The organism is Streptomyces sp. TE5632 (assembly GCF_054061295.1).
On record NZ_JBSSEA010000003.1, the window covers coordinates 4,013,135 to 4,128,477 of the forward strand.

The window sequence follows — 115,343 nt, forward strand, 5'->3', positions numbered from 1 at the left end:
GGCCGGTCTCAGCCGTCGCACCAGCCGTGGGTCTTGCCGAACTGCAGCAGTCCGCGGCGCGCCTGGAGGATCTGCTCGCCGGTCAGCGTGGGCGCGGCGGAGAGCAGGACCTCCGTGACCTCCTGGAGGTACTCCTCGGCGGTGAGCACGTCGCACAGCGAGTCGTCGCCGTCCGGATGCCTGCCCACGGCGGAGGACACCCCTCCGGCTCCCTGGGCCAGCCGTACACCCGAGGCCTTGAGACCCCGGTCGCCCTCCTCGATCTCGAACTCCACGGCGATCCCGGGACGCAACTGGTGCTCCGGGATCCGTACGTCGTTGACGTGGAGGAAGACGTCCTCCCCGCCGTGCTCGGGAGCGATGAACCCGTAACCCCGTACGGCGTCGAACCGCACCACACGACCAGCAACCATGATTCCAACCCCCAGCAGAACACCGGACCCCGTACCCGAGTCCCCTGTCCGGACCCCATGACCGGACCGGAGTCCCAGCAGACAAGGGTACGCCGCCGCCCGGTCTGCCGTCAGCTCTCGACGGATCGGCACACCCGTCGAGAGCGAAGAGAAGCGGTACGCCGGACAGGCGGCGGCCGAACAGGCGAACCTGAGGCCTCGCCCGCCTTGACCGGCTGACCGGAACCTCCTGCGCAGCGGGGGAGCCCGGCGGGCGGTGGTCCGGTGGCGTCCGCCCCCTGGGGAACCGCTTCCCGCAGGCCGCCGTGCGACGGCACCCCTGCGCGAGCAAGATCATGGCAAGGCGGGACCACGTCCGTGCATGTGCCGAATGGAGGCGTCCTTGAAAACAGCCCTGGGCCTGGCCCTGGCCACCGTTCTGTCCACCGGGGCCGTATGGGCCACGGCATCAGTCCCGGCTGCGTCGGCCGCGGCCGAACCACCGCGGTACGTCGCACTCGGCGATTCCTACGCGGCCGCACCGCTGGTGCCGCCCGCCGACCCGGCCGACCTGGCGTGCCTGCGCTCCCTGGCCGACTATCCCCACATCGCGGCCGAGGCCCTCGGCGCGAAGCTCACCGACGTCAGCTGCTCCGGCGCCACCAGCGACCATCTGAGCACCGCCCAGCACCCGAGGACCGCGCCCCAGTACGACGCACTCACGCCCGACACCGACCTCGTCAGCGTCACCATCGGCGGCAACGACGCCGGCCTCTTCAACGAGGTGCTGGGCTGCGTCAACATCCTGCCCCAGCCTTACGGCACCAGCTGCGCGGAAGAGAACACCGCCGGCGGCACCGACAAGGTCAGGGCCCGCATCGACGCCTGGGCACCGGCCTTCGCCGCCGTCCTGGACGACATCGCCCGGCGGGCACCGCACGCCGAGGTCTTCGTCGTCGGCTACGGCACCTACTTCCGCACCGACGGCTGCCACCCCGCCCAGCCCTTCTGGAAGCAGGACGCCAACCACCTCCAGGGCGCGATCAACCACCTCAACACCGTACTGAGGCAGGCGGCCGAAGAGCACGGCGCCGCCTTCGTCGACACCCACACCCCGAGCATCGGGCACGACATCTGCGCCGCCCCCGACGACCGCTACATCGAGGGCCTGGTCCCCACCCGTGCGGCCGCGCCGCTGCATCCCAACGCCTCAGGCGCCCGGGCCGTCGGCGAGGCCCTCGCCGCGGCCGTCCGCGCGACGTAGGCGCCGTCCCGCGGCCTTCGGGTCAGGGCCTGTCCCCTCAGCACTCGATGATGTTGACCGCCAGCCCGCCCCGGGCCGTCTCCTTGTACTTGACGGACATGTCCGCGCCGGTCTCCTTCATCGTCTTGATGACCTTGTCGAGGGACACCTTGTGCGAGCCGTCGCCGCGCAGGGCCATGCGCGCGGCGGTGACCGCCTTCACCGCAGCCATGCCGTTGCGCTCGATGCACGGGATCTGGACGAGGCCGCCGACCGGGTCGCAGGTCAGGCCGAGGTTGTGCTCCATGCCGATCTCCGCGGCGTTCTCGACCTGTTCCGGCGAGCCGCCCATCACCTCGGCGAGGGCGCCCGCCGCCATCGAGCAGGCGGAGCCGACCTCCCCCTGGCAGCCGACCTCGGCGCCGGAGATGGAGGCGTTCTCCTTGAAGAGCATGCCGATCGCGCCGGCCGCGAGCAGGAAACGGACCACACCCTCCTCGTCGGCACCGGGGACGAAGTTCATGTAGTAGTGCAGGACGGCGGGGATGATGCCGGCCGCGCCGTTGGTCGGGGCGGTGACGACGCGGCCGCCGGCGGCGTTCTCCTCGTTCACGGCCATGGCGTAGAGCGTGATCCACTCCATGGCGAGGGCCTTCGGGTCGCCCTCGGAACGCAGCTTGCGCGCCGTGTTCGCGGCGCGGCGGCGCACCTTCAGCCCGCCCGGCAGGATGCCCTCGCGGGACATGCCGCGCGCCACGCACGCCTGCATCACCCGCCAGATCTCCAGCAGGTCCCGGCGGACCTCCTCCTCGGTCCGCCAGGAGCACTCGTTCTCCAGCATCAGCGCGGAGATGGACAGCCCCGTCTCCCGGGTCAGGCGCAGCAGCTCGTCGCCGGTGCGGAAGGGGTACTTCAGGACCGTGTCGTTGAGCTTGATGCGGTCCGCGCCCACCGCCTCCTCGTCGACGACGAAGCCGCCGCCCACCGAGTAGTACGTCTTCGACAGCACCTCGGCGCCGGACGCGTCGAAGGACCGGAGGATCATGCCGTTCGCGTGGTAGGGGAGTGCCTTGCGGCGGTGCAGCACCAGGTCGTCGTCGAAGGAGAACGCGATCTCGTGGTCGTCGAGCAGCCGCAGGCGGCCCGATTCCCTGATCTTCTCCACCCGCTCGTCGGCCGTCTCCACGTCCACCGTGCGGGGCGAGTCGCCCTCCAGGCCGAGCAGCACCGCCTTGGGGGTGCCGTGGCCGTGGCCGGTGGCGCCCAGCGAGCCGTACAGCTCCGCCCGGACCGAGGCGACCGAGTCCAGCAGGCCCTCGTTGTCCAGCCGCCGGGCGAACATGCGGGCGGCCCGCATCGGGCCGACCGTGTGCGAGCTGGACGGGCCGATGCCGATCGAGAAGAGGTCGAAGACCGAGAGGGCCACGGGAGGACTCCTAGGGGTTCGGCGGACGGCGCTGTCCGCCGGGGAAGGGCCGGGAAGGGAGATCCGGCGCTGGATGCGTGCGGTGCATGGTGCGGGGCACCGTGCTCACCGGTCCAGTGTGCGCGATGCCCCGCCCGTACGAACAAAAGCGTACGAAATTGCGAAAAATGCGAAACTACTTCAGACCCGGGTACAGCGGGTACTTCTCGGCGAGCGCCGTCACCCGGGCCCGGAGCGCGTCGACGTCGTAAGACGGCTTGAGCGTCTCGGCGATCACGTCCGCCACCTCGGCGAAGTCCTCGGCCGTGAAGCCGCGGGTGGCCAGGGCGGGCGTGCCGATCCGCAGACCCGAGGTGACCATCGGCGGGCGCGGGTCGTTCGGGATCGCGTTGCGGTTGACGGTGATGCCGACCTCGTGGAGACGGTCCTCGGCCTGCTGCCCGTCCAGCTCGGAGTCGCGCAGGTCGACCAGGACCAGGTGCACGTCCGTGCCGCCGGACAGCACGTCCACGCCCACGGCCTTGACGTCGTCCTTGACCAGGCGCTCGGCCAGGATGCGGGCACCCTCCAGGGTGCGGCGCTGCCGGTCCTTGAAGTCCTCGGACGCGGCGACCTTGAAGGCGACCGCCTTGGCCGCGATCACGTGCTCCAGCGGGCCGCCCTGCTGGCCGGGGAAGACCGCGGAATTGATCTTCTTGGCCAGTTCGGCCGTGGAGAGGATCACACCGCCGCGCGGACCGCCGAGCGTCTTGTGCGTGGTCGTGGTGACGACGTGGGCGTGCGGGACCGGGTTCGGGTGCAGGCCCGCCGCGACCAGACCGGCGAAGTGCGCCATGTCGACCATGAGGTACGCGCCGACCTCGTCCGCGATCCGGCGGAACGCGGCGAAGTCCAGCTGACGCGGGTACGCCGACCAGCCGGCGACGATCAGCTTCGGCTTGCTCTCCTTGGCCAGCCGCTCGACCTCGGCCATGTCGACGACTCCGGTGTCGTCCACGTGGTACGCGACCACGTGGTAGAGCTTGCCGGAGAAGTTGATCTTCATGCCGTGGGTCAGGTGCCCGCCGTGCGCGAGGTTCAGGCCCATGATCGTGTCGCCGGGCTTGAGCAGCGCGAACATCGCGGCGGCGTTGGCCTGCGCACCCGAGTGCGGCTGCACGTTGGCGTGCTCGGCGCCGAAGAGTTCCTTGACCCGGTCGATGGCGATCTGCTCGATCACGTCGACGTGCTCGCAGCCGCCGTAGTAGCGGCGGCCGGGGTAGCCCTCGGCGTACTTGTTGGTGAGGACCGTGCCCTGGGCCTCCATGACCGCGACCGGGGCGAAGTTCTCCGAGGCGATCATCTCGAGGGTGGACTGCTGACGGTGCAGCTCGGCGTCGACCGCCGCCGCGACGGCCGGGTCGAGCTCGTGCAGCGGGGTGTTCAGAAGCGACATGGGGTTACGTCCTCCTCAGCCCTGGACGAAGGCGTCGTACTCGGCGGCCGAGAGCAGGTCGGCCGGCTCGTCGCTCACCCGCACCTTGAACAGCCAGCCGCCCTCGAAGGGGGCCGAGTTCACCAGCGACGGGTCGTTCACCACGTCCTCGTTGACCTCGGTGACCTCGCCGGTGACCGGGCAGTACAGGTCGCTGACCGACTTGGTCGACTCCAGCTCGCCGCAGGTCTCACCCGCGGTCACGGTGTCGCCGACCCCGGGGAGCTGGACGAACACGATGTCGCCGAGCGCGTTGGCCGCGTGCTCCGTGATGCCGATCGTCGACACGCCGTCCTCGGCGGCCGTCAGCCACTCGTGTTCCTTGCTGTAACGCAGCTGCTGGGGGGTGCTCATGATCTGGATCCTCCTGTGTGCGAGGGACCGCCGGGATCGACGGCGACGAAAGGGAGTGAAGGGGGTGAAGGGAGTGAAGGGGGGTGAAGGGGGGGTGAAGGGGGTGGGAGGTTACGGGACCGGCCGATGCGGCTGTGTACGCGACCCACGTCCTACGACGGTGTCACTTCTGCCGCTGGTAGAACGGCAGCGCCACGACCTCGTACGGCTCGTGGCTGCCACGGATGTCCACGCCCACGCCCGGGGTACCCGGCGCGGAGTGCGCCACGTCGACGTACGCCATCGCGATCGGCTTGCCCAGCGTCGGTGCGGGCGCGCCGGAGGTGACCTCGCCGATCACCTCGCCGCCGGCCACCACCGGGTACCCGGCGCGCGGGATCCGGCGACCCTCGGCGACCAGACCCACCAGAGCGCGGGGCGGGGTCCGCTCGGCGCGGGCGGCGGCCTCGGTCAGGGCGGCACGGCCCACGAAGTCGCCCTCCTTCTCGAACTTCACGACCCGGCCGAACCCGGCGTCGAACGGCGTCAGCGAGGCGTTCAGCTCATTGCCGTACAGCGGCATGCCGGCCTCCAGGCGCAGCGTGTCCCGGCAGGCCAGCCCGCACGGGGCCAGCCCCACGCCCTCGCCCGCCCTGGTCAGCGCCTGCCACACCTCGACCGCGTGCTCCGGCGCGACGAACAGCTCGAAGCCGTCCTCGCCGGTGTAGCCGGTACGGGCGATGAGCGCGGGGACGCCGGCGACCGCGCCGGGCAGGCCGGCGTAGTACTTCAGGCCGTCCAGGTCGGCGTCGGTCAAGGTCTTGAGGATGCCGGCGGCCTCGGGGCCCTGCACCGCGATCAGCGCGTACGCGTCGCGGTCGTCGCGGACCTCGGCGTCGAAGCCCGCCGACCGCTCCACGAGGGCGTCCAGCACCACCTGGGCGTTGGAGGCGTTGGCGACGACCAGGTACTCGGGGGCCTCGGCCTCACCGAGCCGGTAGACGATCAGGTCGTCCAGGATGCCGCCGTCCTCGCCGCAGATCATGGTGTAGCGGGCGCGGCCGGGCTTGACGGTCCCGATGTTGCCGATCAGGGCGTAGTCCAGGAACCGCGCCGCCTGCGGGCCGGTGACGGTGATCTCGCCCATGTGCGAGAGGTCGAAGAGGCCCGCCTTCGTGCGCACGGCGTTGTGCTCGTCGCGCTCGGAGCCGTAGCGCAGGGGCATGTCCCAGCCGGCGAAGTCGGTCATCGTGGCGCCGAGCGAACGATGCAGGGCGTCGAGCGCTGTCCGGCGAAGTTCGGTACTGCTCATCGGTCGGTCTCCCAGGGCGATGGGGTCCCCGCCGGCCGGGGCCGAGCACGGGGAGGGTGAGGACGTTCCTCCCCATCTGTCATCGGAACCTGAGAGGTTCGCCATGACCGTCCGCGCAGGGGACGTCACGGCTTGCACCTTGGGTGGAGCCGCCGGGAACTCGCACGGCGGCCCGCTTTTCAGATGTGCCTGGCCCGCGCGGTAACGGTGCCTGAGAGATTCAAGGGAGGTACTTGCTCCTTCGGCGCCCCGGCGAAACGTGCCAGGGACTCTCCCGCGCGGATTCAAACGGCCGGTATGCAGTTGGCGCGCTCATCATTGCACGCATCGCGAGGCTTCGGCAGGGGGACCTTTCTCTCGTACGCACAGGGTGTTCAAGCCTGTACGGACGGCTGTGACAGGTCTGTGTCGGGAAACGGACGGAATGAAGAGGCTCCGCCGTTACCTTCTCTTTACACTCGGCGGGGACGGTGCTCAGGCGCCTGCCCCAGGGGAGGACTCACGGTGAACAGGACCACGGCGTACGCCACCACGGGTGTCGCGCCGCCCGGGCAGCAGGCCCCCTCGGCCGGGGAGGCCCGCGGCGCGCTGCCGGCGCCCGTCGTCCGCGACCTGCGCGAGTGCGCCGGCCGCAGTCCGCACGCCCTGCTCTTCGGCCCCCGCGACCTCGTCGTGGTCACCGGACTGCCCGGCAGCGGGAAATCCACGCTGATGCGGCGCGCGGTGCGCGGTACCCGGATCGACTCCCAGGACACCCGCGACCGCTGGGACCGCCGCATGCCGCGCCTCCTGCCGTACGCGGTGTACCGGCCCCTGGTCCGCCTCGACCACTACGCCGGGCTGAGCCGTGCCCTGCGCACCGGCGAGGGGGTCGTCGTGCACGACTGCGGTACCCACGCCTGGGTGCGCCGCTGGCTGGCCCGCGAGGCCCGCCGCCGGGGTGCGGGGCTGCATCTGCTGCTGCTCGACGTCCTCCCGGAGCAGGCGCTGGACGGTCAGCGTGAGCGCGGCCGCGGCGTCTCCCGGTACGCCTTCCTGCGGCACCGCACCGCCGTCGACCGGCTGCTGCGGTCCGTGGAGCGCGGCGCCCCGCCCGCGGGCTGCGGCTCGGCGATCCTGGTCGACCGGGACGCGGCGAACGCGCTGCGCCGCATCGACTTCACGGGCTGACGGCCGCACGGCTGACGGCCCCGGCGCGGCAGCGGTTAGCCTTTTCAGCCACAGCAGTGGTTCCAGGCAGGCGGTAGGCAGATGGACTTCCCGGCGGGCTTCTCCGCGGACTTCCCGGCACAGACTCACCCCCATCCGCACGGAGGATGGCCCGGCAATGAGTTGGAGGAGGTGCTCTCCGCCTCCCTCGGCGTCCCCTCGGCGGACGGCCGGATCATCGAGGTGCTGGGCAGGAGCTTCGTCTGGGTTCCGCTGCCGAACGGCGGCGGCCCGCACAGCGGCCCGCTGGACCTGCCCACCCTGGAGATCGAGGGACAGGCGTACGTCCCGGTCTTCAGCTCCGAGGAACAGTTCCGCCAGGTGGTCGGCTCCCACATGTCGTTCACCGTCGCGCCCGCGGTGGAGTTCGCGCGGGGTCTGCCGCCGCAGGCCGGGATCGCGGTGAACCCCGGCGGCGTGGTCGGCGTCCCGCTGCCGCCGCCCGCCGTGGCCGAACTGTGCCGGGCCGGACGCGGCCCGCTGGACGGTCCGGAGGGCGGCGGCCGGGTCAAGCTGTTCGAGCCCGACTGGCAGGACGATCCGGTGGACTTCCTCGCCGCCGCGGGCGCGGAGTTCGAGGCGATCGGTGTCGTCAGCACCGCCCGCCGCTGCCTCGCCGAGATCGAGACCGAGGACCCGGTGCTGTTCGTCGGGGTCGAACTGTCCCAGTGGGAGGGGGATCTGCGGACCCTGCCCGGTGACGCCCTGGGCCGCGCGCTGGGCCTCCGGCCGGTGAAGTGGCCCGTCAACCTGGTCCTCCTGGACGTGGCCCAGGACCCGGTCGGCCAGTGGATGCGCGACCGCGTCCGCCCCTTCTACCAGCGCGAGGGCTGATCCGCCCGGCGGAGCGAGTGGGAGGCCGTCCGTCCGTCGGCTCGCCGGTGCCCGGCGGACGGGCGGAGCCCCCGGGCCGCGGGCGGCTTAAGCTAGGTTCGTTGGCTGGGGCGAGGGTGTTGTACGGAGGGGCGATACAAAGTGAGCGCTGGCACCGCGGCGGCCGGGCAGGTCGAGCACATGCTGCGCCAGGTGACCCCCGGGCGTTACGACGCCTATGAGGCGTTGCTTCGCGCGCTCGCGACCCCCTCCTCGGGTCATGTCTGGATGCTGCTGTGGCACGGTCAGGCCGGCTCCCCGGACGCCCAGTACGGGAACATGGAGGTAGACGGCTTCGGCTACGCGCCCTGCGTGACCTCCGCCCAGGAGCTGTCCGCCAGTGGCTGGAACCGGTCTTACGAGGTCGTCGACGGCCTTGAGGCCGCCCGCGCCCTCTACCCCGACCGCTACGGCCTCTGGCTCAACCCGCACGCCCCCGGTGGCGGCCTCGGCATCCCGTGGCTCGATCTGCGCCGGCTCGCCACCGGCCTCGACCGGCAGCCCGCCGGACCCCTGCGGCTGTCCGAACCCGCCATCGAGATCCCCCAGTTCTACGCCCTGCTCACGCAGAACGCGCACCGTACGCCCGCCGTGCGCGCGTTGCGCCGCGCCTGGGTGCAGCCGGCGCTGGGCGCGCCGTATCTCGCCATCGGACTCGACGTCTACGACACCTCGCCGCCGGCCGTCGACGCGGTGCGCGCGATGATGCAGCAGTCCCTCAGTGCCGTCCCGGACGGGCTCCCGGTGTCGACCGTCGCGATGACCGACGAGCACGACCCGGTCGCCATGTGGCTGCGGGCCAACGCCCGCCCGTTCTACGACCGTGAGGCCCACGGGGCCGTTCCGCCGCCCGTCGCCGGCTCCGGCTACCCGCCCGCGCACCAGCGCTGACCGGGCCGTATCCACGAGAGGCCGGGACGGCGGGGCCGTCGTGCCCGCCGTTACTGACTCAGCGTGACGGTGTCCAGATGGTGGACACCGGTGCCGACGGTGAATGTCCTTGCCGTCGACGAGACTGATGTCACGTCAGTTTTTGGGTCATGTGCGCTCAGCTATGGCCGATTGACCGCCTGTCACCTGCGGTTTCACTCGTTCTTCACGCCGTCCGGCGCTTCCCGAGCGGCCGTTGGGGACGCGTCGGATGTCTCGAGATGGTCACTTCCGGGCGGAGGGGCGCCTGAAGCGTCCCTTATGTCGACCGTTCAGATCTCAGGTAGGTATCACCGGTATCCGGACTGTTCTCGACTCGCTGTGAACATCTGTAGTGTTCGGCCGGTCAAGATGCATCCACATAGCGGACCCGGAGTGGCCCCAATATGCGCATAACCAAGTCCCGAGCGGCTCGGGCGATCACGGCCGCGGTGGCGGTCGCTCTGATCGCCACGGGCTGCTCCAGCGACCGGGACAGTGACAACAAGAGCGACGGCAGGAAGGACACCTTCGTCTTCGCCGGCGCCGGTGATCCAGGCTCCCTGGACCCTTCCCTCGCGAGCGACGGTGAAACCTTCCGTGTGACGCGGCAGGCGTTCGAGGCTCTCATCGAGCACGAGTCCGGCGGCAGCGAGATGGTCGGCGGTCTCGCCGAGGACTGGTCCAGCAACGACAAGGGCACCGTCTGGACCTTCAACCTCCGCAAGAACGTGAAGTTCCACGACGGCGAGGCGTTCAACGCCGCGGCCGTCTGCGCCAACTACGACCACTGGTTCAACTGGACGGGCACCTACCAGTCCAGCGCGGTCTCCTACTACTGGCAGACCATCATGGGCGGGTTCGCGAAGAACGAGGACAAGGAAACGCCCAAGGCGAACTACAAGTCCTGCACCGCGAAGGACGAGAACACCGCCGTCATCGAGGTCAAGGAGCCCTCCGCCAACCTCCCCGGCGGCTTCTCCCTCAACGCCCTGGCGATCCACTCGCCGAAGGCGATCGAGGAGTACAAGAAGCAGGACGCCTCCGCCAAGGGCGACGCCATCACGTACCCCAAGTACAGCCAGGAGGCCGGCACGGTCGCCGGTACCGGCCCGTACAAGATCACGAAGTGGAACAAGGGCAACAAGGAAGTCTCCCTCGAGCGCTTCGACGACTACTGGGGCGAGAAGGCGAAGATCAAGAACCTGGTCTTCCGCACGATCTCCGACGAGCAGACGCGCCGCCAGGCGCTCCAGGCCGGTGACATCGACGGCTACGACCTCGTCGCTCCGGCCGACGTCAAGACCCTCGAGAAGCAGGGTTACGTCGTCCCGACCCGTGGCGTCTTCAACCTCTTCTACGTGGGCATGAGCCAGGAGGCCAACCCCGCGCTGAAGAAGAAGGAAGTCCGCCAGGCCATCGCGCACTCGATCGACCGCGAGAACCTGGTCAAGACCCAGCTGCCCGAGGGCGGCAAGGTCGCCGACCAGTTCATGCCCGACACGATCGAGGGCTACTCCAAGGACGTCAAGCAGTACCCGTACGACCCGGCCGAGGCCAAGAAGCTCCTCAAGAAGGCCGGCCAGGAGAAGCTCAAGGTCGACTTCTGCTACCCGACCGAGGTCACCCGCCCGTACATGCCTGCCCCGCAGGACCTGTTCGAGCTGATGAAGGACGACCTGGAGAAGTCCGGCATCACCGTCACGCCGAAGGCCATGAAGTGGGCCCCGGACTACCTGGACGCCACCGAGTCGGGCTCCTGCGACCTGCACATGCTCGGCTGGACCGGTGACTTCAACGACGGCTTCAACTTCATCGGCACTTGGTTCTCCGGGTACGACAAGCAGTGGGGCTTCAAGGACAAGAAGGTCTTCGACGCCGTGAACGCCGGCTCGAAGCTCGGCAAGCACGACGAGCGCGTCGCCGCGTACAAGAAGGCCAACGAGGTCGTCATGGAGTACCTGCCGGGTGTCCCGGTCTCGTCCTCCCCGCCGGCCATCGCCTTCGGCAAGAACGTGAACCCGCCGAACGTCTCCCCGCTGACGCAGGAAGTCTTCTCCGAGGCCTCCTTCAAGTAAGCGAGCGATCGGCAGGAAACGAAGAAACGAAAAACGGGGGGTCCGCCCGGCCGTCGGAAATCGGCGGCCGGGCGGGTCCATTCATGTAAGACATCACGCAAGAAAGGGGCATGCGGGGTGCTGCGTCTCGTCGTACGAAGACTGCTCCAGCTCATACCCACGCTGCTCGGTCTGTCGGTACTGCTCTTCCTGTGGCTCGACCGGCTGCCCGGCGGACCCGCCTCAGCGATCCTGGGGGAAAAGGCCACCGAGGCCGAAGTAATCCGCATCAACCGTGCGCTCGGGCTTGACCAGCCCGTCTACGTCCAGTATTGGCGCTTCCTCAAGCGCATCACCGAACTCGACCTGGGCACCTCCACCCAGACCGGACAGCCGGTGTGGGACGAGTTCGTCCTGCGCTTCCCCGCGACCGTGGAGCTGTCCCTCCTCGCGATCCTCATCGCCGTGGCCGTCGGTATCCCGCTCGGTTACTTCGCCGCCCGCAACCGCGGCGGCTGGCTCGACGTCACCGCGGTCTCCGGCTCGCTCGTCGGCATCTGCATTCCGGTCTTCTTCCTCGCCCTGATCCTCAAGAGCGTCTTCGCCGTCGAGCTCGGGCTCTTCCCCGTCTCCGGACGCCAGGAAACCGGCATCGACGCCACGAACGTGACCGGTTTCGCCGTTCTGGACGGTATCCTCACCGGGGAGTTCGACGCCGCCGGGGATGCGTTCCATCACCTGGTCCTGCCCGCCGTCGCCCTGTCCTCCATCCCGCTCGCGGTCATCGTGCGCATGACCCGCGCCAGCGTCCTCGAGGTGCAGGACGAGGACTACGTCCGCACCGCCGAGGCCAAGGGCCTCAAGCGGAACGTCGTCCGCGGCCGGCACGTGCTGCGCAACGCGATGCTCCCCGTGGTGACCGCGGTCGGCCTCCTCACGGGCTCCCTGCTGTCCGGTGCGGTCCTGACCGAATCCGTGTTCGACTTCGGTGGCATCGGCTCCTTCATCCGGACCGCGATCGACGGCCGCGACTACCCCGTGCTCGTCGGGTTCATCATGTTCATCGCGATGGTGTACGTCCTGATCAACCTGCTGGTGGACGTGGCGTACAGCCTCATCGACCCGAGAGTGCGGGTGCACTAGCGTGAGCGTCGCCACCAAGACCGAGAAGATCCAGCGCCTCGCGGAACTGACCGCGACCAAGGAGACCAGCACCGGCGCCAGCCTGTGGCGGGAAGCCTTCAGCCGTCTCCGGCGCAGCAAGATGGCGATCATCGGCGCGGCCGTCATCGCCCTGTTCGTCCTCGTCGCGATCGTCGGGCCCTACCTCACCCCGTACGCCCCGACCGCCCAGACCTGGCGGGGCGAGGTCTTCCCCAACCGGGGTGAGTTCGTCGGACCGCGTGGCGAGAACTGGTTCGGAATCGACCACCTCGGCCGGGACTTGTTCTCCCGCATGCTGGTCGGCGCCCGCCAGACGCTGCTCGTCGGCGTCGTCGCCACGCTCATCGGCCTGATCATCGGCTTCCTGATCGGTGGCTTCTCCGGAGCCGCCGCCACCCTCGGCGGCGACACCGGAAGGCGCATCGACTCCGTCATCATGCGCTTCATCGACATGATGCTGGCGATGCCCTCGCTGCTGCTGGCCGTGTCCATCGCGGCCGTCATGGGCCAGTCGCTGACCACCGTGATGATCGCCGTGGGTGTCGTCCAGATCCCGGTGTTCGCCCGGCTGCTGCGCGGCTCCATGCTGGCGCAGGGCGGCGCGGACTACGTGCTCGCGGCCAAGTCCCTCGGTGTGCGCAAGCGGCGCATCGTGGTCTCGCAGATCATCCCCAACTCGCTCAGCCCGGTGATCGTGCAGGCCACGCTCTCCCTGGCCACCGCGATCATCGAGGCGGCCGCCCTGTCCTACCTGGGCCTCGGCAACCCCGACCCGGCCATTCCGGAGTGGGGCGTCATGCTCGCCCAGGCGCAGCGCTTCTTCGACAACGCGCCGATGATGGCGGTCTACCCCGCCGTCGGCATCATCATCACCGCCCTCGGCTTCACCCTCCTCGGCGAGGCCATGCGGGAAGCCCTCGACCCGAAGCTGAGGGGCTGAACCACCATGTCTCTGCTCACTGTCGACGAACTGACCGTCACCTTCGGCGGCCGCGGCCGCAAGGAGTCCCGAGCGGTCGACGGCGTCTCCTTCGAGGTCGACCAGGGCCAGGTCGTGGGCCTGGTCGGTGAGTCCGGCTGCGGAAAGTCCGTCACCTCCCTGGCCCTGATGGGCCTGCTCCCCACCAAGGGCCTCACCATCGGCGGCCGCGCCGAATTCGACGGCACGGACCTGTTCACCATGAACCCGTCCGCCCGTCGCGACCTGCGCGGCAGCGACATGGCGATGATCTTCCAGGACCCGCTGTCCTCGCTCAACCCGGTCGTACCGGTCGGCGTGCAGGTCACCGAGATCCTGGAACGCCACCGCGGGATGAAGGGCGAGGCCGCCCGCAAGGAGGCCGCCCACCTGCTGGACCGGGTCGGCATCCCCGACCCGACCCGGCGGCTCAAGGAGTACCCGCACCAGCTCTCCGGCGGTATGCGCCAGCGCGCGCTGATCGCCATGGCGGTGGCCTGCGCCCCGCGCATGCTCATCGCCGACGAGCCCACCACGGCCCTCGACGTGACCATCCAGGCGCAGATCCTGGAACTGCTCAAGGAACTCGTGGACCAGGAGGGCACCGCCCTGCTGATGATCACCCACGACCTCGGTGTGGTCGCCGGGCTCTGCGACCAGGTCAACGTGCTCTACGCGGGCAAGGTCGTGGAGTCCGCCGGGCGCCGCGAGCTGTTCGCCCACCCCACCCACCCCTACACGCACGGACTGCTGGGCTCCATCCCGCGCCTGGACGCTCCCCGGGGCGAGTCCCTCAAGCCCATCCGCGGCTCCATCAACGACCGCGTCGCCTGGGCCGACGGCTGTGCCTTCGCGCCGCGCTGCGACCGGTACGAGATGGGCTGCCTGACCGGCACCCCGCAGCTCGCCGAGCCCCGCACCGCCGGTCACCAGGCGCGGTGCGTCAACCCCGTGCTCGACGACGCGAAGGCCGAGGAGGTCCCCGCATGAGCCTGCTCGAACTGGACGGCGTCAAGGTCCACTTCCCCATCAAGAAGGGCGTGCTGTTCGACCGCACGGTCGGCCACGTCTACGCCGTGGACGGGGTGTCCCTGAAGGTCGAGGCCGGCGAGACCTACGGTCTGGTCGGCGAGTCCGGCTGCGGCAAGACCACCCTCGGGCGGTCGGTGCTGCGCCTGGTGGACATCACCGAGGGGTCGGTCGTCCTCGACGGCACCGACCTGGCGAAGCTGCCGGGCGAGGAGATGCGCCGCTTCCGGCGCCGGCTCCAGATGGTCTTCCAGGACCCGCTGGGCTCGCTCAACCCCCGGCAGAACATCGAGTCGATCCTGTCCGAGGGCATGGTCGCCCACGGCATCGGCAAGGACCAGGAGGAGCGCCGCGAGAAGATCAAGGCGATCCTGGAGCGGGTCGGCCTGCCCTCCAACGCGCTCGCCCGCTACCCGCACGAGTTCTCCGGCGGCCAGCGCCAGCGCATCGGCATCGCCCGCGCACTCGTCCTCGAACCCGACGTGATCATCTGCGACGAGCCGGTCTCCGCGCTCGACGTGTCGGTCCAGGCCCAGGTCATCAACCTGCTGGAGGAACTCCAGGAGGAACTCGGCCTGACCTACCTGGTGATCGCCCACGACCTCGCGGTGGTCCGGCACATCTCCGACACGATCGGCGTGATGTACCTGGGTTCGCTGGTCGAGGAGGCACCGAGCGACACGCTGTACGCCGAGCCCAAGCACCCGTACACCAAGGCCCTGATGTCGGCCGTGCCGGTGCCGGACCCGGAGGTGGAGGACCGCCGCGAGCGCATCCTGCTCACCGGCGACCTGCCCTCCCCGGCGAACCCGCCCAGCGGCTGCCGCTTCCACACCCGCTGCCCCTGGGCCCAGGCCGAGAAGTGCGCGACCGAACGGCCGGAGCTGAAGGACGTCGGCGGCGGTCACCGGGTGGCCTGCCACTACACCGCCGAGATCGCGTCGGGAGAGCTGAAGCTGACCCGGCCGACGGGCATCGAGGCCGTCACGGAGACCGGGGACACCGAGGATGCGGTGGTGGAGGGGGTCAAGGGCGAAGCGGAGGTTCCCGCCGCGCTCCTGCCGGCCGACTCGACGACCAAGCCGGACGCCGCGGTGGTCAAGGAGAAGGTACCCGCGGCGGCCGAGGTCCCGAGCGACCCGACGGCCGACGCCGTCGCGAAGGACCACGACGCCGCGGCGCCGGACGCGTCCGACAAGGGTCCGGCCGGGACCGACTGACGGACCGCCGCACCCCTCGGATTCCCGGAGCACCGGACGGGGCGGAACCCCCCGGTGCTCCGAGAACTCCTCGGGCCGCAAGTCCGTGCCACCCCTCGCCTTGCTTTATAAGGCGAGGGGTTCCTGCTGAGTAAGAATATGAAAGTGCTCCAGCAACTCTTCAGCCCCTCCCTCCTGCACGCGCTCGACCTGATCGGCATCTTCGTCTTCGCCATCTCGGGCGCCCTGCTGGCCGTTCGCAAGAACCTCGACGCCTTCGGCATCGCGGTCCTCGCGGAGGTCACCGCCCTCGGCGGCGGACTCTTCCGCGATGTGATCATCGGCGCCGTGCCGCCCGCCGCCTTCACTGACCTGGGGTACTTCGTCACTCCGCTGCTCGCCGTGGTGCTGGTGTTCTTCCTGCACCCGCACGTGGAGCGCATCCAGAACGCCGTCAACTTCTTCGACGCCGCCGGGCTCGGACTGTTCTGCGTCGTCGGCACCGCCAAGGCGTACGACTACGGGCTCGGCCTGACCGCCTCCGCCTGCCTCGGCCTGGTCACCGCGGTGGGCGGCGGCGTGGTGCGGGACGTGCTCGCCAACGAGGTGCCCTCGCTGCTGCGCTGGGACCGTGATCTCTACGCGGTACCGGCGATGGTCGGCGCGACGATGGTGGCGTTGTGCATCCGCTTCGACGCGCTGAACTCGTTCACCAGCACCCTTGCCGTGCTCACGGCGTTCACGCTGCGGCTGCTGGCGCTGCGGTACCACTGGCGGGCGCCCCGCGCGTGGCAGCGGCGCTCGACGGCCCGCGAGGAGGAGTAGGACGGGCCGGCGCAGGGGAGGGGGAGGAGATTCGACAAAGCTACCGCTTAGTAGCTACTTCTTGTACTCTTCATCCATGTCAGAAGCAGCTTCCGCCCCGGCCGCGACCCGGGCCACCGTCGGTGACAGCGAGTTCGACCGCGACACCGCGGTGACGCTCCGCGAGCCGGGCGTCTACGACGTCGGCCTCTCCGCCGGCTGGACGATCATCAACGCCGTCAACGGCGGCTATCTGCTGGCCGTCCTGGGCCGCGCCCTCGCCGACGCCCTGCCGCACCCGGACCCGTTCACCATCTCCGCGCACTACCTGACCGCCTCCCGGCCGGGCCCGGCGGTCGTCCGCACCGAGACCGTACGCACCGGGCGCACCCTGTCGACCGGGCAGGCGTCCCTCCTCCAGTACGACGACGAGGGCCGCGAGGTCGAACGCATCCGCGTCCTGGCCTCCTACGGCGACCTGGACACCCTCCCAGACGACGTCCGTACGGCGGCCCGGCCGCCCGCGCTACCGCCCATGGAGCAGTGCTTCGGCCCCGAGGACGGTCCGGCCCCCGTCGACGGCAGCTCCGCCATCACCGAACGGCTGATGCTCAAGCTCGACCCCTCGACCCTCGGCTGGGCCCTCGGGCAGCCCTCCGGCAAGGGGGAGATGCGGTCCTGGTTCGGGCTCGCCGACGGCCGGGACGCCGACCCGCTCTCCCTGCTGCTCGCCGTGGACGCGCTGCCGCCCACCGCCTTCGAGATCGGGCTCACCGGCTGGGTCCCCACGGTCGAGCTGACGGCACACGTCCGCTCCCGTCCGGCGCCCGGCCCGCTGCGGGTGTCGATCACCACCCGCAACCTCGCCGGCGGCTTCCTGGAGGAGGACGCCGAGGTCTGGGACAGCGCGGACCGGCTGGTGGCCCAGTCCCGCCAGCTCGCCCGCGTCAGGCTGCCCTGAGGGGCCCGGCAGGCACCGTGCCGGGGCTGCCGGGTCCGCTTGTCCTCAATCCGTCCTCAATCTGTCCTCAATTCATCAATGTCGCCCTCGGCCCCGGCGGCGCGGATCTGCCGGCCCGGCCGGCGTTCCCGCAGGTGAGTGACGTCGTTTCGGGGAGCTTCTGAGCCGGGGCGCTCGAACCGGCGTCGTTTCCCGGCCAACCGTGCCCCCGGGTCCGCCGGACAGGGCCCGTAGAATCGGCCTCACCATGGCATACCTCGACCACGCCGCGACCACCCCGATGCTTCCCGAGGCAGTCGAGGCACTCACCGCGCACCTGAGCGTCACCGGCAACGCCTCCTCCCTGCACGCGGCCGGCCGGCGCGCCCGCCGGAGCGTCGAGGAGGCCCGCGAAACCCTCGCCGAAGCCCTCGGCGCCCGCCCCAGCGAGGTGGTCCTCACCGCCGGCGGAACCGAGGCCGACAACCTCGCGGTGAAGGGCCTGTACTGGGCCCGCCGTGCCGCGGAGCCGGTCCGCACCCGCGTCCTCGCGAGCCCCGTCGAACACCACGCCGTCCTCGACGCCGTGCACTGGCTCGGCGAGCACGAGGGCGCCACCGTCGAGTACCTGCCGGTCGACTCCTACGGCCGGGTCCACCCGGAAGCGCTGCGCGAGGCGATCGCCCGCAACCCCGAGGACGTGGCCCTGGCCACCGTGATGTGGGCGAACAACGAGATCGGCACGCTGCTGCCGGTCCGTGAACTCGCCGAGGTCGCCGCCGAGTTCGGTGTTCCGCTGCACTCCGACGCGGTCCAGGCCTTCGGCCAGGTGCCCGTGGACTTCGCCTCCTCGGGGCTCGCCGCGATGACCGTGTCCGGCCACAAGATCGGCGGCCCGTACGGCATCGGGGCGCTGGTCCTGGGCCGTGAGTACACCCCCGTACCGGTGCTGCACGGCGGCGGTCAGGAGCGCCATGTGCGCTCCGGCACGCTCGACGTGCCCGCGGTCGCCTCCTTCGCGGTGGCCGGCCGACTGGCAGCCGAGCAGCAGGAGTGGTTCGCCCGCGAGATCGGAGCCCTCCGCGACGACCTGGTCGCCGCGGTCCGCGAGGCCGTCCCGGACGCCGTCCTCGGCGGCGACCCCTCGCCCGGCGGGCGGCTCCCGGCCAACGCCCACTTCACGTTCCCCGGCTGCGAGGGCGACTCCCTGCTGCTCCTGCTCGACGCCCAGGGCATCGAGTGCTCCACCGGGTCCGCCTGCACGGCGGGCATCGCCCAGCCCAGCCACGTTCTCCTGGCCACCGGCACCGACCCGGACCTGGCCCGCGGCACCCTCCGCTTCTCCCTCGGCCACACCTCCACCCGGGCCGACGTCGAAGCCCTGGCCAAGGTCATCGGCCCGGCGGTGGAACGGGCCCGGGCGGCGGGGCTCAGCTAGGACCCCTCCGGGCACGACAACGACCTACGAGGCGGGTTCCCTTCGCCGGTATGACCCGGATCAGGTGACTAGGGGTCGCCTTCCGGTCCTGGGACCTTCCGGCCTCTCAGCCCGACCGTCGATGTCGGCACCAGCGGAAGCCGCAACCTCACGCTGAAGTCGGCTACTCCGGTCGAACTCCCTCACTCGTCTCGTAGGCCTGTTTCCAGGTTAGAACGCCTGCACGGGAGGGGGAAGTGGGTATGGGGTTTTTGTCCATTTTTTTTCGAGCGGTGGGGTCAGGCCGTCGCCGTGCGCTCCTGACGTACGAGCTTCATGTAGCGGTCCCAGTCCCAGTGCGGACCCGGGTCGGTGTGGTCCGTCCCCGGCACCTCGATGTGGCCGATGATGTGCTTCCGGTCGACGGGTATGTCGTAGCGCGCGCAGATCCGGGCCGTGAGCCGGGCCGAGGCCTCGTACATCTCGTCCGTGAGGTCCTGCGGCCGGTCCACGAACCCCTCGTGCTCGATGCCGATGCTGCGCTCGTTGTAGTCGCGGTTGCCCGCGTGGTACGCCACGTCGAGCTCGCGGATCATCTGGGTGATGCGCCCGTCCTGTCCGACGATGTAGTGCGTGGCGGCCCGGTGCCCGGGGTCCTGGAACGCCCGCACCGCGCTGTCGAAGCTGCCCTGGGTGACATGGACGATCACCATCTCGATGCCGTAGTCGTCGGGCCGGTCCGCGCGCCGCCAGTTGGCGTCCGAGGCCGCGACCCAGCGGGCGTCCGAGAAGTCGACCGCGCCCGGCTCGCGCGGCTTCTCGATCCCGGGCACACGCCACCACAGGCGGCCCAACTCGCCCCGCGCCAGCACGGCGGTGCCCGCGGCGGCGGCCACCCCGCCGATGATCAGGGCACGCCGTCCGATGCGCCGGTCGCCGTCCTTGGAAGCTCTTCTTTCCCCCATGCCCACAACAACGGATAGCCGGTGGCCCCGGTTCCCGTGCCCCGTACCCTGGAGGGGTTATGACTGAGATCCCGCAGCCCTCCCGCCCCCGCCCCCTCCGGGTACTGGCCGCCATGTCCGGCGGAGTCGACTCCGCCGTGGCCGCCGCCCGTGCCGCCGAAGCGGGACACGACGTGACCGGCGTCCACCTCGCGCTCTCCGCGAACCCCCAATCCTTCCGCACGGGCGCGCGGGGCTGTTGCACCATCGAGGACTCGCGCGACGCCCGCCGCGCCGCCGACGTCATCGGCATCCCGTTCTACGTGTGGGACCTCGCCGACCGCTTCCGTGAGGACGTGGTGGAGGACTTCGTCGCCGAGTACGAGGCGGGCCGCACCCCCAACCCGTGCCTGCGCTGCAACGAGAAGATCAAGTTCGCCGCGCTGCTGGACAAGGCGCTGGCCCTCGGCTTCGACGCCGTGGCCACCGGCCACTACGCGCGCGTGGTCACCCTGCCCGACGGCACGCGGGAGCTGCACCGCGCCTCCGACATGGCCAAGGACCAGTCGTACGTCCTGGGTGTGCTGGACGACCGGCAGCTCGCCCACGCGATGTTCCCGCTCGGCGACACGGTCACCACCAAGGAGGAGATCCGCGCGGAGGCCGAGCGGCGTGGACTCGCGGTCGCCAAGAAGCCCGACTCGCACGACATCTGCTTCATCGCCGACGGCGACACCCAGGGCTTCCTCGCGAACCGCCTGGGCCGGGCCGAGGGCGACATCGTCGACGAGTCCGGCACCAGGCTCGGCACGCACGAGGGCGCGTACGGCTTCACCATCGGCCAGCGCAAGGGCCTGCGCATCGGCACCCCCGCCCCCGACGGCAAGCCCCGCTACGTCCTCGACATCTCCCCGGTGACCAACACCGTCACCGTCGGCCCCGCGGACGCCCTCGACGTCGGCGCCCTCACCGCGATCAACCCCCGCTGGTGCGGCACCGCCCCGACCGGCCCCGGCACCTACACCGCCCAGCTCCGCGCCCACGGCGACGAGACCGAGGTGACGGCGGAGCTGATCGGTGACACGCTGCACGCGTCGTTCACGGAGCCCGTGCGCGGGGTGGCTCCCGGGCAGGCGATCGTGCTGTATGACGGCACCCGGGTGGTCGGCTCCGCCACCATCGCCACCACGGCTCGCCGGGAAGCTGCCACAGCCTGATTATCGAGGGCTCGCAGCAGCTGGCACGGTCCGACCACCCCGGCATAGGCTGGCCGTCGCGGAAGGTCCGCACAGTGTGAGCCGGCGGCGGGACCTCCCCGCCCCTTCGGGAGGTGGACGGTGCTTCTGCGCTTTCGAGTGGCGAATCACCGCTCGATCCGGGACGAGGCCGAGCTGACACTTGTCGCTGCGGGCAGTGTTGACAGTTCCGACAGCATCGCGCGGGACAGCGGGATCGCTCAGGGCGATGGCGGGCACGTGCCGGTGCTGCCCGTGGCCGGGATCTTCGGTGCGAACGCTTCCGGCAAGAGCAACATGCTCAGCGCGTTCCATGCCATGCGGGAGGCGGTACGTACCTCCTTCGCGGACTGGGCCAAGTATCCCGGGGTACCTCACCGGCAGCCCTTCAAGCTGGACGCCGCCAGCGCCGAGGAGACCACCCTCTTCGAGGTCGACCTGGTCCTTGGCGCCCGCACCCCCGTCCGTTACACCTACGGCTTCGAACTCTCTGACGACCGGGTGGAGGCCGAATGGTTGCACGCCTACCCGGGCGGCATCCGGGAGGTGTGGTTCGACAGGGAGGTGGACCGCCCGGCGGAGGACGGCGACGAGTACCTCTTCGAGAGCCCGGCCTTCACCGGACGCCGCGACGACCTGGTCGCACTCACCCGGCCGAACGCCCTCTTCCTCTCCACCGCGGCCACCCTCAACGACCCTCAGCTGTCCGCCCTGCACCGCTGGTTCCTGAACAACCTGTGGCTGATGACCCCGGGTGAGGACATCACACACCGTGCCGACTGGACCAAGCGCCGCCTCACCGAACTCCACGACAACACCGGCTACCGCGAACGACTCGTCCAGCTCCTGGCCGCCGCCGACCTGGGCGTCACCGGCTTCGATCTCGATCCGGACACCGGTGCGGTCTCCCTCCGGCACCGGACGGAGGGGACGGAAGCGGTGCCGCTCGACTTCCTCACCGAGGAAAGCTTCGGCACACACGCGTGGTTCGCTTTCCTCGGCCCGATGCTCACCGTCCTTGACAACGGGGCGACGCTGCTGGTCGACGAGCTCGACTCCAGTCTCCACCCCACGCTGGCCGCCGAGGTCGTCCGCCTCTTCCAGGACCGTAAGGCCAATGCCAAGGGTGCCCAGCTGATCTTCACCACTCATGACGCCACGCTGCTCGGCAACGCCGTGCTGGACCGTCCGCTCGGCCGCGACCAGGTATGGCTCACCGCGAAGACGAAGTCCGGCGCGACCGAGCTGTATCCGCTGGTCGCCGCACACCCGGAGGCCGGCGAGGACCTGGAGCGCGGCTATCTGCGCGGCCGGTACGGAGGGGTGCCCCGGGTGACCCCGGGCGAGATCGCCCGCGAAGTGTCCTGGCTGGAGGAGAAGGCGGCAGCGACGGCGTGAGCGAACGGGGCGGGCACGGAGCATGAGCAGCAAGCGCAGGTCGAAGAAGGACGCGGCGAGCACGGTGATGCCGCCGCAGGCGCCTCCGCCGCAGTACTCACGTCGCGAGCGGGTGCTGTACGTGGGCTGCGAAGGCAAGGTGACCGAGTACGACTACCTGCGCTACCTCAACAAGGAGTACGGGAGCGGGGACAGAGAGACCGGCCGGCCGGCCTTCACCATCAAGCCGGTCCGCAAGGCCGACGGCCTGATCCCGTCCCGTGCCGTCAAGGCGGTCGTCGACGCGGCCAAGGGGGAGGACGAGACCTGGGTGCTCTTCGACCGGGACAGCCACCACGACATCCCCGAGGCCTTCGAGGCCGCAGCGGCCTCGGACACCGAGGTCTGCTTCTCCCACCCCTCCTTCGAACTGTGGCTGCTGCTGCACTTCCAGCCGTTCGGCGGCGCACAGGGCGCTGCGAAGAACACGCACGTCCTGGAGAAGCTGCGCAAGGCCGCCCCCGCGTACAAGCGGTTCGACAAGTCCGACAAGGGCCTTGACGCTGCCCGTACCAAGGCGCTGAAGGACAAGGAGAAGGCGGCGGTGCAGCACGCGCGAGCCCTGGTCGGTCAGTGCGAGCACGGTTCGTGCAAGCCCGCCAACGCCACGTTCGAGGCCCCGAAGTACGGTCGCTCGGCCAAGGAACGGGCCGCCCGCTCAGGGCACGCCAAGAACTGCGAGGTCCTGAGCCGCGACCCGTCCACGGACGTGTGGCGACTCCTGGTCAGCCTGGGCATCGTCGAGGTCTGAGCGACGGCCGCGCCTTCCGGGTGTACAGCAGCGGATGTCCGGGTTCCGCGCGGGTTACCTCCCGCACCGGCGGGCCGTCTAACCTTCCATAGCACCTCCATTTCCGTACGAAGGATCCGCGCGTGGCCAGAATCACCCTGCCCGAGCTCGAACGCCATCTCTTCTCGGCCGCCGACATCCTGCGCGGCCGGATGGACGCCTCCGAGTACCGCGACTTCATCTTCGGGATGCTCTTCCTGAAGCGGGCCTCGGACGAGTTCGAGCCGGAGTGGAAGCGGGTGTACAAGGAGCGGCTCGCGCAGACCGGCGGCGACGAGGCGAGGGCATTGGCCAAGGCGAACAACCCGAGGGCCTACCCCCGCGTCTTCTACGTGCCGCCGCGGGCCCGCTGGTGGCGTGGACCACACCATGACCTGGAGGAACCGCAGAGCCCGGCGCCCGGCATCATGGCCCTGACCGAGAAGGTCGGCCAGGGCCTCGACGAGGCCTTGGTGGCGCTTCAGGAGGGCAACGACCTGCTCGCGGGCATCGCCTCGCACATCAGCTTCAACGAGGTGGTCGGCACCAAGCCGCGCTTCACCGACCCCGAACTTCGTTCGCTGATCCGGCACTTCAGCCTTTACCGGCTGCGCAACGAGGACTTCGAGTTCCCCGACATGCTGGGCGCGGCCTACGAGTACCTCCTCGGCCGGTTCGCGGACTCGGCCGGCCAGCGCGGTGGCGAGTTCTACACGCCGCGTTCGGTGGTGCGGATGATGGTGCGCCTGGTCGACCCCCAGCCCGGGGAGTCGGTGTACGACCCGTGCGCGGGCTCCGGCGGCATGCTGATCGCGGCCCGCGAGCACGTCGAGGAACACGGCGGCGACCCTGAGGAACTGTCGGTCAACGGGCAGGACAAGAACGGCCCGTCCTGGTCCATGGCCAGCATGAACATGGTCCTGCACGGCATCCACACCTTCGACCTCCAGCACGGCGACACCCTCGCCGAGCCGCTCCACCTCGACGAGAACGGGCGGCTGCGCAAGTTCTCGGCGATTCTGTCCAACCCTCCGTTCTCGCTCCCGTACGACGAGGACGCCGTCGCCAAGGCCGACGAGGACCACGGCAAGCGGATGCACTGGGGCTGGACGCCCGGGAGCGGCAAGAAGGCCGACCTGATGTTCGTCCAGCACATGGTGTCGGTCCTGGAGGAGGACGGCGGGCGAGCGGCCGTCGTCATGCCGTACGGGGTGCTCTTCCGGGGCGGCAAGGAACGCGAGATCCGCATCGGGATGCTCCGCGCGGACTGCGTGGAGGCTGTCATCGGCCTCGGCCCGAACCTGTTCTACGGCGCGGGCGTCCCGGCCTGCATCCTGATCCTGCGGCCCCCGCACGGGAAGACCGCCCCGAAGCGCTCGAAGAAGGTCCTCTTCATCAACGCCGACCGGGACTTCACCCCCGGCCGCAACCAGAACGAGCTCGGCCCCGAACACGTCGAGAAGATCGTGACGGTCTTCCGTGAATGGCGGCTCATCGACGGCTACTCGCGCGAGGTCCACCGCGACGAACTCCTCGCCCTCGACGCGAAGGGCGTCCCCGAGGCGAACTTCAACATCCGCCGCTGGGTGGACAACTCGCCGCCCGCAGAGCCGCAGGACGTGCGAGCCCACCTGTACGGGGGCGTGCCGGTCGCCGAGGTTGCGGCCAAGGAGGGGCTGTTCACAGCGTACGGGGTCGATGCCGGTTCGCTGTTCGCGCGCCGGGAGGGCTCAGGCGAGTACTACGACTTCCTGGCGGAGGGCGCAGACGTCACGGCCGCCCGTATTCCGCGACTGACGTACGCGCGGGAGTCGGAGCTGCGCGAGACGTTCGACGAGTGGTGGTCGAAGAGCTCCGGTCTCTTCGCACAGCTTGCGGCGGACCGGAAGCTGATGGACCTGCGCAGCGGGCTTCTCGACGGGTTCACTTCCGCGGTCGGCGGAGCCGGGGTCCTCGACGAGTTCACTACCGCCGGCATCATCGCCGCCTGGTGGACGGAGAACCGCTACGACATGAAGGCCCTCGCGGCGGGCGGCTTCGAGCGGGTCCTGGAAGGCTGGGTCGACTCCGTCGAGGCGATCGTCGACCCGGCGGTCCCGGGTGGCGGCGCGGACGACACCAAGCGCTCGTCGGTCTCCCCGGCCGAGCGCCGCAGGGCCCTTGACCAACCGGTGGTACGGGAGCTGATCCCGGAGTTCCTGGAGCTGGTCAAGGCGGCCGACAAGGCTGTCGCGGAGGCGGAGGCCGCGGCGAAGACGGCGGCTGAGGCGAGGGCGGCGGTGGCGGATGCGGGTACGGACGTGGACGACGAGTCCGACTCCGAGTCCGGGGAGGCGACAGAGCCGGTCGCCCCGGAGAAGCTCGCCGCCCTGGACAAGGCGTTGACGGCGGCCAAGAGGGCCCTGACGGCGGCGCGCAAGAAGCGCAAGGCGCTGGGCGACAGCTTCCTGCCGGAGTTGAAGCAGGCGGCCAAGTGGAAGCTGTCCGAGGCGGGCGGCCCTGAGGGTGTCGTCCTCGCGGTCCTGCGCCGTGACCTGTCCGACCGCCTGAACGCGGCGCTGGCGGCGGGCCGCCGCGAGATTGTCGCTTCCTTCCGACGCTGGGCCGAGAAGTACGAGGTGTCGCTGACGGACCTGGAGGACGAGAGCGGGGACGCGGCGAAGGGGCTTGCGGAGTGGTTGGGGGTTCTGGGTTATGGGCGTTGAGGTTTCGCTCCACGAGCTACTGATGGACGTCGGGGTTGGCGTGGCCAAGGGCGCCAAGGTTGAACCACCCGCAGACGATGAGTGGGGCTTGCTTCGGCTGGGAGCCCTGACATCCGGAGAGTTCACTGCCTCGCAGGCCAAGCGGTTGATGACGTGGGATCCGGCTTACCCGCGACTCGAAGTGCGTGCTGGCGATGTGTTGATGGTGCGCGTGAACGGAGCGCAGGCCCTTGTAGGGGCATCATGCGTTGCAAAGACTGTTCGGCCTCGGCTTGTACTGTCCGACCTGATGTACCGGCTGGTGCCGGACCCGGAGCGGCTCAATGCCGATTTCCTGGGTCTGATGCTGGCGAGCGACAGAGTGAGGCGGCAGATCCGGCGTGGAATGCGTGGGACGAGTGGCCAGTTCCAGCTACCTCAGACCGAGGTGAAGAAGCTCCAGGTTCCTTTGTTCCCGCTGTCCGAACAACGCGACATCGTCGCCGCGCACGAGACGTTCGAGCGGAGAGTCGGGGCGTTGGAGCGGGAGCTGGCCAAGCTAGCCACGCTTCGGAGAGGGATCGTCGACGAACAGGCCACAGGGCCTGATGCGCGACTTGGCGACCTGCTCACTGAGAGTCCGAAGAACGGCTATTCGGCGTCCGAGGTCCATGAGTGGACCGGGATGCTCGTTCTGGGGCTCGGCTGTCTGACCAACGATGGGTTCGTTCCTCGCCAATTGAAGCGGATCCCGAAGTCGCCGCTCGCTGGGCGCTTCCGTCTGGCTGACGGAGACTTGCTGATGAGCCGGGCCAACACCCGTGAACTTGTGGGTCTCGCCGCACGTTTCAGGGATGTCGGTCAGCCGTGCAGTTATCCGGACCTCATGATGCGATTGAGGCCGGACGAGGACCGATGCCTCACCGCGTACCTGGAGCTGGTACTTGGTTCTTCACGCGTCCGACGTGATGTGCAGGCAGGAGCGCGAGGAACCAGTGAGAGCATGGTCAAGATCAGTGCTGGCACAGTGGAATCGCTGAGCATCCCCCTGCCGACGCTTGCAGAGCAGCAGAAGGCGGTCGACGCAGTCACGTCGGTTGACCGGCGGTCAGCCACTGTACGAGTACTTCTCGACAAGCTTCGTGTCACGCAACGGGCCGTAGTCGAAGACCTGCTCAGCGGTCGGTCCCGAGTGAACCGGACCTGAGGCCTTCTATCAGCGCACCAAGCGACGCCCGGCCCATGACGATCACATCGGCCGGGCGTTTGCTGTCCCGCAGGGCGACTCCTGTCAGCGTCCAAGCGACCTCAACGCAGTTGTTGCCACTGGCCTCGGAGTAGGAGGACTTGATCCACTTCAGGGCGGACACGACGGGCACCTCTCACAGGTCGTTGGCGATGTGGGCGATGGCATCTGATGACTGCTTCGGATTCAACGCCACCTGTTCGATCGCGTCCAGTCGCCGACGGAAGTTGGCGAGTTGAGTGGAGGAGTGGAAGAAAGCGGCGCCGAGCGGAGAGTCGACCAGGACTGTGTCCAGGTGAGGGCTGGGGCCCACCGCGTACATCACGGAGTCGCCGGCCATGGGGAAGCCGCCCGCCGAGAACGGGATGACCCGGAGAGTGACGTTGTCACGCTCGCCTTCTTCCAGGAGGCGAGTGAGCTGGGCTTTGGCTACCTTGTGCCCGCCCACCTGCATACGCAGCGCGGATTCGTGGATGAGACCGATGTATGGGATGCCGGGCTCGTCTGCGATCCGTGCATGCCGCGCCAGCCGATGAGCGATGCGGAGTTCCACTTCGAGGCGGGGCAGGGTCGGGATGAACAAGTCAAAGAGGGCGCGCGCGTGGTCTTCGGTCTGGAAGATGCCGGGAAGATGGGCTGTCTGGACTGAGCGCAGGCTCGTGGCGTAGTGCTCCAACTCCGATGTGTCGAGGAAATCGGGCGGGATCTTGCCCCGGTACTCCTCCCACCAGCCGCTCCGGCGGCCTCCGGTCATGGACGCCAGGGCGTCGATGAGTTCTTCGTCGTCGCACTCGTAGATACTCACGAGCCGACGCAGACGATCCTCGCTGATGCCGTACCTACCGGCCTCGATGTTGGAGATGTTGGTGCGGTCGGTGCCCAGCAACTCGGCTGCCCTGGGAGCGGGCATGCCTGCGGACTCTCTGAGCCGTCGCAGCTCGGCGCCGAGCCGGCGCTGACGGATCGTGGGCTGGTGCTTCGGTGCCATTTGCAGCCTCCTTGCTCGCGCACAGTGTGCCGACGCTGGTGGGTCGGGTCCAATCAAATCCAATGATTCACTCGTTCCAGTTCAAAGCATGGCACGGGTTAAGTGGGCGGCTCTACATTGTGTAGCGTGCCATTCGCGTTCCAGTCACCCGGCGGAAGCGCACCGGCCCCCCTGCCCTCCGGAAGGCAGGGTCCCGGCATTGCCACCGCCATCCGGCAGTTCGCAGGCAGGCGCCCCAAAGAACCCGTTCCGCACCACGGAGGTAGACCCTCGTGAGCAGCAACGAACAGAGCACTGAACCGAGCAACGAATCGACCCACCTCGTCAGTTACGGCGTCAGTTACGACGTCGGCTACGGCGACCACCCTGCCCCGCTCCCGTTCACCGCCCCCTGGGTGTACGAGATCCACTTCCCCTGCGACCCGCGCGGCCCCCGGATCGTCCGGGGCACCCTCCGTGCTGTACTCCAGGCGCACGGAATCGATGAACTCGCCGACCGGGCAGAGCTGTTGACCTGCGAACTCGCCACCAACTCCGTGCGGCACACCAAGGGCCCGGTCATCGTCCGGATGCAGTGGTTGTGCCCCGCCCTGCGGGTGAGCGTGTGGGACGCGAGTCCGGATCTGCCTCCGTTCGCGCCGGGCGCTGCGATGCCCGATCCCGCCGCCCTCTCCGGACGCGGGCTGCCGATCATCGAGAGTCTCGCCGACCGGTGGGGCGGCTGCGGGTCCGTCGACGGGCCGAACGGCGGGCCGGGCGGCAAGACCATCTGGTTCGAACTCGCCCTCGGGGATGGTTTCCGGCCACCCTCACCCGTACTCGCCGCCTGATCCGCGCGCACCTCGTGCCAAGCTTCCCGGCCGCCGATAGAGTTTCGATCTCCTGTCCCGTACCGGAGGGCGGGGGGCGAGGCCGGTGGCCGGGGAGGGCAGGCGCGTGGCGGAGCAGCCGGAGTACGTCAGGACCGAGCGGCCGCTGATCGAGCAGCTGACGGCGATGGGCTGGACCCATCTCCGGGGCGGCCCGACCGCCGGGCCCGCCACCGTGCCGGGCGCCTCGGACCGTACGAGCTTCGAGACCGTCGTGTACGCGGACCGGTTCAAGGCCGCCGTGGCCAGGATCAACCCGAGGCCGTCGGACGGGAAACCCTGGCTGAGCGACGCACAGCTCGACCACCTCCTCGCCCTGGTCCAGGGCACCGCGCCGGGGCAGGGCCCGAAGGAACGCGGCGTCGCCGGGAACCTGGAGGTGACCGACCTCCTACGCAAGGGCCGCAACGCCCGCACCCTGCCGGGCTGGACGAAGGGCGACCCCGAACACGTACGGCTCGTCGACTGGGACGGCGAGTTCGGGGAGCGGCCGGAGACGCCCGGCGGCGGCAACGACCTGCTCGTCGTCTCCCAGTTCCGGGTCGAGCGCAAGGACGCCGGTCCCGTCACGCCCGACCTCGTGCTGTTCGTCAACGGGCTGCCGTGGGTGGTGATCGAGTGCAAGGCGCCCGTGGTGTCCGGCCCTCAGGGAGACGTGCGAGCCGCCCTGGACGACGCCGTCGACCAGGTTCTCCGGTACGCCAGCGTCAACTCCCCAGCCGCCGTACCTGAGTTCGTCCGCTTCGCGCAGGTGCTGGTCGGCACCGACCGTGACCACGCCGAGACCGGCACGGTCACCGCGGAACCACGGCACTTCGCCCCGTGGCGCACGGTCGCGCCCGTGAGCGAGGACCGCGTACGCGAGGAGGTGCGCAAGCCCGCGTCGGCAGCCCTCACCGACCAGGAGATCCTGGTCGCCGGGATGCTGCGCCCCGCCCATCTCCTCGACCTGGTACGGGACTTCACCACCCGGCTCGGCAGCGGTCATCGTACGGTCAAACTGGTCGGCCGCCACCAGCAGTTCAAGGCGGTGAAGGCACTCACGCGGAAGCTGGAGGAGCGGGACCGGAAGGCGGCGGCCGGCGTGGCCGTCAGCCACCGGGGCGGTGTCGTCTGGCACACCCAGGGCTCCGGCAAGAGCCTGACCATGGCGTTCCTGGTCCGGCACCTGCGCAGCCGTCCCGCTCTGAAGTCGCACAAGGTGGTCGTGGTCACCGACCGCCTCGACCTGGAGAAGCAGATCCGGACGAGCCTCGCCGCCACCGAGGAGAAGGTGCACCGCGCGCCGAACGTCCCGCGGGCCAGGAAGTACCTGGAGGTGGATGTCGGGGACGTCGTCCTCGTCACCTTGCAGAAGGCGCAGCGCGACGACACCGCGTACGACGGCCGGGAGGAGTCACTGCCTGACACCGTCCCCGACGACGATGACGAGGACGGCGCCGAGGGCGAGGGGTACGTACAGAATCGGGTGGCCAATCCCCACCACCACGTCGTCGTCCTGGTCGACGAGGCCCACCGGGGCCAGGACAAGTGGCAGCACGCCCGCTGGCGGGCCATGCTGCCGCGCGCCGCCTTCGTCGGCTTCACCGGCACCCCGGTGATCAGCAGCAACCGCAAGCGCAGCGAGGAGATCTTCGGCCCGTACGCCGACACGTACACCCTGCGCGACGCCGAACTCGACCGGTCCGTCGTGCCCGTTCGCTATGAGGCGTACGCCGTACCGCTCGACGTCATCGAACAGGCCGTCCTCGACGCCCGGTTCGACGAGAAGGTGCCGTCCGATCCGGAGCTGCGGGCCAAGGTGCTGCGCACGTTCGGCCGCCGCAACGAGATCCTGGAAGCCCCTTCGGTGATCGAGGCCAAGGCCGAGCACATGCTCGGCCACTGGGCCCGCACCGCGCTGCCCGACCGCTTCGGGGCACAGATCGCCACCGTCTCCCGGCTCGCCGCGGTCCGCTACCGCACCGCGCTGCTCGCCGCCCGCGACCGGCTGGTCGCCCGCCTGGACGCGCTCGACCCGGCCCTGATCGCCGACCCCATGGCCGCGCTCGAAGCCGACGACGAGGAGCGGGCGCTCCTCATGCTCCTGCCGGACCGCGAGGTACTGAGAACGCTCGACGCGGCCGTCGTCATCTCCTCCGTGGGCCAGGGCGGCAGCGACCCGGAGTCGTGGCGGCCGTGGATCACCAAGAGCTGCCAGGACGCGCACATCGAACGCTTCAAGAAGGGGCTGCCTCCGCGCGACATCACGGCCGACCCGGCATGGAACGTCAGGACGCACGGGCTGCGGCCGTCCGGCGTCGGCACCCCGGCGAGCGGTGGCCAGGTGTGGAACGTCGATCTCGACCTGCCCGCGGACAGCGGACCGCCCGCGCCGCCGGACACCGAGGGCGGCGCGCCACCGGAGACCATGGCCTTCCTGGTGGTCCAGTCGATGCTGCTCACCGGCTTCGACGCACCCGTCGAGCAGGTCCTCTACCTGGACTGCAAGCTGTCCGGCGCGGGGCTGCTGCAGGCCGTGGCCCGCACCAACCGGCCCTACCCGGCCAAGAAGTGGGGCCGGGTCGTCGACTACGTCGGCATCGGTCCCGAACTGGCCCGCTCGCTTGCCTCCTACGACCAGGAGCACCTGCGGCACGTCCTCGGCTACCGGAACGTCTCCGTGGACCACCTCCAGCCGGACTACGAGGGACCGCAGCCCGACGGCCGCGACCCGGACCGGGACGGACTGCTGCTGCGGTCCGACGCCGCCGCCAAGGCCCTCCTGGAAGACCTCGGGGCGAAGGTCACCCGCTTCCTGGCCGGGCAGAACGTCACCGACCCCGGCGACGAGTCCCAGTGGGAGCACTTCCTCGGTGAACGCCTCGGCGATCCTCTGCTGCGGGGCGAGTTCGACGAACGCGTCCGTGATTTCCTGACGGCGCTCAACGCGGTCCTGCCGGACCCGGAGGCCCTGAAGTACCGGGAGCTGGCCGGCCAGCTGGGCACACTGCAGTACATGGCCAGACGCCGCTACCTCGACGGCCGCGAACAGTTCAGCCCGCGCCGCTACGGGGCCAAGGTGCGCCGGCTCATCTCGCAGCACATCGAGACCACCGGTATCCGGCAGCGGATCCCACCCGTCGAACTCACCGACCCGGAGTTCATGGAACGGGTCGACGCGAACGCCGACCCCCGGGCGCGGTGCTCGTACATGACGGGCTCGCTGAAGCTGCGCATCACCGCGAAGATCGGCGGCGACCGGGCGGGCTACCAGCGGTTCAGTCTCCGGCTCGAAGAGATCATCGCGCGGATGCGGGACGACTTCGAGCAGGCCGCGGCCGACCTGGCGCGTCTGGTCGGGGACGTGGCCGCGGCGGAGCGGGAGCCGGAGAACGACGACGGCCTTGACTCCCGGACCGAACGGCTGGTCCTCGGACTGCTCCAGCAGCACGCCGAAGACGCCGTGCGGGAACCGTGGCCGCCGGGCACCGATCTGATCCGGGCGGCCCGCGGCCTCACCACGGAGCTGTCGGTGCTCGTCCGGCGGCCGCAGATACATACGCAGACCGCCGCCCGCAACCGCATGCGCAGCGAACTCTGTGAGCACCTGGAGACCTGGCTCGCCATGGACTGGGACGACATCGGCGACCTCGCGAGCCATCTGACGGAGCTGGCCGTGGAGAGGCACGAGTACTTCCTCGGATACCGGCCGCGCGATGAGGCGGACGGCGGGGACACCTGAGTAGGTGACCGCCGATGGCTGCCGGGCAGGGTGATGTCTTTGCCGGATGGTAGGAAGAGCGGGTGAGCACCGTCGTCGAACAGGCCATCGCCGATCTCCCCGTGCCCAGGGGGTGGCGGTGGGATGTCGTCGTGCGGCCCCGGCGCCGCACCCTCGGCATCGAGATCGCCGAGGACGGCCGGGTGCTCTTCGCGATTCCCGCAGAAGCGGATCCCCAAGAGATCGCCGACGCGGTGCGTGGCCGCATGCCGCGTCTCGCCGCCGAGGTCCGCCGCCGTCAGGGCCTGCGGGCGGCCGAACCGGTCAAGGACCTGATCGGCGGCGAAGGCTTCGCCTACCTGGGCCGCCGGTACCGGCTCAAGCTCACTCCCGACGACGGCAGCAGTCACGTACGACTGCGGCAGGGATGGCTGGAGCTGCCCCGATCGCGGTCGGCCGCCGCCGATGCCGGGCCCCTTGTGGAGTGGTACAGCAGCCGCGGGGAGCGCTGGCTCGCTGCCCGGCTGCCGCCGCTGGCGTCACTGGCCGGAGTGCGTGATCCGGCCGGCATCGAGGTGCGGGACCTCGGCCGTCGCTGGGGTGCCTGTTCCCCTGAGGGCGCGATCACCGTGCACTGGGCGGTGATACAGCTGCCGGTCGCCCTGGTGGACCTCGTCCTGATCCATGAGCTCTGCCACCTCAAGCACCCCGGCCACGGAGCGGCTTTCCGACGGGCCGTCCGGCTCGCGCTACCCGACGCCGACGTGCGCGAACGGCAGTTCGCGCAGGAGGAGCCGCGACTGTGGCGCGGAGCCGTCTCCTCGCCAAGGCACTAGCCGGCGCTCGGGCTTCGATCCGCTTCTACGACCTCCGGTGCGGGAAGGACGCGGTCGACGTTCGATGACGCGCCCCGGCGTATCCCGAGGAGTCGCTCTGGGCCCGACCGTGAGGATCCCCCGCACGTAGGAGCCCGAGGCGGTGAACCAGGTACCCGCCTCGTCCGGAGGCCGGCCGTGCTGCTCAATGGGGTGTGGCCGGTACGTAGTCGAGTGACGAGGGCGGTGAACGCGGCGCGGCTTGTTCTGACAACCGGCTGTGGACGTGTGCTGTTTCGTATCGCTACGTCGCCGTCCTCGTCGGCGACGGCGTTTTCCACGCAGTTGTCGCCGTCTTCTTCCGAGTGGGACGACTTGTGCCCATGCAGGTCGGACGGGACGAGGCCGCCTCTCACAGTTCTTGGACCACCGCGTGAAGGAAGTCGGCTGACTGCTTCGGGTGCGGCGGCCGGCGGTACGCGCCACGGACCCGCGGTTCCGCCACCCGGGTGGTCACCCGACGCACTTCGCCCCGCACCCGTGTCCTGGACGGCACCCGCGACGATCACCCGGGTGTGATGCATCGGATCCCCGGCCTCTCGCGCCGCAGCCGCACCGTGGCCGTCACCGGCCTCAGTGCCCTGGTACTGCTGTCCTCTCCCGCCGTCCTGCCCGCCGCCCACGCCGGCCCGGACACGGCCGGTCCCGCCCGGCCGGCGGCGCCGCCCCCGCGCCCGGTGACCGCCGGCGAGGCGGTCACGGCCGCCCGCCTCGACACGATCCGCGACGACCCGCGTCGGGCGCGGGAGTTCTTCCGCCGGCTGCCCAAGGGCGGCGACCTGCACAACCACCTCTCCGGCGCGGTCTCCACCGAGTACCTCGTCGAACTGGCCGCCGAGGACGGGCTGTGTGTCGACACCTCGACGATGACCGCCGTCGCACCGCCGTGCGGCGCGGGCACCCGCCCCGCCGCGGACGCCCGCACCGACCGCGCTTTCCACGACGCGATCGTGCGCGCCTGGTCCATGCAGGACTTCCCGGCCGACGGCAACGGCCACGACCACTTCTTCGACACCTTCGGCAAGTTCGGCGAGGTGACGTGGCGCCACCGCGGGAAACTGCTCGCCGAGGTCGCGAACGACGTCGCCGCGCAGAACCAGTTCTACCTGGAGACCATGGTCACCCCGGCCTCCGACGGGGCGAAGGACCTCGCGGCGGAGGTCGGCTGGGACGCGGACCTGGCCCGGCTGCACGAGAAGCTGACGGCCGGGGGCGGGCTGGACCGGCTGGTCACCGAGGCCCGGAAGGAATCCGACGACGCCGACGCCGAGTTCCGTACCGTCGCCGGCTGCGACACCGGCGACCCCCAGCCCGCCTGCCGTCTCCCGGTGCGCTGGGTCTCCCAGGTCTCGCGCGGCAGTTCACCGGAGCGGGTCTTCACACAGATGGCCCTCGCCATGCGCCTGGCCGAGCGCGATCCACGGTTCGTCGCGGTCAACCTGGTCCAGCCCGAGGACTCGGAGGGCGCACTGCGTGACTACAGCCTGCAGATGCGCATGGTGCAGTACCTCCGCGGTGTCTACCCCGCAGCGCACGTCACCCTGCACGCGGGTGAGTTGTGGCCGGGCCTGGTCAAGCCCGCCGACCTCGCGTTCCACATCAAGGAGGCCGTGGACGTCGCCCGCGCCGACCGCATCGGCCACGGAGTCGACCTCGTCCACGAGGACGACTGGCAGCGCACCGCACGCACCATGGCCGCCCGCGAGACCGCCGTCGAGGTCCCCTTCACCAGCAACGCCCAGATCCTCGGTGTGCGCGGCGACGACCACCCCTTCGAGACCTACCGCGCCTACGGCGTGCCCGTCGTGCTGGCCACGGACGACCCCGGGGTCAGCCGCATCGACATCAGCCACGAGTACCGGTACGCCGCCGACACCTACGGCCTGTCCTACCCGGAGCTGAAGGACCTCGCCCGCGCCTCCCTGGAGTACGCCTTCCTCCCGGGCGCGAGCCTCTGGCAGGGCAACCCCACCCGTGACGGCTACCGTCCGGTCGCCGCCTGCCAGGACGTCGACCTCGGTGCCGCCGGCCCCGGCGCGGACTGCCGGGACCTGCTGGAGGCCAGCCCGAAGGCTGCCGCGCAGTGGAAGCAGGAAGGGGCCTTCCACCGCTTCGAGTCGAGCTTCCGCACCCACCGCTGATCCCGCGCCCCCTCGTTTTCCCAGGTGCCGTGGAGCCCCGTGAGCGCGTCCGCGCCGTGGGGCTCCACGCCGCGGCACCCGCCTCGACGAGCACACCGCTCGTGGGTCCGGCGCCGCACTGCGGAGCGGAACGGGGTCTCAGCGGGCGAAGAACTCCGTCAGGACCGGGGCCAGGACGTCCGGCTCCACCATGTGGGTCTGGCCGGCCAGGGTTCGGCAGGTGCCCCGGGGGACGGCGTCCGCGATGGCCCGGGCGGCCTCGCGCATCCAGGGCGGGCTCGCGTCGCCCGCGATGGACAGCACCGGTACGGGGATGGACGCCAGCAGCTTCACGGGGACGCCGCCGTCGCCCATAACGGCGTCGTCGTGGGCGAGGCTCGGCGCCATCGACTCCATACCGGCCCACAGGGGGGACTGCCGGGCGCTCTGGATCACCGCCTCGCCGAGCCCGGTGAGGCGGAGGAAGAGCTCCACCGCGTCCCCGCGGCGCCCCTCGGCGAGCGCTGCCGTCAGGCGCTCGGTGTACTGCGCGCGCTCGCGCAGGTCCTCCTCGGACATCGCGTACGGCGTCTCGTACACGGCGACATGGCGCACCGGCAGACCGTTCGCCGCCGCGCGCAGCGCCAGCGCGCCGCCCGAGGAGACGCCGTACAGCGAGGCCTCCCCGCCCATCGCCGCGATCAGCGCCGCCAGGTCCTCGACCTCGCGTTCCACCGCGTACGGCGGGGTGTCCCCGCTCGCCCCGCGGCCCCGGCGGTCGTAGACGACGACCCGGAACCGCTCCGAGAGCGGTGCGGCCAGCGGCGCCACCGTGGCGCCCGTCGACATCGCGCCGCTGACGAGGACGACCACGGAACCCCGTCCGGCGCTCTCGTGGGCGATGAGGGTGCCGTCACGCGAAACGATGTTCTTGTCCATATCCCCGCAGACTGCCGCACCGCGGCCCGATCATGGGTGAGGTGGGCGGCGCGTCCGTCGATCACAACCCTTCTATCCGATCATCGGACTTCCACGTCGTAGAAACACAGGTGGTCCTTGATTCCGGCGACGCCCGGTTTCGGGTCCGGGTAGGCCCAGACGAGATCGGCCGCGTCCGGGCGGGACCAGTAGGACGCGGTGCCCTTGAAGGGGCAGTGGGTGTGGGTCCCGGACGGGGTCAGCAGGTCGAGCCGTACGTCCTCGGGCGGGATGTAGTACCGCGCGGGACAGCCCGTCTCGCGCAGCACCAGCGCCCGGTCGCTCTCGGCCAGGACCTCCCCGCCGTGCACCACGCGCACGTGCCGGTCGCTCCGCTCGACGGTGATGCGGTGGCCACTGGTCACGGTCCACGCTCCTCTCGGGTAGCCGGGTCGACGGATACAGCGCACGCTGAAGCCGAGTTCTTCCCCCCAGGAGGCACCATGGGAGCCGAGGGCGCCGGACGCAACCGCAGCACCCTCGCCCACCGGGTCCGCTACGCCGTGCGGCATCCCCGGCGCGTCCCCCCGCCACGCCCGGCGGCTGCTGCGTGACGCCTGGCTGCGGCTGTGGCACCGCGACCACATCTCCTACTACCGGGCCGTGATGGCCTCCGACGCGGCCCGCAGCGCCGAGGCCGCGGTGGGGCACAACCCCTCGAGGGAACAATGGGCCCGCATCGGCCGGATGCAGTTCGACTACCTGGTCGCACACGGACTGAGCCCGCACCACCGGATGCCGGAGACCGGCTGCGGCTCACCGCGCTGCCCGACCGGGCCCGTACTGTGGGCCCGTGAACATCTGTGTCTTTCTCTCCGCGGCCGATCTGGACGAGCGCTACACGCGCCCCGCGCGGGAGTTCGCCGAGTTGCTGGGCAAGGGCGGCCACACCCTGGTGTGGGGCGGTTCCGACGTCGGCCTGATGAAGGTCGTCGCCGACGGGGTGCAGGAGGCGGGCGGACGGCTCCTCGGCGTCTCGGTGGAGTTCCTGGCGGCGACGGCGCGCCGGGACGCCGACGAGATGGTGATCGCCCCCGACCTGGCGGAGCGCAAACGCCTGCTCCTGGAGAAGGCCGACGCGGTGGTGATCATGGTGGGCGGCACCGGCACCCTGGACGAGGCCACCGAGATCCTGGAGCTGAAGAAGCACGGGCACACGGACAAACCGGTGGTCCTGCTGAACACCGCGGGCTTCTACGACGGCCTCAAGACGCAGTTCCGGCGGATGGAGGACGAGGGCTTCCTGCCCCGCGCCCTCACCGACCTGGTCTTCTTCGCCGATGAGCCCGTAGGGGCCCTGGCGTACCTGGAGGAGAGCCAGGGGATCGAGTGAGCCGCCGGTGATGCGAGCATGGCGGCATGGCTACACATGTGATCACCGGAGCGGGCTCCGGCATCGGCGCGGCCGTCGCCCGCAGGCTGCACGCGCGTGGGGACGAACTCGTGCTGCACGCGCGTGAGGCGGGGCGGGCGAAGGAGCTGGCGGCCGCGTTCCCCGGGTCGCGGACCCTCGTCGGCGACCTTGCGGACCCCGAGAGGCTCAGCTGGGCCTTCTCCCACCAGTCGCTCCCGGACCGGGTGGACTCCCTGCTGCACATCGCCGGCGTCGTCGACCTCGGCACGGTCGGCGAGCTGACCCCGAAGACCTGGCGGCACCAGCTCGACGTCAACCTCGTCGCCCCCGCCGAACTCACCCGCCACTTCCTGCCCCAGCTCCGCGCGAGCCGGGGCCACGTGGTCTTCGTCAACTCCGGCGCCGGGCTGAACGCCCACGCCCAGTGGTCCGCCTACGCGGCCTCCAAGCACGGCCTGAAGGCCCTCGCCGACTCGCTGCGCCACGAGGAGCACGACAACGGCGTCCGCGTCACCTCGGTCTACCCCGGCCGCACCGCCAGCCCCATGCAGGCCAAGGTCCACCAGCAGGAGGGCAAGGAGTACGACCCCGGCCGGTGGATCGACCCCGAGTCGGTCGCCACGACCGTCCTGATGGCCCTCGACCTGCCGAGGGACGCGGAGGTCAACGACCTGACGGTGCGGCCGGGACGCTGACCCCACGGACGTGCCGACCCCACGGGCGTACGGACCGGGACGCGGGATGCCCGGCCCGTTCCGTACGCTTCTCCGGTGAGCGATAACAGCCAGTTCAGGTTCGGGGCCGCGACCGGGATCGGGTCGATGCCGGGCGGGGACGCCCGCGAGGCCGTCAAGACCGTCACCGGGAGCTTCGAGGACTTTCCGTTCCTGCCCGAACTGCCCGCCCGGGGGCCCGGCGCGGACATGATCGGACGGACCGCCGGGATGCTCGTCGAGCTGTACGCGCGCGTGGAGCCCAGCGGCTGGCGGATCGGGGACCGGCCGGGGCGGGACACCAAGCGGGCCCGCTCCTGGCTCGGCGAGGACCTCGACGCGCTGGAGGAGTTCACCCAGGGGTACCAGGGCCCGCTGAAGGTGCAGGCCGTGGGTCCCTGGACGCTCGCCGCCCAGTTGGAGCTGAGGAACGGGGAGTCCGCCCTCTCCGACCCCGGTGCCTGCCGCGACCTCACCGCCTCGCTCGCCGAGGGGCTGCGTCTGCACCTCGACGAGATGCGGCGCCGGGTGCCCGGCGCGCGGCTCGTCCTCCAGCTCGACGAGCCGTCCCTCACCGACGTCCTGCGCGGCCGGGTGCGCAGCGCCAGCGGCTACCGCACCCACCGCGCGGTGGACCGGCAGCTGGTGGAGGCCGCGCTCCGGGACGTCGTCGGGGTGCACGACGGCGGGCCCGTCGTGGTCCACTCGTGTGCGCCGGACGTGCCGTTCGCCCTGCTGCGCCGGGCGGGCGCGCAGGCGATCTCCTTCGACTTCTCGCTTCTCACCGAGCGTGACGACGAAACGATCGGGGAGGCGGTGGAGAGCGGCGCCCGGCTGTTCACCGGGGTCGTGCCGGGCACGGACGGCCCGTTGTCAGACCCTGCCGGTAGCGTCATGGGTGTCAGAACGCTGTGGCGCAGGCTGGGGCTGCGGCCGGACCTTCTTCCGGAGGCGGTCACGGTCACTCCGGCGTGCGGACTCGCGGGGGCCTCCCCGGAGTACGCGCGCAGGGCTTACGCGCACTGCGTCCGGGCGGCGAGATCCCTGGCGGACAACCCAGAGTAACGGGAGGACACACGGTGGCGGGTGACAAGCAGGCGGAGACGACGAGCGTGCCGGCCGAGGCACGGGAGCGGCACGCCAGGCTCGCTGAGCAGATCGAGGAGCACCGCTTCCGGTACTACGTGAACGACGCGCCCGTCATCAGCGACGCCGAGTTCGACCGGCTGCTGAGGGAGTTGGAGGCGCTGGAGGAGGAGCACCCGGAGCTGCGCACGCCCGACTCCCCGACCCAGAAGGTCGCCGGGGCGTACGAGACGGAGTTCACCTCCGTGCAGCACGTCTCGCGCATGCTCTCCCTCGACAACACCTTCAACGACGACGACCTCGCCGCCTGGGTCGAGCGCATCCACAAGGAGCTGGGCGAGCAGAAGTTCCACTTCCTGTGCGAGCTGAAGGTCGACGGCCTCGCCGTCAACCTCACCTATGAGCGGGGCCGGCTCGTCCGCGCGGCGACCCGGGGCGACGGCCGCACCGGCGAGGACATCACGCCCAACGTGCGGACGATCGCCGAGATCCCGGACCGGCTCAAGGGGGACGAGGTCCCCGACCTCGTGGAGATCCGGGGCGAGGTCTACTTCCCGATGGAGAAGTTCCAGGAGCTCAACGCGCGGCTGGTCGGGGCCGGTGACAAGCCGTTCGCCAACCCGCGCAACGCGGCGGCCGGTTCGCTGCGTCAGAAGGACCCGCGGGTCACTGCCACCCGCCCGCTGCACATGGTGGTCCACGGCATCGGTGTCCTGGAGGGCTACAAGGGCATGACCCGCCTCTCCCAGGGCTACGACCTGCTCAAGACCTGGGGCCTGCCCACCTCCGAGCACAACAGGGTCGTCGACGGCCTCGCCGGCGTAAGGGAGTTCATCGCGTACTACGGCGAGAACCGGCACTCCGTGGCGCACGAGATCGACGGAGTGGTGGTCAAGCTCGACGAGATCCCGCTCCAGGGCCGCCTCGGCTCCACCTCGCGTGCCCCGCGCTGGGCCATCGCGTACAAGTACGCGCCCGAGGAGGTCAACACCAAGCTGGTCAACATCCGCGTGGGCGTGGGCCGTACGGGCAGGGTCACGCCGTACGCGCAGGTCGAGCCGGTCACCGTGGCCGGTTCCGAGGTGGAGTTCGCCACGCTGCACAACCAGGACGTGGTCAAGGCCAAGGGCATCCTCATCGGGGACACGGTGGTGCTGCGCAAGGCCGGTGACGTCATCCCGGAGATCCTCGGCCCGGTCGCCGACCTGCGGGACGGCAGCGAGCGCGAGTTCGTGATGCCGGCCGAGTGCCCGGAGTGCGGCACGCCGCTGCGCCCGATGAAGGAGGGCGACGTCGACCTGCGCTGCCCCAACGCCCGTACCTGCCCCGCCCAGTTGCGGGAGCGGCTGTTCTACCTCGCCGGGCGCAAGGCGCTGGACATCGAGCACTTCGGCTATGTCGCCGCCGCGGCGCTGACCGGGCCGCTGGAGCCCGAGGACCCGCCGTTGACGGACGAGGGCGATCTCTTCGACCTCACCGTCGAGCAGCTGCTGCCCATCAAGGCGTACGTCCTCGACCAGGACAGCGGTCTGCCCAAGCGGGATCCGAAAACCGGAGAGGAGAAGATCGCCACCGTCTTCGCCAACCAGGAGGGCGAGCCGAGGAAGAACGCGGTCGCGATGCTGGCGAACATCGAGGCGGCCAAGGAGCGTCCGCTGGCCCGCGTGCTGACCAGTCTGTCGATCCGTCATGTCGGCCCGGTCGCGGCGGAGGCGCTGGCCCGCGAGTTCCGCTCCATCGACCGCATCGAGCAGGCCACCGAGGAGGAGCTGGCGGGCACCGAGGGGGTCGGCCCGACCATCGCCGCCTCCCTCAAGCAGTGGTTCGCCGAGGACTGGCACCGCGAGATCATCCGCAAGTGGCGGGCGGCCGGTGTCCGCATGGAGGACGAGGGGTCCGGCGAGGACGAGGGCCCGCGTCCACTGGCGGGACTGACGGTTGTGGTGACCGGCACCCTGGAGCACTACACCCGGGACGGCGCGAAGGAGGCGCTGCAGACCCGGGGAGCGAAGGTGACCGGTTCGGTCTCGAAGAAGACGTCCTTCGTCGTCGTGGGAGACAATCCCGGGTCGAAACACGACAAGGCGATGCAGCTCAAGGTGCCGGTTCTGAACGAGGAGGGCTTCACCGTTCTTCTCGAAGAAGGGCCGGAAGCCGCCTCCGACATGGCACTTCAGGCCGAGGAGTAGCGGTGGGAGGCCACCCGATCGGTGCATACCAGATGCATACGGGTGGCTGGGGTGCATTCGGGCAACCGTCGGCGACCGGTGCCCCTGAAAGCCCTCTGCGGCCTAGTGTTGGGATGTGCGCCTGCCGTGCCCAGCTGCGGTCGGGGCATCCCTGTGTTGATGACGGGGCCGTGGAAGGGCTTTCTGTCACGGAGCCGCTGAGGGTAGTCGGGGATCGAGCCGTGCGGCGTGGGCACCGCCGGCTGTGAGAGGGACGGGAATGGAACCCACCGAGAGCGCCGCCCTGGGCTCACGGCTGCGCCTGGGCCTGCGCCGCATGGCGGCCGTGGGGCGACGCAGACGTGGGGACGGGCGGCCCGCGGGGCATCCGGGCACCCAAGGGCGCCCGGTGGCGTACACCGCGGACGCGCGCGGCGCCGGACCGCCGGCCGCCGGGCAGGCGGCTGTCGGACGGCCTGCGGCCGGACACGCTCCCGGGCGGCCCCCGCGCGGTTCGGAACGGCCCCCGCGCGGTTCAGGACGGTCGCCGCGCGGTCCCCGAGCGTCCTCGCCGGGCACCGGACTGCCCTCGCACCGCACCGGACTGTCCGAAGCGGACACCGAACGCCACCCGTCCTGGCCCGCGTTGCCCACCGCGGTCGTCGCGGCGGCCGCGTTCGTCCTGGGCGTCGGCTTCCTGCGGGCGTTCACCGGCGGTCACGCGCTCTTCCCGTCGGGCCGGGTCGGCTGGTCGCTGGCCGTGCTGACCGGGATCATCGTCGGTCACCTGGTGATGCTGGGCCGCTCCCGCTGGTGGGGCGGCACCGGCTCGGGCAGCGCCGTCACCCTCGCGGTGCTGCTGCTCTACGGCTGGGTCCCGGCCGGCCTGGTCAGCCTCACCGTGGTCGTGCTGGTCGGCATAGCCAGGCGGGGCCGTTGGCGTCAAGGCGTCCTGCACGGCGCGGTGGACCTGCTCGGTATCGGCGCCGGCGCGCTGGTGCCGGCGCTCTTCGGGTCCGTACCGTCCGTCGAGTTCCCCTCGACCCCGGACACCTGGGGTCTGCACACCGCTGCCGAGGTGGTGCTGGCCGCCGCCGCGTATCTCGCGGTCACCCGCACCCTCACCTGGTACCTGCACACCCCGCGCGCCGGACTGCCCACCGTCGCCCGCACCGCCCTGCTCAGACAGGGGCTGGTCGCGGTCGCGCTGCTCGGCATAGCGCCGCTGATCTGCGTGGTCGCGTACGCCCGGCCGATCCTGCTGCCGCTGTTCGCCATCCCGCTGATCGCGCTCGACTCCACCCTGTGGATAGCCAGGGCCCGGGCGGAGGAGCAGTTGCGAGATCCGCTGACCGGGCTGCCCAACCGCCAGTGGCTGCTGGAACGTATCTGGACCGCGCTGGACGACGCCGAGCGCGTCGACGCCCGCGCCGCCCTGATGCTGATCGACCTCGACCGTTTCCGATCGGTCAATGACACTCTCGGTCACCTTGCCGGTGACCGGCTGCTGCTGCAGATCGCCGACCGGCTGAGGCTGGCCCTGCCGCGCGGGGCGGAGGCCGCGCGGCTCGGTGGCGACGAGTTCGCCGTGTTACTGCCGGTCGCCGACTCCACGACGTCCGCGACCCGGGTCGCCCGCGGTCTGGTCTCCGCGCTCAGCTCGCCGCTCGACCTCGACGGGCTCACCCTCGTGCTGGAGGCCAGCGCGGGCGTCGCCGTCTTCCCCGACCACGCCCTCGACGCCGAGGGGCTGCTGCGGCGGGCGGACGTGGCGATGTACCAGGCCAAGCGGGACCGTACCGGCGTCGAGGTCTACGAGTCCAAGCGGGACTCCAACACCCCCGACCGGCTGGGACTCCTGGGCGACCTGCGACGGGCCCTGGACGCCCACGAGGTCCAGCTCCACTACCAGCCCAAGGTCCGTTTCGACGGACAGGTGGCGGGCCTGGAGGCCCTGGTCCGCTGGGTGCACCCGGAACGGGGCAGGGTCCCGCCGGACGAGTTCATAGCGATCGCCGAGTCCTCCGGTCTGATGCCGCACCTCACCGAGTACGTGCTGGAGACCGCCCTCGGGCAGGTCGCCCAATGGCGTTCCCAAGGTCTGTACGTGCCGGTCGCGGTCAACGTCTCCCCGCGCGACGTCCACAGCCCCGGCTTCGCCGGCTCCGTCGCGGCGCGCCTGGCCCGGCACGGCGTGCCGGCGGGGGCGCTCCAGCTCGAGATCACCGAGCACGTCCTCCTGGAGGACCCGCAGCGCGCCGCCGACACCCTCAACGCGCTGACCGGCCACGGCGTGAAGATGTCCCTGGACGACTTCGGCACCGGCTACTCCTCCCTCGTGCACCTGCGGCGGCTGCCCGTCAGCGAACTGAAGATCGACCGTTCCTTCGTGGCCCGGCTGGCCGTCGACGCCGAGGACGCCGAGATCGTGCGCTGCACCGTCGACCTCGCCCATTCGCTCGGCCTGCTCGTCGTCGCCGAGGGCGTCGAGGACGACGAGACCTGGGAACGCCTGCGCGACCTCGGCTGCGACGCCGTCCAGGGCTGGCTGGTCGCGGCCGCGATGCCGCCCGAGGAGACCACCGCCTGGCTCCTCGCCCGCGGCCCCCGGGGCTGGCAGCGTCCGGCAGCGGCCCTCCCGGTAGCGGCGTCCGACGACTCGACCCGCCCGGCCTGACACCGTCCCGTGCCGACCGGGCGGGTGTGGCCGGGGGTGGTGCCGGGGCGGTGTCGGCCCGGGTTCCGGCGTCCTGATCACGGCACCGGTAGGCCGTGATTGTGGGGGCGGGGGAAACCGTTTCACGGGTACGGGGCGGCGCCCCATAGGATTGGGGCCTGTCGTCACCTTCCCGCCCGCCGCTCCACGCCTGGCCCGGATCGCGACGGCCCTAGCCCCGAACCGCACACTCACCCCAGAGGATCGCTGCATGCCTGGCATTACGCGCGAGGAGGTCGCCCACCTCGCCCGGCTGGCGCGTCTGGAGCTGAAGCCCGAAGAACTCGACCACTTCGCAGGCCAGCTCGACGACATCATCGGCGCGGTGGCCCGCGTCAGCGAGGTCGCCGACCAAGACGTACCACCGACCTCGCACCCGCTGCCGCTGACGAACGTCATGCGCCCGGACGAGGTCCGTCCCTCGCTCACCCCCGAGCAGGCGCTCTCCGGCGCCCCGGCCCAGGAGCAGCAGCGTTTCAAGGTGCCGCAGATCCTGGGGGAGGACTGAATTCCATGATGGACATCATCAAGCTCACGGCCGCCGACACCGCCGCGAAGATCGCCTCCGGCGAGCTCACGGCCGTCCAGGTCACCGAGGCGCACCTGGCCCGGATCGAGGCCGTCGACGAGAAGGTGCACGCCTTCCTGCACGTCGACCGCGAGGGCGCCCTCGCGCAGGCCCGTGCCGTCGACGAGAAGCGTGCCAAGGGGGAGAAGCTCGGCCCGCTGGCCGGCGTGCCCCTCGCGCTCAAGGACATCTTCACCACCGAGGGCATCCCGACCACCGTCGGCTCCAAGCTCCTCGAGGGCTGGATCCCGCCGTACGACGCGACGCTCACCCAGCGGCTCAAGGCCGCCGACGTCGTCATCCTCGGCAAGACCAACATGGACGAGTTCGCCATGGGCTCGTCGACCGAGAACAGCGCCTACGGCCCGACCGGCAACCCCTGGGACCTCACCAAGATCCCCGGTGGCTCCGGCGGCGGGTCGAGCGCCGCGCTCGCCTCCTTCCAGGCCCCCCTCGCCATCGGCACCGACACCGGCGGCTCCATCCGCCAGCCGGCCGCCGTCACCGGAACGGTCGGTGTGAAGCCGACCTACGGCGCGGTCTCCCGCTACGGCATGGTGGCGTTCTCCTCCTCCCTCGACCAGGGCGGACCCTGCGCCCGCACGGTCCTGGACGCAGCCCTGCTGCACGAGGTCATCGCCGGACACGACCCGCTCGACTCCACCTCCATCGACGCCCCGGTCCCGCCGGTCGTCGAGGCCGCCCGCAACGGCTCGGTCCAGGGCATGCGCGTCGGCGTGGTCAAGCAGTTCCGCGGCGAGGGCTACCAGGCCGGCGTCATCCAGCGGTTCGACGAGTCCGTCGAGCTGCTCAAGGAACTGGGTGCCGAGATCGTCGAGCTGGACTGCCCGTCCTTCGACCTCGCCCTGTCGGCGTACTACCTGATCGCCCCGTCCGAGTGCTCCTCCAACCTCGCCCGCTTCGACGGCCTGCGCTACGGCCTGCGGACCGGCGACGACGGCACGCACTCCGCCGAGGAGGTCACCTCGCTGACCCGCGAGGCCGGCTTCGGCCCGGAGGTCAAGCGCCGCATCATGCTCGGTACCTACGCGCTCAGCTCCGGCTACTACGACGCGTACTACGGCAGCGCCCAGAAGGTCCGTACGCTCATCAAGCAGGACTTCGACAAGGCGTTCGAGCAGGTCGACGTGATCGTCTCGCCGACGACCCCCACCACCGCCTTCGCGATCGGCGAGCGCGCCGACGACCCGATGGCGATGTACCTCGCCGACCTGTGCACCATCCCGACCAACCTGGCGGGCAACGCGGCCATGTCGCTGCCCTGCGGCCTCGCGCCCGAGGACAACCTGCCGGTCGGACTGCAGATCATCGCCCCGGTCATGAAGGACGACCGCCTCTACAAGGTGGGTGCCGCCGTCGAGGCCGCCTTCGTGGAAAAGTGGGGCCACCCGCTGATCGAGGAGGCTCCGTCGCTGTGAGCGCACTGACCAAGGCCAAGGGCTTCAAGAAGTCCAGGTCCGGTACGTACCTGTCCATGGCCGCCACCGCCTTCGGCGCGATCGGCGTCGCCAAGCGCGTCAAGAAGGCGCGGCTGGAGAAGGACACCCTGGTCCTGATCGACGCCACCGTGTCCGCCGCCGCCATCGTCACCGGCCTCGCCATCCTCTACCGCGAGCTGAAGCGGCTGGGCGACGACGACGTCCTGCTGGGCTGAGAGGGAAGTTTCACCGTGACCACCACGACCGACCTGGTGTCGTACGAGGACGCGCTGGCGTCCTACGACCCCGTCATGGGCCTCGAGGTCCATGTCGAGCTCGGCACCAGGACCAAGATGTTCTGCGGCTGCTCGACCACACTGGGCGCCGACCCCAACACCCAGACCTGCCCCGTCTGTCTCGGCATGCCGGGCGCGCTCCCCGTCGTCAACGCGACCGGCGTCGAGTCCGCGATCAAGATCGGCCTCGCGCTGAACTGCGAGATCGCCGAGTGGTGCCGCTTCGCCCGGAAGAACTACTTCTATCCGGACATGCCGAAGAACTTCCAGACTTCCCAGTACGACGAGCCGATCGCCTTCAACGGCTACCTCGACGTGCAGCTGGAGGACGGCGAGACCTTCCGCGTGGACATCGAGCGCGCCCACATGGAGGAGGACACCGGCAAGTCGACGCACGTCGGCGGCGCCACCGGCCGTATCCACGGCGCGTCCCACTCCCTGCTCGACTACAACCGAGCCGGCATCCCGCTGATCGAGATCGTCACCAAGCCGATCACCGGTGCGGGGGAGCGTGCTCCCGAGGTCGCGCGCGCCTACGTCCGTGAGCTGCGCGAGCTCATCCGGGCGCTCGGCGTGTCCGAGGCCCGGATGGAGATGGGCCAGATGCGCTGCGACGTCAACCTGTCGCTGCGCCCGCACGGGCGGGAGAAGTTCGGCACCCGCTCGGAGACGAAGAACGTCAACTCGCTGCGGTCCGTGGAGCGCGCCGCGCGCTTCGAGATCCAGCGGCACGCCGCCGTGCTGAACGACGGCGGGACGATCATCCAGGAGACCCGGCACTTCCACGAGGACACGGGGTCGACGACCTCCGGCCGCGTGAAGGAGGAGGCCGAGGACTACCGGTACTTCCCGGAGCCCGACCTGGTTCCGGTGGCGCCGTCCCGCGAATGGGTCGAGGAACTGCGCGCCGGGCTGCCCGAGCTGCCGCTGGTGCGCCGCAACCGGCTCCGCGAGGAGTGGGGTGTGACCGCCACCGACATGCAGGCGATCCTCAACGCCGGTGCGTTGGACCTGATCGTCGCCACGATCGACGCCGGCGCGGACGCGGCCTCCGCCCGCAAGTGGTGGATGGGCGAGCTGGCCCGCGCCGCCAACGAGTCCGCCAAGGCGCTCGACGAGCTGGCGATCACGCCGGCGCAGGTCGCCCGGGTCGCCGAGCTGGTGAACGCCGGAGACCTCAACGACAAGCTGGCCCGCCAGGTCATCGAGGGCGTGCTCGCCGGTGAGGGCACTCCGGACGAGGTCGTCGACAAGCGCGGTCTGAAGGTCGTGTCCGACGAGGGCGCGCTCACCACGGCCGTGGAGGAGGCCATCGCCGGCAACCCGGCCATCGCGGACAAGATCCGCGGAGGCAAGGTCGCCGCGGTCGGCGCGCTGGTCGGCGCGGTGATGAAGGCCACCCGCGGTCAGGCGGACGCGGCCCGTGTGAAGGAGCTGATCCTTCAGAAGCTGGGCGTCGGCGAGGGCTGAGCCGGCACAGCGGTCAGGGGGTGCACCGGTGTCCGGTGCACCCCCTCGGCATGCGGTCGGCGGCGACCGGTCAGACGCGCCGGCCCACCACGCGGGCGAAGCCCAGTGTCTGCCCGCGGTCCGCGCGCACCATCTCCGCCGAGGCCCGCGCCATGCCCGCCATGAAGTCGCTGGAGCTCTCCTCGGCGCACACCTCGCTCCACAGCAGCCAGTCCCGCCAGCCGTCCGGCTGCCAGTCGGCCGCCTCGACCTCCACCGCCCCGCTGCGGGACCAGTGGCGGTGCCACCAGCCGGGGGCGTGGAAGGACCAGAAGGCGGGCTCCCAGAAGGGCTTCAGATGCTCCGGCGGCTCGGTGCCCTCGAGCTCCTCGCGCGTCGCCGGGACGACGACACCGATCCGCCCGCCCGGCTTGAGCAGCCGGGTCAGCGTCGGCAGATACAGGTCATCGGTGCCGAAGTAGTGGTACGCGTCGACGGAGACGATCGCGTCGAAGCTCTCCTCCCCGAAGGGCAGGTCGTGCGCCTCGGCGAGAACCGGCAGCACCCGGTCGGCGACGCCCGCCTCGGCGATGCGGCGCGCGTTCTCGTCGGGCTTGATCCACAGGTCGGCGGCGGTGACCTGAACGTCGTACTCCCGGGCCAGGAAGACGGACGTCATGGCCCGTCCGCAGCCCAGGTCGAGCACGCGCGCGCCGGGGCGCAGGGTGTCGAGGCCGAGGGCCGGGGCCAGCCACTCCAGCAGCCACAGCGCGTGCGGGCCCATCTGGTTCTCGATGGTCCAGCGGACGTCGTAGGCGCTGCTGCGGGGGTAGTGGGGGAGGGCCAGGCGGCTAGTGAGGTCGTCGTGCGGGGTGTTCGATGTGATGTCCGACATCGGTGAACGGGCTCCTCGGATCCGTGTAAGGGGAAAGGACTGCGTCGGAAATCGGGCGGACAGTCATCAAAGCACCTGCTTCGGTCGGCGGCGGGCTGCCGCGGAACGTCGGACCGACGGACGCTAACAGGTCGCCACCGCCCCCGCATCCGGGTTTCCGGGCCCGAGGCGCTACGCTCCCGCGGCATGAGTGGACGCGCAGATTCCGACACACCCCCGAAGCCCCGGGTGGAGCCGGCCGACGCGCCGCAGGACGCCGATGCCGACGAGGAGACGAGCGCCGCCGGGGCCGCCGGGGACGCCGAGACCGACGGGAGCGCTGAGGACGAGACCGCCGAGGCCGCCGAGGACGAGACCGCCGGGGACGCCGAGACCGCCGAGACCGCCGAGGACGAGGACGCCGATGCCGACGAGCGGGAGGCGCGCAGGGCGCGGTGGGCCGCGGTCTGCACCGGCGTGGTGCTCGCCCTCGCGGGGCTGGCCGCCGCCCTGCTCCGCCTCACCGGCTCCGCTCCGCTCCTCGTCCCGGTGGCCTACGCCTGCGGGGCCGGCGGCTGCGCCCTCGCCGCCGTGCTGGGCTCACGCGGCCGGACCCGTAGGGCGCTGTGGCTGTTGGTCGCGGGGCTGATGGTGATGGCGCTGGGGGACCAATTCGATTGATGTGGCTGATCCGGCTGATCCGGCTGAATCGCGGGTCGGGACGGGTGAGCGAAGGGTGAGCTGAGTCACCTCCGGCGGCGGAGGCGGTGTGTTTGTCCGGTGAGCCGATCCTCGGCACTGTGAATAAGGCCACGAACGCGACAATCGATCACTTTCGCCTGTAACAGTTGCATTGCATTGCTCATGCGTTCTTTGCGGGTTGTTTCGGTCATATCGGCTGCTCCCGGTCAAAGATCCACACCGTCACTTTGGGAGCACGTTTCGTGGCAGCCCTCACACGCTGGTGTGTCCGACGCCGTCTGATCACGGTCCTGCTGTGGCTCCTCGCCCTCGGCGGGGTCGCGGCCGGGGCCTTCGCGACCGGATCCGCGTACTCGAACGACTACGACGTGCCCGGCACCGAGTCCGGACACGCCGCCGAACTGCTGCACGAAGGATTCCCGGCCCTCGGGGGCGACAGCGACACCCTCGTCTGGCACACCCCGGCCGGCAGTGTCCGGGACACCGGCGTCGAACAGACCATGACCCGCACCCTGGACCGGATCGAGGAGCTGCCCGGCGTCACCGCGGTGACCGGCCCGTACGACGCCCAGGGCCCCGGCCGGATCAGTGCGGACGGCCGCACCGCCTACGCCACCGTCACCTTCGACGACCCGGCCAAGGACATCGACCCGGCCGAGGCGGCCGCCGTGCTCGAGGCGGCCCAGGCCGCGGAGAGCGACGGACTCCAAGTCGAGGTGGGCGGCAGCGCCGCCGCACTGACCGAGGCCCCCGAGGGGCACCTCGCCGAGGTCGTCGGGGTGGTCGTCGCCGCCGTCGTGCTCTTCCTCGCCTTCGGCTCGCTCGCCGCCTCACTGCTCCCCATCGCCACCGCGCTGGTCGGGGTCGGCACCGCCTACGCCGGAATCGTGCTGCTCGGGCACGTGATGACCGTCGCCGACTTCGCGCCCATGCTCGGCATGCTGATCGGACTCGGCGTCGGCATCGACTACGCGCTGTTCATCGTGACCAGGCACCGGCGCGGCCTGAAGCGCGGGCTGTCCGTCACCGAGGCCGCCACCGAGGCCGTCGCCACCACCGGACGCGCGGTCGTGTTCGCGGGTGCCACCGTGTGCATCGCCCTGCTGGGCATGCTGATCCTCCGGCTGAACTTCCTCAACGGCGTCGCCGTCGCGGCCTCACTCACCGTCGTGCTGACCGTGGCCGCCTCCGTCACCCTGCTGCCCGCCCTGCTGTCGTTCATCGGCATGCGCGCGCTCAACCGCCGCGAGCGGCGCCGACTGGCGGAACTCGGCCCCCAGCCCGAACTGCCGACCGGTTTCGCCGCCCGCTGGTCGGCGTTCGTCGAGCGCCACCCCAGGCTGCTCGGCGCGCTCGCGCTGGTGGTGATGGCGGTGCTGGCGCTGCCCACCCTCTCCCTGCACCTCGGCACCTCCGACCAGGGCAACGCACCCAGGACTTCCACCACCCGCCAGGCCTACGACCTCCTCGCCGACGGTTTCGGACCCGGGGTCAACGGCCCCCTCACCCTCGTCACCGAGGTCGACGGCGCCGCCGACCGCCTCGCCCTGGACCGGCTCGGCCCCACGCTGAGCGAGACCGAGGGCGTCGCGTCCGTGGGACCGGTGGTCCACAGCTCCGGCGGCGACACCGCGTACCTCACCGTGATACCCGAGTCCTCCCCGCAGTCGAAGCAGACCAGCGACCTCGTCGACCGGCTGCGCCAGGACGTGCTGCCGCCCGCCGAGGCCGGTACCACCCTCGATGTACAGGTCGGTGGGGTGACGGCCGGCTACGACGACTTCGCCGACGTCATCGTCGGCAAGCTGCCCGTGTTCGTGGGTGTCGTCGTCGGCCTGGGCTGTCTGCTGCTCCTGCTCGCCTTCCGGTCCGTCGCCATACCGCTCAAGGCCGCCGCGATGAACGTGGCCGCCGTCGCCGGCGCCTTCGGCGTGGTCGTGGCGATCTTCCAGTGGGGCTGGGGCAGCGAACTGCTCGGCCTCGGCAGCGCGGGCCCCATCGAACCCTTCCTTCCCGTGATCATGGTGTCGGTCCTCTTCGGACTCTCCATGGACTACCAGGTCTTCCTGATCAGCCGCATGTACGAGGAATGGCTGGAGACCGGGGACAACCGGCGCGCGGTACGGGTCGGCCTCGCGGAGACCAGCAGGGTGATCAACTCCGCGGCCGTCATCATGATCTCGGTCTTCCTCGCCTTCGTCCTGACCGGCGACCGCGTGATCGCCATGTTCGGCATCGCGCTCGCCGTGGCCGTCGCCCTCGACGCCTTCGTGCTGCGGACCCTGCTGGTCCCCGCGCTCATGCATCTGCTCGGCGGGGCCAACTGGTGGCTGCCGCGCTCGCTGGACCGGATCCTGCCGCGCATCAGCATCGAGCCTCCCGAGGCCCGCGCCGCCCATGAAAGGCTGACCACGGCCATGGCCACGGACGCCGGGGTGGCGACCGTGCCCGCGCAGCAGGAGGGGCGGAAGCGGGATGTACGCGATACGACTGGGTGACGACGGAGCCGAACTGCGCCCCCTGGAGCCCTGGCACGCGGAGGAGTTCCTCGCCCATCTGGAGCGGGGCCGGGAGTTCATCAACCAGTACGTCCCCTTCGGCTCCCGGGCCACCGACGTGTCCACCGCGCGGGAGGCGCTCCAGCGGTACGCCGACTTCCGTGCCGCCGACACGGCCTCGCTGCACGGCCTGTGGCTGGACGGCAGGCTCGTGGGCGGGGTGCTCACCCTCCACTTCGACGCCGAGAACGGCACCTGTGAGGTGGGCTGCTGGCTCGAGCCCGCCGCCACCGGGCGCGGGCTCGTCACCCGCGCGATGCGGGTGCTGATCGACTGGGCGGTCGAGCAGCGCGGCATCCACCGCGTGGAGTGGGTCGCCGCCGCCGGCAACGAGCCCAGCCTCAACACCGCCCGCCGGCTCGGCATGACCCGGGACGGGGTGCGGCGCGAGGCCCATCTCCACCACGGCGTACGGCACGACCTGGAGGTGTGGTCGGTCCTGGCCCCCGAATGGCGGCGGGCCCGCGCACGTGCGGACCGATAGCGCCCACGCTCCGGAGTCGTCCGGGACGACAGCGGTCATGGGGCCTTAGGCGGTCCATGAGCCTCATGGACGGCCTAAGGCCCCTCACCCGTGTCTCGCCGCATGTCTAAGGCCCCGACGGCCGCCGAAGATGCGGAACTCTTCCGATGTGGCAGGCCCGCCCGGGAGACGAAGGTGGAGGCATCGCGGAAAGCGATGTCCGACCCCCACTCTCCGAGGGATCACACCATGTACGAGTACGAGATCCACAAGTACCGTTCCGCCGAGCTCATCCGCGAGGCCGAGCAGGAGCATCAGGCCCGCGAGGCCGTCCGCCTCGCGCGCACCGCCCGCCGCGGGGCCGCGGCGCGGGGGACCGAGCCCGAGAGCCATAACCGCGGTCCACGCCGGCACCGGTTCGCCCGAGCCGTATGAGCGCCGCGGGGCGCCGTCCGGTGGTGCTCCCCTCGGTGAAAACCGGTGCCGCGATGTCGGACCCTCGTGCGATGCTCGGAGCCGTGGAGACCAGGACCGTCAGTCCCGTGTTCGTCGGCCGTGCCGGTGAACTCGACGCGTTGAACACCGCGCTCGCCCGCGCCACCGAAGGCGCGGGCGAGCCGCAGGCGCTGCTCGTCGGGGGAGAGGCCGGCGTCGGGAAGACCCGCCTCGTCGAGGAGTTCGCCGCCGAGGCCCGCCGCCGGGGCACCGTCGTCGCGCTCGGCGGCTGCGTCGAGATCGGCGCCGACGGGCTGCCCTTCGCCCCCTTCTCCACCGCCCTGCGCGGGCTGCGCCGCGAACTGCCCGGCCAACTCGCCGCCGCGGCCGCTGGACAAGAAGAGGAACTGGCTCGCCTGCTGCCCGAACTCGGCACCGTCGCCCCCGAGGCCCGGCGCGACGAACAGGGCATGGCCCGCCTCTTCGAACTCACCGCCCGCCTGCTGGAGCGCGTCGCCGCCGAGCACCCCGTCGTCCTCGCCCTGGAGGACCTGCACTGGGCGGACGCCTCCACCCGGCATCTGCTCTCCTACCTCTTCCGCACCCTGCGCACCGGCCGTCTCGTCGTCCTCGCCACCTACCGCTCCGACGACATCCACCGCCGCCACCCGCTGCGCCCCCTCCTCGCCGAACTCGACCGGCTCCGCACGGTCCACCGCATCGAACTCCCCCGTTTCAACCGCGAGGAGGTCGGCCGTCAGATCGCCGGCATCCTCGCCCGGGAACCCGAACCGGACCGCGTCGACGAGATCTTCGAACGCTCCGACGGCAACGCCTTCTTCGTCGAGGAACTCGCCGTCGCCTCACGCGAGGGCTGCCGCACCGGTCTCACCGACTCCCTGCGCGATCTGCTCCTGGTCAGGGTCGAGCGCCTGCCGGAGAGCGCCCAGCAGGTGGTCCGGTTCGTCGCCGAGGGCGGCTCCACCGTCGAGTACCGGCTGCTGGCCGCCGTCGCCCGGCTCGCCGAGGACGACCTCCTCGACGCGCTGCGCTCGACGGTGAACGCCGGCATCCTCACGCCCGCGCCCGACCGCGACGGCTACCGCTTCCGCCACTCCCTGGTCCGCGAGGCCGTCAGCGACGACCTGCTGCCCGGCGAACGCTCCCGCCTCAACCGCCGCTACGCCGAGGCCCTGGAGGCCGACCCCACGCCCGTGCCCGCCGACGAGCGGGTGACGCGCCTGGCCAGCTACTGGTACCACGCCCACGACGCGGCCAAAGCGCTGCCCGCCGTCCTCGACGCCTCCGTCGAGGCCCGCCGACGTCACGCCTACTTCGAGCAACTGGGCCTGCTGGAAAGGGCGATGGAACTCTGGGACGCCGTCCCCGACGACCTGAGGGCCACCCTGCGCCCCGCCGACTACGCCGCGATCCACCCTCCCCCACTGCCTGAAGGGCGTGGGGGGACCCCCAGCGGCAGCGACCCCGAGAACACCCCCCTGTGTTACCTCGACCTGATGGCCGAGGCAGCCGTCGCAGGACGGCTCTGCGGGGAACGCGAACGTGCCATGAAGATCACCAAGCGGGCCCTGCGCGTCCTCGAGGAGGAACCGGACCCGCTGCGCGCCGCCTGGTTCTGGGTGCAGCGCTCCCGGCTGACCACGTCCCTCTCCCGGGGCGACGGCTGGACCGAACTCGGCTTCGCCCAGGACCTGGTGCGCGGCCTGCCGCCCTCCGAGGTGCACGCCGAGGTGCTCGCCTCCGCCGCCGGCTGGTCCATGTTGCACGAACCGGGCCCCGACGCCATGGCGGCCGCCGAACGGGCCGTCGAGTACGCGCGCATGGTCGGCGCCCACGACATCGAACTCAACGCCCGGCTCACCCTGGGGGGCCTCATGGTCGACGCCGGCGCCATCGACGCCGGCCTCGCGGAGATGTACGAGGTCAAGGAGCGGGCGACCGAACTGGGTGTGGACACGGTGGTGGGCCGCAGCCACATCAACCTGCCCTCGGCCCTCGAAGGCATCGGCCGCTCGGAGGAAGCGGCCGGACTCCTGCGCGAAGGCGTGCGGGTCACCCGCAGGCTCGGGCTGCTGGACGCGGAAGGCTGGGTGTGGGGCAACCTCGCCGAGTCCCTCCACTCCCTCGGCCGCTGGGACGAGGCGGCCGAGGCCGCAGCCGGCACCCAGCACCTGGAGCAGAGCGCCAAGCCGCGGGCCGGGGCCTGGGTACGGCTGGCCCATCTGGCCCTCGACCGGGGCGACCTGGCCACCGCGCACCGTCATCTCGGCGCGGCCCGCGCCGCCTTCGGCACCCACGACTCCATGCCGCAGTACTCCCTGCCGATGGCCTGGGTCGCCGTCGGGACAGCCGCCGCCGAGGGTCGTCTCGCCGACGCCCGGACCGAACTGCTCACCGCTCTCGACGACTTCGAGGCCGGTCTCCCACCCGGCACCCAGCGCTACGGCTGGCCGCTGCTGCTCGCCGCCGCGACCGCCGAGGCCGATGCCCACGGCGACCCGGCCACCGAACCGGACCGCCCGCGGATCCTCGGACGCCTCCGCGCGGCAGCCAAGACCCTGGCGACCGGCGTACCGCTGTGGCAGGCGTACGAGGTGTGGCTGCGCGCCGAACTGCTGCGCGCCGAGGGCCGGTCGGCGCCGGGGGAGTGGGCCTCCGTCGTCGCCGCGCTCGAACCACTGGAGCGGCCCTACGACCTCGCCCGGGTCCGCTTCCGGCTCGCGGAGGCGCTGCTCGCCTCCGGCGCGGGCGAGGACGAGCGCGCCCGCGCCACGGAGCTGCTGCGGCTGTCCGGAGCCGTCGCCGAGCACCTCGGAGCCGCCCCGCTGGCCCGGTCGGTCGCCCTGCTGGCCCGGCGCGCCCGCCTCGCGCCGGCCGCCGCCACTCGGGAGTCCGCCCCGGCGCCCACGGATCCGGCCGACGCCCTCGGCCTCACCGGCCGGGAACGCGACGTCCTGCGCCTGGTGGCCGCCGGCCACACCAACCGCCGCATCGCCGAGCAACTGTTCATCTCACCGAAGACGGCCAGCGTCCATGTGTCCAACATCCTCGCCAAGCTGGGCGTCTCCGGCCGGGGCGAGGCGGCGGCACTGGCCCATCGGCTGGGTCTCTTCCCCGCCGAGGCCGGGAATCGGCAGGCCGCGGGATAATGGGTGCCACGCCCACGCGGCCCCGGAAAGGGGGAGCGATGTTCAACGCCTTCGAGGAACTGTTCGCACCCGGCCGCAAACACACCCACGACGAGCAGAAGCGGCTGGAGCTGACCCGGGAGGACGTCGGCGACGCCGACCCCGGACGCGGCCCGATAGACCTCGCGTCCGGAAAGGTCGTCGTACGCCCGTCACCGACCCACCCCGAACCGGAACCGGACGAGGGGCCCTAGCTCACCCGCACCTCCAGGATGCGGTCGTCGCCCTCCCTCGGGGTGAGACGGCCGTCCGTGTTGCTGGTGACCAGCCACAGCTTGTCGCCACCGGCCGACGCCACCGTGCGCAGCCGGCCGTACTCGCCTTCGAGGAAGGCATGCGGGTCCGCCGAGGTTTCCGTGCCCTCGAGCGGGATCCGCCACAGGCGCTCGCCGCGCAGGCCCGCCATCCAGATCGACCCCTCGGCGTACGCGATGCCGCTGGGGGAGGCCTCGTCCGTCCTCCACTGGTCCACCGGATCGTGGAAGTCGCCGTCGTCGGACGAGCCCTCGGCCTCGGGCCAGCCGTAGTTGTCGCCGGGCTTGATCGCGTTCAGTTCGTCCCAGGTGTTCTGGCCGAACTCCGAGGCGAACAGGCGCTGTTTGCCGTCCCAGGCCAGGCCCTGCACATTGCGGTGGCCGTACGAGTACACCGGGGAGTCGGGAAACGGGTTGCCCGGTGCCGGCTCACCCTCCGGGGTCAGCCGAAGGATCTTGCCGCCCAGGGATTCCTTGTCCTGGGAGAGTCCGGTGTCCCCGCTCTCGCCCGTGCCCACGTACAGCATCTTGTCCGGGCCGAACGCGATCCGGCCGCCGTTGTGGACCACCCCCTTGGGGATGCCGCGGAAGACGGTGTCGGGTGCGCCCAACTGCTCGCCCGCGGGCTTCTTCTCGTCGTAGATCATGCGGACGATGCGGTTGTCCGAGGCCGAGGTGAAGTAGGCGTAGACCATGTGGTCCGAGGCGAACTCCGGGGAGAGCGCGATGCCGAGCAGGCCGCCCTCGCCGCCCGGCGCCACCCCCGGCACCTCGCCCAGCCCGGACTTCTCGCCCGTCTTCGTGTCGACCCGGGTGATCGTCGCCTCGTCCCGGGAGGACACCAGCAGATCGCCGTCGGCCAGGGGGGCGAGACCCCAGGGGGTGTTCAGGTCCTCGGTGACCGTGCGGAGCACCTTCACCGAGCCCTTCGCCGGGGGTGTCTCCTCGGCGCCGCGCTCCGCGGGCGAGGACCGCCCCGTCGCACGGCTCGACGGGGTGTCGCCTCCACCCGGCCCCCCTCCGTCGTCGGAGGAACATCCGGCCGTCAGCAGAAGCGCGGCGGCGGCCAGCACGGCCGTAACGGATCGATGATGCACGATCTTGTCCCTTCGACGCGGCAGGTTCTCCCTGTCATACCCCGCTCGCGCCTCACAGGTTCCCGATCACACGAGTCCGAATCGTCGATCACCGCGCGGCCCGGCCTCAGCCCCTGGCTCAGTCGTGCCTCAGTCGTGCCTCAGTCCTGCCTCAGTCCTGCCTCAATCCCACGACCCCTGCGCCGCGGGCAGCGCCGCGATCTCCGCCAGGTCCGTTTCCGTCAGGCGCAGCTCCGCCGCCCCGGCGTTCTCGGCGACCCACCGCTCCCGCTTGGCGCCCGGCACCGGGACCACCTGCCCGCCCAGGGACAACACCCAGGCCAGGGCCACCTGCGCCGGAGTGACGTCCTCGCCGTGCCGGCGGGCGATACGGCGCAGGCCGACCACGATCGGCTGGTTCGCGGCCATCATCTCGGCCGTGAAGCGCGGGTGCCGGGCGCGCAGATCGTCCGCCTCGAATCCCTCACCCGGTGTCAGCGTGCCGGTCAGGAAGCCGTTGCCGAGCGGCATCGCGGCCAGGAAACCCACGCCGCGTGCCCCGCACCACGGCAGCAGCGCCTCCACCGCCTCCGGCGACCACACCGACAGTTCCGCCTGCACCGTGCTCACCGGGAAGATTTGCTGCACCCGCTCCAGCTGCCGGATCGTCGTGTCGTGCAGCCGCGCTCCCGGCCGCCGCGCCGACCGCGCGCCGACCGCGCAGAGCCCCAGCGCCCGTACCTTTCCGGCCTGGACGAGTTCGGCCATCGCGCCCCAGGTCTCCTCGACCGGCACCTCCGGGTCCGCGCGGTGCAACTGGTAGAGATCGATGACATCCGTCTGGAGCCGCCGCAGGGACGCGTCACAGGCTCTTCTCACGTACCCGGGACGGCCGTTGGCCACGATGTGCTGATCGCCCACCAGCAGACCGACCTTCGTCGACACGAAGGCGTCAGCGCGCCGCTCCTTCAACACCCGTCCCAACAACAGCTCGTTGGTGAACGGGCCGTACATGTCGGCGGTGTCCAGCAGCGTCGAGCCCAGGTCGAGTGCCCGGTGCACCGCCCTGAGCGAGTCCTCGCCGCGCTGCCGCGAGGTGCTGTAGGCCCAGCTCATCGGCATGCATCCGAGTCCGACGGCCCCCACCGCGAGCGCCGTCGCGCCGATCGTCCTGCGCTCCACCTGGTCGTGACCCTCCCTCTCCCGGCCACCAACCTAACCTCTGCCGCCGTACGCCCCTGACATAGCCTCCTGGCCATGACTGCTGACGTATGGCTCCCCCTTCCGCCGGACGAGATCGAGGGCCTTCCCGAGGGGCCCGCGTACCGCTTCTGGGACGGCGCCGAGGACTTCCCCGCCGACCCGGCCGACTGCGTGTTCTACGTCGTGCCGTACATGAAGCCCAGCGAGATCGGGGTGCGTCCGCTGCCGCTGATGAGCTCCGTCCGGGTCGTGCAGACCCTGTCCGCCGGCATCGACCACGTGCAGCCGGGTCTGCGGCACCTGCGCCCCGGTGTGCGGCTGTGCAACGCGCGCGGTGTGCACGAGGCGAGCACGGCGGAGCTGACGCTCGCCCTGATCCTGGCCTCGCTGCGCGGCCTGCCCGATTTCGTGCGGGCGCAGGACAAGGGGGAGTGGCTCGGGGGGTTCCGGCCCGCGCTCGCCGACCGGAGCGTGCTCATCGTGGGGTACGGATCGATCGGCGCGGCGATCGAGGACCGGCTCGCCCCGTTCGAGCTCGCGCGGGTGGCGCGCGTCGCGCGCTCCGCTCGCACCACGGCGCGCGGCCCGGTGCATCCGTTCACCGAACTGCCCTCGCTGCTGCCGGAGGCGGACGTCGTCGTCCTCACCACCCCGCTGACCGAGTCCACCCGGCATCTCGTGGACGCCGGCTTCCTGGCCCGGATGAAGGACGGCGCCCTGCTCGTGAACATGGCGCGGGGGCCCGTCGTCGACACCTCGGCCCTGCTCACCGAGGTGGAGAGCGGCCGCATCACCGCGGCCCTCGACGTCACCGATCCCGAACCCCTTCCCGCGGAACATCCCCTGTGGCGGGCGCCGGGCGTCCTCATCAGCCCGCACGCCGGCGGACCCACCTCCGCCTTCCGGCCGCGTGCCGAGCGGTTGCTGGTGGACCAGTTGAACCGTTTCCTGAACCAGGAGGAGCTCCGGAACGTGATCCTGGTGACGGGGGCGGCAAGCGCTTAGTCCGCTTCGAGTACGGTCCGCGATCGTTCGGGTGCGATGAGTGCACATGCGCCAAGTGATCGTTACGGAGCGTAGAGAAGCTATGTCCCTGAGTGACGAGACTGGTGTATCGTCCCGACAGGGGCTGCGCCGCTGACCGATCGGCGCGGGGGATTGACATTGCGGACTGTGAGGGGGGCGACGGGCGATGCACGGCCTATGGACGAGCGATCCGACGCGACGGAGCCGCCGTCGGCGACCCTGGCGCACGACTGCGCGCAGCCAGGGGCACCGCGGTGAGTGGCCGCCCCGCCCCGTGCCCCGGAACCCGGAGGGCGCAGGGGTGTCGCGGTACCCGAGGGACGTGGAGGCAGCGCGGGCCGGGAGGGACCGGTGAGCGCGCCGACCTCCACGCCCACGCTCGAGGAGGCGGTGCGGACACGGCCCGCCCCGGGAGTGACACCGGCCGGCCCGACGGCCGTGGACCGTCGGGCCGGTCTGGTCCCGCAGCTCGCCTTGGCCTTCGTCTGCGCGGCCTATGCCATCGGGGCCGCGCTCGGTTGGGGATCGGACCGATTCGCTCTGATCATGGGTGACTTCGGGCTGAGCGCCGCCGCGGCCGCGGCGGCCGTGTCCTGCTTCCTCTACGCACGCGGCCGCCGCATCAGCTTCCGGCCCGCCTGGCTGCTGTTCGGCATCTCCTCCGCCATGGCGTCCCTGGGCAACCTGGTCTGGGGGTGGTACGAGGTCGTTCTCGGGCTGTCCGTGCCCAGCCCCAGCTATGCGGACCTGTTCTTCCTGTGCTTCGCGCCCCCCGCCATCGTCGGGCTGCTGGTGCTCGCCAAACGGCCCGTGACCAAGGCCGGCTGGGTCTGTCTGGGGCTGGACGCCTGGCTGATCGGCGGCTCCCTGCTCACCCTCGCCTGGAGCCTCGCGCTCGCCCAGGCCGCGCAGGCCGGCGGTGAGGACGTGGCGCACACCGCGCTGTCCCTGGCCTATCCGCTGCTCGACATCGCGCTGGTCAGCATGGTGCTCGCCCTGCACTTCCGGCGGTCGGCGGTGAACCGCTCCGCGGTCAACACCGCGATCGGCGCGCTCGCGCTCACCGTGATGTGCGACGCCGTGTTCACCTCCCCGCTGCTGCACGACACCTACCGCTCGGGACAGCTGCTCGACGCGGGCTGGTTCGCCGGCTCACTGCTCCTGGCGTACGCCCCCTGGGCCGGACCGAGGAGCGACCGGTCCGAGGACGAGGGGCACACGCGCGTGGTGCGCGAGCACCTGCCCGGACAGCGCGGCGGACCCGGCCACCACCTCCCCGGGCCCGGCGGTGAGCGCGGCCGTTATCCGGTCTCCCGGCCCATCGCCGGTTCCCTCGCCGCGCTCACCCCGTACCTCGCCGCGGCGGTGTGCACCCTGGGCATCCTCTACACCGTCCTCAACGGCCGCAGCGTCGACCGCGTGGTCCTGCTCACCGGCGGCACCGTGGTGCTCGCACTCGTCGTGCGCCAGGGCATCATGCTGCTCGACAACATCACCCTCACCCAGGAACTGGCGCACAAGGAGAACCACTTCCGCTCCCTGGTGCAGGGCTCCAGCGACGTCATCATGATCGCCGCGCCCAGCGGCATGCTCCGCTACGTCTCCCCGGCCGCCGCCGGGGTGTACGGCCGTCCCGCGGAGGAGCTGGTGGGTACGGAACTGGCCCAGCTCATCCACCCGGAGGACCTGGGCTGCGTCGTGCACGAGGTGCGCCGTTTCCTCGCCGCCAGCCCCGTCGAGGAACCCACCACGCGCATCGAGTGCCGTTTCCGCTCCGGCGGTGGGGGAGGCTGGCTGAACGTGGAGTCGACCGTCAAGCGGCACCACGGCGGCCTCATCTTCAACAGCCGGGACGTCACCGAGAGAGTGCGCCTGCAGGCACAGCTCCAGCACAACGCCGAACACGACCCGCTGACCGACCTGCCCAACCGCGCCCTGTTCACCCGGCGCGTCCAGCAGGCCCTGTCCGGCCGCCGCGCCTCCGACCGGGGCGCCGCCCTCAGGGGCACGGCCGTGCTCTTCATCGACCTCGACGGCTTCAAGGCGGTCAACGACACCATCGGCCACCAGGCCGGGGACGAGCTGCTCATCCACGCCGCCCGCAGACTCCGGGACGCGGTCCGCAAGGGCGACACCGCCTCCCGACTGGGCGGCGACGAGTTCGCCGCCCTGATCGTGGGCGACGGTGCCCGTGACCGGGAGGCCCGCGAGCGGCACATCCTGGAGCTCGCCGACCGTCTCAGGGTGACCCTGTCCCAGCCCTATCTCATCGACGGCAACGATGTCCGGGTCAACGCCTCCATCGGTGTCGCCTTCGCCGAACCGGCCCTCGGCGCGGGTGAACTGCTGCGCAACGCGGACCTCGCCATGTACCGGGCCAAGGCCGGCGGCAAGGGTCGGGTGGAGCTGTACCGGCCGCAGATGCAGCAGGACGTCGTCCGCAGGGCGGAGCTGGCCACCCGGCTGCGCGCCGCGCTGCACGACGGGGAGTTCGCGCTGCTGCACCAGCCGGTGGTGTCCCTGGGGGACGGCAGGATCACCTCGGTCTGCGCGCAGGCGCGCTGGCGTTCCGCGCAGGGTGTGCTGTTCACCCCCGCGGAGTTCCTGCGCGTCGCCGAGGACAGTGAGAAGACCGCCGAGCTGGACCGCTGGCTGCTGGAGGAGGCGGTCGAGCAGGCCGCCGAACGGCAGGCGACGGGGGTGTCGGTGCCCGTAGCCGTCCGGCTCGGTGCCCGCAGGCTGCTGGACCGCTCGCTGCCGCTCAGCTCGATCGAGGCCCTGCTCACCCGGCACGGACTGCCCTCCGGCTCGCTGGTCGTCGAGGTGGCCGAAACCGACCCGCGGGTCTGCCTGGACGAGCTGGAGCGCCGCCTGGCCGCCCTCAGGCGCGTCGGCGTCCGCATCGCCCTGGACGGCTTCGGCAACGGCTACGCGGCGATCACCGCCCTCAGGCGGCTCCCCGTCGACGTGCTCAAACTCGACCGCAGCCTGGTCGAGGGCGTGGTCGAGTCCGCTCGGCTGCACAAGATCACCAGTGGACTGCTGCGGATCGCCGGCGACCTCGGGATGCAGTCCGTGGCCGACGGGGTGGACCTGCCCGAGCAGGTCGTCGCCCTCCGCGCGATGGGGTGCACGCACGGGCAGGGCATGGCCTTCTCCGGACCCCTGGACGAGTACCGGCTGCGCAGGGCGCTCGGCGCCGGCCGCTGCCCGATGCCGTACGGACCGGCCGAACCCGCGTTCGCGGGCGGCGGCTCCGGCGGGTACACGTCGGGGGTGGCCACCATGCTCAGAGGTGGCACGGCTCTGCGCTCACATGATGAGACGCCTGTCCCACCCACTTGACAGTCGGTGCACGCCGGGGGGAGGGTCAATGCCATGCGCACCCGAATTCTCGTACTTGGAAAGCGCGTCGGCTGACGCTGAGCATCGACTGCTCGGCGCCCCCGCCCGGCGCGCTCCCCTCGATTGCCTTTTGGCACGAGGGGTTTTTTGTTGCACCAGCACCTGCCGCACCGCCCGCACACACCGCACAAATCTCGCAAGAACCCTCAGCATCGAGAAGAGAAGCCGATGACCGAGCAGGCCACCGGGGCCCATCCGCAGCCGCGGCCCCGATCCGGAGGACAGCAGTCCGCCCCCGAGAGCGTCACGGGCGCGCAGTCCCTCATTCGCTCTCTCGAGGAGGTCGGCGCCGACACGGTATTCGGCATCCCCGGCGGTGCGATCCTTCCCGCCTACGACCCGCTGATGGACTCCACCCGGGTGCGTCACGTCCTGGTCCGGCACGAGCAGGGCGCCGGCCACGCGGCCACGGGGTACGCGCAGGCCACCGGCAAGGTGGGCGTCTGCATGGCGACCTCGGGCCCCGGCGCCACCAACCTGGTCACCCCGATCGCCGACGCGCACATGGACTCCGTGCCGCTGGTCGCGATCACCGGCCAGGTCGCCTCCAAGGCGATCGGCACGGACGCCTTCCAGGAAGCGGACATCGTCGGCATCACCATGCCGATCACCAAGCATAACTTCCTGGTCACCAAGGCCGAGGACATCCCCCGGGTGATCGCGCAGGCCTTCCACATCGCCTCCACCGGCCGTCCCGGCCCGGTGCTGGTGGACATCGCCAAGGACGCCCTCCAGGCGCGCACCACCTTCTCCTGGCCGCCCACCATGGACCTGCCCGGCTACCGGCCCGTCACCAAGCCGCACGCCAAGCAGATCCGCGAGGCGGCCAAGCTGATCACCTCCGCGAAGCGGCCGGTCCTCTACGTCGGCGGCGGTGTCATCAAGGCCCGCGCCACGGCCGAGCTGAAGGTCCTCGCGGAACTCACCGGTGCTCCCGTCACCACCACCCTGATGGGACTCGGCGCATTCCCCGACAGCCACCCGCTGCACGTGGGAATGCCGGGCATGCACGGTTCGGTCACCGCCGTCACCGCGCTGCAGAAGGCCGACCTGATCGTCGCCCTCGGAGCCCGCTTCGACGACCGCGTCACCGGCAAGCTGGACAGCTTCGCCCCGTACGCCAGGATCGTCCACGCCGACATCGACCCGGCCGAGATCGGCAAGAACCGCGCCGCCGACGTGCCGATCGTCGGTGACGCCCGCGAGGTCCTCGCCGACCTCGTCCAGGCCGTCCAGAAGGAGCACGCCGAGGGGCACTGGGGCGAGGCCGCCAGGTCGAGGTATGCGGCCTGGTGGAAGGACCTGAGCCGCTGGCGCGACACCTACCCCCTGGGCTACGACCAGCCCGAGGACGGTTCGCTCTCCCCGCAGCAGGTCATCGAGCGCATCGGACAGCTGGCACCCGAGGACACGATCTTCGCCGCGGGCGTCGGCCAGCACCAGATGTGGGCCGCGCACTTCATCCAGTACGAGAAGCCCGCCACCTGGCTGAACTCCGGCGGCGCCGGAACCATGGGCTACGCCGTCCCGGCGGCCATGGGCGCCAAGGCCGGACAGCCCGGCCGGGCCGTCTGGGCGATCGACGGCGACGGCTGCTTCCAGATGACCAACCAGGAACTCACCACCTGCGCCCTGAACAACATCCCGATCAAGGTCGCCATCATCAACAACGGCGCTCTCGGGATGGTCCGCCAGTGGCAGACCCTGTTCTACAACCAGCGGTACTCCAACACCGTGCTGGGCTCGGGCCCCGTCGAGGCGAACAACGCCCCCACCGATCTGAACGGCGGCTCCGCCGTGGGACCGGCCACGCAGCGGAGCGCCGGCACCCGCGTCCCCGACTTCGTCAAGCTGTCGGAGGCCATGGGCTGTCACGCGATCCGCTGCGAGGACCCGGCGGACCTCGACAAGGTCATCGAGGAGGCGAACTCGATCAACGACCGCCCGGTCGTCGTCGACTTCATCGTCCACCAGGACGCCATGGTGTGGCCGATGGTCGCCGCCGGCACCTCCAACGACGAGATCATGGCCGCCCGCGACGTCCGCCCCGACTTCGGCGACAACGAAGACGACTGAGCGAGAGAGACCCAAGAGATCATGTCCAAGCACACGCTCTCCGTCCTGGTGGAGAACACCCCCGGCATCCTGGCCCGGATCGCCGCCCTGTTCTCCCGCCGCGGCTTCAACATCGACTCGCTCGCCGTCGGCGTCACCGAGCACCCCGACATCTCCCGTATCACCATCGTGGTGAGCGTCGAGGAGTTCCCGCTGGAGCAGGTGACCAAGCAGCTCAACAAGCTCGTCAACGTGCTGAAGATCGTCGAGCTCGAGTCGGCGCAGGCCGTTCAGCGCGAACTCGTTCTGGTGAAGGTGCGCGCCGACAACGAGACGCGTTCCCAGATCGTCGAGATCGTCCAGCTGTTCCGCGCCAAGACCGTGGACGTCTCCCCGGAGGCCGTCACCATCGAGGCCACCGGCAGCAGCGACAAGCTGTCCGCCATGCTCAAGATGCTGGAACCGTTCGGCATCAAGGAACTGGTCCAGTCCGGGACGATCGCGATCGGACGCGGTGCCCGTTCGATCACCGACCGGTCGCTGCGCGCGCTCGACCGATCGGCGTAAGACGGAACAGGGCGGTCGGCGACACACCGGCCGCCCGTATTCCGAGACCCCAAGACTTCCCGTCCCCTCACCGTCATACGGTGGGACGCGACACCCGCACACAAGGAGAGAACCCAAAGTGGCCGAGCTGTTCTACGACGCCGACGCCGACCTGTCCATCATCCAGGGCCGCAAGGTCGCGGTCATCGGTTACGGCAGCCAGGGCCACGCCCACGCCCTGTCGCTGCGCGACTCCGGCGTCGACGTGCGCGTCGGTCTGCACGAAGGCTCCAAGTCCAAGGCCAAGGCCGAGGAGCAGGGCCTGCGCGTGGTGACCCCGTCCGAGGCCGCCGCCGAGGCCGACGTCATCATGATCCTCGTCCCGGACCCGATCCAGGCCCAGGTCTACGAGGAGCACATCAAGGGCAACCTGAAGGACGGCGACGCCCTGTTCTTCGGTCACGGCCTGAACATCCGCTACGGCTTCATCAAGCCGCCGGCCGGTGTGGACGTCTGCATGGTCGCCCCCAAGGGCCCGGGCCACCTGGTGCGCCGCCAGTACGAGGAGGGCCGCGGCGTTCCCTGCATCGCGGCCGTCGAGCAGGACGCCACCGGCAACGGCTTCGCGCTGGCCCTGTCGTACGCCAAGGGCATCGGCGGCACCCGCGCCGGCGTCATCAAGACCACCTTCACCGAGGAGACCGAGACCGACCTGTTCGGTGAGCAGGCCGTCCTCTGTGGTGGCACCGCGGCGCTGGTCAAGGCGGGCTTCGAGACGCTGACCGAGGCGGGCTACCAGCCGGAGATCGCCTACTTCGAGTGCCTGCACGAGCTGAAGCTGATCGTCGACCTCATGTACGAGGGCGGCCTGGAGAAGATGCGCTGGTCGATCTCCGAGACCGCCGAGTGGGGCGACTACGTCACCGGCCCGCGGATCATCACCGACGCCACCAAGGCCGAGATGAAGAAGGTCCTCGCCGAGATCCAGGACGGCTCCTTCGCGAGGCAGTGGATGGACGAGTACCACGGCGGTCTGAAGAAGTACAACGAGTACAAGAAGCAGGACTCCGAGCACCTCCTGGAGACCACCGGCAAGGAGCTGCGCAAGCTGATGAGCTGGGTCAACGAAGACGCGTGAACCGAGCGCTCCGCGACGGCGCCGTGCCCGGGCCGCCCCGGCCCCGCCGGCGCCGTCGCGGAGGCTTCGCCCCACACCCCCGTATCTCCAACGCCCCAGGGGCTGGATTCTTCGTTGGCAGGCCTGCCCGGCCACTTCCGGATGATCCTTCCGCAGTGACGCAGGACGGCGCCCCGGCGCCACTACACTGCTGAGACATACGCGTCAGGCCCACAGCGTCGTGCGTCTTCCACGCGGCTAAGCGACACCGAGGAATGCAGGCCACCCCGGCGCCGCTCCCCTCCACCGCATGCGGCCGTCGGGACGGCCGTCCTCCCCCGTGGCGTCACCCGCGCCCGGGTGGTGCCCCCATGGACATGTGAGGACTCACGTGAGCTCGAAACCTGTCGTACTCATCGCCGAAGAACTGTCGCCCGCGACCGTGGACGCGCTCGGCCCGGACTTCGAGATCCGCCACTGCAACGGCGCGGACCGGGCGGAACTCCTGCCTGCCATCGCCGACGTGGACGCGATCCTGATCCGCTCCGCCACCAAGGTCGACGCCGAGGCCATCGCCGCCGCGAAGAAGCTCAAGGTCGTCGCGCGGGCCGGAGTCGGCCTGGACAACGTCGACGTCTCCGCCGCCACCAAGGCAGGCGTGATGGTGGTCAACGCCCCCACCTCGAACATCGTGACCGCGGCGGAACTCGCCTGCGGTCTGATCGTCGCCACCGCGCGCAACATCCCGCAGGCCAACGCCGCGCTGAAGAACCACGAGTGGAAGCGCAGCAAGTACACGGGCGTCGAGCTCGCCGAGAAGACCCTCGGAGTCGTGGGTCTGGGGCGGATCGGCGCCCTCGTCGCGCAGCGCATGTCCGCCTTCGGCATGAAGATCGTCGCCTACGACCCCTATGTGCAGCCCGCGCGGGCCGCACAGATGGGCGTGAAGGTGCTGTCGCTGGACGAGCTGCTCGAGGTCTCCGACTTCATCACCGTCCACCTGCCCAAGACCCCCGAGACACTCGGCCTGATCGGCGACGAGGCGCTGCGCAAGGTCAAGCCGAGCGTGCGCGTCATCAACGCCGCGCGCGGCGGCATCGTCGACGAGGAGGCGCTGTACTCGGCGCTCAAGGAGGGCCGCGTCGCCGGCGCCGGCCTCGACGTGTACGCCAAGGAGCCGTGCACCGACTCCCCGCTGTTCGAGTTCGACCAGGTCGTCTGCACCCCGCACCTCGGTGCCTCCACCGACGAGGCCCAGGAGAAGGCCGGCATCGCCGTCGCCCGCTCGGTGCGCCTCGCGCTCGCCGGTGAGCTGGTCCCGGACGCGGTGAACGTACAGGGCGGGGTCATCGCCGAGGACGTCAAGCCGGGCCTGCCGCTCGCCGAGCGCCTCGGCCGGATCTTCACCGCACTCGCCGGTGAGGTCGCGGTCCGCCTCGACGTCGAGGTGTACGGCGAGATCACCCAGCACGACGTGAAGGTGCTGGAGCTCTCCGCGCTCAAGGGCGTCTTCGAGGACGTCGTCGACGAGACGGTGTCCTATGTGAACGCGCCCCTGTTCGCCCAGGAGCGGGGCGTCGAGGTGCGGCTGACCACCAGCTCCGAGTCGGCCGACCACCGCAACGTGGTCACCGTGCGCGGCACCCTCGCCGACGGCGAGGAGATCGCGGTCTCCGGCACGCTGGCCGGGCACAAGAACGTCCAGAAGATCGTCGCGGTCGGCGACTACGACGTGGACCTCGCGCTCGCCGACCACATGGTCGTCCTGCGCTACGAGGACCGTCCGGGTGTCGTCGGCACCGTGGGCCGCATCCTGGGCGAGGCGGGCATCAACATCGCCGGCATGCAGGTCGCCCGCGCGACGGTCGGCGGCGAGGCGCTCGCCGTGCTGACGGTCGACGACACGGTCCCCTCCGCGGTGCTGGCCGAGGTCGCGGCGGAGATCGGCGCGACGTCCGCCCGCTCGGTGGAGCTGGTCTGATCCCGCCGTCCCCGGGAGCCCCGCCCCCGGGTCCCCGTTCGGACTGAAAGGCGCCGGGCGGCCGAGAACCGTCTCGGCCGCCCGGCGCCTTTCCCGTCGGCCGGGTGATCGAGGCCGCCCCCGGCGCCGACGCGCCTCCCGGTGATCACAGGCGGTGCGCCTTCAGCGCCATGTGCAGCAGGAGCCGGTCCTCGCCGTCGTCCAGGTCGAGGCCGGTGAGCTGCTCGATGCGGGACAGGCGGTAATACAGGGTCTGACGGTGGACGCCCAGCTCGGCAGCCGTGCGGCCGGCCTGGCCCGCGCAGTCGAGATAGGTCTCGGCGGTGCGGGCGAGTTCCCGGTGCGCCGGGGCGAGCAGCGGGCCGACGACGGGGTCGTGGGCGGCCCGCGCGGGGAGTGCGGTCAGGAGCCGGTAGGGGCCGATCGAGGTCCACCGGGCCGCCGGGCCGAACCGGGGCTCGGCCAGGGCGGCGCGGGCCGCCGCCGACGCCTCGCCCCAGGCGACGTCGAGTTCGGCGAGGCCGGCGCGGGGCGCGGCGATCCCGGCGGCCACGGCGGGACCGGAACGGCCGCCTTGGCCCTCCCGCACGCCGACCGCCCCGTCCCGGTGCTCGGGGCCGCTCCCGTGCGCCCGTTCCAGGAGCCGCGAGGCGGCCGTCGTCGCCGGGGCCAGCACGTCGGACGCGCGTAGCCGCAGCAGCAGCGCCAGCGACACGTCCGCGGCGGCCCCCCACGGCAGGGTGCACAGCGCCGTCGCGCCCGGCACCGTACGGACCGACGGGGCGTCGTCGGGGTCGGCGGAGGGCCACGGGGCCACACAGACCATGATGTGCGGGCCGTCGGCGCGGCCACCGAGAGCGGTACGGAGCTCGGCGACCGCCATGTCGCGCTGCCAGTCGCGTTCCGCAGTGAGGACGGCCCGCAGCTCGCGGGTCAGGTCCGCGCCGTGCTGCGCCTCGTCGGCGAGCAGCGCGCCGATCCGGGCCGTCACCCGCATGGCCGCGTCCAGCTGCCGTTCCGAGGGCCCCGGGTCGTAGTCCAGCAGCCAGACGTAACCGAGGACGACACCCCGATGGCGTACCGGAAGGCAGACGCGTCCGCGGTGCACACCCGCCTCCGGGGTACGCGGGATGCGCACCGGACCGGTCGCGCGCGTGATGCCGAAACCCTCGAACCAGGTGCGGACGGCGGCCGTCGAACGGCGGGTCAGGATCGAGCGGGTGCGCACCGGGTCCAGCGCGGACGGATCGAGATCGCCCTCGCTGTCGTACGCCCCGAACGCGATCAGCTCGAAGTCGCGGTTCTCCAGGGTCGCCGGAGCGCCCAGCAGCTCCGAGACCTCGTCCACCAGCTCCTGGTAGCCGCCCCTGTGTTCCGACGTCACCCCCGCATTGTCCCGCAGAACCGCGCGGCCTTCATACAACTGTCTGAGATCGGCGGCACGGATGCGTGACAGCTGTCGATGGCCCACGTTCGAAGGAATCCCTAGGTTTCACGGTGGTTCTCCGTGCCGTACCCGAAACGTCGGGCAGCGGCCGTTTCGCAGCTTGTGGAGGTGCCCCGTGCTGGGTCCCGTGATTCTCGCCGCGTCGCGCAGCGACCGGATGCGACGCCTGGTCTCGGCGGCCCCGGTGACCAAGCAGGTCGTCGACCGCTTCATCCCCGGTGAGACCGTCGACGAGGTCCTGCCGATCATCCAGGAGCTCACCGGCAGCGGCCTGGAACTGACCATGGACGTCGTCGGCGAGGACATCACCACCCCCGAGCAGGCCGCCGCCGCACGCGACGCGTACCTGGAGCTGATCGACCGGCTGGGGTCGCTGGAGCTCGGCACCCGCGCCGAGATGTCGGTGAAGCTGTCGATGTTCGGCCAGGCGCTCCCCGGCGGCCATGAACTGGCGCTCGCCAACGTCCGCCCGGTCGTCGAGGCCGCCGCCGCGATCGGCACCACCGTCACCCTCGACGCCGAGGACCACACCACCCTCGACTCGATGTTCGCCATCCACCAGGAGCTGCGGAAGGACTTCCCGCAGACCGGCTGCGTCATCCAGGCCTACCTCTTCCGCACCGAGGCCGACGCGCGCCGCCTCGCCGCCGACGGCAGTCGCGTACGGTTGGTGAAGGGCGCCTACAAGGAGCCCGCCGAGGTCGCCTACCAGCAGAAGCACGAGATCGACAAGGCGTACGTGCGCATCCTGCGGACGCTGATGGAGGGCGAGGGTTACCCGATGATCGGGTCCCACGACCCGCGCCTGATCTCCATCACCCAGGAACTGGCCCGCACCGCCGGACGCAAGCTCGACGAGTACGAGTTCCAGATGCTCTACGGCATCCGCGGCGACGAGCACCTGCGGCTGGCCGCCGAGGGTCACCGCATGCGCGTCTACACGGCCTACGGCACCGACTGGTACGGCTACTTCATGCGCCGTCTGGCGGAGAAGCCGGCGAACCTGCGCTTCTTCCTGCGCTCGATGGTCAGCAAGGGCTGAGCCCGAGCACCACCGCTCACCCACTCACCGCTCAAGTCAAGGAGTACGGAACTCATGGACGCTGTGACCCAGGTCCCCACCCCCGTCAACGAGCCGGTGCACGGCTACGCCCCCGGTACGCCCGAGCGTGCCCGGCTGGAGACCAAGCTCAAGGAGCTGGCCGACAACCCGGTCGACCTGCCCTGCACCATCGGCGGCGAGAAGCGGATGGGCGGCGGCGAGCGCTTCGACGTCGTGCAGCCGCACAACCACAAGGCGCGCCTGGGCACCTACGCCAACGCCACCCGGCAGGACGCCCAGGACGCGATCGACGCCGCACTGGCCGCCGCCCCCGCCTGGCGCGCGATGTCCTTCGACGACCGCGCGGCGATCATCCTGCGCGCCGCCGAACTGCTCTCGGGCCCCTGGCGCGAGACCATCGCCGCCTCCACCATGCTGGGCCAGTCCAAGACCGCCCAGCAGGCCGAGATCGACAGCCCCTGCGAGCTGATCGACTTCTGGCGGTTCAACGTCCACTACGCGCGCGGCATCCTGGCCGAGCAGCCCCCGGCCAACTCGCCGGGCGTGTGGAACCGCATGGACCACCGCCCGCTGGAGGGCTTCGTCTACGCGATCACGCCGTTCAACTTCAGCGCGATCGCAGCCAACCTGCCCACCGCGCCCGCGCTGATGGGCAACGTCGTGGTCTGGAAGCCGTCCCCGACCCAGACCCACGCCGCCGTGCTGCTGATGCGGCTGCTGGAGGAGGCCGGACTGCCCAAGGGCGTCATCAACCTCGTCACCGGTGACGGCATCGAGGTCTCCGAGGTCGCGCTCGAGCACCGGGACCTGGCGGGCATCCACTTCACGGGCTCGACCAAGACCTTCCAGCACCTGTGGAAGACGGTCGGCAACAACATCGAGAAGTACCGCACCTACCCGCGGCTGGTCGGTGAGACCGGCGGCAAGGACTTCGTCGTCGCCCACCCGTCGGCCGACCGCGCGATCCTCAAGACGGCGCTGACCCGCGGTGCCTTCGAGTACCAGGGCCAGAAGTGCTCGGCGACCTCCCGCGCGTACATCCCGGCGTCCATCTGGAACTCCGGGTTCAAGGAGGAGTTCGCCGCCGAGATCGACGGCATCAAGATGGGTGACGTCACCGACCTGTCCAACTTCATCGGCGCCGTCATCGACGAGCGGTCCTTCGCCAAGAACAAGGCCGCGATCGACCGCGCCAAGGAGGACCCGTCCTGCACGATCGTCGCGGGCGGCAGCTACGACGACTCCGTCGGCTACTTCGTCCGTCCGACCGTCGTCGAGTGCGACGACCCGGACAACGAGGTCTTCCGCACCGAGTACTTCGGCCCGTTCCTCGCCGTGCACGTGTACGACGACAGCGCGGCCGACGCCTACGACGAGATGCTGACCCAGATGGAGGCGGTGTCCGACTACGCGCTGACCGGCTCGGTCATCGCGAACGACCGCGCGGCCGCCGCGTACACGATGGAGAAGCTGCGCTACGCGGCCGGCAACTTCTACATCAACGACAAGTCGACCGGTGCCGTCGTCGGCCAGCAGCCCTTCGGCGGCGGTCGCGCCTCCGGCACCAACGACAAGGCCGGCGCCCCGCAGAACCTGATGCGCTGGACCCTGACCCGTGCCATCAAGGAGACGCTGGTCCCGCCGACCGACTACACCTACCCGCACATGGGCTGACGCCCCCCCCGGCACCGGGGTCTTCGTACCCGCTGCCGCTGCCCCGTCGGACGGGCCAGGTCGTACGGACCTGGCCCGTTCGGCGTTTTCGCAGGTCGCGGCGGTGTGACACGGTCCACTGTCTCAGATAGTAGGAAGTCCGAGTAATTGTGCAGACAGATGCCCTGCGCGCCCTTATTTTTGTAGGAGCCGAACGTCTCGCTCGACCAAGCGAACGGCGGTCGTGAGCCGGGCCCCGTGCAGGCAATCCCTGCGGCCCCGCTCCCCGCCCCTTCCGGTGACGCGTTTCCCCGTTGCATTTCCGCGCCCTCCCGGCTTGTCGAAGGAGTCGATCCCCATGCCCGAGACCGCTGTCCGCCGCCGCGTCCGCCACGCCTCCCGTACGAGTGAGTCCGACCGCAAGAACGCCGCAGCCGCCCTCCAGCGCGCCCTCGACCGCCGGGACAACGGCGGCTCGACCGGCCACTGAGCCGTTCCGGGCGGTGCCGGTCGGTGGTTCTCCCCGTGCGGGTGTCCGCATCCCGGACGGCTCATGTCAGAGCATGGGACGAGGAGTAGGGTGCCCGCATGTCTCGCAGCATCAGTCTCGCAGTGATCCCCGGTGACGGCATCGGCCAGGAGGTCGTGACCGAAGGTCTCAAGGTCCTCTCCGCCGTCCTTCCGCAGGATGTGAAGCTGGAGACCAAGGAGTTCGACTTCGGCGCGCGGCGCTACCACGCCACCGGTGAGACCCTCACCGACGCCGACCTCGACGCACTGAAGCAGTACGACGCCATCCTGCTCGGTGCCATCGGGGATCCGAGCGTCCCCTCCGGGGTTCTGGAGCGCGGTTTCCTGCTCAAGCTCCGCTTCGCCTTCGACCACCACGTCAACCTGCGGCCGTCGAAGCTCCTGCCGGGCGTGTCCACGCCGCTCGCGGGGCAGCCGGAGATCGACTTCGTCGTGGTCCGGGAGGGCACCGAGGGCCCGTACACCGGCAACGGCGGCACCATCCGCAAGGGCACCGAGCACGAGGTCGCCACCGAGGTCTCCGTCAACACGGCCTACGGTGTCGAGCGTGTCGTGCGTGACGCCTTCGCCCGCGCCCAGGCCCGCCCGCGCAAGAAGCTCACGCTGGTCCACAAGAACAACGTGCTGACCTTCGCCGGCCACCTGTGGACGAACGTCTTCAACAAGGTGGCCGCGGAGTTCCCCGAGGTCACCACCGACTACATCCACGTCGACGCCGCGACGATCTACCTGGTCACCGACCCGGCCCGCTTCGACGTCATCGTCACCGACAACCTCTTCGGTGACATCATCACCGACCTCGCCGCGGCCGTCTCCGGCGGCATCGGCGTCGCCGCGAGCGGGAACATCAACCCGTCCGGAGAGTTCCCGTCGATGTTCGAGCCGGTGCACGGCTCGGCTCCGGACATCGCCGGCCAGGGCAAGGCGGACCCGAGCGCCACGGTCCTCTCCGTCGCCCTCCTCCTGCGCCACCTCGGCCACGACGCCGAGGCGGCCCGCATCGAGGAGGCCGTCTCCGCCGACCTCGCGGAGCGCGGCGAGCTGCCCGCGCGCAGCACCTCCGAGATCGGCGACGCGCTCGCCGTACGCGTAGCCGGCTGACCGGGCGCGCACACTCGACACCACTCGAAGCCGCCGGTCGCGACCGCCCGGCGGCTTCCCCATGTCCCCGCCGGGTGCCACCATCGACCACCGGGCCGCATTCACCCCGTGTTCCCTCCGCCGCCGCCCCCGGGCGATAATCGAACGCGGAGCCGCGGAATGAGGGAATGCTCGGACGTCCTACCACTGGCCGCCGGCCGTACGGGCGTGAGCGCGGCCCGTCACTACAACCGGTGAAGGACAACCACTCATGACGACGCCCACGATCGAGCTCAAGCCCTCCGCCCACCCCCTCTCGGACGCCGAGCGGGAGGCGATCCTGGCCAACCCGGGGTTCGGCCGCCACTTCACCGACCACATGGTGACGATCAAGTGGACCGAGGGCCGTGGCTGGCACGACGGACAGCTCGTCCCCTACGCGCCGATCCCCCTCGACCCGGCGACCCACGTGCTGCACTACGCGCAGGAGATCTTCGAGGGCCTGAAGGCCTACCGCAGGCCCGACGGGTCCGTCGCCACCTTCCGCCCCGAGAAGAACGCCGAGCGTTTCCAGCGCTCCGCCCGCCGCCTCGCGATGCCCGAGCTGCCGGTCGAGACGTTCATCGAGGCGTGCGACGCGCTGGTCGGGCAGGACAAGGCGTGGGTGCCCGCGCACGGCGGTGAGGAATCCCTCTACCTGCGTCCCTTCATGATCGCCACCGAGGTCGGACTGGGCGTCAAGCCCGCCAACGAGTACCTCTTCCTGGTGATCGCCTCCCCGGCCGGCGCCTACTTCCCCGGCGGCGTGAAGCCGGTCTCCATCTGGGTCTCCGAGGACCGCGTCCGCGCCGTCCCCGGCGGCATGGGCGACGCGAAGACCGGCGGCAACTACGCCGCCTCGCTGCTCGCCCAGGCCGAGGCCGCGGCCAAGGGCTGCGACCAGGTCTGCTACCTCGACGCCGTGGAGCACACCTGGGTCGAGGAGCTCGGCGGCATGAACCTGTACTTCGTGTACGGCAACAAGATCGTCACGCCGACCCTCACCGGCTCCATCCTGGAGGGCGTCACCCGTGACTCCCTGCTGAGCGTCGCCCGCGACCTCGGCTACGAGGCCGTCGAGGAGCGGGTCTCGGTCGACCAGTGGCAGCGCGACAGCGAGAACGGCACCCTCACCGAGGTGTTCGCCTGCGGCACCGCGGCCGTCATCACGCCCGTCGGCACCGTCAAGCGGGCCGGTGGCGAGTGGCAGCAGAGCGGCGGCGAGCCCGGCGAGGTCACCCTGCGCCTGCGTCAGGCCCTGCTCGACATCCAGCGCGGCACGGCCGAGGACAAGCAGGGCTGGATGCACCCCCTGGGCTGACTCCCGTCCGCCCCGTCAGGGCCGTCAGGGCCGCCCGGACCTCACTGTCCGAGGCGGCCCGCCCGGCGGAGGTGGTTCGCCCGGTCGCCGAAGGGCGGACACCCAGCGCCCGTATCCTGAGACGGACGGTGATCGTCGGGCCGGATTGTGCCAGACTTCCCCCGTGCTCTCGTTCGCCATGATTATTGGCAGCAGGCGCGCCGGTCCGCAGTGACCGCCCTTACGACAACGTACAGGCGGACATCGTCGTCCTCGACCCGCGCGCAGACCTCTCGCACCCGCGAGAGGTTTTTCTGTTTCCTGGCCCACCAGAAGCCGGGGAGCCGGCGCGAGGGACCATGGGGGGACGGTGGAACCGGTCATTCCGGTAGACCGAGATCCAACATCAGGAGCCTTCAGACCATGACCGCAACCAGCGAGCCCGACGACTCGTTCCACGTCTTCGACACCACCCTGCGCGACGGCGCCCAGCGCGAGGGCATCAACCTCACGGTCGCCGACAAGCTGGCCATCGCACGGCACCTGGACGACTTCGGTGTGGGCTTCATCGAGGGCGGCTGGCCGGGCGCGAACCCGAGGGACACCGAGTTCTTCGCCCGTGCCCAACAGGAGATCGAGTTCCGGCACGCCCAGTTGGTCGCCTTCGGCGCCACCCGCCGCGCCGGCACCACCGCCGCCAAGGACCCGCAGGTCAGGGCGCTCCTCGCCTCCGGCGCGCAGGTGATCACACTGGTCGCCAAGTCCCACGACCGCCATGTCGAGCTCGCCCTGCGCACCACCCTGGACGAGAACCTGGAGATGGTCCGCGACACCGTCGCCTTCCTCAAGGCCGAGGGCCGCCGGGTGTTCGTCGACTGCGAGCACTTCTTCGACGGCTACCGCGCCAACCCCGAGTACGCCAAGTCGGTCGTCCGCACGGCCTCGGAGGCCGGTGCCGACGTCGTCGTCCTGTGCGACACCAACGGCGGCATGCTTCCCGCCCAGGTCCAAGCCGTGGTCTCGACGGTGCTCGCCGACACCGGCGCCCGGCTCGGCATCCACGCCCAGGACGACACCGGGTGCGCGGTCGCCAACACCCTCGCCGCCGTCGACGCGGGCGCCACCCACGTCCAGTGCACGGCCAACGGCTACGGCGAGCGGGTCGGAAACTCCAACCTGTTCCCGGTGGTGGCGGCGCTGGAGCTCAAGTACGCCAAGAAGGTCCTGCCCGAGGGACGGCTCCGGGAGATGACGCGCATCTCGCACGCCATCGCCGAGGTGGTCAACCTGACCCCGTCCACCCACCAGCCCTACGTGGGGGTCTCCGCCTTCGCCCACAAGGCCGGCCTGCACGCCTCCGCCATCAAGGTCGACCCGGACCTGTACCAGCACATCGACCCCGAGCGGGTCGGCAACACCATGCGGATGCTGGTGTCCGACATGGCCGGCCGCGCCTCCATCGAGCTCAAGGGCAAGGAACTCGGCATCGACCTGGGAGACGACCGCGAACTGGTCGGCCGGGTCGTGGAGCGGGTCAAGGAACGCGAGCTCAAGGGCTACACGTACGAGGCCGCCGACGCCAGCTTCGAACTGCTGCTGCGCGCGGAGGTCGAGGGCCGGCAGCTGAAGTACTTCGAGGTCGAGTCCTGGCGCGCGATCGTCGAGGACCGCCCCGACGGCACCCACGCCAACGAGGCCACGGTGAAACTGTGGGCCAAGAGCGAGCGCATCGTCGCCACGGCGGAGGGCAACGGCCCGGTCAACGCCCTGGACCGGGCCCTGCGCGTCGCCCTGGAGCGGATCTACCCGCAGCTCGCCAAGCTGGAACTGGTCGACTACAAGGTCCGCATCCTCGAGGGCAAGCACGGCACGCACTCCACCACCCGGGTCCTGATCTCCACGTCCGACGGCGCGGGGGAGTGGTCGACCCTGGGCGTCGGGGACAACGTCATCGCCGCGTCCTGGCAGGCACTGGAGGACGCGTACACCTACGGCCTGCTGCGGGCCGGGGTCGAACCGGCGGCCTGAGGGGACCGGGCCCGGCAGGGACCCCGCGCCGTCGCGGGGGAATCCCTGCCGGGCCCGATGCCCGTTTCCGGACCGGTTCGGGTAGCTTCGAACATATGAAGGACGCGCTGACGCGTACCCTCGTACGCCTGCTGATCGTGCCCGTGGCCGCCGCACTGGCGGTCCTGATGGCCGGCGCGCCGGGTGCGCAGGCGGCCACCGACATCTCGACCGTGGCCCAGGCCCTGCGCGAGAGTCCCGTCTACGTCGATCCCGAGGCGAGGGACATCCTGTCCGATTCGGACGCCGAAGCCCTCGCGAACAAGATCGAGGACGCGGACAAACCCGTCCTCGTGGCGGTCCTCCCGGCCGGTTACCCCACCGAGAACCTCTTCCGGAACCTGCGTACCGAGACCGGCATCACCGGCCTCTACGCCATACGTCTCGGCGACGAGTTCGACGCGCGCGCCGACAGCAGCGTGCTGAGCCGCCAGGGCGTGCGGAACCTGGTCACGGCCACGCAGAACGCGGGCGACGCAAAGGCCCAGCTGAACGACTTCGTCGACGACGCGCTGCGCAACACCGGCGGTTCGGCGCCGAGTTCCTGGAGCGGCGGGTCCGACGGCGTCCCCGTCAGCGGGCTGATCACCGTCGGCACCCTGCTGGCCGCCGGCGGCGCGGGCGTGTACGCGGTGTCCCGCCGCAACCGGCGCCGTCATGAGGAGGAGCAGCGGGCCGCGCTGGAGAAGCTGCGGGTGGTGGTCGACGAGGACATCACCGCGTTCGGCGAGGAACTCGACCGGCTCGACTTCCACCCCGGTGAGCCCGGCGCCGACGACGCCATGCGCGCCGACTACGAGCGCGCGCTGGACTCCTACGAGCAGTCCAAGCGGCTGATGGACGAGGCCGGCAGGCCGGAGGACGTCCGCGCGGTCACCCAGGCCGTGGAGGACGGCCGCTTCGCGCTGGCGCGGCTCGACGCCCGCCGTGCGGGCCGGCTGTTGCCGGAGCGCAGGCCGCCCTGCTTCTTCGATCCGCGCCACGGCCCCTCGGTCGCCGACGCCCTCTGGACACCCCCCGGCGGTACCGAGCGGGAGGTCCCGGTCTGTGCGGCGGACCGGACCCGCCTGGCCGACGGCCAGGAGCCGGTCGTCCGCGAGGTCGACACCGACCTGGGCCGCCGCCCCTACTGGGAGGCGGGCCCGGCCTACGGCCCCTGGGCGGGCGGCTACTTCGGCGGCGGCCTGCTGCCCGGTCTGCTGGTCGGCACGATGCTCGGCGGCATGATGGCCGGCCCCTCCTACGCGGCCGACTACGGCTCCGGCTACGGAGACTTCGGCGGATACGCGGGCGGAGACGTCTCCGGCGCCGACTTCGACAGCGGGGACTTCGGCGGCGGCTTCGGCGGGGGAGACTTCGGAGGCGGCGGCTTCGGCGGCGGGGACTTCGGCGGAGGGTTCTGAACGCCGGGCCATGAGGACGCCGGACACCGGGTCCGTGCCCACGCCCGTTTTTGGGGGCCGGGTCCCGGTTCCGGGGCCAGGTCCGGACATGCCGAGCGCCCGCCCTCCCGTACGGGGGTACCGGGGGCGGGCGCGCTCAGGGGTGGCGGCGGTCAGGGCCGCGCCGTCGGCGGATCAGGCGTTGCGGATCGCCGAGATGTCGAAGTTCAGCTTGATCTTGTCGGAGACCAGGACGCCGCCCGTCTCCAGCGCCGCGTTCCAGGTCAGACCCCACTCGGAGCGCAGGATCTCGGCCTTGCCCTCGAAGCCGACGCGCTGGTTGCCGAACGGGTCGGTGGCGGAGCCGTTGAACTCCAGGTCGATGGTGAGCGGCTTGGTGGTGCCGAGGATCGTCAGCTCACCGGTGATGCGGTAGTCGTCCCCACCGAGGGCTTCGGCCTTGGTGGAGCGGAACGTCATCGTCGGGAACTCGTCGATCTTGAAGAAGTCCGAGCTCTTCAGGTGACCGTCACGGTCGGCGTTGCCCGTCTCGATGCTCTCCATCACCACGTCGAGGGTGGCGGTGGAGCGGGACGGGTCGGAGCCGTCCAGGTGCAGCGTGCCGGTGAAGTCCTGGAAGCTGCCCTTGACGTTGGTGACCATCGCGTGCCGGGCGACGAAGCCGATGGTGGTGTGCGCCGGGTCGATCGTGTAGTCGCCGGTCAGGGCGGCCAGGTCCGGGCTCACGGCGGCCGGGGCGGTCGTGGTGGCGGTCTCGTTGCTCTTGCGGCTGAAGATGCCCATGGTGTGTTCCTCCTGGAGACGGGGATCGGATGATCCCGTTGAACGTTCAATCACTTTCAACGAGACCCACTGTAGATACATTCCCTTTAAAGTTCAACATTCTTCGGGGGTGTTCTCGAAGGTGCCGAAGACGGGTCCCCTCAGGTTCCGTCTTTCATGTCCCGTTCATGCCCCGTGCCCGTCCGCCCTCTCGAGCCGCTACTCTCTGCGGGGTGGCCGACCCGAACGGGCGAACCCCGGGAGAACATCCGGGAACGTCCTGGAGTGCGTGCGGGCAACCGCCGTGGGCCCGGTGAATCCCCGGACGCAGGGCGCCCCGGCCGGTCTCGGGCCGCACACTCCGGGAGGCCTGCGCCACGCAGGGGTATGAGGGGTGCCTCAGCCCTGAATTTTATTGGAACCCTACAAGCCGCAGGCCCTCCAAGCAGTCGGAACGCCTGCATGCCGCCTCGGTTCTGTTCAGTGGCACCAGGAAAACGCCCCGGAGACTGTGAGGAGTCGACGGCTCGCATTCCCGGGTGAGCTTCGTAAGGTCACTACATGACCGTTTTGGATGAGGCGCCGGGTGAGCCGACCGACGCGCGCGGACGCGTGGCCGAACTGCACGAGATTCGCGCGCAGGCGCTGGCCGGCCCGAGCGAGAAGGCGACCAAGGCGCAGCACGCCAAGGGCAAGCTGACCGCGCGGGAGCGCATCGAACTGCTGCTTGACCCGGGCTCCTTCCGCGAGGTCGAGCAGCTGCGCCGGCACCGCGCGACCGGTTTCGGCCTGGAGACCAAGAAGCCGTACTCCGACGGTGTGATCACCGGCTGGGGCACGGTGGAGGACCGTACGGTCTTCGTCTACGCCCATGACTTCCGGATCTTCGGCGGTGCGCTGGGCGAGGCCCACGCCACCAAGATCCACAAGATCATGGACATGGCCATCGCGGCGGGCGCGCCGCTGGTCTCCCTCAACGACGGCGCGGGCGCCCGTATCCAGGAGGGCGTCTCGGCGCTCGCCGGCTACGGAGGCATCTTCCAGCGCAACACCAAGGCGTCCGGTGTCATCCCGCAGATCAGCGTGATGCTCGGCCCGTGCGCGGGCGGCGCGGCCTACAGCCCCGCCCTGACGGACTTCGTGTTCATGGTCCGCGAGACCTCACAGATGTTCATCACCGGCCCGGACGTGGTCAAGGCCGTCACCGGTGAGGAGATCACCCAGAACGGCCTGGGCGGCGCGGACGTGCACGCCGAGACCAGCGGTGTCTGCCACTTCGCCTACGACGACGAGGAGACGTGCATCGCCGAGGTGCGCTACCTCCTCTCGCTGCTCCCGCAGAACAACCGCGAGAACCCCCCGCGGGCCGAGAGCACCGACCCCGCGGAGCGCCGCGGCGAGACCCTGCTGGACCTGGTCCCGGCCGACGGAAACCGCCCGTACGACATGGCCAAGGTCATCGAGGAGATCGTCGACGACGGCGAGTACCTCGAGGTCCACGAGCGCTGGGCGCGCAACATCATCTGCGCGCTGGCCCGGATGGACGGCCAGGTCGTCGGCATCGTCGCCAACCAGCCCCAGGCGCTGGCGGGCGTGCTCGACATCGAGGCGTCCGAGAAGGCCGCCCGCTTCGTGCAGATGTGTGACGCCTTCAACATCCCGATCCTCACCTTCCTGGACGTCCCCGGCTTCCTCCCGGGCGTCGACCAGGAGCACGGCGGCATCATCCGCCACGGCGCGAAGCTGCTGTACGCGTACTGCAACGCCACCGTGCCGCGCATCTCACTGATCCTGCGCAAGGCGTACGGCGGCGCGTACATCGTCATGGACAGCCAGTCCATCGGCGCCGACCTCACCTACGCCTGGCCCACCAACGAGATCGCCGTGATGGGCGCGGAGGGCGCGGCCAACGTCATCTTCCGCCGCCAGATCGCCGACGCCGAGGACCCGGACGCCATGCGGGCGCGCATGGTCAAGGAGTACAAGTCCGAGCTGATGCACCCCTACTACGCGGCCGAGCGCGGTCTGGTCGACGACGTCATCGACCCCGCCGAGACCCGCGAGGTGCTGATCCGGTCCCTGGCGATGCTCCAGAACAAGCACGCCGACCTGCCCTCCCGTAAGCACGGCAACCCGCCGCAGTAACCCGGCGGACCCATCGCGGCAACCCCGCGGACCTCTCTCCCAGGGAGACTGACAGCCATGAGCACACCTGACATCCGTGTCGAGAAGGGCCACGCAGAGCCCGAGGAAGTCGCCGCCATCACGGCGATCCTCCTGGCCCGCGCGGCCACCCGCCCCACCTCCGACACCCGGGCCCACCGCGGCCGCGCCAAGGCCGGCTGGCGCCGCCTCGAACGCGAGCCGGGTTTCCGAGCTCCGCACAGCTGGCGCTGACCTCACACGCGAAGAGGCCCCTCCGTCAAGGAGGGGCCTCTTCGCGTGGTACCACCGGGGCAGTCGCCGGCCGTGCGGGGGGACACGGCACACAACAGCCCCCGGCAGCCCAGTGGCCGCAGGGGGCAGTGCGCAACCCGGCGCGGAGCGCTACCGCAGCCGTGCCATCAGCGCGTGCTCGACCAAAGTGATCAGCGCGCTCTTGGCGTCCGAGCGGTGCCGGGCGTCGGTGGTGATGATCGGGGCGTCGGGTCCGATCTGCAGCGCCTCCCGCACCTCGTCCGGGTTGTACGGCTGGTTGCCGTCGAAGCCGTTCAGCGCGATGACGAACGGCAGACCGCTGTTCTCGAAGTAGTCGACCGCGGGGAAGCAGTCGGCGAGCCTCCGCGTGTCGACGAGAACGATCGCGCCGATGGCGCCGCGGACCAGGTCGTCCCACATGAACCAGAAGCGGTCCTGGCCGGGTGTACCGAAGAGGTACAGGATCAGGTCCTGGTCCAGGGTGATACGGCCGAAGTCCATGGCCACCGTGGTGGTGGTCTTGTCCCCGGTATGAGTCAGGTCGTCGATGCCCGCCGAAGCAGACGTCATGACGGCCTCGGTGCGCAGGGGATTGATCTCCGAGACAGCGCCGACGAACGTGGTCTTGCCCACGCCGAAACCGCCCGCCACCACGATCTTCGCGGAAGTGGTGGAGCGGGAAGGACCGCCGCTAGAGCTTGCGAAGTCCACTGAGCACCCTTTCGAGCAGTGTCACGTCTGGCTGGCCGCCGGCGCTCTCGTCGCCGCCGGGCTGATGGATGGCGACCAGTCCTGCCTCCGCCAAGTCGGCGACGAGAATCCTGGCCACACCGAGAGGGATGGTCAGCAGGGCCGAGATCTCGGCCACCGACTTGATCTCCCGGCAGAGGTGGCAGATCCGCTGATGCTCGGGCAACTGACCCTGCATCTGGTGCGGCTGCGCGGTGGTGTGCACCAGCGCCTCGATGGCGAGCTGGTACCGCGGCCTGGTGCGGCCGCCCGTCATCGCGTACGGGCGCACCAGGGGATTGTTCGACGCCCCGGCGGGCGTCGGCTCGGGGGTACGGCGCTGCGGCTGCACGGGCTGGACGCGCGGCGCGTGCGGCTGGTCGTACGGCGAAGGGCCGGGGCCCTGCGACGCGTACGGCTGCCGGTGGTCCGGTGGGGAGGGGTAGCCGTACCGGTTCTGGGAACCGTCGTTGTGACCCTGCGCAGGGTCGTACGACCAGTTGCCCGAAGACGATCCGTCCGGTGGTGTTACCACTTTCTCCTCCTCCGACTGTGCCTGGCACCCATCACGTGGTAGCCGCGTCCCGAAACCTTACGGCCACGGGACGCCAAACCGCACCGTCCGTTCGTTAGTTGAGCAGGCTCCCTTGAAGTTCCGCACGAAGGTCCGGAGTCAGGACCGTACCGGCTCGGTCGACCAGAAGGGCCATCTCGTACCCGATGAGACCGATGTCCGCATCGGGATGTGCGAGAACCGCGAGGGAGGAACCGTCGGAGATGGACATGATGAACAGGAATCCCCGTTCCATCTCCACAACCGTCTGGTTCACGCTGCCACCCTCGAAGATCCGGGAGGCGCCTGCCGTCAGCGACGTCAGCCCGGAGGCCACGGCCGCGAGCTGGTCCGCGCGGTCGCGGGGGAATCCTTCGGACATCGCCAGAAGGAGGCCGTCGGCGGAGACCACCACCGTGTGGGACACCCCCGGGGTGTTGTCCACGAAGTTGGTGATCAACCAGTTCAGGTTCTGTGCCGCCTGGCTCATCGGGCTCACACTAACGCTCCTGGTTGTAGGTGCTGTCAGGACCACTGCGGTGATTCCCAGTGGCCTGGCCGTTCGTTTCACTGCCTGCGTTGCGGCCTTGTTGGACGCCGCGCCGCAGGTTGCTCAGCCTGCCCCGGATGTCTTCCGGGGCGCGGGAGACCTGGGGGCCTCCCTGGGGGGTGGTCTCGGCAGCGCCTTCGACCAGGTTGGCCTTGGGTACCCGCCGCGGCAGACCGGATGAGGTCACCCCGCCCGCCTTGGGCTTCCGCAGCGAGGACGCCTGCTGCCAGCGCTCGTCGTTCGCCGAACGCCAGTTGTCGCCGTCGCCCTGCGGAGCCGGAGCCGGTGCCGCAGCGGAAGCCGGTGCCGGGACCGTCGGCTCCTGGTTCGCCCGCCGTGCTCCGCCGGTGCTGCTCGCGGTGGACCCGCGGCGCGGAAGTCCGGCGTCGGTGAGCTCGTGGGGGGCGGAGGGGGGCGGTCCCGGACGGTCGAAGCCTACGCTGTCCTGCGCGCCCGCGTCAGCGGCCGGGGCGGGCTCCGGCTCCGGCGCGATCGCGGGGTACTGCGCCGGGTAGCCGTTCTGGTAACCGTCCTGCTGCGGCCAGTCGTCCTGGGCCGGCTGGGCGTAGGAGGGGTCCGGGTAGCCGCCGTTCGACGAGAAGCCGTCGTCCTGCGGCAGACGGCCGTTCGGCTGGTAGTACGACTCGTCGTACGCCGGCTGCTGCTGTCCCTCGTACGCGGACTGCTGTCCCTCGCCGTACGTCTGCTGGTCGTATCCGGCGGGCTGCGGCTGATCCGGGTAACCGGCCGGACCGCCGTCGTAACCCTGGCCGTTGTCGTAGCCCTGGGGGGCGGCGAACTCGCCGGTGCCGGGCTGCTCGGGTCCGGACAGCGCGGGCTGCGGGCTCTGCGGGTCCAGGGCCGCCCGCCGCTCCTCGCGCATCCGGGAACGGCCGATCGGGTTCAGGCCGCGGATGTCGTCCGGGACCTCGTAGCGGCTGTCGTCGAAGCCGAGTTCCGCCGCGGTGCGCATCGGCTGCTGCTGGCTGAAGTCCTCGCCCGGGTAGTTCTGCTCCGGGATGATCTGGGAGACGGTGAACTCGTCGGGACCGGCCTGCGCCTCGCCACCACCGCCGTGGGTGATCGCGTCCGGCAGCATGACCAGCGAGGTCGTACCGGCCTGCTCGCCCGAGGGGCGCAGCTGGACGCGGATGCCGTGCCGGTCGGACAGCCGGCCGACCACGAACAGGCCCATGCGCTGCGAGATCGCGGCGTCCACGGTCGGCGGGTTGGCCAGCTTGTGGTTGATGTCCGCGAAGTCCTCGGCGGTCAGGCCGATGCCCTTGTCGTGGATCTCGATCATCACGCGGCCGTCGGGGAGACGGGTCGCGGTGACACGGACCTTGGTCTGCGGGGAGGAGAACGTGGTGGCGTTCTCAAGGAGCTCGGCCAGCAGGTGCACGAGGTCGGTCACCGCACGGCCGTGGATCTCGGCCTCGGGGACACCGGACAGCTCGACACGCTCGTACTGCTCCACCTCGGAGGAGGCGGCGCGGATCACGTCGACCAGCGGCACCGGCTGGTCCCAGCGGCGGCCGGGCTCCTCGCCTGCGAGGACGAGGAGGTTCTCGCCGTTGCGGCGCATACGGGTGGCCAGGTGGTCCAGCTTGAAGAGGTTCTCCAGCTGGTCCGGGTCGGCCTCGTTGTTCTCCAGGCCGGTGAGCAGGGTCAGCTGACCTTCGATCAGCGACTGGTTGCGGCGCGAGAGGTTGGTGAAGATCGCGTTGATGTTGCCCCGCAGCAGTGCCTGCTCGGAGGCGAGCCGGACGGCCTCACGGTGGACCTGGTCGAAGGCGCGGGCGACCTCGCCGATCTCGTCCGTGGAGGTGATCGGGATCGGGGCGACCCGGGTGTCGACCCGGCCGGGGTCGGTGCGGGAGAGCTGGTCGACCAGCATCGGCAGCCGCTGCTCGGCGATACCGAAGGCGGCGTGGCGCAGCTTGCGCATGGAGCGGCTCATCTGGCGGGCCACCATGCCGGCCAGGATGAACGCGGCGAGCAGGGCGACCACGACGACGCTGCCGGTGACGAAGGCGTCGCGCTGCGCGTCGCCGGCGATGGTGGCCGCCTCGTCCACCGCGGTGTCGGCGAGGTCCGACTCGATCTGGCGGTAGCCGTCGAACTTGAGGGTGTTGACCGCCCACCAGTTCTCGGCGGTGATGCCGCGGCCGGCTATCTCGGCGCGGGCGGCCGGGTCGGTGGAGTTGAGGCGTGCGACCTCGGAGACCATCGTGCGCGGGTCGGAGGGCGGCGGGACGTAGTCCGGATCCTGGGCCGCCGCCTCCTTGGCCTGCTCCGCCCCGTCGGCCTTGATCTCCTGCTCGAGCTGGTCCAGCTTGGCCGCGTCGGCCCCGGTGCCACCGCCGATGTACTCCTGGACGGCGATGCCCTCGAGGTAGGCGTAGGAGGAGAGCGCGACGCGCTGGCTGGCGAGCTGGCTGTCGGTGGGACCGGGCTTCACCAGCAGGTGCGTACCGATGGACCGCTGCAGCGACACCGCCGCCTTGGTCAGCGAGATCGCGTAGACCGTACGACCGTAGCTGGTGATGTTGCCGGTGCCCAGACCGAGTTCGTTGGCGAACTGCATCAGAGGGTTGGCCACCTCGACGTAGCCCTCTTCGGTCTCCACGCCCTTGAGCTTGGAGGTGTACGCGGCGGCGCGCAGCGCCGTGAGCTTGGGCTCGGCCTCGCGCAGCACCTCCAGCCGACGCTGCAGGCCCGGCTTGGACGGCATGTTCTGCGCGGCCTCGGCGAACGCGTCGGCCGCCTCGTCCGTGGTGGCACGGGCCTTGACGACGACCGGGTCGTCCTCGCCCTTGCCCTGCAGCAGCGGGGCCGCGGTGAGGTCCCGTTCCAGATAGAGGGCGTTGGCGTAGGTGAGGGAGGCCTGCACCAGACGCGCGGTGTTCTCCGCGTCCTCGGCCTCCTGCCAGGTGTCGATCGAGCCCTTCACCTGGAAGCCGCCCATGACCAGACCGACCAGCACGGGTACGAGCAGGATCGCGTTCAGTCTGGTCGCCACCCGCCAGTTGCGCGGGGAGAAGCGACCGCCGTTCGGAGCGGGCGGGGCCGTCGGTTCCGCGTCGTGCACGGGGGTGGGCGCCGCTGCGCGCGGCGGCGGGGTGAAGTTGCCCCGGGCCGATGGCTCGGGACTGCTCGTGCTTCGCCTCACTCGACCAACAACCTCTCGGCGGTCGGCACCAACGTTGTGCCGCAGTGTCTCAGAGCCCGGCATGCCAACGACTACTGAGTGCGTCTTTGACCAATGGGCAGTTCAGGCATTCCAGCATGCCGACCAGTGCTCTTCCAAACAGCGGACGGAGGGGTTCCGGCGTGATGTAAGTCGAAGATAAAACGGTCAAACGGAGCAAGCCCCGCCAAAAGGCGGGGCCTTCGTGCGCATAGGGGAACTGCCCGAACGCGTCGAGTGTCGGCATGGCTCGATTCCTCTGCCGAAACGTTATGAACGCCGGGGCCGGCCGTGTCCAAGGACACAGCCGGCGCCGGCACATCTACGGCAACTGCCGTATGCAGCTATGGCATTGACTACCGGAGACGCGCCATCAGCGCGTGCTCGACCAGGGTGATCAGCGCGCTCTTGGCGTCCGAGCGGTGCCGGGCGTCGGTGGTGATGATCGGAGTGTCGGGTCCGATCTGCAGCGCTTCGCGTACTTCCTCCGGCTGGTACGGCTGCTGTCCGTCGAAGCCGTTGAGGGCGACCACGAACGGCAGACCGCTGTTCTCGAAGTAGTCGACCGCGGGGAAGCAGTCGGCCAGCCGGCGGGTGTCCACCAGCACGACCGCGCCGATGGCGCCGCGGACCAGGTCGTCCCACATGAACCAGAAGCGGTCCTGGCCGGGTGTACCGAAGAGGTACAGGATCAGGTCCTGGTCCAGGGTGATACGGCCGAAGTCCATGGCCACCGTGGTGGTGGTCTTGCCCCCGGTGTGGGTCAGGTCGTCGATGCCCGCCGAAGCGGACGTCATGACGGCCTCGGTGCGCAGGGGGTTGATCTCTGAGACGGCGCCGACGAACGTGGTCTTGCCCACGCCGAAACCGCCCGCCACCACGATCTTCGCGGAGGTGGTGGCGCGGCTTTCGGAGACCGCCTCGCCGCTAGAGGTTGCGAAGTCCACTGAGCACCCTTTCGAGCAGTGTCACGTCCGGTGCGCCGGTGTTCTCGTCGCCGCCCGGCTGGTGAACGGCGACGAGACCCGCCTCCGCGAGGTCCGCCACCAGGATCCGGGCCACGCCCAGCGGCATGTTCAAAAGCGCCGACACCTCGGCGACCGACTTCACCTCACGGCACAGATGGCAGATGCGCTGGTGCTCCGGGAGGAGCCCCATGAGCGCTGCCGGGTCGGCCGTCGTACTGATCAGTGCCTCGATGGCCAGCTGATAGCGGGGCCTGGTCCGGCCACCGGTCATCGCATACGGACGTACCAGTGGCTGGTCGCCCTCGTCCTCGTACGGCTCCGCGTACGGATCATGAGAGGCGGTGGGCGGGGTCATGGGTCCTCCGGACGGGACAGCAAGTCGGTCAGTCAAGCCGTCTGACGAGGCCGGTGGGGGGATTGTGGCGGCCGGACGGTGATTTGGTGAGACGGGTGGTGTCGGGGCCGGTCAGTGGAGCAGACTTCCCTGTAGCTCGGCGCGCAGGTCCGGGGTGAGGACCGCCCCCGCACGGTCGACCAGGAGCGCCATCTCGTAGCCGACGAGGCCGATGTCGCAATCGGGGTGCGCGAGGACGGCCAGCGACGAGCCGTCCGAGACGGACATGAGGAAGAGGAATCCCCGTTCCATCTCGACGACCGTCTGTGCGACGCTGCCGCCTTCGAAGATGCGGGAGGCGCCGGCCGTCAGGGAGGTCAGTCCCGAGGCCACGGCCGCGAGCTGGTCCGCGCGATCGCGCGGGAAGCCCTCGGAGAGCGCCAGAAGGAGGCCGTCGGCGGACACGACGACGGTGTGGGACACCCCGGGGGTGTTGTCCACGAAGTTGGTGATCAACCAGTTGAGGTTCTGTGCCGCCTGGCTCATCGGGCTCAACTAACGCTCCTGCTGGTGAGTGGGTCGAGGGAAGCTACCGGTCTGGGTGGAGCCGGCCTGACGACCCTGTGCGATACCCCGACGGAGATTGGTCAGCCGTCCACGCACGTCGTCGGGCGCGCGTGAGACCTGCGGACCACTCTGGTGGGTCTGCTCCTGAGCCGTGCCCGGGACGAGGTTCGCCTTGGGCACCCGGCGCGGAAGGCCGGAGGTGGTGACGCCGCCCGCGGCCGGCTGCCGGACGCGTTCGGCCTGCCGGACCAGCTCGTCGTTGGGCGAGCTGCGCCAGGTGGAGGTGACGGCCCGCTGCGGGCCGGTGGGCCCCTGCGGCTGCTGAGGTTGCTGCTGCGGCTGCGACGGCTGCTGAGGCTGCTGCTGTTGCGGCCGCTGGGCCGGAGCCGGGGGGTTGCCCTGCTCCTGTTCCCGGGCACCGTGGAACCAGTTGGTCTCCAGGGTGTCGTAGAGGGGGGTGCGCCCGTCACCGGGGCCGGACGCCGGCGGCAGTGCCCAGGCGTCGCTCGGCGCGCGGCCGTCGCCGGGACGCTGCGGCGCGGGCCCGTGGCCCGGCTGCTGCTGCGGAGCCGCGGGACGCTGGGCGCCGAAGTCGGGGCCCGCCCCTCCACGCGGTCCGTTCGGCTGCGGACGCTCGAACTGGCCGGTGGAGGCCGGGTCCGCGAGGTTCGGGCGCTCCGGGAGGGCGTGCCGCGCGGGAGCGCCGCCGTTCCGCTGCGGAGCCGGGTACCGGCCGGCGGGGCCGTTGTCGTAGCCCTGCGGAGCGGCGAACTGGCCGGTGTCGGACGGGTTCTGTCCGTTGTACTGGTCCGAGGGCGTGCTGTAGATGTCGCCGCGGACGAACTGGGCGTTGCTCGCGTCGGGCCGGGCGTACTGGCCGGGGTTCTGCGGAGCGCCGGCACCGGGAGCACCGTAGGAGGCGGGCGAGCCGGGGTTCTGCCGGTCGTCGAAGCGGGGCATCTCGGCCGTCGCGCCGGGACCCTGGCGGTCGTCGAACCGCGGCATGGGGCTCGTGCGGGAGACGTCCGGCTCCTCGTGGCCGCGCGGGGCGTCCAGCGGAGCCCGGGGCACCGGCGGCTGGGCGTTCTCGTCGCTCCAGCTGGGCACCCGCGGCTGCTGCTGGTCGCCGCCGGGCAGTTCGGCGCGCGGACCACCACGCGGCGGCAGCTGCGGACGACGGCCGCGCTCGGCGTTGCCGTTGCCCCGCTGCGGCGGCACGGAACCCCGGCCGCCGAACAGGTCCTGGCCCTGCGACCCGCCCTGACCCTGTGCTCCGCCCTGACCCGTGGACTGCAGCCCCTGCGGGGCGCCCGGAGCCTGACCGCCGTAGCCGGCACCCGCGCCCGCGGGGGCCGGACGGCCCTGGCCCTGCGCGGAGGGAGAACCGCCCTGCTCGAACAGCGACGGCGCCGAAGACCTTTCCGGCTGACCCTGCGGGCCACGCGCCCCGCCCGGGGCACCCGGCCGGCCCTGGCCGTCCCGCCCGGGCAGCGCGGCCCGCGGACCCTGGCCGGCGGCGAGCCGGCCACCGCCGGGCGCACCGGCACCGAGGGCACCGGCGCCGGACTGGCCGCCGCCGGCGGACCGCCGTGCCGCTGCCGCACCGGCCGCGGCCTGCGCGGCGGCGGGACCGCCGACACCCGGCTGACCGGGCTTGCCCTGGGGCTTCTTGCCACCCTGGGCGACGTCGACGGGCAGCATGACCAGCGCGGTCGTACCACCGGAGTCGGACGGGCGCAGCTGGATGCGGATGCCGTGCCGCTGCGACAGCCGGCCGACCACGAACAGACCCATGCGGCGGGAGACGGAGACGTCCACGGTGGGCGGCGAGGCGAGCCGCTCGTTGATCGCCGCCAGGTCCTCCGGCGACAGACCGATACCGGTGTCGTGGATCTCGATCAGCACCCGGCCGTCGGGCAGCGCGTGACCGGTGACCTTGACCTTGGTCTGCGGGGAGGAGAACGAGGTCGCGTTCTCCAGCAGCTCGGCGAGCAGGTGCACGAGGTCGTTGACGACCCGGCCGGCCACCTGGGTCGTCGGCACGGCGGTCAGCTCGATGCGCTCGTACTGCTCCACCTCGGACGCGGCGGCACGCAGCACGTCGACCAGCGGGACCGGGCGGGTCCACCGTCGGCCGGGCTCCTCACCCGCGAGGACGAGCAGGTTCTCACCGTTACGGCGCATACGCGTGGCCAGGTGGTCCAGCTTGAACAGCGAGGCCAGCTGGTCCGGGTCGGCCTCGCGGGACTCCAGTTCGGAGATCAGCGAGAGCTGGCGCTGGATCAGGCCCTGGGAGCGGCGCGAGAGGTTGGTGAACATCGCGTTGACGTTGCCCCGCAGCAGGGCCTGCTCGGCGGCGAGGCGGACCGCCTCGCGGTGCACGTCGTCGAAGGCCGCGGCCACTCGGCCGATCTCGTCCCGGGAGTGCACGCCGACCGACTCCACGGACGTGTCAACGTCCTGCGGGTCGGACTCGGAGAGCTGCTTGACCAGCTCGGGCAGGCGTTCCTGGGCGACCTTGGTCGCGGTGTCCTCGAGCCGGCGCAGCGAGCGGATCATGGAGCGGGCCACGACGAAGGCGCCGACCAGCGACACACCGAGCACGATCAGGATCAGCGCACCGGAGATGATCGCGTCGCGCTCGGTGGCGCTGCGCAGCTCACGGGCCTTCTGTTCCATCTCCTCGAGCAGCGTGTGCTCGACGTTCTTCATCTGCTGGATCTTGGTGGAGCTGTCGTCCAGCCAGTCCCGGTAGGACCGCTTGGCCATCGACTCCAGGCCGTCGGCCGACACCAGGGCACGGCCCGCGTACTTGTCGGTGGCCTTGATGGTGGCGTTGCCGTCCTCGATGGGCAGCAGCAGCTCGGTGGCCTTGTCCTCGCCGTAGATGCTCTTGAAGCTGCGCAGTTCGGACTTCTGGCTCTCCAGCGCCGACTCGGCGTAGAGCCGGTCGTTCTCGGCGAGGTCGCCGTAGGTGGTGTTGCCGGCGGGCAGCGCCGCCGCGAGGACCGCGCGCTGGACCGACGCGTACTCCTTGGCGGCGGAGAAGGAGGCCAGGGCGCGGGTGCGCTGGATCATGTCGGGGTTGCTGGTCGCCTCGGCCATGTCCTGGGAGAGGTCGATCAGGTTCTCGATCAGACGGTGGTACCCCTCGACGGTCTGAGTGGAGTTGTCCCCCGACACATAGGCCGTGTTGCGGATCTTCTCGAGGTCGCCCAGGTCGCCGGCGAGCTGGACCAGGTTGTCGCGGATGCCCTTGAGGTCGCCGTCCCGGCTGGCGTTGTTGATCTCCTCGGAGCTGTCGAGGAAGTTCTTCCGGGCGCGGTCGGTCTTCTCGCGGTGGCCCTTGACTCCGAAGTCGGTGGCCTTGCCGCCGTGCGCCAGCGGGCCGGCCGACTGGTCGCGCTCCTCCTGGAGCGCGGCGGCGAGCTCGGTGGCCTCCTGGGTGATGTCCGTCAGCAGCTTCATGTTGTCGAGCTGCTGGATGTCGTCCATCGACTGGTTGATACGCAGGGCGCCCAGCGAGGTGGCCGCGACCACCGGGAGCGCGAGCAGTGACACCAGACGGGTGGAGATGCGCCAGTTGCGCAGGGCCACGCGCGAGCCCGGACCGTCGGGACCCTTCGGGGGCTTCGGCGGAACGGGGGGCGTGCCCGCCGGTCCCGCGGGTGCGGCTCCGGGGCGGCCGGGTCGTTCGCCGCCGTCACCGTTCGCGGCCGGGCCCTGGTTCTGGGCGTGCTGGGGCGAGGAGCCGACGGCCCTGGGGCCAGTCCCGCCGTGCTGCTCCGGCTCCGCCGAAGCGCTGCCATCCCTCTTGAAACGTCCCTGCACTAGCGTCGCAACCTCTGGACCAGGCGCCCCTCCGCGCGAACGGCGGGACACGGTGTCGGCGTCATAGGGGCGCCCTGAATACGCCCCCGTGGTGGTCGTGAGTGACCGGCGCGGGTTCCCCCTTGCTCACCGCCACGATGGCGCGTTTGTGCGCCCCCTGTGCGCCGGATCGATAACTGCGGCGGTCCGAGGAATTCCAGCACAGTGCGGGATGCCCCAACAAGGCCCGCGGGTCATGCCGTGACTTGCGTGACGCCGCGTGAGGGTTGGATCACCGGGTGTAGAAAGTGATCTCACGCAAAGGGGGCGAATGGGGTTGATTCGAGGGGTCCCGGGAGGTGTCCCAGTCGCGATGATCAGGAGCGGAATGATGCATTCAGGTGGTCAATGTCCGTTTCGGCGGGATGGCACGCCGGTCCGGTTTGCCTCATTTGGCTGTCGATTCGTGAGCAAACTCACACGGTGATCGTGGCCCCTCGCGTCGGTCGGCGGGGAATCAGATGTTTAGCCTGACGCTTTACAGGGATGGCAAAACAGACAACCCGCGTCCGACGGACGGTCCCCGGACCCCGTCGGACGCCCCGTGAACAGGACAGGTTCGAGTAAACAGTGAAGACGACGACGATGTTCCACAAGATCGCCAACCCGCGACGCACGACGCTGGCGCACCTCGACGGCGCCGCCGAACTGCAGACGCCGGTCCACCAGGAGCACGCCGTCGAACTCCCGGCCCAGACCGCCAATCCCAGGCGCACCGTCCTCATGGAGATCCCGGTCGCGGCCGCCACCGCGAACTAGCACCTTCCCCGGTCTTTCCCGGCACCAGTACCGACCAGTACGCGCACCGGCCCCGAAACGCTCAAGGCGCACGGGTCCGGCCGGTCCTGTGCCCGTCCTCGCGGATTACAGGCGGCGCCCCCTTCTTCCAGGGGGCGCCGCCTGTAATGCGCGAGGCGTGTGTGCCCTGCCGCGTTAGCCTGGAGCGTCAGACTCCAGCCAGCTCAGTCAAGGTCAAGGGGCCAAGAATCCCGTGCGCATCGCCAGATTCTCCATCGACGGGAACGTCGCCTTCGGCGCGGTCGAGGGCGACCAGCAGGACGAGCTCGTCCTGGACATCATCAAGGGCATCCCGTTCGCGGACTTCGAACTCTCCGGCACCAAGGTCCCGGTGAGCAAGGTCAGGCTGCTGCCCCCGGTGCTCCCCAACAAGGTGGTGGCCTTCGGCCGCAACTACGCCGAACACGCGAGGGAGATGGGCAACGAGGTGCCCGACGCCCCGTTCGCCTTCTTCAAGCCCGCCACCTCGGTGATCGGCCCCGGCGACGACATCCAGTACCCCTCCTTCTCCCAGGAGGTGCACCACGAGGCCGAACTGGCCGTGGTGATCGGCAGGATGTGCCGTGAGGTCCCGCGCGACCGGGTCAAGGACGTGATCTTCGGCTACACCTGCGCCAACGACGTCACCGCCCGCGACGTCCAGCGGCGCGAGAAGCAGTGGGCGCGGGCCAAGGGCTTCGACACCTCCTGCCCGCTCGGCCCCTGGGTGGAGACGGACCTGGACCTCGCCGCCGCCGGCGACCTCACCGTCCAGCTCACGGTCAACGGCGAGCAGCGCCAACTCGGCCGTACCAGCGAGATGATCCACTCCATCGAGGATCTGATCGTCAACATCTCCGAGGCGATGACGCTGCTCCCCGGCGACGTGATCCTCACGGGCACCCCGGCCGGCGTCGGCCCCCTCAACGTCGGCGACGAGGTCGCCGTCACCATCGAAGGCATCGGCACTCTCACCAACAAGGTTGTCAAGCGTGGCTAGCGCACCTGGTTCCCCTGTACGCGTCCGTTTCTGTCCGTCGCCCACCGGCAACCCCCACGTGGGCCTGGTCCGCACCGCCCTGTTCAACTGGGCGTTCGCCAAGCACCACCAGGGCACGCTGGTCTTCCGCATCGAGGACACCGACGCGGCCCGCGACTCCGAGGAGTCCTACGACCAGCTCCTCGACTCGATGCGCTGGCTCGGCTTCGACTGGGACGAGGGCCCCGAGATCGGCGGCCCGCACGCGCCGTACCGCCAGTCGCAGCGCATGGACATCTACGCCGACGTCGCCGCCAAGCTCCTCGAGGCCGGCCACGCCTACCGCTGCTACTGCTCCCAGGAGGAGCTGGACACCCGCCGCGAGGCCGCCCGCGCCGCCGGCAAGCCCTCCGGCTACGACGGCCACTGCCGCGACCTGACCGACGCCCGGGTCGAGGAGTACAAGGCCCAGGGGCGCGAGCCGATCGTCCGCTTCCGCATGCCCGACGAGACGATCACCTTCACCGACCTCGTCCGCGGCGAACTGACCTTCACCCCGGAGAACGTCCCGGACTACGGCATCGTCCGCGCCAACGGCGCCCCGCTGTACACGCTGGTCAACCCGGTCGACGACGCCCTGATGGAGATCACCCACGTCCTGCGCGGCGAGGACCTGCTCTCCTCCACCCCGCGCCAGATCGCCCTCTACAAGGCGCTGACCGAACTCGGCATCGCGAAGCAGACCCCGGCCTTCGGCCACCTGCCCTACGTGATGGGCGAGGGCAACAAGAAGCTCTCCAAGCGCGACCCCCAGTCCTCGCTCAACCTCTACCGCGAGCGCGGCTTCCTCCCCGAGGGACTGCTCAACTACCTCTCCCTGCTGGGCTGGTCGCTCTCCGCGGACCAGGACATCTTCACCATGGACGAGATGGTCGCCGCCTTCGACGTCGCCGACGTGCAGCCGAACCCGGCCCGCTTCGACCTGAAGAAGTGCGAGGCGATCAACGCCGACCACATCCGCCTGCTGGAGGTGAAGGACTTCACCGAGCGCTGCCGTCCCTGGCTGAAGGCGCCCGTGGCCCCCTGGGCCCCGGAGGCCTTCGACGAGGCCAAGTGGCAGGCCATCGCCCCGCACGCGCAGACCCGCCTGAAGGTGCTGTCGGAGATCACCGACAACGTCGACTTCCTGTTCCTGCCTGAGCCGGTCTTCGACGAGGCCTCCTGGGCCAAGGCGATGAAGGAGGGCTCCGACGCCCTGCTGCGCACCGCCCGCGAGAAGCTGGACGCGGCCGACTGGACGTCCCCCGAGTCCCTGAAGGAGGCCGTCCTGGCCGCCGGCGAGGCCCACGGCCTCAAGCTCGGCAAGGCCCAGGCCCCGGTCCGCGTCGCCGTCACCGGCCGCACGGTCGGCCTGCCCCTCTTCGAGTCCCTCGAGGTCCTGGGCAAGGAGCAGACCCTGACCCGCATCGACGCGGCCCTGGCGAAGCTCGCCGGGTGACCCGGTCCGACCGCAGGTGAGGGGTGGCGTCCGGAGCATCCGGGCGCCGCCCCTCGCTGTTCTTGGGTACGGTCGGTCCCATGGCGATCCGAGCCGTCGTCTGGGACGTGGACGACACACTCTTCGACTACACCTCCGCCGACCGCGAGGGGATGCGGGCGCATCTGCTGGCCGAGGAGCTGCTGGCCGGGTACGCCTCCGTGGAGGAGGCGCTGGTGCGGTGGCGGGAGGTGACCGACCTCCAGTGGGCCCGGTTCGCCGCCGGCGAGGTCGACTTCGAGACGCAGCGGCGCGACCGCGCCCGGCTCTTCCTGGGGCGCGAGCTGACCGACGAGGAGGCCGACGACTGGTTCCGGCGCTACCTGGTCCACTACGAGGCGGCCTGGTCGCTGTTCCCGGACGTCCTGCCGGTCCTCGACGCGCTCGCCGCCAGCCACCGGCACGTGGTGCTGTCCAACTCCAGCATCCACGTCCAGGACCGCAAGCTGCGCGTCCTCGGTGTCCACGACCGCTTCGAGGCCATCCTGTGCGCCGCCGAGCTGGGCGTCTCCAAACCCGAGGCCCGCGCCTTCCTGGCGGCCTGCGAGGCCCTGGCACTGCCTCCCGACCAGGTCGCGTACGTGGGCGACCACCCGGAGATCGACGGCCGGGGCGCGGCGGAGGCCGGTCTGCTGTCGGTGTGGATCGACCGGGGCGGTGCGTACGCGACCCTGGAGCCGCCCGTCGGGCCGCGCAGGATCGCCTCCCTCGGTGAACTCCCCGCGCTCCTCGGCACGGATACCCGTTTTGGAGCCGGGTCCGGCATCGGGTAATGTTCTTCCTGCGCCGCGGGGGACCGGGCCGGAAGGCCACCAACCTCAAGCGCACTGCTAGAACAATGACCCTCCGGGGCTTGCGTTCCAGTGGCCTATGGTGTAATTGGCAGCACGACTGATTCTGGTTCAGTTAGTCTTGGTTCGAGTCCAGGTAGGCCAGCTCGCAGAGCTCATCTGCACCTGCGGATCTCATCCGCGAAGCCCCCGTTGTGTAGCGGCCTAGCACGCTGCCCTCTCAAGGCAGTAGCGCCGGTTCGAATCCGGTCGGGGGTACAGATCCATCCCGCGAGGGCGGCCGGGTAGCGCCCACTGTCCTCACGGTGAAACCATCCGGCTCCGGCCGGGTGAGGATCGCCAGGGCCCCCGTTGTGTAGCGGCCTAGCACGCCGCCCTCTCAAGGCGGTAGCGCCGGTTCGAATCCGGTCGGGGGTACTGAACTGGTCTAAACCATCATTGGTCTATGGTGTAATTGGCAGCACGACTGATTCTGGTTCAGTTAGTCTTGGTTCGAGTCCAGGTAGACCAGCTCGGACCTGCGGAAACGCAGGCTCCACGCCCCCGTTGTGTAGCGGCCTAGCACGCCGCCCTCTCAAGGCGGTAGCGCCGGTTCGAATCCGGTCGGGGGTACACAGGCAGGAAGAAGGAAGCCCTCCACCTCGGTGGGGGGCTTCTTCGTGTCCCCGTACCGGGGCACGGGGACAGCAGCCCGGGGGAGGGCCTGCCGCGGCGTTGAGGCGGGCCCGTTCCCGAGGGGCGGATGGGGTCAGGAGCGGCGCAGCGCCTCGGAGAGGCGGGCCGCGGAGTCGATGACGGCCTGGGCGTGCATACGGCCCGGGTGACGGGTCAGGCGCTCGATGGGCCCCGACACCGAGACGGCGGCCACCACGCGGTTCGAGGGGCCGCGCACCGGCGCGGAGACGGAGGCGACGCCGGGCTCTCGCTCCCCGATCGACTGCGCCCAGCCGCGGCGCCTGACACCCGACAGGGCCGTCGCCGTGAAACGGGCGCCCTGCAGGCCGCGGTGCAGGCGCTCCGGCTCCTCCCAGGCCATCAGGATCTGGGCGGAGGAGCCGGCCTTCATCGTGAGCGTGGAACCCACCGGGACCGTGTCCCGCAGGCCCGACAAACGCTCCGCCGCGGCGACGCAGATGCGCATGTCGCCCTGCCGGCGATAGAGCTGGGCGCTCTCGCCGGTCACGTCGCGGAGATGGGTGAGCACCGGGCCCGCCGTGGCGAGCAGCCGGTCCTCGCCCGCCGCCGCGGCCAGTTCGGCCATGCGCGGGCCGAGGATGAACCGGCCCTGCATGTCGCGCGCCACCAGGCGGTGGTGTTCCAGTGCCACGGCCAGGCGGTGGGCCGTGGGTCGTGCCAGTCCGGTCGCACCGACCAACCCCGCGAGGGTGGCCGGGCCGGACTCCAGAGCGCTCAGGACGAGGGCCGCCTTGTCCAGAACGCCGACGCCGCTACTGTTGTCCATGCAACGATACTTGCGTCTCACTCTGTGAAACGCAAGTTCAATTTTCGGTGGAACGCGCCACCCTGGGTGGGACACGGCCCGTAATCCACGGGGCCGGCACAGATGCCCGAGAACAGCGGTGAGCGAGCCGGAGGGACGCCCCGGAGGCGAGCGAACCAAAAAAGGGGAAAGCGATGGGTAGGACACTCGCGGAGAAGGTCTGGGACGACCATGTCGTCCGGCGCGCCGAGGGCGAGCCCGACCTCCTCTTCATCGATCTGCACCTGCTGCACGAGGTGACCAGCCCGCAGGCCTTCGACGGCCTGCGCAAGAGCGGCCGCGGGGTGCGCCGGCTCGATCTGACCATCGCGACCGAGGACCACAACACCCCGACCCTGGACATCGACAAGCCCATCGCCGACCCGGTCTCCCGCGTCCAGCTGGAGACGCTGCGGGCGAACTGCGCGGACTTCGGTGTCCGGCTGCACTCGCTGGGCGACGTGGAGCAGGGCGTGGTGCACGTGGTGGGGCCGCAGCTGGGGCTGACCCAGCCCGGCATGACCGTGGTCTGCGGCGACTCGCACACCTCCACGCACGGCGCGTTCGGCGGCCTGGCCTTCGGCATCGGCACCTCCCAGGTCGAGCACGTGCTGGCCACCCAGACCCTGCCGATGACCCGCCCCAAGACCATGGCGATCACCGTCCAGGGCGAACTGCCCGACGAGGTCACCGCCAAGGACCTGATCCTGGCGGTCATCGCCAGGATCGGCACCGGCGGCGGCCAGGGCTACATCCTGGAGTACCGCGGCGAGGCCATCGAGAAGCTCTCGATGGAGGCCCGGATGACCATCTGCAACATGTCGATCGAGGCCGGCGCCCGCGCGGGCATGATCGCCCCCGACGAGACCACGTTCGCCTACCTCAAGGGCCGCCCGCACGCCCCCCGGGGCGAGGACTGGGACGCGGCCGTGGCCCACTGGAAGACGCTGCGCACCGACCAGGACGCCGAGTTCGACGCCGAGGTCGTCATCGACGCCGCCGAACTGTCGCCGTTCGTCACCTGGGGCACCAACCCCGGCCAGGGCGCGCCGCTGTCCGCCGCCGTGCCCGACCCCGCCTCCTACGAAGACGCCTCGGAGCGCCTGGCCGCCGAAAAGGCCCTGGAATACATGGGGTTGACAGCCGGCCAGCCGCTGCGCTCCATCGGCGTGGACACCGTCTTCGTAGGCTCCTGCACCAACGGCCGGATCGAGGACCTGCGCGCCGTCGCCGACATCGTCAGGGGCCGCAAAGTCGCCGACGGCGTACGGATGCTGGTCGTCCCCGGCTCCGCCCGGGTGGGCCTGCAGGCCGTCTCCGAGGGCCTGGACGTGGTCTTCAAGGAGGCAGGCGCCGAGTGGCGGCACGCGGGCTGCTCGATGTGCCTGGGCATGAACCCCGACCGGCTCGCCCCCGGTGAGCGCTCCGCCTCCACCTCCAACCGCAACTTCGAGGGCCGGCAGGGCAAGGGCGGCCGCACCCACCTGGTCTCCCCCCAGGTGGCCGCCGCCACCGCGGTCCTCGGCCACCTGGCCTCCCCCTCCGACCTCGCCGCCGACACCCCCGCGCCCGCTGGAGTCTGATCAGTCATGGAAGCCTTCACCACCCACACCGGCCGGGCCGTCCCGCTGCGCCGCGGCAACGTCGACACCGACCAGATCATCCCCGCCCACTGGCTCAAGAAGGTGACCCGGGACGGCTTCGAGGACGGGCTGTTCGAGGCCTGGCGCAAGGACCCCGCATTCGTCCTCAACCGCCCCGAGCGCCGGGGCGCCACCGTGCTGGTCGCCGGCCCCGACTTCGGCACCGGCTCCTCCCGCGAACACGCCGTCTGGGCCCTGCAGAACTACGGCTTCAAAACCGTGATCTCCGCCCGCTTCGCCGACATCTTCCGCGGCAACTCGCTGAAGAACGGCCTGCTCACCGTGGTCCTCGAGCAGCGGACCGTGGACGCGCTGTGGGAGCTGACGGAGGCCGACCCCACCGCCGAGATCACCGTCGACCTGCGGGCCCGCGAGGTGCGCGCCGGGAACATCACCGCCGCCTTCGAGCTCGACGAGAACTCCCGCTGGCGGCTGCTGAACGGGCTCGACGACATCTCCCTCACGCTGCAGCACGAGGCGGACATCGCCGCGTACGAGGCGAAACGCCCGTCGTACAAGCCGCAGACGATCACGACCCCGGCCGCCTGACGCGAAGTCCTCGCGGCAGGTCGACTTTCGGCCACCCCAACCCCCCTTCCGTACCCCCGATCGGACCGATCGGGGGTACGGCCGTGTCTGCACCCGTTCGGCCCCGCGCGCCCTCTTGAGGCCTTGCAACTTCCCACGTTATGAAGGTGGTTGCCGGGGTACACGTGTCACGTGCGCGTGATCTCCGAGTGTGCTCGGACCGCCGTCCGAGGCAGCAGTTGCCCCCTGCGCAGGCGACAACTCGCCCCAGATGGCACAATCTGTGCATGGAACGCGACGGCCAACTCGAGCTCTACACGCTGGTCGCGGTCCGGCTCAAAGAAGCGCATGCAAAAGTGCGCGCACTGCAAGTACCGGAGGGCGTACGGATGGCGCTGACCCGGAAGCTGCTGGTCATTACGGCCGCGGCCAAGCACGATCTCGCCAACGCGGCAAGGCGGCTGGAGCTGTTCATCGCGGACCTCGACGAGGGTCGATTCCCCGACGAGGAACGCTGAATCAGTCAAGGCAGCCGAGTTCATTGCGGCACAAGGGTGATAAGCCCGTTTCGTGTTTGATTTGCGGTATATATCTGCCTAACGTGCGAAAACGCTTGAACGGATTCGTTCGGGCGATGTCTCCGAAGGGGAAGACGTGAACAAGGCGCAGCTCGTAGAAGCGATTGCCGACAAGATGGGCGGCCGACAGCAGGCCGCCGATGCCGTTGACGCGGTCCTCGATGCCATCGTCCGCGCCGTGGTCGCGGGGGACCGGGTCTCCGTCACCGGTTTCGGTTCGTTCGAGAAGGTCGACCGTCCGGCCCGCTACGCCCGCAACCCCCAGACCGGCGAGCGGGTCCGGGTCAAGAAGACGTCGGTGCCGCGCTTCCGTGCGGGACAGGGGTTCAAGGACCTGGTGAGCGGCTCGAAGAAGCTGCCGCGCGGTGGCGAGGTCGCCGTCAAGAAGGCGCCCAAGGGCAGCCTGTCCGGCGGGGCTTCGGCGACGGTGAAGAAGGCCGCCGCCAAGAAGACCGTGAAGACGGCCGCCGCGAAGAAGGCCGCCGTCAAGAAGACGACGGCGAAGAAGACGACCGCCAAGAAGGCCCCGGCGAAGAAGACCACCACCAAGCAGGCCGCGCCGGCCGCCAAGACCACCGCGGCGAAGAAGACGGCCGCCAAGAAGGCCCCGGCGAAGAAGGTCACGGCCACCAAGGCGCCCGCCAAGAAGTCGACCGCACGCAAGACCACCGCCAAGAAGACCACCGCCCGCAAGAAGTAACGGCGGCCGAGCGGTACTCACGCGCCGGGCCGGACTCCGTCACGGAGCCCGGCCCGCGGTGTGTCCGGTGCCCCCGCCGTGCGCCGCGGCGGGTCAGAACGTGTGGAGTGTCACCAGTGTGATCCGCCGGGCCCCGCCCTCGCCCTCGGTCTCGACGCGCACCCGCTGCCCGGGGCGCAGCAGCCTGAGGCCCCCGGCGTCGAAAGCCCGCGCGTCGAAGGGCACCGGTGTGCCGTCGTCCAGCAGCACCTGGCCACTGCGGCTTTCGGGGTCGTAGGTGTACGCGGTCGCCTGCATGTCGGCAGCCTACTGCTCCGCGATCAGCAACCGCGCGGTGGCGGCCGCCGTGCGGGGCCCCACGCCCAGCGCCAGCGCCGTCCGCAGATCGTCGCCCGTGTCCACGTCCTGCCGTACGGAATCGACCGCGTCGAGGCAGAGTTCGACGGCTCCGAACGCCCGGTGCCGGGCCCGGGAACCGGGGCCGAAGGAAGGACGCAATTCCTCGTTCGGTGCCGCGGAGAGCAGCGTGGTGCCGACTGCCGCGGCATCGGAGAGGAATGCGCGCGGGAATACGGCGGCCTCGTCGAGGACGCGGGCCAATTCGGCCGGGCGCAGCGCCGGGAGATCGGCGTTGAGGGCCGCCACGGGTCCCGCGTCCCGGAAGGCCCGCGCGGCGACGGCCGCGTGCGCGAGTGCCGCGTTCAGGCCGCCGCCCGGTTCGTCGGAGACGATGTGGGCACCGAGCGCGGCCAGCTCACGGCCGGCCAGGGCGTCGCCCGTGACGACCACCACGTCGCGCACGGCGTGGCAGGCCAGCGCGGCCGCGACCGTGTCCTGCGCGAAGGCCAGGGCCAGCCCCGGGCGCACCGCGTCGTCCGCGGTGTCCGCGAGCCTGCTCTTGGCCTCGGCCAGTGGTTTCAGGGGTACCACCAGGGTCCACTGCACGCGTGTTACGTCCCTCTCTTGTCGTCGCCATTGTCCCCCGTGGCACCCGGTGGCCAGGGGGGCGGGGCGTACGGTGTTCTCGACAGACCGGCGGCCCGGGGCGACACTTGTGCGGCCCGCCTGGCCCCCCGGCTTCAGGACTTAGAGGAAGGTGTCCCTGTGCCGCGCCGCAGAATCGGCTTTTGGTACCGCTTCGCCGCGGTTCTCTGTAAACCACCGCTGGTGGTTCTGCTCAAGCGGGACTGGCGCGGAAAGGAGAACATTCCGGCCAAGGGCGGTTTTATCACCGCGGTGAACCACAATTCGCACATCGACCCCTTTGCCTATGCGCACTTCCAGTACAACACCGGGCGCGTTCCGCGATTCCTGGCGAAGAGCGGTCTTTTCAAGAAGGGGTTTGTCGGTGCCGCGATGCGGGGCACCGGGCAGATTCCCGTCTACCGGGAAAGCACGGACGCGCTCAGCGCCTTCCGGGCCGCGATCGACGCCGTGGAGCGCGGTGAGTGCGTCGCCTTCTACCCCGAGGGCACCCTCACCCGCGATCCGCACGGCTGGCCCATGACCGGCAAGACCGGTGCCGCGCGAGTGGCCCTGCAGACCAAGTGCCCCGTCATCCCGGTCGCGCAGTGGGGCGCCAACGAGGTGCTGCCGCCGTACGCCACCAAGCCCCGCTTCTTCCCGCGCAAGACCCACCGTGTGCTGGCCGGACCGCCCGTGGACCTGGAGCGTTTCTACGATCGGGAGATGACCCCGGAACTGCTCAAGGAGGCAACCGAGGTCATCATGGCGGCGGTGACCCGTCTGCTGGAGGAGATCCGCGGGGAGAAGGCCCCCGAGGTGCCCTACGACCCGCGCCGCGAGCGCTCGGAGCAGGGCCGCAAGACCCGGGCCCAGACCCGGCCGAGGCGACGGGAGGGGTCGCCTGAGCACGGATCGCCGGAGGACCGGCGGCAGGAGGAGCACAGGCCCGGCGAACGGGCCGCCGCGCGGGAAGAGGGGCTGGGCAAGTGAGCAAACCGGTCAAGGCTGCCGTCTTCGGCACCGGATCGTGGGGCACGGCCTTCGGCATGGTGCTCGCCGACGCGGGATGCGACGTCGTGTTGTGGGCACGGCGCCCCGAACTCGTGGAAGCGGTCAACTCCACCCGCACCAACCCCGACTACCTGCCCGGCGTCGAACTCCCGGAGAACCTGCGGGCCACCACCGACGCCGCCGAGGCCGCCCGTGACGCCGACTTCACCGTCCTCGCGGTCCCCTCGCAGACGCTGCGCGGCAACCTCGCCGGGTGGAAATCGCTGCTCGCCCCGGACACGGTCCTGGTGTCGCTGATGAAGGGCGTCGAACTCGGCTCCGCCATGCGGATGAGCGAGGTGATCGAGGACGTCGCCGGAGCCGGCGCCGACCGGATCGCCGTGGTCACCGGACCCAACCTCGCCCGTGAGATCGCCGCCCGGATGCCGGCCGCCGCAGTCGTCGCCTGCGCCGACGAGGCCGTGGCCCAGCGGCTCCAGGCCGCCTGCCACACGCCGTACTTCCGCCCGTACACCAACACCGACGTCGTCGGCTGCGAACTGGGCGGCGCGGTGAAGAACGTGATCGGGCTGGCCGTCGGCATCGCGGACGGCATGGGGCTCGGCGACAACGCCAAGGGCTCGCTCATCACCCGCGGGCTCGCCGAGACCACCCGGCTCGGCGTGGCGCTCGGCGCGGACCCGCTGACCTTCGCCGGACTCGCCGGCCTGGGCGACCTGGTGGCCACCTGCTCCTCACCGCTCTCGCGCAACCACACCTTCGGCACCAACCTCGGCAAGGGCATGACCCTCGAGGAGACCGTCGCGGTCACCAAGCAGACCGCCGAGGGCGTCAAGTCCTGCGAGTCGGTGCTGGACCTGGCCCGCCGGCACGGCGTCGACATGCCGCTCACCGAGACGGTCGTCGGCATCGTGCACGAGGGCAAGTCGCCGGTGGCCGCCCTCAAGGAGCTGATGTCGCGCAGCGCGAAACCCGAGCGACGCTGAGCGACCAGGGGCGGCGTCCGTGCGACGGCGGCGCGACGGCAGTGCGGGTGACCCTCCGTTTGCCGCGTTGTGGGCGCTTCATCGTGGCTGTACCACCGGGTACTCTCATCGCCATATGAGCACCGAGAACCTTCCCCAGAGCCCCGAGCAGCCGCCTCGCAAGCCGCGTGTGGCCGTTGTGTTCGGCGGGCGCAGCTCCGAGCACGGGATCTCCGTGGTCACCGCCGGCGCCGTCCTCAAGGCCATCGACCGGACCAAGTACGCGGTCCTGCCGATCGGTATCACCCAGGACGGCCGGTGGGCGCTCACCGCCGACGAGCCGGACCGCATGGCCATCGTCGACCGTCGGCAGCCCAGTGTGGACCAGCTCGCCGACTCGACCGAGGGCGCGGTGGTGCTCCCCCTCGATCCCGGCAACCGTGAAGTCGTCTACAGCGAGCCCGGTTCGGTGCCCAAGGCGCTCGGTGAGGTCGACGTCGTCTTCCCGGTGCTGCACGGCCCCTACGGGGAGGACGGCACCCTGCAGGGCCTCCTGGAGCTCTCCGGCCTCCCCTACGTGGGCTCCGGGGTCCTGGCCTCGGCCGTCGGCCAGGACAAGGAGTACATGAAGCGGGTGTTCACCTCCTTCGGGCTGAAGGTCGGCCCGTACGTGGTGATCCGGCCCCGCGAATGGGAGCGCGACGAGTCCGCCGCCCGAAAGAGGATCATCGATTTCGCCGGTGAGCACGGTTGGCCGCTGTTCGTGAAGCCCGCACGGGCGGGCTCCTCGATCGGCATCACCAAGGTCGACGACCTCTCCGGCCTGGACGAGGCGATCGCCGAGGCCCAGCGACACGACCCGAAGATCCTGGTGGAGGCGGCCCTGCGCGGCCGTGAGATCGAGTGCGGTGTGCTGGAGTTCGAGGAGGGCCCGCGCGCCTCGGTCCCCGCCGAGATCCCGCCGCCCGACGCGCACGCCTACTACGACTTCGAGGCCAAGTACATCGACTCCACGCCCGGCCTGGTGCCCGCACCGCTGACCGAGGAGGAGACGGCCGAGGTGCGCAGGCTGGCGGTGGAGGCGTTCGAGGCGGCCGGCTGCGAGGGGCTGGTGCGCGCGGACTTCTTCCTCACCGAGGACGGCGAGTTCGTGATCAACGAGATCAACACGATGCCCGGCTTCACGCCCATCTCGATGTACCCGAAGATGTGGCAGGCCACCGGCGTCGAGTACCCGGAGCTGGTGGACCGACTGGTGCAGGCGGCGCTCCGCCGCCCGACCGGACTGCGCTGAGCCCAGCCGGTATTCGGGCGGCGAGGGAAGGTTCTAGGAGGCGATCCCCTCGGGGATCGCCTCCTTGACGGCCGGGGCGAGATCGATCAGTACGCCCGTGCTGTCCCGTCCGTCGGTCACCCGTACCTCGACATAGGCTTCACGGCCGGCGGTCGTGAAGCGGTACGTCTCGTCGTCCTGCTGTTCCATCAGCCAGTTGACGCCGTTCACGCCCCCCGCCATCGCGTCCGGGTCGTTGCCGTTCGCCACCTTGGGATCGATCATCTTCGGCGGCTGCCCGACACCGCACCGCAGTATGATCGCCACGCCGCCCCAGCCCGCGGTCAGTTCGGACGCGGGTTCGGGATCGTCGCGATTCTCACCGTCCACCGTCGCCGGCAGGGCCTTGTCCAGGCTCTGGCACAGCTCGGTGACCTTCGCGTCCGGGCTGGGAACCGCCGTCGACGCGCTGTCGTCTGCTGAGGAACAGCCCACGGTGGTGATCAGCACGGCGGCGGCGAGTGCGGGCAGGACTGCGTGACGGTGACGGAAGGAGCTCACCGGCACAGGGTAGACGGGGGCTACAGATGGACGACCGGGCAGGTCAGGGTGCGGGTGATGCCGTCCACCTGCTGGACTTTCGCGACCACCATGCGCCCCAGGTCGTCGACGGTGTCGGCTTGGGCGCGCACGATGACGTCATAGGGTCCGGTCACGTCCTCGGCCTGGATGACTCCAGGGATCTTGCCGATCAGATCGGCGACGGTCGACGCCTTGCCGACCTCCGTCTGGATCAGGATGTACGCCTGTACCACGAAACCTCCAGAGCGGCCACGAGGATCATGTGGGGAAAAGGAACGCCACGGTATCGCGTCGCCGCTCTTCGCGGGGAGACCTGCGGGACCCGGACCCCGCGCGCCGGGGCCCGGACCGGACAGAAGTCGACGGTCACTTCGGCCGTGGCGAGGACACAGACGACTCGCGACCGGGAACGGAACCGGGAACGGACAGGGAAAGAAGGGGAGCTGGGGAAATGAAGGGCACTGTTGGTGAGCTCGGGGAGTTCGGGCTCATCAGGGAGCTCACCTCCCGTCTCACCACCACGCCGGCGGTCCGGGTCGGCCCCGGCGACGACGCCGCGGTGGTCGCCGCACCCGACCGCAGGGTCGTGGCCAGCACCGACATCCTGTTGGAGGGCCGTCACTTCCGCCGCGACTGGTCCACGGCCTACGACGTCGGCCGCAAGGCCGCCGCCCAGAACCTCGCCGACATCGCCGCCATGGGCGCCGTACCGACCGCGCTGCTGCTCGGCCTGGTCGTCCCCGCGGAACTGCCGGTGACCTGGCCCTCGGAGCTGATGGACGGCCTGCGCGACGAGTGCCAGGTCGCGGGCGCCGCGGTGGTCGGCGGAGACGTCGTCCGCGGTGACACGATCATGGTCTCGATCACCGCGCTCGGTGACCTGCGCAACCAGGAGGCGGTGACCCGGGGCGGCGCACAGCCCGGCGACCTCGTCGCGGTGACCGGCTGGCTCGGCTGGTCCGCGGCCGGGCACGCGGTGCTCTCGCGCGGCTTCCGCTCGCCGCGCGCCTTCGTCGAGGCGCACCGCCGCCCCGAACCGCCGTACCACGCGGGCCCGGCGGCCGCGGGGCTGGGCGCGACGGCGATGTGCGACGTGAGTGACGGACTGATCGCCGACCTCGGGCACATCGCCGAGGCCAGCAAGGTACGCATCGACATCCGTTCCGGGGCGATCGACATCCCCTCCCAGATGAACGACATCGGGCAGGCCGTCGGTGTCGACCCCAGGCAGTGGGTGCTGACCGGGGGAGAGGACCACGCGATCGTGGCCACCTTCCCGCCGGACGTGAAACTGCCCGCCCGCTGGAAGGTGATAGGCGAGGTGCTCAACCCCTCGGCGCTGCCCCAGGTGACGGTCGACGGGGCCCCCTGGACCGCTCAGGCCGGCTGGGACCACTTCGGGGACATCGAGTCATGAGCGCCGGGGTCGCTCCACCGAGGGTGCTGACCGTCGCCGGCTCGGACTCCGGCGGGGGCGCGGGAATCCAGGCCGACCTGAAGGCGATGCTCGCGCTGGGCACGCACGGCATGAGCGTGATCACCGCGGTGACCGCGCAGAACTCCCTGGGCGTGCAGGGCGCCTGGCCGCTGCCGGTGGAGGCGGTACGGGCCCAGTACCGCAGCGTCGTCGACGACATCGGCGTCCAGGCGGTCAAGACCGGCATGCTGGCCTCCGCCGAACTCGTCGAGGAGGTGGCCGATCTGATCTCCGGGACCCGGGTGCCGGTGGTCGTCGACCCGGTGGGAGTCTCCAAGCACGGGGACGCGCTGCTGGCGCCCTCCGCGCTGGACTCCGTACGGACGAAGCTGCTGCCGGTCGCGACCGTGGCCACGCCGAACCTGGACGAAGTGGCGCAACTCACCGGTGTGCGGGTGGGGTCGGAGCAGGACTTCCGCCGGGCCGCGGAGGAGCTGCTGGCGTTCGGGCCGCGGTGGGTCGTGATCAAGGGCGGTCACCTCGCCGGGGACCCGGGCGAGGCCGTCGACCTGCTGACGGACGGTTCGCAGGAGCACTGGCTGCGCGCCCCGAGGTACGACAACCGGCACACCCACGGCACGGGCTGCACGCTCGCCTCGGCGATCGCCGCGTACCTGGCGAAGGGCCGGCCGGTGCCGGCGGCGGTGACGGCCGCCAAGGAGTACGTCACGGGGGCGATCGCGGCCGGATTCGCGCTGGGCGGCGGAATCGGGCCGGTGCATCACGGATGGGCGCTGACGCGGTCCGACGCGGGCTGAGAGCGTCCGTCCGGCAGACGTACGTGCGGCGGGCGCCCGTCCGGGAGCCGTCCGTGCGGGCACGGCAAAAAGCCGGTCCACCCCGGGTGGACCGGCTCAGTGCGGTGGACCAGCTGTGGCCGCGCGCTCAGCGAGAGCGTCAGCGCGAGACCTTGCCGGCCTTGATGCACGAGGTGCAAGCGTTCACGCGCTTCGGCGTCCCGCCCACCACGGTACGTACGCGCTGGATGTTCGGGTTCCAGCGACGGGGCGTACGGCGGTGCGAGTGCGAGATGTTGTTGCCGAAGCCCGGCCCCTTGCCGCAGACGTCGCAGTTGGCAGCCACGGGTCACTCCAAAGACTTCAGATGCACTTACGGTTGATCCCGGCACGGCCGGGATCAGGATGCCGGAGCTCCAGGAGCCCTTGGGAATCTGAGTGGCTTTGCCAGGGAGAGGCCCGATTCGGATCGGGCAACCGGAGCAGCATACAACGGCTGCACCAGTAGAACGAAACTACCATGGCAGCTCAGGGGCCCGTCCCGGCCCGCTTCCGCCGCCCGGCACCCCAAGGTCTACGCTGCGAGCCACGGCCGGCAGCTCAGGGAGGCGCAGGTGGCGCAGGTGCCGCAGACATTCTTCGATGCTCTCGCGGTGCGCGCCTGGTGCGGACTCGCGCTCGACGCCCTCGGCCGGGCGCGTGAGGAGATCGATGCGATCAATGTCTACCCCGTGGCGGACGGCGACACCGGTACGAATCTCTACCTGACGGTCGAGTCCGCCGCCACGGCGGTCGAGGCGGTGTTCGCGGGGCACGAGGCCGAGCGGATCGACGGGGCTCATGGCTCCGGAGGTCCCGACGGGACCCAGGGGCCCACGCTGGCCGACGCGGCGCGGGCGATGGCACACGGTGCGCTGATCGGTGCCCGCGGGAACTCCGGGACGATCCTGGCGCAGCTGCTGCGGGGGATGGCCCAGGTGCTGGCCGGGTACGAGACGGAGGCCCACGCCGACGGCCAGGGGCTGCGGCAGGCCCTGCGCAACGCGGCCGACTCCGCGCGTCAGGCCGTCGCCCATCCCGTCGAGGGCACCGTGCTGACCGTCGCCTCGGCCGCCGCCGACGCGGCCGACGGCGCGGAGGGCGACTGCGGGGCGGTCGCGCGGGCGGCCTACGAGGGAGCCGGCGCGGCCCTCGCCGCGACACCGGACCAGCTGGCCGTGCTCCGGCGGGCGGGAGTGGTGGACGCGGGCGGCCGGGGACTGGTGGCGGTGCTCGGGGCGCTGGTGGAGACGTTCACGGGGGAGACGCCGAGAAGCCCGGCGCCCGGTTCCGTGCGTCACGCGCGCGGGGAGCACGGCGCGTCCGCCGGGTCCGCGGAGTGCGTCGACGGCGAGGGCGCGACGGGGCTCGCCGGGCCCGCCTTCGAGGTGATCTACCTCCTGGAGGCCTCGGACGCGGCCGTGGAGCGGCTGCGGCAGCGGCTCGACGCTCTCGGGGACTCGCTCGTGGTGGTCGGCGGCGACGGACTGTGGAACGTCCACGTCCATGTCGACGACGCCGGCGCCGCCGTGGAGGCGGGGGTCGAGGCCGGGCGCCCGCACCGTATCCGGATCACGCACTTCGGCGCCGGTGACGCGCACACCTCCGGTGCCGGGCGCCCGCTCCAGGAACGTGCCCGGCGGGCCGTGGTGGCCGTGGTGCCCGGAGAGGGGCTGGCCGGTCTGTACAGCGAGGCCGGTGCGACCACGGTGCTCGCCCGGCCCGGTGAGCCGCCGGCGAGCGGTGAGCTCGTCGAGGCCGTGCGGCGGGCGCACGCGCGTGAGGTGGTGCTGCTGCCCAACGACGAGGAGCTGCGTCACACCGCCGCCGCGGCGGCCGAACAGGCCCGCGCCGAAGGGCTCCGGGTGGCGCTCATCCCGACCCGTTCCGCGGTCCAGGGCATCGCGGCGCTCGCGGTGCACGAGCCGGAGCGCCGCTTCGACGAGGACGTGGTGGCGATGACCTCGGCGGCCGGCGCGACCCGGTACGCCGAGGTCACCGTCGCCGAACGGCAGTCCTGGACCATGGCGGGCATCTGCCAGGCCGGCGACGTCCTCGGCCTCATCGACGGTGATGTGGCCGTGATCGGCGACGATGTCACGGCCACCGCCGCGGCCGTCCTGGACCGGATGCTCGCCGCGGGCGGAGAGATGGTCACCCTGGTCCTCGGCGACGAGACCCCCCACACCCTCGCCGCCCACCTGGAGGCCCGGGTCCGTGAGGGCTACCTGGCCGTCGACACGGTGCTCTACCACGGCGGCAGACAGGGTGCCCTGCTTCTCATCGGCGTGGAGTGAACACCGGGCTCCTCCCGTCCTGAGCGCGGCCGCCGTGGACCGGCCCGCACACCCGGCGCGTGCCGGGGCGCGTCGTCCTGGATCCCCGGTGACTCGCCTGACCAGGGACTTCCCGCGACGTCCAGGGGTGTTTCGGCTCCCGCGTTCCCGCTCTGTCAGTGCCTTGGTGTGCAATGGATCTCGTGCCCGCACTGCGAGAACCACTGGAACAGCCGCTGAAGTCGGTGCTCGGCCCTCCCACCGCGAAGGTGATGGCCGAGCACCTCGGCCTGCACACGGTCGGCGACCTCCTCCATCACTATCCCCGCAGGTACGAGGAGCGCGGCCAGCTCACGCACCTCGCCGACCTCCCCATGGACGAGCACGTCACCGTGGTCGCCCAGGTCGCCGACGCCCGCCTGCACACCTTCGCCTCCTCCAAGACCCCGCGCGGCAAGGGCCAGCGCCTGGAGGTCACCATCACGGACGGCAGCGGCCGGCTCCAACTGGTCTTCTTCGGCAACGGCGTCCACAAACCGCACAAGGAACTCCTGCCGGGCACCCGCGCGATGTTCGCCGGCAAGGTCTCCGTCTTCAATCGCCGTCTCCAACTCGCCCACCCCGCTTACGAGTTGCTGCGCGGCGATTCGGAGGAGAGCGTGGAGACCTGGGCCGGCGCACTGATCCCGATCTACCCCGCCACCGCCAAGCTGGAGTCCTGGAAGATCGGCAAGGCGCTCCAGACCGTCCTGCCCGGCGCCCGGGACGCCGTGGACCCCCTCCCCGGCGCACTGCGCGAGGGGCGCGGCATGGTCCCGCTGCCCGAGGCCCTGCTGAAGATCCACCGCCCGCAGACCAGGGCCGACATCGAGGACGCCCGCGCCCGCCTCAAATGGGACGAGGCCTTCGTCCTCCAGGTCGCCCTCGCCCGCCGCCGCCATGCCGACGCCCTGCTTCCCGCCGTCGCCCGCAGACCGAGGCCGGACGGCCTGCTCGCGGCCTTCGACGACCGCCTCCCCTTCACGCTCACCGAGGGCCAGCAGAAGGTCTCGAAGGAGATCTTCGACGACCTGGCGACGGAACACCCGATGCACCGGCTGCTCCAGGGCGAGGTGGGCAGCGGAAAGACCCTGGTCGCCCTGCGCGCCATGCTCGCCGTCGTCGACGCCGGGGGACAGGCGGCCATGCTCGCGCCCACCGAGGTGCTCGCCCAGCAGCACCACCGGTCGGTCACCGAGATGATGGGCGAGCTGGCCGAGGGGGGAATGCTGGGCGGGGCGGAGAACGCCACCAAGGTGGTGCTGCTCACCGGCTCCATGGGCGCGGCGGCCCGCCGCCGGGCTCTGCTCGACCTGGCCACCGGCGAGGCCGGCGTCGTGATCGGCACCCACGCGCTGATCGAGGACAAGGTCCAGTTCCACGACCTGGGCCTGGTCGTCGTCGACGAGCAGCACCGGTTCGGCGTGGAACAGCGCGACGCCCTGCGCGGCAAGGGCAAGCAGCCCCCGCACCTGCTCGTCATGACCGCCACCCCCATTCCGCGCACGGTCGCGATGACCGTCTTCGGTGATCTGGAGACCTCGGTCCTCGACCAGCTCCCGGCCGGCCGCTCGCCCATCGCCAGCCATGTCGTCCCCGCCGCCGACAAGCCCCACTTCCTGGCCCGCGCCTGGGAGCGGGTGCGCGAGGAGGTCGAGGACGGCCATCAGGCGTACGTGGTCTGTCCGCGCATCGGGGACGAGGAGGACGACCCGAAGGCCGGGAAGAAGAGGCCCCCGGCGGCCGCGGGGGAGGCCGATGCCGAGAAGCGTCCGCCGCTCGCCGTCCTCGACGTCGCCGACCACCTGGCGAAGGGCCCGCTGCAGGGCCTTCGCGTGGAGGTCCTGCACGGCAGGATGCAGCCCGACGACAAGGACGCCGTCATGCGCCGCTTCGCCGCGGGCGAGACCGACGTCCTGGTCGCCACCACCGTGATCGAGGTCGGGGTCAACGTCCCCAACGCGACCGCGATGGTGATCATGGACGCGGACCGCTTCGGCGTCTCCCAGCTCCACCAGCTGCGCGGCCGGGTCGGACGCGGCTCGGCCCCCGGCCTGTGCCTGCTGGTCACCGAGATGCCCGAGGCGAGCCCGGCCCGGCAGCGGCTGGGCGCGGTCGCCGCCACCCTCGACGGCTTCGAGCTCTCCCGCATCGATCTCGAACAGCGCCGCGAGGGCGACGTCCTGGGCCAGGCCCAGTCCGGCACCCGCTCCAGCCTGCGCATGCTCGCCGTCATCGACGACGAGGAGATCATCGCCGAGGCCCGCGAGGAGGCGGCCGCGGTCGTCGCCGCCGACCCCGAGCTGGAGCGCCTGCCGGGGCTGCGCACGGCCCTGGCCGCCCTGCTGGACGAGGAGCGGGAGCAGTACCTGGAGAAGGGCTGACAGACTGGAGCCACCCTTCGGGCCCGCGGCACCCAGCCGCGTACGTGAACGCATCCCGAAGGCACCGACACACGTCCCGAACACATCCCGAGCGCACCGACAAGGACGAGGACCAGGACATGACCCGCGTGATCGCCGGCCGGGCCGGCGGGCGCCGCCTGGGCGTACCGCCGGGCAACGGCACCCGACCCACCTCCGACCGTGCGCGCGAAGGCCTGTTCTCCACCTGGCAGGCCCTCCTCGGCGGCCCGCTGGACGGCGAGCGCGTCCTCGACCTGTACGCCGGTTCCGGCGCCGTGGGCCTGGAGGCCCTGTCCCGGGGAGCGGGACACACCCTCCTCGTCGAGGCCGACGCCAGGGCCGTCCGCACGGTCCGGGACAACGTCAGGGCACTGGGACTGCCCGGCGCCGACGTCAGAGCGGGCAAAGCGGAGCAGATCGTCCGCACGCCCCCGCCGGCGGCCGGGCCGTACGACCTTGTCTTCCTCGACCCCCCGTACAGCGTCTCCGACGACGATCTCCGCGAGATCCTGCTCACACTCCGCTCCGGGGGGTGGCTCGCCGAGGAAGCCGTCGTCACCGTGGAGCGCAGCACCAGAGGTGGAGAGTTCGGGTGGCCGCCCGGTTTCGACGCGATCCGGGCCCGTCGCTACGGCGAGGGGACGTTTTGGTACGGTCGCGCCGCCTCTACGTGCGAAGACGCACGATGACCGGACCGGAGAGCGAGGGATCACAAGTGCGCCGCGCCGTATGCCCCGGGTCGTTCGACCCGATCAC

Annotated in this window: 98 protein-coding genes, 5 tRNA genes, 1 pseudogene and 2 riboswitches (1 of these 106 cut by a window edge); of the genes and pseudogenes, 74 read left to right on the forward strand and 30 right to left on the reverse strand. The window is 70.8% G+C overall.

Going from position 1 to position 115,343, the window contains the following annotated elements; genetic code table 11:
* Positions 1-8: 8 nt before the first annotated feature.
* Entirely contained in the window at positions 9-413 is a 405-nt protein-coding gene (locus ACVW19_RS23660; protein ID WP_109381225.1) for a cold-shock protein, read from the reverse strand.
* A 382-nt stretch (positions 414-795) separates the two neighbouring features.
* On the opposite strand from ACVW19_RS23660, the gene ACVW19_RS23665 reads away from it, so the two are divergent.
* Positions 796-1,656, forward strand: coding sequence for an SGNH/GDSL hydrolase family protein (locus tag ACVW19_RS23665; protein ID WP_457461539.1), 861 nt, complete (start codon positions 796-798; stop codon positions 1,654-1,656).
* Positions 1,657-1,693: 37 nt separating this feature from the next.
* Here ACVW19_RS23665 and ACVW19_RS23670 read toward each other — a convergent pair whose 3' ends face one another.
* The 4 genes from ACVW19_RS23670 to gcvT form a co-directional block, all read right to left on the reverse strand.
* Positions 1,694-3,061, reverse strand: a complete 1,368-nt coding sequence (locus ACVW19_RS23670; RefSeq protein WP_457461540.1) for an L-serine ammonia-lyase — start codon at positions 3,059-3,061, stop codon at positions 1,694-1,696.
* Positions 3,062-3,236: 175 nt separating this feature from the next.
* The gene (gene glyA, locus ACVW19_RS23675) at positions 3,237-4,496 is read right to left on the reverse strand and encodes a serine hydroxymethyltransferase (protein WP_457461542.1); all 1,260 of its coding nucleotides are present in this window, start codon (positions 4,494-4,496) and stop codon (positions 3,237-3,239) included.
* A 15-nt stretch (positions 4,497-4,511) separates the two neighbouring features.
* Positions 4,512-4,889 (reverse strand): glycine cleavage system protein GcvH, encoded by a 378-nt coding sequence (gene gcvH / locus ACVW19_RS23680; protein ID WP_457461543.1) that lies wholly within the window; start codon positions 4,887-4,889, stop codon positions 4,512-4,514.
* 163 nt (positions 4,890-5,052) lie between these two features.
* Complete coding sequence (gene gcvT / locus ACVW19_RS23685; protein WP_457461544.1) at positions 5,053-6,180, reverse strand: glycine cleavage system aminomethyltransferase GcvT; 1,128 nt, start codon at positions 6,178-6,180, stop codon at positions 5,053-5,055.
* Positions 6,181-6,246: 66 nt separating this feature from the next.
* Positions 6,247-6,369, reverse strand: a riboswitch (glycine riboswitch).
* A riboswitch (glycine riboswitch) is annotated at positions 6,370-6,467 on the reverse strand.
* A gap of 217 nt (positions 6,468-6,684) precedes the next feature.
* On the opposite strand from gcvT, the gene ACVW19_RS23690 reads away from it, so the two are divergent.
* From ACVW19_RS23690 to ACVW19_RS23740, 11 genes are all read left to right on the forward strand, one after another.
* The gene (locus ACVW19_RS23690; RefSeq protein WP_457461545.1) at positions 6,685-7,350 is read left to right on the forward strand and encodes an AAA family ATPase; all 666 of its coding nucleotides are present in this window, start codon (positions 6,685-6,687) and stop codon (positions 7,348-7,350) included.
* 81 nt (positions 7,351-7,431) lie between these two features.
* Entirely contained in the window at positions 7,432-8,223 is a 792-nt protein-coding gene (locus ACVW19_RS23695) for an enhanced serine sensitivity protein SseB (protein ID WP_457461546.1), read from the forward strand.
* Positions 8,224-8,403: 180 nt separating this feature from the next.
* A complete protein-coding gene (locus ACVW19_RS23700) occupies positions 8,404-9,153 on the forward strand; it encodes an enhanced serine sensitivity protein SseB C-terminal domain-containing protein (protein WP_457464762.1) in 750 nt (249 codons plus the stop codon).
* 425 nt (positions 9,154-9,578) lie between these two features.
* Entirely contained in the window at positions 9,579-11,249 is a 1,671-nt protein-coding gene (locus ACVW19_RS23705; RefSeq protein WP_457461548.1) for an ABC transporter substrate-binding protein, read from the forward strand.
* Between the two features lie 117 nt (positions 11,250-11,366).
* Complete coding sequence (locus ACVW19_RS23710) at positions 11,367-12,371, forward strand: ABC transporter permease (protein ID WP_457461550.1); 1,005 nt, start codon at positions 11,367-11,369, stop codon at positions 12,369-12,371.
* Between the two features lies 1 nt (position 12,372).
* Positions 12,373-13,332 carry an ABC transporter permease gene (locus tag ACVW19_RS23715; protein ID WP_457461552.1) on the forward strand — a complete coding sequence of 320 codons (960 nt, stop codon included), beginning with the start codon at positions 12,373-12,375 and terminating at the stop codon, positions 13,330-13,332.
* A gap of 6 nt (positions 13,333-13,338) precedes the next feature.
* Positions 13,339-14,340, forward strand: a complete 1,002-nt coding sequence (locus ACVW19_RS23720) for an ABC transporter ATP-binding protein (protein WP_457461554.1) — start codon at positions 13,339-13,341, stop codon at positions 14,338-14,340.
* On the forward strand, positions 14,337-15,599 hold the full coding sequence (locus ACVW19_RS23725; RefSeq protein ID WP_457461556.1) for an ABC transporter ATP-binding protein: 1,263 nt from the start codon (positions 14,337-14,339) through the stop codon (positions 15,597-15,599). Before ACVW19_RS23720 ends, ACVW19_RS23725 begins: the two co-directional genes overlap by 4 nt.
* Positions 15,600-15,743: 144 nt before the next feature.
* Entirely contained in the window at positions 15,744-16,403 is a 660-nt protein-coding gene (locus ACVW19_RS23730) for a trimeric intracellular cation channel family protein (protein WP_457461557.1), read from the forward strand.
* 76 nt (positions 16,404-16,479) lie between these two features.
* The gene (locus ACVW19_RS23735) at positions 16,480-17,343 is read left to right on the forward strand and encodes a thioesterase family protein (RefSeq protein ID WP_457461559.1); all 864 of its coding nucleotides are present in this window, start codon (positions 16,480-16,482) and stop codon (positions 17,341-17,343) included.
* Between the two features lie 247 nt (positions 17,344-17,590).
* A complete protein-coding gene (locus tag ACVW19_RS23740; protein ID WP_457461560.1) occupies positions 17,591-18,760 on the forward strand; it encodes a cysteine desulfurase family protein in 1,170 nt (389 codons plus the stop codon).
* Between the two features lie 278 nt (positions 18,761-19,038).
* On the opposite strand, the gene ACVW19_RS23745 is transcribed toward ACVW19_RS23740, so the two are convergent.
* Positions 19,039-19,704 carry an N-acetylmuramoyl-L-alanine amidase gene (locus tag ACVW19_RS23745; RefSeq protein ID WP_457461562.1) on the reverse strand — a complete coding sequence of 222 codons (666 nt, stop codon included), beginning with the start codon at positions 19,702-19,704 and terminating at the stop codon, positions 19,039-19,041.
* A 59-nt stretch (positions 19,705-19,763) separates the two neighbouring features.
* Here ACVW19_RS23745 and mnmA point away from each other — a divergent pair, with 59 nt between their 5' ends.
* The 5 genes from mnmA to ACVW19_RS23770 all read left to right on the forward strand — a co-directional run bounded on the left by mnmA (position 19,764) and on the right by ACVW19_RS23770 (position 27,015).
* Positions 19,764-20,900, forward strand: a complete 1,137-nt coding sequence (gene mnmA / locus ACVW19_RS23750) for a tRNA 2-thiouridine(34) synthase MnmA (protein ID WP_457461563.1) — start codon at positions 19,764-19,766, stop codon at positions 20,898-20,900.
* 138 nt (positions 20,901-21,038) lie between these two features.
* A complete protein-coding gene (locus tag ACVW19_RS23755; protein ID WP_457461565.1) occupies positions 21,039-22,316 on the forward strand; it encodes an AAA family ATPase in 1,278 nt (425 codons plus the stop codon).
* A 22-nt stretch (positions 22,317-22,338) separates the two neighbouring features.
* Positions 22,339-23,106, forward strand: a complete 768-nt coding sequence (locus tag ACVW19_RS23760; protein WP_457461567.1) for an RloB family protein — start codon at positions 22,339-22,341, stop codon at positions 23,104-23,106.
* Between the two features lie 122 nt (positions 23,107-23,228).
* Positions 23,229-25,829, forward strand: coding sequence for a type I restriction-modification system subunit M (locus ACVW19_RS23765; RefSeq protein ID WP_457461569.1), 2,601 nt, complete (start codon positions 23,229-23,231; stop codon positions 25,827-25,829).
* Entirely contained in the window at positions 25,819-27,015 is a 1,197-nt protein-coding gene (locus ACVW19_RS23770; protein ID WP_457461571.1) for a hypothetical protein, read from the forward strand. Before ACVW19_RS23765 ends, ACVW19_RS23770 begins: the two co-directional genes overlap by 11 nt.
* On the opposite strand, the gene ACVW19_RS23775 is transcribed toward ACVW19_RS23770, so the two are convergent.
* On the reverse strand, positions 26,984-27,187 hold the full coding sequence (locus tag ACVW19_RS23775) for a DUF397 domain-containing protein (protein ID WP_457461572.1): 204 nt from the start codon (positions 27,185-27,187) through the stop codon (positions 26,984-26,986). The genes ACVW19_RS23770 and ACVW19_RS23775 overlap by 32 nt on opposite strands.
* Positions 27,188-27,190: 3 nt before the next feature.
* Entirely contained in the window at positions 27,191-28,042 is an 852-nt protein-coding gene (locus tag ACVW19_RS23780; RefSeq protein ID WP_457461573.1) for a helix-turn-helix domain-containing protein, read from the reverse strand.
* A 272-nt stretch (positions 28,043-28,314) separates the two neighbouring features.
* Here ACVW19_RS23780 and ACVW19_RS23785 point away from each other — a divergent pair, with 272 nt between their 5' ends.
* The 3 genes from ACVW19_RS23785 (at position 28,315) to ACVW19_RS23795 (ending at position 33,450) form a co-directional block, all read left to right on the forward strand.
* Positions 28,315-28,872: an ATP-binding protein gene (locus ACVW19_RS23785; RefSeq protein WP_457461574.1), complete on the forward strand. Its 558-nt coding sequence runs from the start codon at positions 28,315-28,317 to the stop codon at positions 28,870-28,872.
* A gap of 106 nt (positions 28,873-28,978) precedes the next feature.
* Positions 28,979-32,635: a type I restriction endonuclease subunit R gene (locus tag ACVW19_RS23790; protein ID WP_457461575.1), complete on the forward strand. Its 3,657-nt coding sequence runs from the start codon at positions 28,979-28,981 to the stop codon at positions 32,633-32,635.
* 62 nt (positions 32,636-32,697) lie between these two features.
* Entirely contained in the window at positions 32,698-33,450 is a 753-nt protein-coding gene (locus tag ACVW19_RS23795; RefSeq protein WP_457461576.1) for a M48 family metallopeptidase, read from the forward strand.
* Here the strand turns inward: ACVW19_RS23795 and ACVW19_RS23800 are convergent.
* The gene (locus ACVW19_RS23800) at positions 33,447-34,013 is read right to left on the reverse strand and encodes a DUF397 domain-containing protein (RefSeq protein ID WP_457461577.1); all 567 of its coding nucleotides are present in this window, start codon (positions 34,011-34,013) and stop codon (positions 33,447-33,449) included. The two genes, ACVW19_RS23795 and ACVW19_RS23800, sit on opposite strands and share 4 nt — an antisense overlap.
* On the opposite strand from ACVW19_RS23800, the gene ACVW19_RS23805 reads away from it, so the two are divergent.
* A complete protein-coding gene (locus ACVW19_RS23805; protein WP_457461579.1) occupies positions 34,008-35,630 on the forward strand; it encodes an adenosine deaminase family protein in 1,623 nt (540 codons plus the stop codon). The genes ACVW19_RS23800 and ACVW19_RS23805 overlap by 6 nt on opposite strands.
* A 138-nt stretch (positions 35,631-35,768) precedes the next feature.
* On the opposite strand, the gene ACVW19_RS23810 is transcribed toward ACVW19_RS23805, so the two are convergent.
* Complete coding sequence (locus ACVW19_RS23810; protein ID WP_457461581.1) at positions 35,769-36,548, reverse strand: alpha/beta fold hydrolase; 780 nt, start codon at positions 36,546-36,548, stop codon at positions 35,769-35,771.
* Positions 36,549-36,628: 80 nt separating this feature from the next.
* Positions 36,629-36,952, reverse strand: a complete 324-nt coding sequence (locus ACVW19_RS23815; protein WP_457461583.1) for a DUF427 domain-containing protein — start codon at positions 36,950-36,952, stop codon at positions 36,629-36,631.
* Between the two features lie 78 nt (positions 36,953-37,030).
* On the opposite strand from ACVW19_RS23815, the pseudogene ACVW19_RS23820 reads away from it, so the two are divergent.
* The 10 genes and pseudogenes from ACVW19_RS23820 to gatB all read left to right on the forward strand — a co-directional run.
* A pseudogene (locus ACVW19_RS23820) lies at positions 37,031-37,352 on the forward strand (methyltransferase); the annotation flags it as partial.
* Between the two features lie 28 nt (positions 37,353-37,380).
* Positions 37,381-37,920, forward strand: a complete 540-nt coding sequence (locus ACVW19_RS23825; protein ID WP_457461585.1) for an LOG family protein — start codon at positions 37,381-37,383, stop codon at positions 37,918-37,920.
* 26 nt (positions 37,921-37,946) lie between these two features.
* The gene (locus ACVW19_RS23830; protein WP_457461586.1) at positions 37,947-38,636 is read left to right on the forward strand and encodes an SDR family oxidoreductase; all 690 of its coding nucleotides are present in this window, start codon (positions 37,947-37,949) and stop codon (positions 38,634-38,636) included.
* Between the two features lie 75 nt (positions 38,637-38,711).
* A complete protein-coding gene (locus ACVW19_RS23835) occupies positions 38,712-39,719 on the forward strand; it encodes a methionine synthase (RefSeq protein WP_457461588.1) in 1,008 nt (335 codons plus the stop codon).
* 14 nt (positions 39,720-39,733) lie between these two features.
* On the forward strand, positions 39,734-41,929 hold the full coding sequence (gene ligA, locus ACVW19_RS23840; protein ID WP_457461590.1) for an NAD-dependent DNA ligase LigA: 2,196 nt from the start codon (positions 39,734-39,736) through the stop codon (positions 41,927-41,929).
* Positions 41,930-42,188: 259 nt separating this feature from the next.
* The gene (locus ACVW19_RS23845) at positions 42,189-44,585 is read left to right on the forward strand and encodes a putative bifunctional diguanylate cyclase/phosphodiesterase (protein ID WP_457461592.1); all 2,397 of its coding nucleotides are present in this window, start codon (positions 42,189-42,191) and stop codon (positions 44,583-44,585) included.
* A gap of 250 nt (positions 44,586-44,835) precedes the next feature.
* Positions 44,836-45,132, forward strand: a complete 297-nt coding sequence (gene gatC / locus ACVW19_RS23850; RefSeq protein ID WP_031117542.1) for an Asp-tRNA(Asn)/Glu-tRNA(Gln) amidotransferase subunit GatC — start codon at positions 44,836-44,838, stop codon at positions 45,130-45,132.
* Positions 45,133-45,137: 5 nt separating this feature from the next.
* Entirely contained in the window at positions 45,138-46,631 is a 1,494-nt protein-coding gene (gatA, locus tag ACVW19_RS23855; RefSeq protein ID WP_457461594.1) for an Asp-tRNA(Asn)/Glu-tRNA(Gln) amidotransferase subunit GatA, read from the forward strand.
* A complete protein-coding gene (locus tag ACVW19_RS23860; RefSeq protein WP_399976919.1) occupies positions 46,628-46,867 on the forward strand; it encodes a hypothetical protein in 240 nt (79 codons plus the stop codon). Before gatA ends, ACVW19_RS23860 begins: the two co-directional genes overlap by 4 nt.
* A gap of 15 nt (positions 46,868-46,882) precedes the next feature.
* Positions 46,883-48,397 (forward strand): Asp-tRNA(Asn)/Glu-tRNA(Gln) amidotransferase subunit GatB, encoded by a 1,515-nt coding sequence (gene gatB / locus ACVW19_RS23865; protein ID WP_457461596.1) that lies wholly within the window; start codon positions 46,883-46,885, stop codon positions 48,395-48,397.
* A 70-nt stretch (positions 48,398-48,467) separates the two neighbouring features.
* On the opposite strand, the gene ACVW19_RS23870 is transcribed toward gatB, so the two are convergent.
* Positions 48,468-49,271 carry an SAM-dependent methyltransferase gene (locus ACVW19_RS23870; RefSeq protein WP_457461598.1) on the reverse strand — a complete coding sequence of 268 codons (804 nt, stop codon included), beginning with the start codon at positions 49,269-49,271 and terminating at the stop codon, positions 48,468-48,470.
* A gap of 186 nt (positions 49,272-49,457) precedes the next feature.
* Between ACVW19_RS23870 and ACVW19_RS23875 the strand changes: the two genes are divergently transcribed.
* The 6 genes from ACVW19_RS23875 to ACVW19_RS23900 all read left to right on the forward strand — a co-directional run bounded on the left by ACVW19_RS23875 (position 49,458) and on the right by ACVW19_RS23900 (position 56,811).
* Entirely contained in the window at positions 49,458-49,931 is a 474-nt protein-coding gene (locus ACVW19_RS23875; protein WP_457461599.1) for a hypothetical protein, read from the forward strand.
* A 263-nt stretch (positions 49,932-50,194) separates the two neighbouring features.
* Positions 50,195-52,450, forward strand: a complete 2,256-nt coding sequence (locus ACVW19_RS23880; RefSeq protein ID WP_457461601.1) for an MMPL family transporter — start codon at positions 50,195-50,197, stop codon at positions 52,448-52,450.
* Positions 52,428-52,994 carry a GNAT family N-acetyltransferase gene (locus tag ACVW19_RS23885; protein ID WP_457461603.1) on the forward strand — a complete coding sequence of 189 codons (567 nt, stop codon included), beginning with the start codon at positions 52,428-52,430 and terminating at the stop codon, positions 52,992-52,994. The genes ACVW19_RS23880 and ACVW19_RS23885 overlap by 23 nt, the downstream gene beginning before the upstream one ends.
* 228 nt (positions 52,995-53,222) lie before the next feature.
* Positions 53,223-53,408 carry a hypothetical protein gene (locus ACVW19_RS23890; RefSeq protein WP_457461605.1) on the forward strand — a complete coding sequence of 62 codons (186 nt, stop codon included), beginning with the start codon at positions 53,223-53,225 and terminating at the stop codon, positions 53,406-53,408.
* A 53-nt stretch (positions 53,409-53,461) separates the two neighbouring features.
* Complete coding sequence (locus tag ACVW19_RS23895; RefSeq protein WP_457461607.1) at positions 53,462-56,578, forward strand: helix-turn-helix transcriptional regulator; 3,117 nt, start codon at positions 53,462-53,464, stop codon at positions 56,576-56,578.
* 38 nt (positions 56,579-56,616) lie between these two features.
* Positions 56,617-56,811, forward strand: coding sequence for a DUF6191 domain-containing protein (locus ACVW19_RS23900; protein ID WP_457461608.1), 195 nt, complete (start codon positions 56,617-56,619; stop codon positions 56,809-56,811).
* Here ACVW19_RS23900 and ACVW19_RS23905 read toward each other — a convergent pair.
* Both ACVW19_RS23905 and ACVW19_RS23910 read right to left on the reverse strand, forming a co-directional pair.
* Positions 56,808-57,968 (reverse strand): PQQ-dependent sugar dehydrogenase, encoded by a 1,161-nt coding sequence (locus ACVW19_RS23905; protein ID WP_457461610.1) that lies wholly within the window; start codon positions 57,966-57,968, stop codon positions 56,808-56,810. The two genes, ACVW19_RS23900 and ACVW19_RS23905, sit on opposite strands and share 4 nt — an antisense overlap.
* A 162-nt stretch (positions 57,969-58,130) precedes the next feature.
* Positions 58,131-59,129, reverse strand: coding sequence for an aldo/keto reductase (locus ACVW19_RS23910; protein WP_457461612.1), 999 nt, complete (start codon positions 59,127-59,129; stop codon positions 58,131-58,133).
* A gap of 75 nt (positions 59,130-59,204) precedes the next feature.
* Between ACVW19_RS23910 and ACVW19_RS23915 the strand changes: the two genes are divergently transcribed.
* The 6 genes from ACVW19_RS23915 to serA all read left to right on the forward strand — a co-directional run bounded on the left by ACVW19_RS23915 (position 59,205) and on the right by serA (position 69,280).
* On the forward strand, positions 59,205-60,155 hold the full coding sequence (locus ACVW19_RS23915) for a 2-hydroxyacid dehydrogenase (protein WP_457461614.1): 951 nt from the start codon (positions 59,205-59,207) through the stop codon (positions 60,153-60,155).
* A 372-nt stretch (positions 60,156-60,527) separates the two neighbouring features.
* Positions 60,528-63,521, forward strand: a complete 2,994-nt coding sequence (locus tag ACVW19_RS23920) for a putative bifunctional diguanylate cyclase/phosphodiesterase (protein WP_457461616.1) — start codon at positions 60,528-60,530, stop codon at positions 63,519-63,521.
* Positions 63,522-63,749: 228 nt separating this feature from the next.
* Positions 63,750-65,657, forward strand: coding sequence for an acetolactate synthase large subunit (locus ACVW19_RS23925; protein ID WP_457461618.1), 1,908 nt, complete (start codon positions 63,750-63,752; stop codon positions 65,655-65,657).
* A gap of 21 nt (positions 65,658-65,678) precedes the next feature.
* Positions 65,679-66,203 carry an acetolactate synthase small subunit gene (gene ilvN, locus ACVW19_RS23930; RefSeq protein WP_406725356.1) on the forward strand — a complete coding sequence of 175 codons (525 nt, stop codon included), beginning with the start codon at positions 65,679-65,681 and terminating at the stop codon, positions 66,201-66,203.
* Positions 66,204-66,321: 118 nt separating this feature from the next.
* Positions 66,322-67,320, forward strand: coding sequence for a ketol-acid reductoisomerase (gene ilvC, locus ACVW19_RS23935; RefSeq protein ID WP_457461620.1), 999 nt, complete (start codon positions 66,322-66,324; stop codon positions 67,318-67,320).
* A gap of 370 nt (positions 67,321-67,690) precedes the next feature.
* Entirely contained in the window at positions 67,691-69,280 is a 1,590-nt protein-coding gene (gene serA, locus ACVW19_RS23940) for a phosphoglycerate dehydrogenase (RefSeq protein ID WP_457461622.1), read from the forward strand.
* 145 nt (positions 69,281-69,425) lie between these two features.
* Here serA and ACVW19_RS23945 read toward each other — a convergent pair whose 3' ends face one another.
* Positions 69,426-70,664, reverse strand: a complete 1,239-nt coding sequence (locus ACVW19_RS23945; protein WP_457461624.1) for a PucR family transcriptional regulator — start codon at positions 70,662-70,664, stop codon at positions 69,426-69,428.
* A 178-nt stretch (positions 70,665-70,842) separates the two neighbouring features.
* Here ACVW19_RS23945 and ACVW19_RS23950 point away from each other — a divergent pair, with 178 nt between their 5' ends.
* The 7 genes from ACVW19_RS23950 to ACVW19_RS23980 all read left to right on the forward strand — a co-directional run bounded on the left by ACVW19_RS23950 (position 70,843) and on the right by ACVW19_RS23980 (position 79,863).
* On the forward strand, positions 70,843-71,769 hold the full coding sequence (locus ACVW19_RS23950; protein ID WP_457461626.1) for a proline dehydrogenase family protein: 927 nt from the start codon (positions 70,843-70,845) through the stop codon (positions 71,767-71,769).
* 54 nt (positions 71,770-71,823) lie between these two features.
* On the forward strand, positions 71,824-73,464 hold the full coding sequence (gene pruA, locus ACVW19_RS23955) for an L-glutamate gamma-semialdehyde dehydrogenase (RefSeq protein ID WP_202276120.1): 1,641 nt from the start codon (positions 71,824-71,826) through the stop codon (positions 73,462-73,464).
* A gap of 337 nt (positions 73,465-73,801) precedes the next feature.
* Positions 73,802-73,933 carry a hypothetical protein gene (locus tag ACVW19_RS23960; RefSeq protein WP_272932900.1) on the forward strand — a complete coding sequence of 44 codons (132 nt, stop codon included), beginning with the start codon at positions 73,802-73,804 and terminating at the stop codon, positions 73,931-73,933.
* Positions 73,934-74,031: 98 nt separating this feature from the next.
* Positions 74,032-75,075 carry a 3-isopropylmalate dehydrogenase gene (locus tag ACVW19_RS23965; RefSeq protein WP_457461628.1) on the forward strand — a complete coding sequence of 348 codons (1,044 nt, stop codon included), beginning with the start codon at positions 74,032-74,034 and terminating at the stop codon, positions 75,073-75,075.
* A 250-nt stretch (positions 75,076-75,325) separates the two neighbouring features.
* Positions 75,326-76,414: a branched-chain amino acid aminotransferase gene (locus ACVW19_RS23970; protein WP_457461630.1), complete on the forward strand. Its 1,089-nt coding sequence runs from the start codon at positions 75,326-75,328 to the stop codon at positions 76,412-76,414.
* Between the two features lie 402 nt (positions 76,415-76,816).
* Positions 76,817-78,421: a citramalate synthase gene (gene cimA, locus ACVW19_RS23975; protein WP_457461632.1), complete on the forward strand. Its 1,605-nt coding sequence runs from the start codon at positions 76,817-76,819 to the stop codon at positions 78,419-78,421.
* Between the two features lie 95 nt (positions 78,422-78,516).
* Positions 78,517-79,863 (forward strand): hypothetical protein, encoded by a 1,347-nt coding sequence (locus tag ACVW19_RS23980; RefSeq protein ID WP_457461633.1) that lies wholly within the window; start codon positions 78,517-78,519, stop codon positions 79,861-79,863.
* Between the two features lie 174 nt (positions 79,864-80,037).
* Here the strand turns inward: ACVW19_RS23980 and ACVW19_RS23985 are convergent, their stop codons facing one another.
* The gene (locus tag ACVW19_RS23985; protein WP_457461634.1) at positions 80,038-80,646 is read right to left on the reverse strand and encodes a YceI family protein; all 609 of its coding nucleotides are present in this window, start codon (positions 80,644-80,646) and stop codon (positions 80,038-80,040) included.
* A gap of 540 nt (positions 80,647-81,186) precedes the next feature.
* Here ACVW19_RS23985 and ACVW19_RS23990 point away from each other — a divergent pair.
* Together ACVW19_RS23990 and ACVW19_RS23995 are read left to right on the forward strand one after the other, a co-directional pair.
* Positions 81,187-82,770 (forward strand): acyl-CoA carboxylase subunit beta, encoded by a 1,584-nt coding sequence (locus ACVW19_RS23990; RefSeq protein ID WP_457461636.1) that lies wholly within the window; start codon positions 81,187-81,189, stop codon positions 82,768-82,770.
* A gap of 57 nt (positions 82,771-82,827) precedes the next feature.
* Positions 82,828-83,022, forward strand: coding sequence for an acyl-CoA carboxylase subunit epsilon (locus tag ACVW19_RS23995; protein ID WP_457461638.1), 195 nt, complete (start codon positions 82,828-82,830; stop codon positions 83,020-83,022).
* A gap of 150 nt (positions 83,023-83,172) precedes the next feature.
* On the opposite strand, the gene ACVW19_RS24000 is transcribed toward ACVW19_RS23995, so the two are convergent.
* The 8 genes from ACVW19_RS24000 to ACVW19_RS24035 form a co-directional block, all read right to left on the reverse strand.
* Entirely contained in the window at positions 83,173-83,754 is a 582-nt protein-coding gene (locus ACVW19_RS24000; RefSeq protein ID WP_109381174.1) for a GTP-binding protein, read from the reverse strand.
* Entirely contained in the window at positions 83,735-84,307 is a 573-nt protein-coding gene (locus ACVW19_RS24005) for a DUF742 domain-containing protein (RefSeq protein ID WP_457461640.1), read from the reverse strand. Before ACVW19_RS24005 ends, ACVW19_RS24000 begins: the two co-directional genes overlap by 20 nt.
* Before the next feature lie 94 nt (positions 84,308-84,401).
* Entirely contained in the window at positions 84,402-84,815 is a 414-nt protein-coding gene (locus ACVW19_RS24010) for a roadblock/LC7 domain-containing protein (protein WP_055493648.1), read from the reverse strand.
* 10 nt (positions 84,816-84,825) lie between these two features.
* The gene (locus tag ACVW19_RS24015; RefSeq protein ID WP_457461642.1) at positions 84,826-88,047 is read right to left on the reverse strand and encodes a nitrate- and nitrite sensing domain-containing protein; all 3,222 of its coding nucleotides are present in this window, start codon (positions 88,045-88,047) and stop codon (positions 84,826-84,828) included.
* A 374-nt stretch (positions 88,048-88,421) separates the two neighbouring features.
* Complete coding sequence (locus tag ACVW19_RS24020) at positions 88,422-89,012, reverse strand: GTP-binding protein (protein ID WP_457461644.1); 591 nt, start codon at positions 89,010-89,012, stop codon at positions 88,422-88,424.
* Positions 88,993-89,388 carry a DUF742 domain-containing protein gene (locus ACVW19_RS24025; RefSeq protein WP_109381170.1) on the reverse strand — a complete coding sequence of 132 codons (396 nt, stop codon included), beginning with the start codon at positions 89,386-89,388 and terminating at the stop codon, positions 88,993-88,995. The genes ACVW19_RS24020 and ACVW19_RS24025 overlap by 20 nt, the downstream gene beginning before the upstream one ends.
* Before the next feature lie 111 nt (positions 89,389-89,499).
* Complete coding sequence (locus ACVW19_RS24030; RefSeq protein ID WP_103544386.1) at positions 89,500-89,913, reverse strand: roadblock/LC7 domain-containing protein; 414 nt, start codon at positions 89,911-89,913, stop codon at positions 89,500-89,502.
* A gap of 9 nt (positions 89,914-89,922) precedes the next feature.
* Positions 89,923-93,765: a nitrate- and nitrite sensing domain-containing protein gene (locus ACVW19_RS24035; protein WP_457461646.1), complete on the reverse strand. Its 3,843-nt coding sequence runs from the start codon at positions 93,763-93,765 to the stop codon at positions 89,923-89,925.
* 609 nt (positions 93,766-94,374) lie between these two features.
* Here ACVW19_RS24035 and ACVW19_RS24040 point away from each other — a divergent pair.
* The 9 genes from ACVW19_RS24040 to ACVW19_RS24080 all read left to right on the forward strand — a co-directional run bounded on the left by ACVW19_RS24040 (position 94,375) and on the right by ACVW19_RS24080 (position 98,500).
* Positions 94,375-94,563, forward strand: a complete 189-nt coding sequence (locus tag ACVW19_RS24040) for a hypothetical protein (RefSeq protein ID WP_202276376.1) — start codon at positions 94,375-94,377, stop codon at positions 94,561-94,563.
* Positions 94,564-94,795: 232 nt separating this feature from the next.
* On the forward strand, positions 94,796-95,581 hold the full coding sequence (locus tag ACVW19_RS24045) for a fumarylacetoacetate hydrolase family protein (RefSeq protein ID WP_457461648.1): 786 nt from the start codon (positions 94,796-94,798) through the stop codon (positions 95,579-95,581).
* The gene (gltX, locus tag ACVW19_RS24050; protein WP_457461649.1) at positions 95,574-97,058 is read left to right on the forward strand and encodes a glutamate--tRNA ligase; all 1,485 of its coding nucleotides are present in this window, start codon (positions 95,574-95,576) and stop codon (positions 97,056-97,058) included. The genes ACVW19_RS24045 and gltX overlap by 8 nt, the downstream gene beginning before the upstream one ends.
* Positions 97,059-97,138: 80 nt before the next feature.
* The gene (locus tag ACVW19_RS24055) at positions 97,139-97,870 is read left to right on the forward strand and encodes an HAD family hydrolase (protein WP_457461651.1); all 732 of its coding nucleotides are present in this window, start codon (positions 97,139-97,141) and stop codon (positions 97,868-97,870) included.
* Between the two features lie 91 nt (positions 97,871-97,961).
* A tRNA-Gln gene (locus tag ACVW19_RS24060) sits at positions 97,962-98,033 on the forward strand.
* A 40-nt stretch (positions 98,034-98,073) separates the two neighbouring features.
* Positions 98,074-98,146 (forward strand) — tRNA-Glu (locus ACVW19_RS24065).
* 86 nt (positions 98,147-98,232) lie between these two features.
* Positions 98,233-98,305 (forward strand) — tRNA-Glu (locus ACVW19_RS24070).
* 22 nt (positions 98,306-98,327) lie between these two features.
* A tRNA-Gln gene (locus ACVW19_RS24075) sits at positions 98,328-98,399 on the forward strand.
* A gap of 28 nt (positions 98,400-98,427) precedes the next feature.
* Positions 98,428-98,500: transfer RNA gene (locus ACVW19_RS24080), tRNA-Glu, on the forward strand.
* A 136-nt stretch (positions 98,501-98,636) separates the two neighbouring features.
* On the opposite strand, the gene ndgR is transcribed toward ACVW19_RS24080, so the two are convergent.
* Positions 98,637-99,350 (reverse strand): IclR family transcriptional regulator NdgR, encoded by a 714-nt coding sequence (gene ndgR, locus ACVW19_RS24085; protein ID WP_109381164.1) that lies wholly within the window; start codon positions 99,348-99,350, stop codon positions 98,637-98,639.
* A gap of 173 nt (positions 99,351-99,523) precedes the next feature.
* Here ndgR and leuC point away from each other — a divergent pair, with 173 nt between their 5' ends.
* The 4 genes from leuC to ACVW19_RS24105 all read left to right on the forward strand — a co-directional run bounded on the left by leuC (position 99,524) and on the right by ACVW19_RS24105 (position 102,817).
* Complete coding sequence (leuC, locus tag ACVW19_RS24090) at positions 99,524-100,951, forward strand: 3-isopropylmalate dehydratase large subunit (protein ID WP_457461654.1); 1,428 nt, start codon at positions 99,524-99,526, stop codon at positions 100,949-100,951.
* 6 nt (positions 100,952-100,957) lie between these two features.
* Positions 100,958-101,560 carry a 3-isopropylmalate dehydratase small subunit gene (gene leuD / locus ACVW19_RS24095; RefSeq protein WP_457461656.1) on the forward strand — a complete coding sequence of 201 codons (603 nt, stop codon included), beginning with the start codon at positions 100,958-100,960 and terminating at the stop codon, positions 101,558-101,560.
* Between the two features lie 266 nt (positions 101,561-101,826).
* Positions 101,827-102,057, forward strand: a complete 231-nt coding sequence (locus tag ACVW19_RS24100) for an SCO5555 family protein (protein WP_457461657.1) — start codon at positions 101,827-101,829, stop codon at positions 102,055-102,057.
* Between the two features lie 136 nt (positions 102,058-102,193).
* A complete protein-coding gene (locus ACVW19_RS24105; protein WP_457461658.1) occupies positions 102,194-102,817 on the forward strand; it encodes an HU family DNA-binding protein in 624 nt (207 codons plus the stop codon).
* Between the two features lie 93 nt (positions 102,818-102,910).
* Here ACVW19_RS24105 and ACVW19_RS24110 read toward each other — a convergent pair whose 3' ends face one another.
* Both ACVW19_RS24110 and cofC read right to left on the reverse strand, forming a co-directional pair.
* Positions 102,911-103,114, reverse strand: coding sequence for a hypothetical protein (locus tag ACVW19_RS24110; protein WP_363036635.1), 204 nt, complete (start codon positions 103,112-103,114; stop codon positions 102,911-102,913).
* A gap of 9 nt (positions 103,115-103,123) precedes the next feature.
* Positions 103,124-103,762, reverse strand: coding sequence for a 2-phospho-L-lactate guanylyltransferase (gene cofC, locus ACVW19_RS24115; RefSeq protein WP_457461661.1), 639 nt, complete (start codon positions 103,760-103,762; stop codon positions 103,124-103,126).
* A 159-nt stretch (positions 103,763-103,921) separates the two neighbouring features.
* Here cofC and ACVW19_RS24120 point away from each other — a divergent pair, with 159 nt between their 5' ends.
* From ACVW19_RS24120 to ACVW19_RS24130, 3 genes are all read left to right on the forward strand, one after another.
* Entirely contained in the window at positions 103,922-104,773 is an 852-nt protein-coding gene (locus ACVW19_RS24120) for a lysophospholipid acyltransferase family protein (RefSeq protein ID WP_457461663.1), read from the forward strand.
* Entirely contained in the window at positions 104,770-105,780 is a 1,011-nt protein-coding gene (locus tag ACVW19_RS24125) for an NAD(P)H-dependent glycerol-3-phosphate dehydrogenase (RefSeq protein ID WP_457461664.1), read from the forward strand. Before ACVW19_RS24120 ends, ACVW19_RS24125 begins: the two co-directional genes overlap by 4 nt.
* A 115-nt stretch (positions 105,781-105,895) precedes the next feature.
* Positions 105,896-107,053, forward strand: coding sequence for a D-alanine--D-alanine ligase family protein (locus ACVW19_RS24130; RefSeq protein ID WP_457461666.1), 1,158 nt, complete (start codon positions 105,896-105,898; stop codon positions 107,051-107,053).
* 33 nt (positions 107,054-107,086) lie between these two features.
* Here the strand turns inward: ACVW19_RS24130 and ACVW19_RS24135 are convergent, their stop codons facing one another.
* Together ACVW19_RS24135 and ACVW19_RS24140 are read right to left on the reverse strand one after the other, a co-directional pair.
* Positions 107,087-107,593, reverse strand: coding sequence for a DUF3515 domain-containing protein (locus tag ACVW19_RS24135; protein ID WP_457461668.1), 507 nt, complete (start codon positions 107,591-107,593; stop codon positions 107,087-107,089).
* 20 nt (positions 107,594-107,613) lie between these two features.
* Complete coding sequence (locus tag ACVW19_RS24140; RefSeq protein ID WP_052579718.1) at positions 107,614-107,847, reverse strand: Lrp/AsnC family transcriptional regulator; 234 nt, start codon at positions 107,845-107,847, stop codon at positions 107,614-107,616.
* Positions 107,848-108,065: 218 nt separating this feature from the next.
* Here ACVW19_RS24140 and ACVW19_RS24145 point away from each other — a divergent pair, with 218 nt between their 5' ends.
* Positions 108,066-109,031 carry a thiamine-phosphate kinase gene (locus ACVW19_RS24145; protein WP_457461671.1) on the forward strand — a complete coding sequence of 322 codons (966 nt, stop codon included), beginning with the start codon at positions 108,066-108,068 and terminating at the stop codon, positions 109,029-109,031.
* Positions 109,028-109,849 carry a bifunctional hydroxymethylpyrimidine kinase/phosphomethylpyrimidine kinase gene (gene thiD / locus ACVW19_RS24150; RefSeq protein WP_457461673.1) on the forward strand — a complete coding sequence of 274 codons (822 nt, stop codon included), beginning with the start codon at positions 109,028-109,030 and terminating at the stop codon, positions 109,847-109,849. Before ACVW19_RS24145 ends, thiD begins: the two co-directional genes overlap by 4 nt.
* Positions 109,850-109,988: 139 nt before the next feature.
* On the opposite strand, the gene rpmB is transcribed toward thiD, so the two are convergent.
* A complete protein-coding gene (gene rpmB / locus ACVW19_RS24155) occupies positions 109,989-110,174 on the reverse strand; it encodes a 50S ribosomal protein L28 (protein ID WP_004924906.1) in 186 nt (61 codons plus the stop codon).
* Positions 110,175-110,442: 268 nt separating this feature from the next.
* On the opposite strand from rpmB, the gene ACVW19_RS24160 reads away from it, so the two are divergent.
* The 4 genes from ACVW19_RS24160 to coaD all read left to right on the forward strand — a co-directional run.
* Positions 110,443-112,164: a DAK2 domain-containing protein gene (locus ACVW19_RS24160; RefSeq protein WP_457461675.1), complete on the forward strand. Its 1,722-nt coding sequence runs from the start codon at positions 110,443-110,445 to the stop codon at positions 112,162-112,164.
* Between the two features lie 173 nt (positions 112,165-112,337).
* Positions 112,338-114,566, forward strand: coding sequence for an ATP-dependent DNA helicase RecG (recG, locus tag ACVW19_RS24165; protein WP_457461677.1), 2,229 nt, complete (start codon positions 112,338-112,340; stop codon positions 114,564-114,566).
* Between the two features lie 119 nt (positions 114,567-114,685).
* Entirely contained in the window at positions 114,686-115,276 is a 591-nt protein-coding gene (gene rsmD / locus ACVW19_RS24170) for a 16S rRNA (guanine(966)-N(2))-methyltransferase RsmD (protein ID WP_457461679.1), read from the forward strand.
* A 26-nt stretch (positions 115,277-115,302) separates the two neighbouring features.
* A protein-coding gene (gene coaD, locus ACVW19_RS24175; RefSeq protein ID WP_202276186.1) for a pantetheine-phosphate adenylyltransferase crosses the window boundary here: on the forward strand, positions 115,303-115,343 show its 5' end (the start). Its footprint extends 439 nt past the window's final position; only the first 41 of its 480 coding nucleotides appear in the window; the start codon lies at positions 115,303-115,305; the stop codon falls past the right edge of the window.

Bases quoted from the DNA above. Each gene is read 5' to 3' on its own strand.
- ilvN (WP_406725356.1), top strand. From the start codon at position 65,679: ATGTCCAAGCACACGCTCTCCGTCCTGGTGGAGAACACCCCCGGCATC.
- leuC (WP_457461654.1), top strand. From the start codon at position 99,524: ATGGGTAGGACACTCGCGGAGAAGGTCTGGGACGACCATGTCGTCCGG.
- pruA (WP_202276120.1), top strand. From the start codon at position 71,824: ATGGACGCTGTGACCCAGGTCCCCACCCCCGTCAACGAGCCGGTGCAC.
- ACVW19_RS23830 (WP_457461586.1), top strand. From the start codon at position 37,947: ATGGCTACACATGTGATCACCGGAGCGGGCTCCGGCATCGGCGCGGCC.
- ACVW19_RS23720 (WP_457461554.1), top strand. From the start codon at position 13,339: ATGTCTCTGCTCACTGTCGACGAACTGACCGTCACCTTCGGCGGCCGC.
- cimA (WP_457461632.1), top strand. From the start codon at position 76,817: ATGACCGCAACCAGCGAGCCCGACGACTCGTTCCACGTCTTCGACACC.
- ACVW19_RS23805 (WP_457461579.1), top strand. From the start codon at position 34,008: ATGCATCGGATCCCCGGCCTCTCGCGCCGCAGCCGCACCGTGGCCGTC.
- ACVW19_RS23980 (WP_457461633.1), top strand. From the start codon at position 78,517: ATGAAGGACGCGCTGACGCGTACCCTCGTACGCCTGCTGATCGTGCCC.
- gatC (WP_031117542.1), top strand. From the start codon at position 44,836: ATGCCTGGCATTACGCGCGAGGAGGTCGCCCACCTCGCCCGGCTGGCG.
- ACVW19_RS23900 (WP_457461608.1), top strand. From the start codon at position 56,617: ATGTTCAACGCCTTCGAGGAACTGTTCGCACCCGGCCGCAAACACACC.
- ACVW19_RS24145 (WP_457461671.1), top strand. From the start codon at position 108,066: ATGAAGGGCACTGTTGGTGAGCTCGGGGAGTTCGGGCTCATCAGGGAG.
- glyA (WP_457461542.1), bottom strand. From the start codon at position 4,496: ATGTCGCTTCTGAACACCCCGCTGCACGAGCTCGACCCGGCCGTCGCG.
- ACVW19_RS23660 (WP_109381225.1), bottom strand. From the start codon at position 413: ATGGTTGCTGGTCGTGTGGTGCGGTTCGACGCCGTACGGGGTTACGGG.
- ACVW19_RS23960 (WP_272932900.1), top strand. From the start codon at position 73,802: ATGCCCGAGACCGCTGTCCGCCGCCGCGTCCGCCACGCCTCCCGTACG.
- ACVW19_RS23965 (WP_457461628.1), top strand. From the start codon at position 74,032: ATGTCTCGCAGCATCAGTCTCGCAGTGATCCCCGGTGACGGCATCGGC.
- ACVW19_RS23970 (WP_457461630.1), top strand. From the start codon at position 75,326: ATGACGACGCCCACGATCGAGCTCAAGCCCTCCGCCCACCCCCTCTCG.
- ACVW19_RS23695 (WP_457461546.1), top strand. From the start codon at position 7,432: ATGGACTTCCCGGCGGGCTTCTCCGCGGACTTCCCGGCACAGACTCAC.
- ACVW19_RS24010 (WP_055493648.1), bottom strand. From the start codon at position 84,815: ATGAGCCAGGCGGCACAGAACCTGAACTGGTTGATCACCAACTTCGTG.
- ACVW19_RS23990 (WP_457461636.1), top strand. From the start codon at position 81,187: ATGACCGTTTTGGATGAGGCGCCGGGTGAGCCGACCGACGCGCGCGGA.
- gcvT (WP_457461544.1), bottom strand. From the start codon at position 6,180: ATGAGCAGTACCGAACTTCGCCGGACAGCGCTCGACGCCCTGCATCGT.
- ACVW19_RS23705 (WP_457461548.1), top strand. From the start codon at position 9,579: ATGCGCATAACCAAGTCCCGAGCGGCTCGGGCGATCACGGCCGCGGTG.
- ACVW19_RS24100 (WP_457461657.1), top strand. From the start codon at position 101,827: ATGGAACGCGACGGCCAACTCGAGCTCTACACGCTGGTCGCGGTCCGG.
- ACVW19_RS23700 (WP_457464762.1), top strand. From the start codon at position 8,404: ATGCTGCGCCAGGTGACCCCCGGGCGTTACGACGCCTATGAGGCGTTG.
- ACVW19_RS23810 (WP_457461581.1), bottom strand. From the start codon at position 36,548: ATGGACAAGAACATCGTTTCGCGTGACGGCACCCTCATCGCCCACGAG.
- ACVW19_RS23870 (WP_457461598.1), bottom strand. From the start codon at position 49,271: ATGTCGGACATCACATCGAACACCCCGCACGACGACCTCACTAGCCGC.
- ACVW19_RS24055 (WP_457461651.1), top strand. From the start codon at position 97,139: ATGGCGATCCGAGCCGTCGTCTGGGACGTGGACGACACACTCTTCGAC.
- ACVW19_RS23845 (WP_457461592.1), top strand. From the start codon at position 42,189: ATGGAACCCACCGAGAGCGCCGCCCTGGGCTCACGGCTGCGCCTGGGC.
- ACVW19_RS23780 (WP_457461573.1), bottom strand. From the start codon at position 28,042: ATGGCACCGAAGCACCAGCCCACGATCCGTCAGCGCCGGCTCGGCGCC.
- ACVW19_RS24130 (WP_457461666.1), top strand. From the start codon at position 105,896: ATGAGCACCGAGAACCTTCCCCAGAGCCCCGAGCAGCCGCCTCGCAAG.
- recG (WP_457461677.1), top strand. From the start codon at position 112,338: ATGGATCTCGTGCCCGCACTGCGAGAACCACTGGAACAGCCGCTGAAG.
- ACVW19_RS23995 (WP_457461638.1), top strand. From the start codon at position 82,828: ATGAGCACACCTGACATCCGTGTCGAGAAGGGCCACGCAGAGCCCGAG.
- rsmD (WP_457461679.1), top strand. From the start codon at position 114,686: ATGACCCGCGTGATCGCCGGCCGGGCCGGCGGGCGCCGCCTGGGCGTA.
- ACVW19_RS23895 (WP_457461607.1), top strand. From the start codon at position 53,462: ATGTCGGACCCTCGTGCGATGCTCGGAGCCGTGGAGACCAGGACCGTC.
- ACVW19_RS23740 (WP_457461560.1), top strand. From the start codon at position 17,591: ATGGCATACCTCGACCACGCCGCGACCACCCCGATGCTTCCCGAGGCA.
- ACVW19_RS23770 (WP_457461571.1), top strand. From the start codon at position 25,819: ATGGGCGTTGAGGTTTCGCTCCACGAGCTACTGATGGACGTCGGGGTT.
- thiD (WP_457461673.1), top strand. From the start codon at position 109,028: ATGAGCGCCGGGGTCGCTCCACCGAGGGTGCTGACCGTCGCCGGCTCG.
- leuD (WP_457461656.1), top strand. From the start codon at position 100,958: ATGGAAGCCTTCACCACCCACACCGGCCGGGCCGTCCCGCTGCGCCGC.
- ACVW19_RS23890 (WP_457461605.1), top strand. From the start codon at position 53,223: ATGTACGAGTACGAGATCCACAAGTACCGTTCCGCCGAGCTCATCCGC.
- ACVW19_RS23885 (WP_457461603.1), top strand. From the start codon at position 52,428: ATGTACGCGATACGACTGGGTGACGACGGAGCCGAACTGCGCCCCCTG.
- ACVW19_RS23875 (WP_457461599.1), top strand. From the start codon at position 49,458: ATGAGTGGACGCGCAGATTCCGACACACCCCCGAAGCCCCGGGTGGAG.
- ACVW19_RS23915 (WP_457461614.1), top strand. From the start codon at position 59,205: ATGACTGCTGACGTATGGCTCCCCCTTCCGCCGGACGAGATCGAGGGC.
- ACVW19_RS23735 (WP_457461559.1), top strand. From the start codon at position 16,480: ATGTCAGAAGCAGCTTCCGCCCCGGCCGCGACCCGGGCCACCGTCGGT.
- ACVW19_RS23925 (WP_457461618.1), top strand. From the start codon at position 63,750: ATGACCGAGCAGGCCACCGGGGCCCATCCGCAGCCGCGGCCCCGATCC.
- gcvH (WP_457461543.1), bottom strand. From the start codon at position 4,889: ATGAGCACCCCCCAGCAGCTGCGTTACAGCAAGGAACACGAGTGGCTG.
- ACVW19_RS23725 (WP_457461556.1), top strand. From the start codon at position 14,337: ATGAGCCTGCTCGAACTGGACGGCGTCAAGGTCCACTTCCCCATCAAG.
- mnmA (WP_457461563.1), top strand. From the start codon at position 19,764: ATGACTGAGATCCCGCAGCCCTCCCGCCCCCGCCCCCTCCGGGTACTG.
- ACVW19_RS23745 (WP_457461562.1), bottom strand. From the start codon at position 19,704: ATGGGGGAAAGAAGAGCTTCCAAGGACGGCGACCGGCGCATCGGACGG.
- gatA (WP_457461594.1), top strand. From the start codon at position 45,138: ATGATGGACATCATCAAGCTCACGGCCGCCGACACCGCCGCGAAGATC.
- ACVW19_RS24025 (WP_109381170.1), bottom strand. From the start codon at position 89,388: ATGACCCCGCCCACCGCCTCTCATGATCCGTACGCGGAGCCGTACGAG.
- ACVW19_RS24030 (WP_103544386.1), bottom strand. From the start codon at position 89,913: ATGAGCCAGGCGGCACAGAACCTCAACTGGTTGATCACCAACTTCGTG.
- ACVW19_RS23760 (WP_457461567.1), top strand. From the start codon at position 22,339: ATGAGCAGCAAGCGCAGGTCGAAGAAGGACGCGGCGAGCACGGTGATG.
- ndgR (WP_109381164.1), bottom strand. From the start codon at position 99,350: ATGGACAACAGTAGCGGCGTCGGCGTTCTGGACAAGGCGGCCCTCGTC.
- ACVW19_RS23985 (WP_457461634.1), bottom strand. From the start codon at position 80,646: ATGGGCATCTTCAGCCGCAAGAGCAACGAGACCGCCACCACGACCGCC.
- ACVW19_RS24110 (WP_363036635.1), bottom strand. From the start codon at position 103,114: ATGCAGGCGACCGCGTACACCTACGACCCCGAAAGCCGCAGTGGCCAG.
- ACVW19_RS23800 (WP_457461577.1), bottom strand. From the start codon at position 34,013: ATGCATCACACCCGGGTGATCGTCGCGGGTGCCGTCCAGGACACGGGT.